The following is an 84,979-nucleotide window of genomic DNA, read 5'->3' as shown; positions in this document are numbered from 1 at the left end:
GAACTGTCTCGACAACAGCCAGTGTTCAGAGGCCACGAGCCCCTACCCCGCAGGCAGAGACCGCGTGTCGTGCCCGGTCAAGATCGAAGAGCCCCAATGCGCGGCGATGGCCGCGGCGAGGCCGCCACAGACAACGGTGCCGATCACAGCCGGTGAAGTCGAGCAACCCGATCGGCCTTGAACGGCGAGGCCCGCCCAGGCCGTACCGGTGACGAGTGCGATCGCCACAGAGCCCCACCCGCGCACCTGTCGCCGGATGCGGAATCTGTCCGCATACAAGCGATCCGCGAGCACCAAGGCGATGATCGCGACCGGCAGAACGAGTGCGGAACTCCGGCCGCTGACGGGCTGAGTGGTGGCCCGCCAGAGGTAACAGCCTGTACTGGAGGAGCCTGGTAGCAGGATGGAAAACCCTGCGCCCACTGCGAGACACGCGAGCGTCACACCCTGCCAGCGGGTTCGGCGTAAGGTCCTTCGGTGTCGCAGTTCCTCGGTTCGGAGCAGGGCCGCCGCTGCCTCCGACTCGGTGGGCAGATCGCGCAGCGGCATGAAAAGAAGTTACCCGTAGCCGGATCTCGCTCGTTGTAAGAGCATGACCGAGCACCTGCTGACGCCTGCAGGTCACAACACGTACACAACTGGACCCGGACTGTTGGAGAGGGGGCCGGAGATGGAATCATCTCGTCGCATGGACGCACCGCGTCTGCCCCTGACCCAGGAACCGGTCGCCGACGCCGGTTCCTTTGGCGTGCGGCAAGCGGGTGGCGTGCTGGAGCGCGCGCAGCGGATCGCGGACACTTTGCGCGAGCAGGCCGAGCTGGAGAACGACTCGGCGCTGGTGGAAGCGGAGCGGATCCGCGCCGAGGCCGCCCGGGTTCGGGCCGAGGCGGAAGCCGTCGCCCAGAAGGAGCGCGCCGACGCGACCTCGTCCGCCGAGCGGCTGCTGACCGACACCGAGCGCGCCGCCGAGCAGTTGCGGCGGGAGTCCCAGGCCGACGCGGATCGGATCCGGACCGAGGCGCTGGACGAAGCCGAGCGGGTTCAGTCGTCGGCGGCCGCCGAGGCGCGCCGGCTGACCGAGGAGACCGCGGCCGAGGTCAAGCGGTTGCGGGACGAGACGATCGCAGAGGCCGAGCGGGTCCGCAGCGAGGCGATCGCGACGGCCGAGCGGCTCAAGTCCGAATCCGAATCCGCCGCCCAGCGGTTGCGGACCGAAGTAGCTGACGAGGTCGCTCAGCGCCGGTCCGAGTCCGAGACCGCGGCCGACCGGTTGCGCACCGACACGCAGCGGGCGGCCGACGAGCTGCGGGCCGAGTCTCAGGTCGCCGCCGCCCGCCGGGTGGCCGAGGCCGAGGCCGAAGCCGCGCGGCTCAAGGAAGAGGCGGACGAGCTGTTCGACGAGGCCAAGCAGGCCCGCGAGCTCGCGCACCAGACGGTCGAGCGGGCCAGCCGCGAGGCCCAGCAGTTGGTCGCCGACGCCGGCAACCAGGCCGCCCTGGTCTCCCAGGCCGCGGTCCGCAACGAGGCCGACGTGATCTCCCGCGCCGAGGCCGAGGCGAAGGATCTGCGGGTCGCCGTGGAGCGCGAGGTCGAGGCCGCCCGCGAGCGGTCCCGGATCGAGATCTCCGCCGCGCACGCCGAGATCGAGCGGCTCCGGGGCGAGAACCGGGCCGAGCTGGAGCGGCGTACCGCCGAGCTGGAGGAGACCGAGCGGGCGAAGCTGGCCGCCATCTCACTGGAGATCGACAAGCTCCGGGCCGAGGCGGTCGAGGAGATCGCCCGGCAGAAGGCCGAGGCCGAGGCGTCGAACGAGCGGCTGATGGCCGACGCGCGAGCCCAGGCCAAACTCGTTGTGGACAGCATCGAGGCCGACCGCCGGACGGCGTCCGCCGAGGCGCAGCGAATCGTCGAGGACGCGAACAAGTCGGCCGAGCTGGCTTTGGCCGAGGCCGAGAAGCAGACCGCGTGGAGCAGGAAGACGGTCAACGGCCTCGTCGCGGCCGCCGAGTCGGAGGCGCAGGCGATCCGGGACAAGGCAGCCGCCGAAGCGACCGAGTTCCTCCGGCAGAAGCGGGCCCACCTGCGCCGGGTGGTCGGCCGCTCGACCAGCCGGCTCAAGGCGACCCAGGAAGAGATCGCCCGGATCAACGCCGAGCAGACCACCAAGGCCGAGGCCGCGCTCAGGTCCGCGACCGCCCAGGCGGAGGCCGCGCTGGATTCGGCCGGTCAGCAGGCCGAGCGGCTGACGGTCCAGGCCAAGGCCAAGGCCGAGCGGCTCAAGGCCCTGGCCGACGCGGAGGCCAAGGAGATCATCGATCGGGCCCACCGCCGGGAGGCCGAGGCGGAGGCCAGCACCCAGGTGCTGCGCGAGCGGGCCGCGAACGACCTGTCCCAGGCCCAGCGGCAGTCGCACGACCTGATCCGCAAGTCCCGCGCCGACGCGCAAGCGCTCGAGGCGCAGGCCCGCGAGCACGCCGACGAGTTGCGTGCCCAGGCCCGGAAACTTCTCGCCGACGCCGAGGCGAGGGTCGCGGCTTTGAACCAGCGCCGTGATGAGATCACCAAGGAGCTCACCCAGCTTTCGGGTGTGATCGAGGCACTCGCTGTACCTGGCTTCCGCCCGAGTGGTGGAATGTCCTCCAGCGAGGGTTCCACGGGGGAATCAGGATGAGGACGTGACAGTCAGATCCTTGTCAGTGACAATGTGTGATCCACCCACCCACCGAAGTGAGCATCTGAGACATGAGCAGTGAATCACCAACTCCGTTCCGCACCGTTCTGCGTGGCTACGAGCCTGCCCAGGTGGACCAGCACGTTCGGGAGCTGACCACTTCGCTGACCGCACTGCAGCAGCAGTCCGAGCAGCTGCAGCGGCACGTCCAGGAGCTGCAGTCGAGGACGGACGCCGCCGAGGCCGCGGTCATCTCGGCCCAGGACGACTCCAAGGACCGGACGCCGACGTTCACCGAGTTCGGTGAGCGCGTAGCGAAGATCCTGTCGCTCGCCGACGACGAGGCGCGTGACCTGGTCACCCGGGCCCGGTCCGACGCGGAGGCGATCGTCGCCGACGCCGAGGCGCACGCGAAGAAGGTCCGCAAGGAAGCAGAGCAGTACTCGCTGGACTGGAAGAGCGAGGTCGACGCCGAGGCCGCCCGCATCCTCGAGGAAGCCCGCACCCAGGCCGATGACATGCGTGACGAGGCCGAGCGGGACGCCAACGCGCGCCGCAGCGAGGCCCAGGCGCTGTACGAGCAGGAGCGGGCCAAGTCCGCCCAGGCAGCGGCCGCTTTCGAGACCACCCTGGCCGAGCGCCGTGGCAAGGTCGAGCAGGAGTTCGCCGCCCGGACGGCCCTGGCCGAGCAGCAGCTGGCCGCGGTCACCGACCGCGCCGCCCAGGTGCAGCGCGAGGCCGACCGGGCCCGGTCCGAGGCCGAGCGGCTGGCCCAGCAGCAGCTGGCCGACGCCAACCGGCAGGCCCAGGAGATCGTTGCCGCGGCCAAGGACAAGGCCGAGCGGATCCGGGCCGAGTCCGAGCGCGAGCTCGCCGCCGCGACCCAGCGCCGGGACAGCATCAACGCGCAGCTGACCAACGTCCGCCAGATGCTGGCGACGCTGTCCGGCAGCCCCGCGATGCCGCTCGACCTGCTCGCCGACGACGACGAGGAAGCTGCCACCAGCAGCAAGAAGAACTGAGTACCACCGGTACTACGCGCCTAGGCCGGCCTCGGGTTCCCCCGGGCGCCGGCCTTCGCCGTTCCAGTCAGCTGGGTAGGCGGTAGTGGTTGTGGGGGAGGGGGTCGACCAGGCCGTCGGTGATGAGGGTGTGGAGGGCCCGTTCGCGTTGCTGGTGGTGTGGCCAGCACGTGTCGAGGGTGGCCTTGGGGACGGGAGTCGTGGCGTCCCGGAGTACGGCGAGGAGGCGGCCGCGGACCTGGCGGTCGGTGCCCTCGTACGTCTGGCCCCGGCGCGGTGGACCGTCGTACGGGGGGCTGCCGGCGAGGTACCAGGCGCAGTGGCCGGTGATCGGGCAGTCGGAGCACCGCGGGACGCGCGCAGTACAGACCAGGGCGCCGAGTTCCATCGTGGCGACGGCCCAGCGGGCTGCTGTCGGCTCGTCGTCCGGTAGGGCCGCGACTGCGAGACGCTGGTCGGCTGCGGTCGGGGAGATGCTCGGCTGCGCGGTCCCGGTGAGGGCCCGGGCGAACACGCGGCGCACGTTGGTGTCCACGACCGCGTGCCGCTGGCCGAACGCGAACGAGGCGATCGCGGCAGCGGTGTACGTCCCGACACCCGGCAGGGCGAGCAGTGCGTCGTGACGGTCGGGCACCTCGCCGCCGTGCTGCTCCACAATCGCCCGAGCCGCCGCGTGCAGCCGCAGGGCGCGTCTGGGGTACCCGAGCCGGTCCCAGGCCCGCACAGCCTCACCTGGAGCCTCTGCGGCCAGGTCCGCCGGCTTCGGCCACCGCTTCATCCACGTCTCGTACGCCGGGAGCACCCGCGCGACCGGAGTCTGCTGCAGCATGAACTCGCTGACCATCACCGCCCAGGCCCCGGCACCGGGCTCTCGCCAGGGCAGCGTGCGGGCGTTCGCGGCGTACCAGCGCAGTACGGGCGCGTGCAGGGCTGTTGCGAGGGGGAGCGGCGAGTCTGACATGGCGGGGTCAATCCTGACATTAAGGTGCCAGCATGAGCAGCCTGCTCCGTCCGGTCGGGCATCTGCCCGCCAGCGTCTACTGGTTCCGTCGGGCGCTCTTGCTCGGCGTGCTGGTGGTTCTGGTGGTGCTGCTGGCCCGTCTGCCCGGTGGTGGCGGCGATGACCCACAGAACTCGGCTGCCACTGACCCGGGCCAGAACGGGACCTCCGGACCGACCCTGTTGCCGACCAGCACCCCGTCGGGCGGCCGGACCTCCGGGACGGCCGACAAGACCACGACGACAGGCAAGACCACCGGGGCGGGGAAGACCACGGAGACCCCGAAGGACCTGAAGTGCGGCGGCGGGGACATCCGGATCGCGGTCCTGCCGGCCGTCCGGACGATCACCTCGGGCGGTGCGATGAACTTCGCGGTTCAGCTCAGCGCGATCCGGGAGGAGTGCAAGGCGGCGATCGACCCGACCCTGCTGTCGCTCACCATCACATCCGGCCAGGACCAGATTTGGACCACCAGCCACTGCGAGCAGGCGATCCCGCGCGCGACCCTGATCGTGGCCAAGGGCAAGGAGTCGACCAGCACCGTGCTCTGGAACGGCCGCCGCTCCGGGCCGGGCTGCCTCCCGGGCCAGCCGCTGGCGAAGGCCGGCACCTATGTGGCCAAAGCCGTCTACGACGGACAGGCCTCGACTCCACAGGCGTTCTACGTCGTCTAGGCCTCGGCCTTCTTGACCGCGTCCACTGGGCGCTGCTGCAGGTGGTCAGGTCGCACGAACAGCAAGGCGGCGACCAATCCGATCAGCACGACGGCAGCGGGCAGCATCAGCGACTGCGCCATCGCGTCGCTGAAGCCCTGATGCAGGGCCTCTGGCAGCTTCCCGCCACCAGCGCCCTCGGCCCCGACCGATCCGCCCGCGGCGGCCGGCAGGTTGGCGGCCAATCGCGACTCCATCAGTGCCGCGATGCCAGCGCTGCCGAGGACCGCGCCGACCTGACGAGTGGTGTTGTAGACACCGGCACCCGCGCCCGCCTGGTGCATCGGAAGGTTGCGGGTCGCGGTGCTGCCGAGCGGTGCCCACATGAAGCCGTTCGCCACACCCAGCAATGCGATCGGCAGCAACAGTTCCCAGATCGGCACGGCCGGTTCGATCACCTGGCTCAGCCAGAACAGCGCCACCGAGCAGCACAGCAACCCGAAGCCCGCGATGTACCGCGGCGACGCCTTGTCGGTGAGCCGTCCCACGAACGGCGCCAGCGCACCCGAGATCACCGCCATCGGCACCAGCAGCAACGCCGCCCGCGTCGGGCTGAGACCGCGCACGGTCTGCGCGTACAGCATCAACGGGAACGCCATCGCGGTGATCGCGAACCCGACCGTGGTGATCGCCGTGTTCGCCAGCGAGAAGTTGCGGTCCTTGAACAGCGTCAGCGGCAACAGCGGCTCGCTCTTGGTGCGCGCCTGCCAGAGCAGGAACAACGCGATCACCACCAGGCCGGCGATGATCAGCGACCAGACCGAGAGCGGTCCGCTGATCTGGCCCCAGTCGTACTTCTGCCCTTCCTGGATGCCGAACACCAGGCAGAACAGGCCGATCGTGCTCAACGCGACCCCGAGCAGGTCGAACTTGTGCTCGTGCGTCGGCAGGTCCGGCACCAACCGCATCGCCAGCACGAACCCGACCACGCCGACCGGTGCGTTGACGAAGAAGATCCACTCCCAGCCGAGCCCGTCGACCAGTACGCCGCCGAGGATCGGCCCGACCAGTACCGCGGCCCCGGCGGTCGCGCCCCACAGGCTCATCGCGCGACCACGCTGGTCCGCCGGGAAGATCCGGGTGATCACCGCCATCGTCTGCGGCGTCATCATCGAGGCACCGAGCCCCTGGAACACCCGCGCGACGATGAGCATCTCGATCGTGCCGGTCAGTCCGCACCAGACCGACGCGAGGGTGAACACCGCGAGCCCGGTCAGGTACAGCTTCTTCGGGCCGAACCGGTCGCCGAGCCGGCCGGTGATGAGCAGCGGTACGGCGTACGCGAGCAGGTAGGCGCTGGTCACCCAGACGACCGTGCCGACGTCGGAGTGCAGGTCGGTCAGGATGGCCGGCGTCGCCACCGAGACGATGGTGGAGTCGACCAGAATCATGAAGAATCCCAGGACCAGGGCCCAGAGCGCGGGCCACGGACGGAGCTCCGGCTTCAGTTCTTGGTGCGGTAAGGCCATGGCAAGTCCAAGCTCCCGATCCTGTCGATGATGGTCCGCAGCCAGCTGAGCTCTGCCACGGCTTGGATGCGCAGGTAGTCCGCGACGTACCAGTACGCCTCCTCGAGGCCCTCTGACCTGACCTTCGCGATGGTCGCGTCGAGGTCGTCCACCTGCTCCTGCAGAAGCTCTACCCGCCGGGTCAGCAGCCGGACCGTCTCGTCGGCCGGCAGGTTGTGCGCCTCACTCAGTGCGACCGGGAACCTCGGGTACTCGTACTCCGGTGTCTCGATCGTGCGGCCGATCGCCCGGCGCAGTGCCGCATCACCTTCCGGGGTGATCGCGTACGTCGTCCGCTCCGGTCGGTTGCCGGCCCGGTCGGTGCCGGTCGCCTCGACCAATCGCTGCCCGGCCAGCCGCTCGACCGTGTGGTAAACGGTGCCCAGCCGAACCTTGACCAGGCGGTCCTCCTCCCGGCTGAGGAGCAGCTGGTACAGCTCGTACGCGTGCATCGGCTTCTCGTTGAGCACCGCCAGCACCGCGATCCCCAACGGCGTCAACTCCGCCAAAACTCCTCCGCATGGATTGATCCACACCAACTAGTCCACGTGGAGTATTACTCGCTGAAGCACCCACATGCAACCCCGGTTCAAGGGGTGACGGGTGTGCGAGGGCGCTAGGAAGCTACCGACCGTCGGTTGTCATCGCGGCGCTTTCCCCAGCGACCAGACCCGCACGGTGTCGTCGTCGACGTCGTACATGACCCGGTAGTCGCCCAGATGGAGTCGATACAACAGGCTGTCGCCTAGGTGAACACTGCCCGCAGGCTCGGGGTTGCGGGCCAGTGAATTCACCATCGCCATCAAGCGGCGGGCGGTGACACGGTCGTTCGCGATCAGATCCTTGAACCCCGCCAGGTACGCCTGCTCGTAGATGAGATTCCGCTGGGTCACCTGTTCTGTTCCGCAGCCTCAGCTTCTTCCATCCACTGATCCATCATCCGCTGCGCGTCATCGTTGCTGACCCACACCGGGCCGCGGGCCTTGATCTCCTCGATCACCGCCATGTCGGCCGCGTCTTCAAGCGCCTGGTAGCGCGCCATCAACTCGGGGGAGATCACCACCGCGGCGGGCTTGCCATGGTCGGTGATCATCACCGGCTGGTGCCCGTAGCGGGCCTCGTTGACCAGCTCAGCGGTGCGCCGGTTCGCCTCGGTCATCGTGTAGCTCGACATGGCGTCTAGGCTACTACAGAAATTCCGTAATTTCTGTAGTAGCAGGCTCGCTGGAAGGAACCGTCAGACAGGCCTAGACGTAGCGTTCGAGGATGCTGGATTCGGCTAGGCGGGAGAGGCCTTCGCGGACGGTGCGGGCGCGGTTCTCGCCGACGCCGTCGACGGTTTGCAGGTCGTCGATACTGGCCGCCAGCAGCTTCTGCAGGTGGCCGAAGTGGTCGATCAAGCGGTCGATGACGGCGCCGGGGAGGCGCGGGACCTTGGCGAGCAGGCGGTAGCCGCGCGGGGTGACGGCGGCGTCCAGCTGCTCCGCGCCGCCGAGCTGCAGGGCGCGGGCGACCTGGCCGATGTCGAGCAGGTCGGTCGGGCTCACCGCATCGAGCTCGAGCAGCACGTCGTCCGCCGTCTTGGGCCGGCGACCGCTGGCGGGCGGGAGGTAGTCGCGGACGACCAGCTCGCGTTCGCCGGCGACTCCGGCGACGAGCTCGTTCAGCTGCAGGGTGAGCAGCCGGCCGTCGGTGCCGAGCTCGACCACGTAGCCGTCGATCTCGGTCGCGATCCGGCGGACCATCTCGAGCCGCTGCGCGACCGCGGCCACGTCGCGAACGGTGACCAGGTCCTCGATCTCCAGCGCCGACAGGGTGCCGGACACCTCGTCGAGGCGGAGCTTGTACCGCTCGAGGGTGGCCAGGGCCTGGTTCGCCCGGGACAGGATCGCGCCGGAGTCCTCGAGCACGTAGCGCTGGTCGTCGACGTACAGCGCGATGATGTGCATCGACTGCGACACCGAGATCACCGGGAACCCGCACTGCCGCGCGACCCGGTCGGCGGTGCGGTGCCGGGTGCCGGTCTCCTCGGTCGGGATCGACGGGTCCGGCATCAGGTGCACGGCCGCGCGGAGCATCCGGCTGACATCCCGGTCGAGGATGATCGCGCCGTCCATCTTGCTCAGCTCGCGCAGACCGGTCGCGGAGAACTCGACGTCGATCTCGAAGCCGCCGGTCGAGATCGAGTCGACCGTCTTGTCGTGGCCCAGGACGAGCAGCGCGCCGGTCCGCCCACGCAGGATCCGCTCCAGGCCTTCACGCAGTTCGGTCCCGGGCGCCACGGCCATCAGGGTCGCGCGCATCCGGGCATCGGTGCTGTTCTTGTCGGAATTCGGGGCCACGGTCCCTGAGTCTATGCGGCTCACAGCGGCGGCGTGACCGATATACCCCAAAACCCGCCGGTCGTTGCGGACCGTTATGGAGACCGTTGCAGACGCCCGTGCATCCGATCGTGCAACCGCCCGTGCAGCCGGATCCCTTCGTGGCAAGACATCCGGGGCAGGTGCCGACGGACGACCGCGGTCAGGGGCAGCGGATGATCTGGCCGGCGTAGGAAAGGCCGCCGCCGAAGCCGAACAGCAGAACGTGCGCGCCGGCCGGGATCTCGCGGCGTTCGACCAGCTTGGACAGCGCGATCGGGATGCTGGCGGCCGACGTGTTGCCGGATTCGATCACGTCGCGGGCGATCACGGCGTTGACGGCGCCGAGGCGTTTGGCCAGCGGCTCGATGATTCGCAGGTTCGCCTGGTGCAGTACGACGCCGCCGAGTTCCTCGGGTGTCACACCGCTCTTCTCGCAGATCTGCAGGGCGATCTTCGGCAACTGCGTGGTGGTCCACCGGAAGACGCTCTGGCCTTCCTGAGCGAACTTCCCCTCGCGTCCCTCGATCCGGACCGCATCCGACATCTCCGGCACCGAACCCCAGGTCACCGGGCCGATCTCCGGCTCCTCGGAGGCGACCACCACGGCCGCGCCGGCTCCGTCGCCGACCAGCACACACGTGGTCCGGTCGGTCCAGTCGGCGAAGTCGGTCAGCTTCTCCACGCCGATCACCAGGGCCTTGGTCGCCGCACCCGCACGGATCGCGTGGTCCGCGGTCGCCATCGCGTGGCTGAATCCGGAGCAGGCCGTGTTGACGTCCAGCGCGGCCGGGTTGCCCAGACCGAGCCGGGCCGCGACCCGGGCGGCGATGTTGGGCGACCGGTCGATCGCCGTACAGGTGGCGACGACGACGAGGTCGATCTCGGCCTTGTCCTGACCGGCGTTCGCAACCGCTTTCTCCGCGGCCCGCCAGGCCATCTCGTCGACCTGCTCGTCGGGTGCGGCGATCCGGCGTTCGCGGATGCCGACCCGGCTCTGGATCCACTCGTCGCTGGTTTCCACCATGGTCGCGAGCTCGGCGTTGGTGAGCACTCGTTCTGGCTGGTAGTGGCCGAGCGCGACAACTCTGGATCCGGTCATGAGTGCTCCTCCGAGGGGCCGCGAGGGGGTTGTGGCCGCCACCAGAGTACGTTCCGCACACCCGTGCAGGGGATGCCCGTCTCATCGCTCAACCGCACCCTGTGAGGCGAGCCACAATCCGGCGAGCTACATCAGCCCGGCCGCGTGCATCGTTGCCCGGATGTCTCCGGCCGCGAAGACGCGCAGGCCGTACTTCGCCTGCATGTCCATCGGTTTCAGCTCTTTGCTGCGGTTCGGCACGTCGGCCGGCACGATCGCCTTGGTGAACCCGAGCCGCGCCGCCTCGGCCAGGCGTTTCTCCAGCCCGCCGACCCGCCGGACCTCACCCGCGAGCCCGACCTCACCGATCGCGATCAGGCCCGGGTGGATCGGCTTGTCCAGCACCGACGACGCGACCGCGATCGCGACCGCCAGGTCCGCCACCGGCTCCGCGATCTTCACGCCGCCCACCGTCGCGACGTACACCTCCTGGTCGGTCAGCTTCAGCCTGGCCCGGTTCCCCAGCACCGCGAGCACCATGGCGACCCGCGACGACTCCAGCCCGGACGTCGTACGCCGTGGTTGGGGTGCTGCCGACGGTCCGACCAACGCCTGTACTTCGGCCAGCAGGGGCCGGCGTCCTTCCATCATCACGGTCACACACGTCCCGGCGACGGGCTCCGAGTGCTCCGACACGAACAACCCGGTCGGGTCGGACACCTCGACGATCCCGGTGTCCACCATGTCGAAGCAGCCGACCTCGTCCGACGGGCCGAACCGGTTCTTCGACGCGCGCACCATCCGGAACCCCGAGTGCCGATCGCCGTCGAACGCGAGCACCACGTCGACCAGGTGCTCCAGCATCCGCGGCCCCGCGATCGCGCCGTCCTTGGTGACATGGCCGACCAGGACCACCGCGATGTTGCGCTCCTTCGCCAACCGCACCAGCGCACCGGTCACCTCGCGAACCTGCGTGACCCCGCCGGGCGCGCCGTCGACGTCGGGATGCGCCATCGTCTGCACCGAGTCGATCACCAGGAACGCGGGCTCGACCGCGTCCACCTGCCCGATCACGGCGGACATGTCCGTCTCGGCGGCCAGGTACAGCTCGTCCACCAACGCATCCGTCCGCCCCGCGCGCAACCGGACCTGGGCCGCCGACTCCTCACCGGACACGTAGAGCGTGCGATGACCGTTTCGCGCGGACTGGGCCGCGACCTCCAGCAACAGCGTCGACTTGCCGACCCCTGGTTCGCCCGCGAGCAGGATCACCGCGCCCGGCACGACACCGCCACCGAGCACCCGGTCCAGCTCGCCGATCCCGGTCGGCCGGGACTCGGCCTCGATCGCGGACACCTTGGCGATCGGCATCGCCGGCGACGTCACCGGTCCGGCCGCGATCCGGGCAGCCTTCGGCGCGCCGACCTCGGCGACCGTCCCCCATGCCTGGCACTCGCCGCAGCGCCCGATCCAGCGGGCCGTCGTCCAGCCGCACTCCGAGCACGCGAACGGCGATTTGCCCGCCTTCGATCTGGTCGACCCCGCTGCCTTCACCATGGCTGACAACCTAGGGCAGGCGTCCGACAAAACGCCGGCACCGGTCGGCCTGCCGACGGATCCACCCGACCGCGACCCGCCGAGGACCGTCATCCCGGACGTCCGACGGCTCCCCGCTGGCCCGCGCGGCCTCCAGGTACCGCGTCAGCGTCGCACTCTCGAACCCACGAAACGTCGCACTCTGCTCGAGCAACACGATCGCCCGCTCCGGCTGACCTCCGACGACCTCGGCGGATCCCAAATGCTGCAGACACCGAGCCCGGCCTTCCCGTTCGTCGGTCTCCGCATACAGATGTTCCGCGTGCTGCCACCACTTCTTGGCCTCGAGCGGACTCCGCATCATCCACGCAGCCACGCCGGTCAGTTCCGACGCGTGCGCCTGCCCACCGACGTCACCCGCAGCCGTAGCCTTGGCCGCGGCCGGCCGCAGTTGATCCAGCGCGCCTTCCGCATCCTGCTGATAGAGATGCACGATCGCCAGGTCGATGTGGATGGCGACCTCCGCCGCGAGGTCCGGCCCCGGCCGGCTGAGCCGGGCATCGTCCAACCGGTCCCGCGCGTTCAGTACGGCCTCGTTCCGATCGTTGCCTGCCGGTGCGGATTCCGCTCGCGCGAAATGCAGCAGCGCACGTTCCACTTGCCGCCGCGTCTCCAGTGCCGCCGCGGTCCGGCTGTGCCCGCGCCGCGCCGGCGCCACGTTGTCGGAGATCCCCAGCCGGGTACTCGCCGCTTCCAGATCGCCCATCATCCGGTACGCCGTCGCCGCCCGCGCCGCCGCGAGTTCGGCCAGGTCACGGCGACCGCATCCGTCGGCCAGGGCGGACTGGAAGTCGCACAGCGCCAACAGTTCGACCGGTTCGCGTCGGACGACGTACCAGGCCTCCAGTCCATCGCAGATCCGCGCGAGGTCGTCGACAGTCTCGGGGCCTGGTTTCTCCTTGTCCAGCAGGTCCCGCAGCCGCGCCACGTTCTGCTCGAACCACTCGGCCGCGGCGAACCCGGCCGAGTCCGAGCCGAGTGACACCAACCAGTGCTCGGCGTCCTCGGCCGCCGTACGGAGTTCGCCTGGCTCCGTGGGCGCCGTGGTCCCAGCACGCCAACGGCGATAGCGCCGCAACCCCGCCGGTACGTTGCTGATCACCCAGATCAAGGTGAACAGAGCGGTCAGACTGAACCCCACCACTCTGACCCAGCCACCACTGTCGAGGCTCTGCGACAGCTTGTCACCCAGGAGACCGATCAGCAGACCGGAGGCCAGCGCACTGGCCCCGAAGAAGTCCCCACGTCGCCGGTCCTCTTTGGCGGCAGCCTTCTTCTCAGCGGATGGCTTCTCTTCGCTCACCGCCGACCCCCAACGGTCAACCCGCGCACCACAGTCCGCCAGAACGTCAACAGCAACACCACCGGCACGACGGACGCCACCACAGCCGCCGCGGCCACTGTCCCGCTCGACGCCGAGAACTGCCGCGCCTCACCCCACAACACCAGCGACAGAGGCGTAGTACCGGATCCGCTGATCAGGAAGCCCACGATGAAGTCGTTCCACACCAGGGCGAACTCCAAGACTGCAACAGCAACCAGAGCAGGCCGATACGTCCGCTGCACAGTCGCCAGTACTGCGCTCTGTCGCGCGGGCCCCTGCAGCGCCTCGGCCACCAGCACGGGTGGAGCAGAGGCGAACGCGGACCGCAGCAGCAGTACGGCGAACGGGAGACCAGCAGCCGCGTGGATCAAGCCCAGCGCGATCCGCGACCCCGCGAGTCCTGCTGCACCAATCGCGTCCCGTAGCGGCGCCGCGTACATTTGCACAGGCGTCACCGCCAACACCACGAAGGCGGACGTGACCACTCGGCCCAACCAGGTCGGCAACCCGCCCCAAGCGACCAGATACGCAGTCGGCACAGCGATCACCAGTACTACGACCGTGGCGATCGACGCGATCACCAGCGTCGACAACAACGCACGGAACAGCCCCGCGTTCGCCGCGTCAGTGAACGACTCCAACCCCAACCCGGCAGTCGACCACCAACCGCGCAGCCCGGCCTCGCGCGGCGAGTGGAACGCGGTCGCCACCAGCACGATCGCCGGCAGCACCCAGACCAGACCGACCGCGAACCCCACGGTCCACCCGATCCGCCGCGACCGCCTACTGGGCCTCGGCCTGCGCACCGATCGATCCGCGCCCACCACACTCACCGGCATCGCCCAACGTCGCCGCCGCAATCCGCGCACCCCGATGACCGCAACGGCCGCCACGATCGCGAACAGCACCACCCCGAGTGCCGCAGCACGCCCCGGATCACCACCGGTGCTGGTTGCCCGCCACCAGTTCAGTCCGAGCACATCGGCATCGCGCTGCATCGGCCCGGGCACCACGATCAACACCAGGTCGAATACCCGCACAGCAGCGATCACCAGAGTCAGCGTCACCACACCGGTGATCGGACGGAGCAGCGGAAGCTCGAGCATCCGCAACCGACGCAGACCGGTGACGCCTTCAGCCGCCACCGTGCGACTCACGTCATCCGGGATCGCGTCCAGACCGGCGCGGAACAGCGAGACGACGTACCCGAGCCAGGTCCAGCCGAACGCGGACACCAGCACCAGCCAGAACAACCCCGGTCCCAACCACACCGGACTGGATCCGAAGAGCGCCGTCGACACCGCCGTCACCGTCCCGCGCTCCGGCGCCGGATCGAAGATCAACCGGAACGTCGCACCCGACACCAGGACGGACACGGCGAACGGAATCACCAACGCTGGTTGGAGAAACGACGAGACGCCGGGCAGCCGATAGCTCACCACCGCCAACAGGAACCCGACCACCACCAGGCCGAGTGCGACCCCTACCCAGGCCAGGCTGTTGCCCACGGCATGCAACGCTTCCGGATCGCCCATCACCGCGAAGTTCCCCAGCCCGAAGGACCCGTCCGGCAACCGGAACGCGGCCACGACGGTGATGCCGACAGGGATCAGCAGCAGACTGCTCAACAGCAAGGCCGGCAACCCCAGCAGGTACGGACCGGCCGGGCGGCGCGGCTTGCCGGGGACCGGACGACCGGAGATCTCCCGGCCGACGATCTCGAGCGACAGGCCGTTCGTCTGCAAGCCCATCAGCTCTCCACCTGTTTCAGTTCGGCCAGCGCCGACTCCACCGCCTCCGGTACTACGTCGCTACCGCGATTCCCGATCCGGATCAGGAAATCGGTGAGCACTCGCCACAACCCGTTGAGATCGCCGAGCTGCCCGAGCCGGTCCGACAGGTCGAACTGCGGCGACGAACCAGGTGCCACCAACTGCTCCGCCAACCGCGTGAGCTCAGGCGAGTAACCAGTCGTGCGACCGTCGGCGAGGAAACCGCCGGTCGCGATCCACGGGTCCGCGGCGGCCGGCGCGGCGAGCCGTCGTACCAGGTCGCGGGCGTCGTCGGTGGTCGGACGCGGCAGCACGATCACGTCGCCGCCGACCACCACGGGTGGCGCCGCGCCGCGACTGAGCGCCGGGAAGGTGAACAGGCCGACGTCCGCCGGGTCCACCGCGAACGACCTCACCACAGGTTCGGCGAAGTCCGTCGCGAGCACCATGGCCGCCCGGTGATGACCGAAGACCTCCACGATCGCGTCCGGGAACTGCTGCACCAGCGAACGCTCCACTCCACCAGCCAACGTGCCGGGCGCCGACCACATCGTCCCGAGTAGCCGCAGTGCCGCAGCGAAGGCCGATACCTGCGACGGCCTCGGATCGTCAGCAACAGCCAGTGCACGATAGGCAGCGGGCGCCGAACCGAGCAGCACGTTCTCCAAGAAGTCGGTGAGCACCCAGCCGTCTCCAGCACCCAACGCCAACGGCCGGATCCCCGCGAGCGACAGCGACCGGTTCAGTGCCAACCACTCCGACCAGGTCCTTGGCGGCTCAGCCCCGACCTGCTTCAACACCGACGGCCGGTACCAGATCGCCGACTTGTGCGCCGTCTTGAACGGCAGCCCGTATGTCGTCCCGTCATGCACCAGAAGTTCATCCCAGTACGGCTCTCGGTTGCGATCCACCAGTTCCGCAGGGATCGGATCCAGGTCGCGCAGATGACGCGGTACCAGACCGGGCTGCGGCAGCATCACGATGTCGGGTCGGCGAGCCGACCGTGGACCGAAGGCCGTCGAGATGTCGTCGCCGAGTGGGACCACCTCCACCGGGTACTCCAGGTCGCCGAGGCCGTCGAGCACGCTGTGGAACGCGCGGAGCTCAGTACCGCTCCAGCTCACGGCCACTCGCACACTACGACTCAGGCCCAGCACGTCCGGAGTACAGCCGGACACCGCGGCTGCTGCGACGGCTCCCAGGAACAGTCGACGGCTGATCATTGGCTGAACCCGGTGGTGCGTGCTTCGTCCGTGGTGATGAGCAGGAGGGCCGTCGACCACAGCTCGGGGTTGTGGTCCAACCGGAGCAGCGGTCCCCACGTCGGCAAGCCTGCTGCGTCTTCCAGCACGATCAACGCGGGGTGGGCCCGGAGTGCGCGGGCCACACCGGCCAGGCGGCGACGGCCGGGCGTGATCTCGTGCGGGTAGCGGTCGAGGACGTCTTCGAGGCTACAGCGGGCTGCAGTCATCCGGCTCACGTCCTCGGCAGCCTTCCGGGTCACGCGGTGGGTCACTGTATGGCCGTGCATGACGTTGCCCAGCACGGTGAGGTGCGGCAACAGACCACCTTCGGCAGGGACCAGGCGGACCACACCGGCGGTCTTGAGCACCGCTCCGGCTGGTGGTTCGTCCAGACCGACGATCAGGTCGGCGCAGTGACGGGCTTCTGCCGCAGTGGGGACCACCAGGGCTCGCTGCTCGCCTACGTCGATGCGGAGTCGCTCGGGCAAACCGGGCAGCAACCGTTCGAGCAGCAGTCCGTCCATCCCGGCGTGGCGCCTCCCCAGTTCAGTGGCGAGTGCCCACCCTAGGGGGACTACCGGCTCACCGCAGCTAGGCGCGTGTCAGGCGGGCTGCGCGGTCGAGCAGGTAGCGCTGCTCCGGGACGCTGGTGGTCTGCTTGGCCGCAAGCCGGTATTGCTCTGCCGCCGCATCAATCTCACCGGCCGTCTCCAGCAGGTGTGCCCGGACCGCTGCGAGCCGATGGTGTTCGGTGAAGCGCTTGTCGTCGGCCAGCTTGTCCAGCAACCGCAGCCCGGCCGTCGGCCCGTGCACCATCCCGGCGGCGACAGCGAGGTTCAGGGTGACCAGCGGGTTGTCGGTCGCCTGCCGCAGGAGTCCGTACAGGCCGAGGATCTGCTTCCAGTCGGTGTCCGCGGCGTCGGCCGCCTCGTCGTGCACGGCGGCGATCGCGGCCTGCAGTTGGTACGGTCCGGCCGGGCCGCGAGTCATCGCCGCGGTCAGCAGGTCGGTGCCCTCGGCAATCATCTCGGCGTTCCAGCGTCGGCGGTCCTGCTCATGCATCGGAACCAGCAGGCCGTTCGGATCGGTACGGGCCGGCCGTCGGGCGTCGGTCAGCAGCATCAGGGCCAGCAGTCCCGCGACCTCGCCGTCGGCGGGCAGCAAGCGGTGCAGCATCCGGGTCAGCCGGATCGCCTCGGCCGACAACTCGACCCGGTTCAGCTCGGGGCCGGAGGTGGCGGTGTAGCCCTCGTTGAAGATCAGGTACAAGACCTGCAGGACGGCATCCAGGCGCTCGGCGCGATCCTTGGGCGACGGGAGCCGGAAGGTTGATCCCGCGGCCTTGATCCGCTGCTTGGCCCGGGTGATCCGCTGGGCCATCGTCGGCAGCGGCAGCAGATAGGCATGCGCGATCTCTTCGGTGGTGAGGCCGCCGACCGCACGCAGGGTCAGCGCGACCTGCGACTCGCGGCTCAGTACCGGATGACAGCAGAGGAACAGCAGGACCAGCGAGTCGTCCTGATCCGCTTCCGGTGGCCCTTCGGCGGGCGGTAGCCGGCGGGTGGCGTCGACATCCTCGCGGTCGCGGCGGGCCTGGTCCTGGCGCAGTTGGTCGATCAGCTTCCGAGACGCAACCCGGATCAGCCACGGCCGCGGATCGGTCGGGACGCCGTCGACCGGCCACTGCGTCGCGGCCACCAGCAACGCCTCCTGGACTGCGTCCTCGGCGGCGTCGAAATGGCCGTAGCGCCGGACGAGCGCACCGAGGACCTGCGGCGCGAGGTCACGCAGCAGGTCCTCGATCCGATCGCTCACCTCAGCTCCCGGCCGGAGCGGCCCCATCGGCCGGGACTGACCCTTCGGCACCGTCCGGGATCGGCCGGATCTCGATCGTGTCGCCGACCGCCTCGGCGATCCGGGCGGCGATCTCCACCGCCCGGTCGTGGCTGGCCGTGTCCACGATCGCGTAGCTGGCGAGCACCTCCTTGGACTCGGCGTACGGGCCGTCCACCGCGACCGCGCCACCCTCGCCCTTGCGCACCGTGGTGGTCAGCGACGGGTGCGCGAGCCCTTCGGTCGCGACGAACTCACCGGACTCGGTCAGCTCCTTGCCGAGGTCCTCGTAGAACTGGCACATCGCGAGGAACTCCGGGCTTTCGATGTCCACCGAGTCCCAGTCGGCCTTGTTCGTGTAGGCGAGCAAGATGTACTTCACGGTCGTCTCCTCAGCGCTCGGTTCTCGTCATTGTGGACTCGTAGCCGCCACCACCGGGATACACCCAGGCGCCGTCCATCCGGGTGTCGCCGGCCGAGAACGTGCCCCGGAAGTACGCCGGCGAGCCCTTCTGCCCGCCCCAGATGGTCAGCGTGTCGCCCTCGAGTTCGTACACGTAGTCGAGGGTGTTCCCCTCGCTGTCGTAGAACCTGGACTTGACGTCCTCACCAGGTCCTTCACCGAACGGCCGCTCGTTGCCGATCACTTCGAACCCGTTGATGTCGTGCCCGCCTTGGTCCATCCGGACCCGCTGGATCAGGAAGTAGCCGCCGTCCATCCACTCGTACGTGACGGTGCCGGTGGTGCCGCCGGAGACGGTCCAGGTACCGACCAGCCGGTCGAGCGCGCGGAGGGCTTCGCTGGGCTTGGGAACGGGAGGGAATTCGTACTCGGTCATGTCGGGGTCCATCCTTTCGAGGTTGCTCTGACGCCGGTACCTCGAAGCCGCTGGACCCCATTCGACAGCTCGCCGGGAAATTCTTCAGAACGTGCGGCTCCACAGGTTGATGGCGTAGTCGACCTCGCTGCCCTGGTGCGAGCTGATGATCCGGTCCGCGTCCGCGGGCTTGAACTCGATCCGGACCACCGCCTCGAAATCCGCCCGCGACTCGAACCGCCAGCCCATGTCGAGCTGGGTGCGCTGCCAGCCGCGGGACGACCAGAACCTTTCCACCTCGGGCGCCTTGATCATCGGGTACGCCTCGGCGAACCACCGCCCGAATGTCGACCGGCCGGCGTCATTGTCGATCACGAACGCGGTCCCACCCCGGCACATCACCCGATCCAGCTCGGCCAGCCCCGGTTCGCAGCCCGGCCCGAAGAAGTAGGCCCAGCGCGCGTGCATGATGTCCACCGACGCGTCCGGCACCGGCAGCTGTTGCGCCGTACCCTGCCGGATCTCGACGTTCGGCAGGTTCTTCGTACGCCGCCCAGCCGCCTGGACGAGTACGCCGTGCGGTTCGACACCGATCACGCGTGCTGCGGTCGCGGCGAACATCGGCAGGTGGAATCCCGTCCCGCACCCGATGTCGAGCACGGTCGCGCCGGCCCAGTCCCGGATCGCTCGCATCGCCGGCTCGATCACGCCGTCCGGGTCGACCGCCCGGTTCTCGATCTCGTACGTCTGCGGGTGCTGCCAGATGTTCGGACTCGGGATCCCCCCGTCGGCGATGCTCACACCATCAGACCTTAGACAGCTCCTGAGGGGTGCGGGCCGCGACCAGCGCGACCGGGATGAGGAGGAGGCCGCAGAGGACCGCGAGCCAGTGGAAGCCGAGGTATGCGAGGACTGGTCCGGAGCCGGTGCCGGCGATCGAGGCGAGCGCGCCCATGGTGAGGTCGGACAGGCCCTGCGCGGACGTGCGGATCTCGTCGGGGACTGCCCGGGAGAGCAGCGTCGAGCCCGCGACCAGGCAGGCGGACCAGCCAAGGCCGAGCAGGACCAGGGCGAGACCAGTGAGCACGTGCGCCTCGTCCGGAGAGAGCGCGGCGACCGCCATCGCCGCCGCCAGGATCGCCAGGCCGATCCCGATCGTGGGCACCCGGCCGAGGCGGTCGGCGAGCCAGCCCATCACGGGGGACAGGGCGTACATCCCGGCGACATGTGCGCTGATCACGAACCCCACGATGGTCAGCGAGGCGCCGTGATGCCGCAGGTGGACCGATGTCATCGACATAACCCCGACCATCACCGAATGGGCCGAGGCGATGGCCAGCAACCCCAACCGGGCATGGGGAATCGCGAGGATCTGCCGGAAGGTCGAGCCGATCGGCTGCCGGGCGACCTTGGTCCGCGGCGTCACCTGCTGCAGCCGGCGCAGGCCGAACCAGACGACGAGCAGGCTGAGGACGAACGCGACCACCGAGAACACGTACGGCCCGGCGAGCGCGAGGATGCCGAGCGACGTACCGACCGATCCGCCGACGCCGGTGAGGTTGGGGCCGACGACTACGCCGATCGTGGTGGCCCAGACAACGACTGAGAGGGACCGGGCGACGTGCTTCGGATCGGCCGCGTCGGTCGCGGCGTACCGGGACTGCAGGTTGGCCGCTGAGCCGCTGCCGAACAGGCAGCCCGCGATCAGTAGGAGGACGAGCGAGTCGACCTGGGCGGCGACGATGCTGAGGAGGGCGCCGGTGACCGCGATCAGGTAGCCGGTCGCGAGCGAGGCGCGGCGGCCGTGGGTCCGGGCGAGACCGGCCAGCGGTACGGCGAGGATCGCGGCGCCGAGCGTGGTCGACGTGGCGACGAGACCGGACAGAGACGTCGAGCCGGAGATGTTCTCGGCGAGCAGACCGGCGACCGCGAACCCGGAGGCGACCGCGACACCACCGCCCACATTGGAGACCACGAGGACCCGCAGGGTGCTGCGTTGCAGGTTGCCGGCCGGATTGTTGGCGGGGGATCGGGTCGCGTCGGCTGTCACGAGGTCACCCTCTCATCGGATACCTGTCACGGCAGCTGGTTTGTGCTGCGCGTGAATGTTCCTGCAGAGGGATTGTGCGCAGTTCGAAGCGTGGACCCGACCTGTTTGAGCACTGGTCCGCGCTCGTAGGATCTCTCCTGGCTGCGCCAATCACGGGCTTCATCGACCTCTTGGAGTACGGATGCCAGACATCGCGATCGTCCCCGCCCCCCGCGAGCTCGTCATCGAGGAAGGCCGCTGGGTCAGCTCCGACCCGCTGGCCGAGGCCGTCCGGACGGTGGTGGAGAACCTCGGCGAGACGGAGTACCGGATCGACGTGACCGCCGACGGTGCCCGGCTGTCCGCCGGCTCCGAAGACGCGTTGCGCTGGGCCGAGCAGACGTACGAGCAGTTGCTGGACGCCGCCGAACCGGCCGAGGACGGCGCGGTCGCCGTACCGGCGGTGCGGATCGCCGACGCGCCCGCGTTCGGTTGGCGCGGGGTGATGCTCGACGTCGCCCGGCACTTCATGCCGAAGGAGTTCGTGCTCAAGATCCTCGACGTGCTCGCGCTGCACCGGATGAACGTGCTGCATCTGCACCTCACCGACGACCAGGGCTGGCGGGTCCAGATCGACGCGTTCCCGAAGCTAACCGAGCTCGGTTCGCAGCGGCCCGAGACGATGGTCGGCAAGATGTCCCACGGGCAGACCGAGTTCACGTACGACGGGACGCCGCACGGCGGGTTCTACACCAAGGACGAACTGCGCGAGATCGTCGCGCACGCGGCCGAGCGCGGTATCACCGTCGTCCCCGAGATCGACCTGCCGGGTCACATGCAGGCCGCCATCTCGGCGTACCCGGAGCTGGGCAACCACCCCGACCAGCAGATCGGCGTACGGCAGGTCTGGGGTATCAGCGACGACGTGCTGAACGTGAGCGACGCGACCGTCGACTTCGTCCGGACCGTGCTGCGCGAGGTGCTGGAGATCTTCCCCGCGCCGTACATCCACCTCGGCGGCGACGAGTGCCCGGCCGACCAGTGGCGCGAGTCCGAGGCCGCGCAGGCCCGGCAGGCCGAGCTCGGCCTGACCGACGCGGGCCAGCTGCAGGGCTGGTTCACCGAGCAGGTCGCGGCCGTGCTGACCGAGGACGGGCGCCGGCTGGTCGGCTGGGACGAGATGGTCGAGACCGACTGCCCGAAGGACGCGGTGATCATGGCGTGGCGGTCCGCCGGCCGGGGCGAGGTCGCGGCGAAGGCCGGGCACGATGTGGTGATGGCGCCCTGCGAGTCGGTGTACTTCGACTACTACCAGGCCGACCCCGCGACCGAGCCGCTCGCGATCGGCGGCTTCATCCCGCTCGAGGCCGTCTACGACTTCGAGGTGATCCCGAAGGGGCTGACGGAGGAGGAGGCGGCCCGGATCGTCGGTACCCAGTGCCAGATCTGGACCGAGTACATGGAGGGCCCCGACCAGGTCGGCTACATGCTCCTCCCGCGCCTGTCCGCCTTCGCCGAACGCGCCTGGGGTTCCCCGAAGACGTCGTACGACGAATTCCTCACCCGCCTCCGCCCGCACCTGACCCGGATCGAGCGGATCGGCGTGAACTACCGCCCGCTCGACTGAACCGGATCCTGCCGGACGAAGAAGGCCGTCACGAGAGCACGGGAGATCGTGTCGGTGTGGTCGCCGTCCAGAGGTGCGGTGGGATCGGCGGGGAGTCCGAAGCGCTTGGCCAGTGGGGCGAAGTCGGTGAAGGACAGGTGTCCTGTGCTTCGTACGACGAACCAGCGGCGCCAACCGGTCAGGAGATTCCAGCTGGTGTCCCAGGAGGTGTCGATGTCGTCGCCCGGGGTGTGGGTGCCCGGGGCACCGACCAGTAGGAAGGGCTTGGCCAGGCCGGTTGACGGGAGCGGCGTGAAGAAGGTGCCGTCGAGGTTGACGCCGACGTCGATGCGGGAGTCGGTGCGCATCGACGTCGGCGGTGGAGTTGCCGCCGATGGAGTGACCGGCCATGCCGACCCTGGTCGGGTCGATCAGCTTGCTGGTGGGTTGTTTGCCTTCGAGCAGTTGGTCGACGACGAAGGAGACGTCGGCGGCGCGGACCGGTGGGATTTGGGCCGGCTCCGCGATGTCGCAAGCGACGCAGGTGGTCAGGCGGCCGTCGGGGAACTCGGTGCCGCTGGATTCGTAGGCGTGGTCGATGCCGGCGACGACGTATCCCTTGCTGGCCAGGTCCTGCGCGAGGCTGGTCAAGGTGGCGATCGGGAGAGTGAAGCCGGGCGAGAGGATCACCAAGCGGATAGCGCCTGTTGGCCGGCCGGGGTGGTGCGTCGAGGCAGGCTACGCCGCGGATGCTGGAGACGGCTTCCCGGACGGCGCGGGAAGACTGACGGGCTGCTCTGCTGCTTGTACTGAACTTGCGGTGACTACGGCGGAAACAGTCAGTGCGGCGGCCAGCAACAGGCCCGCAGTACGGGGGATCAGGTTCATGCTTACGAACGTTAAGAAAGTTGCCCGAGGGGCCGACACTGCCGATCGTCAGGTGCAGAGTGGTCCTTCGTCAGGCCTTTGATCGCTGCCGGATCAGGAAAATCCATAACCCCGGAGGGTGGCCGGCGGTTGACGGGTGTAGACCGGCTGGGGCGGTGGCGACGAGGATTGAGGCGATCGACGGGCGGGACCGGGAGGACGGATGACCGCTGTGGGGCCGCTGGACGCGATGTTCCTGCTCGGTGAGACGCGCGAGCAGGCGATGCACGTCGGTGGGCTGATGCTGTTCGAGCTGCCGGAGGGTGCGGGCCGGGACCACGTGTTCCCAGAAGGCTCTGGGCGCGACTACCTGGCCGAGCTGTACCGCGAGATCGTCGAGGGGCAGACGGTGAACCCGATGTTCACCCGGCGGCTGCGGAACCGGCCACTCGACCTCGGCTACTGGTCCTGGGAGCAGGACGACGAGATCGAACTGGAGTACCACGTTCAGCTGTCCGGGCTGGCCCGGCCGGGGCGGTACCGGGAGTTGTTCGAGCTCACCTCGCGGCTGCACGGGACGCTGCTGGACCGGCAGCGGCCGCTGTGGGAGATGCATCTGATCGAGGGCGTGGAGGGGCGCCGGTTCGCGATCTACAGCAAGATCCATCACTCGATGATCGACGGCGTGACAGCCCTCCGCTGGATGCAGCACACCCTCACCACCGACCCCACCCACACCGGTATGCCCGCCACCTACGCCCTCCCCCAAGGAGCCCTACACGCGACCGCCCCGGCCGGTACTACGTCCGCTCCGGGCACCGCCGGCTCCGAGGGCCTGTTTGGTCGCGTGCCCTTCGCTGGAGAGTTGCTGGGCGAGGTGCTCCGCGCGGCCGGGCGGGTGACGGATGGGGTCGGCCGGGTTGCGGGCGGGTTCGGCGGGGCGGCTCGGGTGGTGGCGGATCTCGCCGGGCTCTCGCCGTTGGGGTTGCGCAGCGGGATCCGGGCGCTCCAGGCCGAGCATTCGCCACTGGCGTTCCAGGCGCCGCGGACGATCCTCAACCAGCCGATCACCGGAGCCCGCCGGTTCGCCGCGCAGTCCTGGCCGATGGAACGGCTGGAGAAGGTCCGCGCGATCACCGGCGCTACCCTGAACGACGTCATGCTCGGCATGTGCTCCGGCGCCCTGCGAACCTACCTAATGGAGCAGAACGCCCTACCGGACAAGAGTCTGACCGCCATGGTCCCCGTCTCCCTCCGCTCCAGCGATGACGCCCCCGGCGGCGGCAACTCCCTCGCCACCTTGATCGCGGACCTCGCCACCGACGAGCGCGACCCCGAACGCCGGATCCAGCGCATCACCGAGTCGACCGCCTACGGCAAGAACATGCTCTCCCAGCTGAGCCCCCTGCAGAACCTGATGATCGGCGCCATCGGCTTCGGTTCCGCCGGACCGGCCGCGCTCATCCCACCCCTCGCCGGCCGCACCCCGCCGCCCTTCAACGTTGTCATCTCCAACATCCCAGGCCCCACCGACAGCCCCCTGTACTGGAACAGCTCCCGCCTGCTCGGCATGTACCCGGCCTCCATCGTCCTCAACGGCCAGGCCCTCAACATCAGCATCACCAGCTACGACCACCAACTCCACTTCGGCCTCACCGGCTGCCGCCGCACCGTCCCCCACCTCCAACGCCTCCTCACCCACCTAGAACACTCTCTCCAAGACCTCGAGCGAATCTAGAGCACCCACACCCAACCGATCAGGTCGATCCCGCGAAACCCAACGGACGCCCACCCGGCAACCGCGCCACCCAGCGACTTTGGGCACCGGCCGGTCGTGTTCGGGCGCGGACTGTGACCGGTGGGTGCTCAAAGTGGCACCGCCAGGCCGACTACTGGGTGCGCCGCGTCGGGGCGTACGTGCAGCACTCACTAACCACCTGGGACTCCAAGCCACCACGCGTGAGCCCTGCCACTGAACGCGGATTCGCAGGGGTTACTGAGTGCTGCAGGTACGCGCCGGCCCCAGCAGGCGGGGGATGATTTCGGTTTCGCGGTGACCGTCGGGGGTTGGGGTGACTTGCCAGGCTCGGGCGTCGGGGAGGACGGAGACCGCCTCGAGGAGTTCGCCGTTGACGTAGTGCAGGCCGACGCCGTCCTCGGTCGCGTATCCGCCCGGCAGCGCGCCGGTGGCGACCAGCGACCGGTACGCCGACCGCCGGGGCTGGTCGCCGAGGTCGTCGTGCACGCCGTTGGACCACGGCAGCCAGCCGAGACCGTTGCTGAAGGCATCGAGTTGGTCGCCGAACGAGTCGGTCGGGCCGCCGATGTGCCAGCACAGGCTGCCTGCGCTCTGGCCGGCCATCACGACACCGTTCTGCCAGCACTCGTGCAGGATCTCGGGCAGGCCGTGGGCGCGCCAGACCGCCATCAGGTTGACGACACTGCCGCCGCCGACCCAGATGACGTCCTGGGTGAGCAGATGTTTGCGGACGTCGTCGACGTTCGGCTGGGTGAAGAGTTTCAGCACCGACGGCTCGACCGACTCCTCGTTGCCGAAGGCATCTTCGAACCACTGGACCGCGGCCGGGTGATCACCTTCCGCGGTGGGGATGAAGCAGAACCGGGCCGGACGATCGAGGCCGGCCAGCGATACGGCGTACGAGATCAGCTCGCGGGTCAGGGCGCGGTGCGGTCCGGTGAGGATGCCGGAGATCGCCAGGATCTGCGTCCGCGGCTCACCAGGCAGCGGCTCACCAGGCAGCGGCTCACCAGGCTGCTGGGTCACAGGCGGACGAGGCCGTTGGGGGTCTCGAAGACGGCGGCGACCAGGCCGGGCTGGCCGTTCGGTCCGGCCCAGATCACGTCGAGATCGTCGAGCAGGTGGTCGGCGGGGTGACCGATCCAGTCGCTCACCCGGGCCGGATCGCCGGCGATCTCCAGGGCGGTCAACTTGATGCCCTTGCCACCGATCGACGGGTGCTGGCTCAGGTCGTCCCAGTGCACGAAGAACGGCAGTTGCGGATCGGCGATCAGGCCCTTCACGCCGATCTGCCGCCAGGTGAGGTTCACCCCGTCCGGCCGGTGCCGGTTACCTGGCACCGCCTCCCGGCCGAGGCGCTTCTCCATCCGCTCCATGTCCCGGACCGCGATCACCCAGCCGAGCCAGCCGCCGCCGAGTTCCTTGCGGGCCCGGACCGCCTGGCCGAACGGCGCCTTGTCCGACGCCGGGTGGTCGAGCACGTCGACGACCTCGATGTACCGGTCGTTGTCCAACGGCAGGATGTGGTTCACGGTGCCGAAGCGGGGGTGCACGCCACCGTCGGCGAAGTCCGCCCCCAGCAGCGCGGACAACCGCTCCACCGTGGCCCGGTACCCGTCGGGTCCCGCCGCGTACGAAAGATGATCCAGACGCATGCAAGTCATTCTGGGCCCAGACCCAGGAGCGCGCTGCCCCGGGGTGTCGCAGCAAAGGGCACCCTTACCCGCGGAGCCCGGCCCCGGCGGCCGGCGTACAGAAATTTGCCTAGGGCAAGGAATGGGTTACTTGGACGCCGGGTGAGGCAGTAGCGGGCGGGCCGGCTCGAGATGCCGGCGGCAGTACTCCGCGAGCACGTCGTAGGCCTTGTGACCCATCAGGGTCTGCAGCTCGACCTTGCTCGACTCGAAGACCGCCTCGACGCCGATGTGCGCCTCGGTGTTGCCGGTGCAGTACCAGTCCAGGTCGTGCCCACCCGGACCCCAGCCGCGCCGGTCGTACTCCCCGATCCCGACCTCGGTGTACGTCGTGCCGTCGGGGCGCTCCACTTCGCGGAAGGTCCGCCGGATCGGCAGTTGCCAGCACACGTCCGGCTTGGTCTCGACGAAGTGCACGCCCTGCTTCAACGCCAGCCCGTGCAGCGCGCAACCCCCGCCGCCGGGGAAGTCCGGGCGGTTCAGGAAGATGCAGGCGCCCTCCCAGACCCGGGTCTTGCGGTCGCCGTCGTCGTCGGTCTCGACCCAGCCGCTCTTCCGGCCTTCCTTGCGGAACTGCCAGTCGTCCTTGCCGAGCTGCTTGACGTATCCCTTCACCCGGTCCTCGTCGTCGGCGTCGGAGAAGTGCGCGCCGAGCGTGCAGCAACCGTCGTTCGGCCGGCCCTTGTAGATCCCGCGGCAACCGCCGCCGAAGATGCAGGTCCAGTTCGACGTCAGCCAGGTCAGGTCGCAGCGGAACACCTGATCCGGATCGTCCGGATCGGTGAACTCGACGTAGGCGCGGGGAAAATCGAGCGAAACCTCAGGCACCTGAAAAGCGTACGCGCACCGGCCACGATTACTCGCATCCCAATTCGGATCCGCCGTCACCTGTGACCTGCACCCGTGACCTGCCGCGCGGTAGGTGACGCCTCAAATCACTTCAAAGACAGCACTGGCCTGGGCAAAGGCTCCACGGTGTCCAGTAGCGTGAGGGGTATGCGGCTCGGCGTACTCGATGTGGGATCCAACACCGTCCACCTCCTCGTGGTGGACGCTCATCGGGGTGCCGCACCGCTGCCGGCGTACTCGCACAAGGACGAGCTCCGGCTGGCCGAGCACCTGGACCAGGGCGGCAACATCGCCGAGGCCGGGGCCGACAGACTGGTGGCCTTCATCAAGGAGGCCGAAGATCTGGCCGAGGACAAGGGCTGCGAAGCGGTGCATGCCTTCGCCACCTCCGCGCTCCGCGAGGCCCCGAACGGCGAGAAGGTCCTGGACCGGGTCCGCAAGGAGACCTCGATCGACCTGCAGGTGCTCACCGGTACCGACGAGGCGCGGTTGACGTTCCTCGCGGTACGCCGGTGGTTCGGCTGGTCGTCGGGACGGCTCGCCGTGTTCGACATCGGCGGTGGTTCGCTGGAGATCGCAGCCGGTTCGGACGAGGAGCCGACCGTCGCGGTGTCCGCGCCGTTGGGCGCCGGCCGGTTGACCCGCGAGGGGCTGACCGTGGACCCGCCGGACAAGGACGAAGTACGTGCGTTGCGCCGGCGGATCCGGCAGGAGACGGCGGCGGTCGCGGGCGACGTACTGCGCGCGGGCAAGCCGCAACGGTCGGTCGCGACCAGCAAGACCTTCCGGTCGCTGGCCCGGATCTGTGGCGCGGCGCCGTCCGTCGAGGGGCAGTATGTTCCGCGCGCGCTGAACCGTGACGACCTGCGGGAGTGGCTGCCCAAGCTGATCAAGATGTCCGCTGCCGAGCGGGCCGAGTTGCCCGGTGTCTCGGCCAGCCGGGCCGGCCAGCTGGTCGCCGGTGCGCTCGTCGCGGACGCCGTGATGGACCTGTTCGACCTGGCCTCGCTCGAGGTCTGTCCGTGGGCTTTGCGGGAGGGTGTCATCCTGTCCCGTCTGGACCGGCTGCAACCCCGATGAACTGGCGCGAAGGCACAATTCCGATGAGCACCACCCGATGAGCACCAACAAGACCGCGAAGATCGGTCTGTCCACCGCGTCCGTCTACCCGGAGTCGACAGCCAGCGGATTCGAGCTGGCCTCCCGGCTCGGGTACGACGGGGTCGAGGTGATGATCGGGATCGACCCGCTGAGCACCCAGATCGACGCGATCAAGCGGCTGGTCGAGTACCACCAGTTGCCGGTGCTCGCGATCCACGCGCCCTGTCTGCTGATCACCCAGCGGGTCTGGGGGACCGACCCGTGGGGCAAGCTCGAACGTAGTGCCGAGGCCGCGAAGGACCTGGGCGCCGACGTGGTCGTCGTACACCCGCCGTTTCGTTGGCAGCGGGACTACGCGCGCGGGTTCGTCGAGGGGATCGCGCGGCTCGAGGCGGAGACCGGGGTCGTCTTCGCGGTCGAGAACATGTATCCGTGGCGGGCGCCGGGCAGGGGTTTGCAGGCGTATGCGCCGAGCTGGGACCCGACCGAACAGGACTACGCCCACACCACGCTCGACCTGTCCCATTCGTCCACTGCCGAACAGGACTGCGTCGAGCTCGCCGCGACGATGGGTGCGAGCCTCACCCACATCCACCTGACCGACGGAACCGGTTCGGCCAAGGACGAGCACCTGGTTCCGGGCCGCGGTACCCAGCGCGCCGCGGATCTGCTGCAGGGCCTGGCGAACAGCGACTTCCGCGGCCACATCATCATCGAGATCAACACCCGCCGGGCCACCAGCCGGTCCGAACGCGAGGTCGACCTGATCGAGTCCCTCGAGTTCACCCGCAAACACTTCGTCCGCACCGCCGACCCGGTGCCGTCCCGCCGCACGGCCTTCGCCGTCACCAGCGACGGCGAGGTGTCGGAGCTAACCCCGTGACCCCGGATTCCGTCCGCCCCAAGAACAGCCGGTCGCCGGGGCGGCGTCCGGGTGGTCCTGATACGCGCGGCGAGATCCTCAAGGCGGCGCGCGAATCCTTCGCCGGCCGGGGCTTCACCGCGACCTCGATCCGCGCGGTCGCCCGCGAGGCCGGTGTCGACGCGGCCCTGGTCCACCACTACTTCGACAGCAAGGACGAACTCTTCATCGAGTCGATGGCCCTCCCCATCGACCCCCGCCAGGTCGCCGCCGCCATCCTCGACGGCCCCCGCGACGAACTCGGCCGCCGCATCGTCACCGTATTCCTCGGCGTCTGGGAATCCCCCGACGGCCAGCAACGGATGAAGGCGATCCTCCGTAGCGTCGTCACCAGTGACGAGGTGGCCCGGCTGATGCGCGAGGGCATCACCAAGATGATCATCGACCCGGTTGCCAAGATGATCGACGCCCCCGACGCCAAGCTCCGCGTGACCCTCGTAGCCAGCCACCTCATCGGCATGGCCCTGTGCCGCTACCTGGTCGAACTGGAACCCCTCGCCTCCGCATCCCCCGCCGCCCTGATCACCCAGATGGCGCCGGCTCTCCAGACCTACCTGACCAACTAATCGCCCTCGAGCCTCTTGCGGGCCGACCTCGTCCGCGCTAAATTCATCACATGATGAAAAACGCGGTGGAGTGCCGTGACGTCGTGGTGATCCGCGGCGATCGGGAAGTGCTGCACGGGGTCGACTTCGACCTCCGAGCCGGATCCGTCACAGGCCTGCTCGGCCCGTCCGGATGCGGCAAGACCACGCTGATCCGCGCGATCGTCGGCCTCCAGGCGAAGGTGACCGGCGACGTCCAGGTCCTCGGCCTGCCCGCCGGCGCCGCCAAGCTCCGCGGCCGGATCGGCTACGTGACCCAAGAACCCAGCGTGTACTTCGACCTGACGGTCACGGAGAACCTGCGCTTCTTCGCCGCCGTCCTCGGCGTGGACTCCGCGGACGTGGATCGCGTGATCGACGCGGTCGACCTGCGCAGTCACGCGCACGAGCGCGTCGACCGGCTCTCCGGCGGCCAGCAGTCCCGCGCATCGCTGGCGGCCGCGCTGCTCGGCGACCCCGAGCTCCTGGTCCTCGACGAACCGACGGTCGGCCTGGACCCGGTCCTCCGGCGCGACCTCTGGGAGCTGTTCCACCGCCTGGCCGAGGCGGGCGCGACCCTGCTCGTCTCCAGTCACGTGATGGACGAGGCGAGCCGCTGCGACCGCCTCCTTCTGATGCGCGACGGCGTCCTGCTCGCCGACGACAGCCCTCAGGCGCTGCTCGACTCGGCCGGCACCGTCGACATGGAACAGGCCTTCCTCACCCTGATCGACCGGAAAGCAGGTGCGCGATGAGATTGCGAGTGACGTTCGCGGTGGCGGCCCGGGTGCTGGCCCAGTTGCGGCGGGACCACCGGACCGTGGCGATGCTGATCGTGCTGCCGGCCCTGCTGGTCAGCCTGATGTGGTGGATGTTCACCGATTCGCCGAACACGTTCGACCGGGTCGGCGGTCCGCTGCTGGCGGTGTTCCCGGCGATCATCATGTTCATCGTCACCTCGGTGGCGACCCTGCGCGAGCGCTCCACCGGCACGCTGTCCCGGCTGTTCACGATGCCGATGGGCAAGCTGGATTTCCTGCTGGGGTACGCGCTGGCCTTCGCCCTGATCGCGGTCGTCCAGGCCGCGGTCGTCGTGACGATTGCCCTCTACGCGCTCGACCTCGACATCCGCGGTGACGCCTGGCAGCTCGGGGTCGTCGCCGTCCTCGACGGAGTTCTCGGCACCGCGCTCGGGCTCTTCGCCAGCGCCTTCGCCGCCACCGAGTTCCAGGCCGTCCAGATGATGCCGGCCGTGATGATCCCGCAGCTCCTCCTGTGTGGACTCCTCGTCCCCCGCGACCAACTCCCCGGCGTACTCGAGGCGGTCAGCGACGTCCTGCCACTCTCGTACGCCGTTGACGCGGTCGGTGGAGTTGCCGCCGGCAACGGATTCGGTGAGGGTGCCGGCACCGATGCGCTGGTCGTCACCGTCTTCATCCTCGCCGCCCTGGCCCTCGGCGCCGCCACCCTCAAACGTCGCACCGCCTAGCCGAGGGGTGGTGGCGCGGGTACGCTGCGTGAGGGGACCAGTGGGGTGGGTGGTGTGGTTCTCGACACACCGTTGGTGGGGATTAGGGGTGGTTCGGTTCAGCCGCGTAGCCTGCTGACACCCCTGGCGGATGGGGCCGGGTGGCGAGGAGGAGGAACGCGTAGTGCTTCGGCGAATCCTGCTGGGCGTGTCCCGCAGTCCCAAGATCAAGAAGGCGGTCTCGTCGCTGCCGGTGTCGAGCGGCATCGTGGCCCGGTTCGTGGCCGGCGAGACGACCCCCGAGGCGGTGCTCGCGACCGAGAAGCTGGTCAGCAACGGCCTGCACGTCACCCTCGACCACCTGGGCGAGGACACCACCGACCTCGCCGCGGCGACCGCCACGGCCGACGCCTATCTCGAGCTGCTCAAGCAGTTGTCCGAGGTCGGGCTGACCCAGCACGCCGAGGTCTCGGTCAAGCTGTCCGCGGTCGGCCAGGCGCTGCCCGGTGACGGCGAGAAGATCGCGCTGGAGAACGCGCGGACGATCTGCCTCGCCGCCCGCAACGCCGGCACCACGGTGACGCTCGACATGGAGGACCACACCACCACCGACTCCACGCTGAGCATCCTGCGCGAGCTCCGGCAGGACTTCCCCGAGACGGGCGCCGTGCTCCAGGCGTACCTGCGCCGGACCGAAAGTGACTGCCAGGATCTCGCGTACGCCGGGTCGCGGGTGCGGTTGTGCAAGGGCGCGTACAAGGAGCCCGAGTCGGTCGCGTTCCAGAACAAGCAGGCCGTCGACAGGGCCTACGTCCGCGCGGCGAAGGTCCTGATGAACGGCGACGGCTACCCGATGATCGCGTCGCACGACCCGCGGCTGATCGCGATCGCCGGTTCGCTCGCCGACCGCGCCGGCCGGGCCCGGGACAGCTTCGAGTACCAGATGTTGTTCGGCATCCGCCCCGAGGAGCAGCTCCGGCTGGCCCGCCAGGGCAACACCGTGCGGGTCTACATTCCGTACGGCGTGGATTGGTACGGCTACCTGGTGCGACGACTCGCCGAGCGCCCCGCCAACCTGCAGTTCTTCGCCCGATCCCTGATCAGTAAGAAATAGTCCAGAACCTCCCGGGCACTGTCCCGATCGAGCGGGTTGTTGTCTAAGCTGCGCGTGGACAACTTCTGGGGAGGGAGTTGGCGTGAGGCAGTTCCATGCGCCACCGGGATGGCCAGAGCCACCCAATGTTCGCTGGCGTCCGCCTAAACACTGGTCGCCGGATCCGGACTGGCCGCCGGCGCCGATGGGCTGGGCGTTCTGGGTGGACGAAGGTGGCAACCCGGTCCGCGGACCGATCGGCCGATACGGCGGACCGAGGGTGTTCAAGGTCGGCGCGGCAGCCGCCGTACTGGTCGTGCTGATCAGTCTCGTACTGATCAACCCGTTCAGCTTCGGGGGCGGCGACTCCGATCCCGGGGCGCGGTCGACGCTCGACCCGGCACCGCCTGGCATCGGACAGAACACGGAGCCGGAGGAGACCCCAGGCGGGACACCGACCGGTACTCCGACGGCCGGCCCCCGCTCGCCGAACGAGACGCCGACCGAGACGCCATCTCCGACGCCTACGGACTCCGGTACGCCGACGCCCACACCGTCCGAAACGGCCACACCGACGCCGACCCAACCGAAGTCCCCGAAGTCGTCGGAGACGCCGGGGCAGGAGGCCACCGTCGTCTTCCAGAACTGCGCCGAGGCCCGGGCCGCCGGCAAGGCACCGCTGCACCGCGGCGATCCGGGCTACTCGGAGAAGCTCGACAAGAACGGCGACGGCGTCGCCTGCGAGAAGGGCAACTCCTGACGCATCGGTCCGGGCGCTGGGCACCGTGATCGTCGTTGGCGCGGCGCGGTCTAACCTGGCCCCATGACTAGTCAGGTGGCCATCCTCGGTGCCGGGGTGATGGGGGAGACGTTGCTGTCCGGGCTGATCCGGGCCGGGCGCCGACCGGAGGAACTGCTCATCACCGAACGCCGGGAGGAGCGCGCGACCGAGCTGCGCGAGCGGTACGGCGTGGACGTGGTGTCGAATGTGGACGCCGCGGCGAAGGCGGACACCCTCGTCCTGGTGGTCAAGCCGCAGGACATGCCGGACCTGCTCGCCGAGATCGCGCCCGCGGTCCGGCCCGACCAGACCGTGGTGTCGCTGGCCGCCGGTATCACCACCGGATTCATCGAGTCCCGGCTGCCGGAGGGCGTCGCCGTAGTACGGGTGATGCCGAACACTCCGGCTCTGGTCGACGAGGGTATGGCCGCGATCTCCCGGGGCGCGCACTGCGACGAGGGTCACCTGGTGCTGGCCGAGGGTCTGCTGGCCGCGACCGGTCGGGTGGTCCGCGTGCCGGAGAAGCAGCAGGACGCGGTCACGGCGCTGTCCGGATCAGGACCGGCGTACTTGTTCTTCGTGGTCGAGTCGATGATCGAGGCGGGCGTGCACATGGGCCTGCCGCGATCCACCGCGACCGAGCTGGTGGTGCAGACCGTGGTCGGTTCGGCGAAGCTGTTGCGCGAGACCGGAGAACACCCGACCGTGCTGCGCGAACGGGTCACGTCGCCGGGCGGGACCACCGCGGCCGCGATCCGCGAACTGGAGGACCACAAGGTCCGGGCCGCGTTCCTGTCGGCGATCGAGGCCGCCCGGAACAGGTCGCGCTCGCTCGCAGCCGAGTAACCGACTATGGTCCCGACCATGGGTATTCGCTCGGGCAGCCCGAATGCCGCCGCGCACCCAGCCGCGCCGGCGCCTGAAGAACAAGACCAGCCGAACGAACCGCTCCCGGTACTGCCGTGGCGCGTCCCGTTGGATCCCGCGCCGTGGTGGGCCTGGGCACTGTTCGTGGCGCCGTTCGTCGCCGTGCCGCTGCTCAACTCCTGGCTATGGATGGGCGCCCGCGACCTGCTGGCCGTCGGCCTCTTCGTCATCATCGGCGCCTCGGTCGTCCGGGTCGCCGGCGGCGTGGTGCTCTACCGGGTCGAGATCACCGCGACCGCGGTCAAGGCCCGGACCAGCCTGCTCGTCCGCAGCCTCGCCTGGCAGGACGTGGACCGGGTCGACGCCGAGGACGGTTCGGTCGTGCTGATCAACGGCAGCGACGAGAACGAGATCAACGGCATCGCCAAGGACCGCACCGAGCAGGTCGCGACCGTGATCGAGGCCGCCCGCCGAGCCGCCGCGGATCAGCCGGTACGCCGGTCCCGTCCGCGCCCCGGCCTCGGCGTGGCGATGGTCCTTCTTTATCTGTTCCTCGCGGTCGGCGCGTTTCTGTGGCGGTGGCACCTCCTGTAGGTCGTAACCTCTTCTGGGGATACCGATCTGGAAGGTGAGCAATGCTGGGACTGCCCGCAGGGATACGGGTCTGTCTGTTCGACTTGGACGGAGTGCTCACCGACACCGCGGCGGTGCACGCCGCGGCCTGGAAGGAGATGTTCGACCAGTTCCTCCAGGAATGGGCCGAGCAACACGGGCAGCCCTACGTCCCGTTCGACGCGGGCGCGGAGTACGAGCAGTATGTGGACGGTAAACCGCGCGCCAACGGGGTCCGGGACTTCCTGGTCTCGCGGGGGATTCACCTCCCCGAGGGCACCAAGGACGATGCACCGACAGAGGTGACCGTCAACGGTCTCGGCAACCGCAAGAACGAATCCGTCCAGCACCGCATCCGTACCGACGGAGTGCGCGTCTACGAGGGATCCCGGCGCTACCTCCAGGCCGCGGCGGAAGCGGGACTGCGGCGCGCGGTCGTCTCGTCGAGCGCCAACGCCCGCGAGGTACTGGAGGTCACCGGCCTCGCACAGTACATCGAGGAGCGGGTCGACGGGGTCACCATCCAGACCGACCATCTTCGGGGCAAACCGGCGCCGGACACGTTCCTCGCGGCGGCCATGGGCTTCGGGGTCGGGCCGGCCGAGGCCGCCGTGTTCGAGGACGCGCTGGCCGGAGTCGAGGCCGGGCGGGCCGGTGAGTTCGGGTACGTCGTCGGCGTCGACCGGGTCGGCCAGGCGGACGAACTCAAGGCCCGCGGCGCCGACGTCGTGGTGACCGATCTGGACCAGCTGCTCGAGGAGACCCGATGAAAGACCGGGCACATCACCCGATCGACCCTTGGCGGCTGCGGGAGACCGAGCTCGACCTCGACGACCTGGCTCAGTCAGAGTCCTTGTTCGCCTTGTCCAACGGCCATATCGGCCTGCGCGGCAACCTCGACGAGGGCGAGCCGTTCGCCTTTCCCGGCACCTACCTGAACTCCTTCTACGAACGCCGCCCGCTGCCGTACGCCGAAGCCGGATATGGCTACCCCGAGTCCGGCCAGACCCTGGTCGACGTCACCAACGGCAAACTGATCCGGCTGCTGGTCGACGACTCACCCCTCGACCTGCGGTACGGCGAACTCCACTCGCACGAACGATCGCTCGACTTCCGCGACGGCGTCCTGCACCGCGAACTGGACTGGACCTCCCCGGGCGGCAAGCGGGTCAAGGTGCAGTCCCGGCGGCTCGTGTCGCTGACCCAGCGCGCGGTCGCCGCCGTCGAGTACATCGTCGAACCGCTGGAGGAGTCGGCCCGGTTCGTCGTCCAGTCCGAACTGGTCGCGAACGAGACCCAGCCACGGCTGTCCGACGACCCGCGGGTGGCGGCCATACTCGACCAGCCGTTGCAGGCGGTGTCGAGCGACGGCGACCTCGAGGAGGTCGTGCTGATGCACCGCACCCGGTCGAGCGCCCAGCTGATGGCGGCCGGGATGGCCCACAAGGTCGAGTGCACCGAGCGGTACGAGCTCGACGTCGACGTCCGCGACGACTGGGCCCGCACCACCGTCATCTGCGAACTGAAACCCGGGCAGCGGCTGCGGGTGGTGAAGATCATCGCGTACGGCTGGTCGAGTCTGCGGTCCGAGACGGCGATCGGCGACCAGGTCGCGGCCGCCCTGGCGAGTGCGAAGTTCTCCGGCTGGGACGGGCTGGTCCAGCAGCAGAAGGAGTTCCTGGACGATTTCTGGGACGCTGCCGACATCGAAGTCCACGGTCATCCGGAGCTGCAACAGGCGGCGCGGTTCGCGTTGTTCCATGTGTTGCAGGCGGGGGCCCGGGCCGAGCGGCGGGCGATTCCGTCCAAGGGGCTGACCGGTGCGGGGTACGACGGTCACACCTTCTGGGACACCGAGGGTTACGTGCTGCCGGTGCTCACCTACACGATGCCGGACGCCGCGGGCGACGCGTTGCGCTGGCGGCACTCGACCCTCGAACTCGCCAAGGAACGCGCCCACGTCCTCGGCCTGAAGGGTTCCGCCTTTCCCTGGCGGACGATCCGCGGCCAGGAGTGCTCGGGGTACTGGCCGGCCGGGACAGCGGCCTTCCACATCAACGCCGACATCGCCGACGCGGTGAACCGGTACTACGTCGCCACCGGTGACGAGCAGTTCATCGAGGACGTCGGCCTCGAGTTGCTGGTGGAGACCGCGCGGTTGTGGATCTCGCTGGGGCACCACGATCGCCATGGCGCCTGGCACATCCCCGGCGTCACCGGTCCGGACGAGTACTCGGCCGTTGCCGACGACAACGTTTTCACCAACCTGATGGCCGCCCGGAACCTGCGGATCGCGGCCGAGACGGCGGCCCGGCATCCGGTCAAGGCGCGCGAGCTCGGGGTGGACGTGGAGGAGGAGGCGGCCTGGCGGGATGCGGCCGCGGACGTGTACATCCCGTACGACGAGGAGCTCGGCGTACACCCGCAGTCCGAGGGCTTCACCGGGTACGCCGAGTGGGATTTCGAGGCTTCCCGCGGGAAGTACCCGTTGATGATGCACGCGCCGTACTTCGAGCTGTACCGCCGGCAGGTGATCAAGCAGGCCGACCTGATGCTGGCGACCTACTGGTGTGGCGACCGGTTCACGCCCGAGGAGAAGGCGCGCAACTTCGACTACTACGAACGACTGACCGTGCGCGACTCGTCGTTGTCGGCGTGCGTTCAGGCGGTGATGGCGGCCGAGGTCGGTCATCTCGATCTCGCCTACGACTACGCGTACGAGGCCGCGCTGATCGATCTGCTCGACCTGCACCACAACACCGGCGACGGGTTGCACATGGCGTCCCTGGCCGGTGCGTGGACGGCCCTGGTCGCCGGGTTCGGCGGTCTGCGGGAACGCGACGGGCATCTGTGTTTCGATCCCCAGCTCCCGGACGGGATGACTGAGCTGGCGTTCTCCATCCGGTGGCGTGGCGTGCGGTTGCGGGTCGACATCCACCACAAGAAGGCCACGTACGCCATACACGACGGGCCTGACGCGAAGATCACCCTCTCCCACGAGGGTGAGGAGATCACCGTGGCGGTGGACAAACCGGTGACCAGACCGATCCACAAACGCAAACCGATCCTGCCCCGACCGACCCAGCCCCCCGGCCGCGAACCCATGTCAGCCCTTGGCCGGAACCTCCCAACCTGAGATAACCGCTGCCAGTCAGGTGAGGCGCAGGGTTGCGGCGACCGGCCAGTGGTCGCTGGGCAGCCGGCCGCGGGGGCGGTGGTGGGAGACGGCGGCCTCGACGACCTGCCAGCCCTTGCCTAGCAGGATGTGGTCGATCCGGTCCCGATCGGTCGCGCCGGTGAAGTCGTGCTCGGTCCCGCCCTCACCCGGCGGGACCGCGTCGATCCAGCCGGCCTCGGTCAGTGCGGTCAGCGGCGGCGACCCCGGTTCGGCGTTGAGGTCGCCGATCAGGATCCAGTGCCGATAGGGCTCGGCCGACAACCATCGGTCGAGAAGGTTCGACGACTCCACCCGCGCGATCTCGCCCGCGTGGTCGTAGTGCGTGTTGGCGATGCCGACCTGACGCCCATCGGCGTGGACCAACCGGACGAGCGTGGCGATCCGGGTCAGGTGGGCATCCCAGCCGACCGAGCCAGGGGTCGCCGGTTCCGGGGACAGCCAGCGGGTCTCGTGCGACTCGATCTGCCAGTCCCCGGGCCGGACCATCACCACCGAGTGTTCACCGGCGTTCACCCCGTCGTCCCGCCCGGCGCCGACGATCTCCCGGTCCGCGAACCGCTCGCGCAGGAACTCCAGTTGATCCGGCAACACCTCCTGCAACCCGACCACATCGGCCTCCAACGCAACGATCGCGTCGGCCGTCGCGTCCCGGCGTACCGGCCAGGCGTCATCGCCGTCCGGCGCCGAGGAGTTGCGGATGTTGAACGTCGCGACACGCAGCAGCAGGCTCACCCAACTGATCCTGCCAAACCCGTCCCACCCGCTTCACTGCCGGTCAGCCCCATGGCCCGGATCGCCGCGCGGAGCCGCGGTTCGCCGGCCGCGATCGCCCGGTCCCGGCCCTGCGCGAGCATCCCGTCGACGGCACCCGGCTCGGACGCGAGAACGGCGTACTCCTTCTGCAGGGGTTCGATCACGCTCAGCACCGCCTCGGCGACGTCCGCCTTGAGCTCGCCGTAGGACGAGTACGCCGCCGCGAGCGCGACTGGATCTCCGTCGGTACAAGTGGCGAGGATCTCCAGCAGATTCGTGATCCCGGGTTTGGCCTCCTCGTCGTGCCGGACCTCGGTACCGGAGTCCGTCACGGCTCGCAGGATCTGCCGGCGGATCACGTCCGGCGGATCGAGCAGCCGGATCGTGCCGACCGCGTCGTCCGCGGCCGACTTGCTCATCTTGGCCGTCGGGTTCGCCAGGTCCTTGATCCGCATCGCCAGCGCCGCCTTGGCGAGCTCCGGTACGACGAACGTCTCGCCGTACTCGCGGTTGAACCGGATCGCGATATCCCGGGCGAGTTCGACGTGCTGGTCCTGGTCACCGCCGACCGGGACCCGATCCGTCCCGTACAAGAGGATGTCGGCCGCCATCAGGCACGGATACGTGAACAGCGAGGCCCGGGTCATCGGTTTGCCCCGGCCCTTCTCCTTGTACTGGATCATCCGGGCCAGCTCACCGACGTACGAGGTGCACTCGAGCAGGTACGCCAGTTGCGCGTGCGCCGGGACATCCGCCTGCACGAACACCGTGCCGGCGGGCAACCCGGCGGCGAGCATCAACGTCGCCGTCTCCCGGGTCAGCGCCGCGAGCCGGCGTGGATCGTGTTTGGTCGTCATCGCGTGCAGGTTCGCGACGAAGTAGAAGCCGTCCGGGTCGGTGAACCGCCGGAGCGCGCCGAGATGGTTGCCGAGGGTCAGCCGGCCGGACGGGGTGATTCCTGACAGAGAGGTCATTTCCGTTGTCCTTAAGGGTTTCAGGCCCCACCGAGGACAAACGAAAAGGCCGCCTCGGCAAGGCGGCCTTGGGTGCGTGTGAACGCTGCGGGTCCGCCGTCAGGCGGCCCACCACTGCTGTGAGGTCAGTTTGTTCACGTCCCCAAGATACCCGTACTCCGGCCGCCGTGGCGACCCTGGTGGCTGGAAGGATTGCGGTCATGAGTGAGCGAGATGTCGAACGCACCTATTCAGTCACCGACTTCACCGCCAAGCTCCGCCGGCTGGCGGACGCCCTGGACGCGGGCAAGCCGTTCCGGATCCAGGTCGCCGGTGAGCGTTTCACCGTCCCGAAAGACGCCCAGATCAGCGTCGAGCACGAGCGCGGCGACGACGAGGTAGAGATCGAGTTCCAGCTGAAATGGAAGCTCGCCGACACCCCCGAGGCCCCCGAGGACGACGACGAGGTCTGAGCACGAGGCGAGGCGCGACGGGAGGTTGGAGGCTATCGTCGGGGCATGAGTGGTGAGGCGATGCTGGTGTTCGACGAGGGGCTGACCGCGTACGACTTCGGGCACGGGCATCCGATGAGTCCGATCCGGGTCGACCTGACGGTCCGGCTGGCTCGCGCGCTCGGCGTACTCGATCAGCTCAAGGTCGTCCCGGCTCCCGTCGCGGACGACGCGTTGATCGCGACCGTGCACACCGAGGAGTACATCGCCGCGGTGAAACGCGCGGGCGAGGACCCTGACAGACCCGATCCGGTGCATGGACTCGGCACCGAGGACACCTACTGCTTCCCACAGATGCACGAGGCGTCGGCGCATGTCGTAGGCGCGACCGTCGAGGCCGCGCGGGCCGTCTGGGAGGGCGACGTCCTGCACGCGGCCAACATCTCGGGCGGCCTGCATCACGCGATGCCCAACTCCGCCAGCGGATTCTGCGTCTACAACGACCCCGCGGTCGGGATCCAGTGGCTGCTCGATCACGGTGCCGAGCGGGTCGCGTACGTCGATGTGGACGTGCACCACGGCGACGGAGTACAGGCGGTCTTCTACGACGATCCGCGGGTGCTGACCGTGAGCCTGCACGAGTCGCCGACCACGTTGTTCCCCGGCACGGGTACGGCGGGGGAGACCGGTGGCCCTGGTGCCGAGGGGACCGCGGTCAACATCCCGCTGCCGCCGGGGACCGGGGATGCCGGCTGGTTGCGGGCGTTCCACGCGATCGTGCCGGATGTGGTGAAGGCGTTCGGACCGAGTGTGCTGGTGACGCAACACGGCTGCGACTCGCACGTTGAGGACCCGCTCGCGCATTTGACGAAGTCCGTCGACGGCCAGCGCGCGGCGTACCTGGCCCTGCACGACCTGGCCCACGAGACCTGCGGCGGCAAGTGGGTCGCGACCGGGGGCGGCGGTTACGCGATCATCGACGTCGTCCCACGCGCGTGGACGCACCTGCTCGCGATCGTGGCCGGCCAGCCGATCGATCCGGACATGCCGGTTCCCGAGGGCTGGCGCGAGGACATCCGGATCCGGTACGGCCGGGTCGCTCCGGCCCGGATGACCGACGGCCGTGACGCGTCGTACGCGGATTGGTCGACCGGGTACAACCCCGACACCTGGCTGGACCGCTCGATCAAGGCGACCCGGGACGTGAGCTTTCCGCTGCTCGGCCTCGATCCCACGTACTGACTGTTTTAGTCACACCAGACACCCTCTTTCCCATTCGCACCAACAGCCACTACGCTCAGTTCATGCACGGGCGGAGGTGCCGGAGGGGAAGCCGGCGCACGATCCGTGCTGGAAGTGCGGTGCGCAATGGCATCAAAGAAGTCCGGCGGTGAGCAGCCGCTCGCTGAGGTGAAGTTTCTGACCGTGGCGGAGGTTGCCACGGCCATGCGCGTGTCCAAGATGACGGTGTACCGGCTGGTGCACTCCGGCGAGCTGCCCGCGGTCCGCGTGGGTCGTTCCTTCCGGGTCTCCGAGGACGCCGTGCACGACTACCTCAAGGGCGCCTTCTTCCAGGCCGGATAACCACACAACACAAGCGGCCGGATCCCCAGCGACCGGCCGCTTCGCGCTGCCCGTTTACCGAGTCAGCAGCTCGCGTAAGAGCTTGCTGATCTCGGCCGGGGACTCTTCGGCCATGAAGTGGCCGGCGGACGTTGTCCGGTGGTCGAGATCCGGCGCCCACTGCGACCACAGGGCGGCGGCGTCGAAACCCAGGGCGGAACCCCAGTCCTGCTGGACGACCGTGACCGGCATACCGAGCCGGTTGCCGGCGTCGCGATCGGCCTGGTCGTGGGTGATGTCGATCCCGGCCGTGGCGCGGTAGTCGGCGACGATCGACGGTACGGCGGCCCGGCAGGCATCCAGGTACGCCGTACGGATGCCGGCCGGGATTGCGGCCGGGTCGTTCGCCCAGAGATCGAGGAAGTAGCCGAAGAACGCGTCGGGGCTGGCCGAGATGAGTTGTTCGGGTAGCCCGGCGGGCTGGGCCATCAGATAGAGGTGGAACCCGACCGCGGCGCTGCGGCCTTGCAGTACGGACCACATGTCCAGCGTCGGGAGCACGTCGAGGATCGCCAGCTGGGTGATCGTGTCGGCGTGGTCGAGGCCGGCCCGGAACGCGACGAGCGCGCCGCGATCGTGTCCGGCGAGGGCGAAGCGGTCGTGTCCCAGGGACTTCGCCAGCGCGACGATGTCGGCGGCCATCGTACGTTTCGAGTACGCCGATCCGTCGGTCTCGGCCGGTTTGTCGCTCGCGCCGTACCCGCGGAGGTCCGGGCAGATCACAGTGTGGTCCGCCGCGAGGTCGAAGGCGACGTGCCGCCACATCAGGTGTGTCTGCGGGAACCCGTGCAGCAACACGATCGGGCTGCCGCTCCCGCCGACGGCCGCGGCGAGTGACACTCCGTCGGCGACGGGGATCCGCTGGCAGTCGAATCCGGCGATGGTCATGGGTCTGTTCGATGAGCATTCGATGAGCGTTACCGTTGGCGCCATGGGCGAGCGGTCGAGTTTCGGGGTGCTCGGCCCGGTGGTTGCCTGGGACAACAACGGTGATCCGGTCGGGTTGAAGGGGCCGCGGCATCGTGCGGTGCTCGCCCGGTTGATCGTCGCCCGCGGGCGCGTCGTACCGGTGGAGTTGCTGGTCGACGAGCTGTGGATAGACCCGCCGGCGGGTGCACTGAGCGCAGTACGGACGTTTGTCGCGTCGCTGCGGCGGGCGATCGAGCCGGAGCGGGCGCCCCGGGCTCCAGCGCGCTTGCTGGTGACCGAGGGGCCGGGTTATGCGTTGCGGGCGGGGCCGGAGGATGTGGATGCCTGGCGGTTCGAGCGGGCGGTCAACGTTGCCGCCAAGGTTGCTCCGGCCGAGGCGCAGGACAGGCTCGACGAGGCGCTGACCTGGTGGCGTGGCCCGGCCTATGCGGAGTACGCCGACGAGGGCTGGGCGCATGCGGAACGCTCCCGGCTCGCGGAACTCCGCCTGCAAGCGATCGAGAGCCGAGCCGATGCGCGGTTGTCCCTCGGCCGCGCGGCTGAGGTGGTCGCCGAGCTGGATGCCCACGTGATCGAGCACCCGTGGCGCGAGGAGGCGTGGCGGTTGCTGGCGCTCGCGCTGTGCCGCGCCGGCCGCCAAGGTGATGCCCTGGCCGTACTACGCCGCGCCCGCGGCCTCTTGGTCGAGCAGCTCGGGGTCGATCCCGGTCCTGCCCTTCGCCGGTTGGAGCAGGACATCCTCAACCAGGCGAACCACTTGGACCCGGCCGGTCAGGTGTGGACAGAGGCCGTCGCGGCGTACGACCGGACCGTGGGGATGGGCGCCCGGGTGAGGTTGGAGTCGACGGTCGGGTTGCTGCGTGGGCTCGCGGTCACCGGTGGCGGCGGACTCGAAGCGGCCCGGCAGCACCGCCTCGCCGCGATCACCGCGGCCGAGGAACTCGGGGATGCCGACCTGACCGCACGAGTGATCGGCGCCTACGACGTCCCGGCGATCTGGACCCGCTCAGACGACGAGAACCAGGCAGCTCAGATCGTCGCCGCGGCCGAGCGCGCGCTGGCGGCCCTCCCGCCGCTTGGTCGGGAGGTGGCTCGGGTGCGGTTGTTGGCGACGATTGCGGTGGAGTCGCGGGGGACGCGGGCGGCGCGTGGACCGGCGGCGGCGCGGGAGGCGGAGGAGATCTCGCGAGGGCTGGACGATCCGGGGTTGCGGGCGTTCGTGCTGAACGGCGTGTTCATGCAGACCTTCCACCGCGCCGGTCTGGCACTGCAGCGGGACCAGATCGGCACCGATCTGATCGAGCTGTCCACGCGGCACGGGCTGACCACTTTCGAGGTGTTGGGGCACCTGATCCGCTTGCAGGCGCGCAGCGCGCTCGCCGACTTCGCCACCGCCGATCATCATGCCGTGGCCGCCGATCACCTGGCCGATCGGCACGAACTGCCGCTGGTCGGCGTATTCACCACCTGGTACCGCGCGCTGCGGTTGGCGGCGGGTGATGCGCCGGCCGCGGAGATTGAGGCGGCCTACCGCTCAGCGGCCTCGCTGTTGCGCGGGGCCGGGATGCCTGGGCTTGAACACGGCCTGCTCCCGTTGGCGTTACTGTCGGTGCGGTTGCGGCAAGGGGCGGCGGTGAATGACGACGACTTCGGGCCCTACGAACCGTGGGTGCGGCCGTTCGTGTTGTTGGCCGAGGAGCGCCGTGATGACGCGGCGAAGGCGTTGGAGCGGATCCCGGACCCGCCGCGCGATCTGTTGTTGGAAGCAAGGTGGTGCCTGGCCGCGCAGGCAGCCGTTGCTCTGGGCAACCAGTCGATACTTGAAATGGCACAGCGCGAACTCGCCCCCGCCAAGGACGAACTGGCCGGCGCCGGCAGCGGACTGCTCACCCTGGGACCCGTCGCGGCGTACCTCGCCCGCTGACGAAACCGCCTGCGCATGCGGGCCGTAGTACTGGAGACTGGGCAGCATGACGAACAGGTATGGCGGGCCGGGGGTGCGGCTGGTGGGGGACGGGCTGGTGCTGCGGGAGTGGGAGCGGGGTGATCTGGCGGCGATGGTCGAACTGTTCGACAACCCGGAGGTGGCGTACTGGACGCCGCTGCGGACGCCGTTCGATCTCGCGGCCGCCGAGGCGTACTACGACGTCGCGCGGTCCGACAACGGGCGGATCCAGCTCGCGATCACGACCGACGGGGAGCGGCCGCTCGGCGAGGTGCTGCTGGGTGAGAAGACCACCGCGCTCGGGTACTCCATCGGACCGGCGCACCGCGGTCAGGGCCTCGCCGTACGGGCGCTGGTCCTGCTGACCACCTATGCCCACGAGGTCGTCGGGCTGCCTCGGGTGATTCTGGAGATCGAGCCGGACAACGAGGCGAGTTCGTCGGTCGCGCGGCGGTCGGGTTATCTGCTCACCGATCAACCGCCCAAACCCGCGACGGACAAAGGCCGCGAGCTCACGCTGCTGACCTGGGAGCACTTGGCCTGATCATCTGGGCCCGGATGACCCACGTGCATACCAGGCGATAGGACCTCAAATAGGTGGGTAAGCATCCTTACGGGTAGGCTCTACCGACGCTCTCTTTAAGTTTGGATGGTCCACTGTGGGTTCGGTTATCAAGAAGCGCCGTAAGCGGATGGCGAAGAAGAAGCACCGCAAGCTGCTGAAGAAGACGCGGGTGCAGCGCCGCAAGCTCGGCAAGTAAGCAGGTCCCGCCGCTCGGCTGTCGAGGCTGGGGGTCACTCGTGGCGCACGTAGTGATGGTGACCGGCGTCTCCCGGGACGCCGGTGCTCGGTGTGCCCGGCGACTGGCCGCGGATCCGTCCATCGACACCGTGATCGGTATCGACGTGGTTCCGCCCCGGGCCGAGCTCGGCCGGGTCCGGTTCGTCCGGGCCGATATCCGCAATCCCGTGATCGCGAAGGTCATCGCCGGTGAGGGCGTCGACACAGTCGTCCACACGGGCGTTGTGGCGACCCCTGGAAGCGCCGGCGGCCGGTCGTCGATGAAGGAGATCAACGTCATCGGCACCATGCAGCTGCTCGCCGCGTGCCAGAAGGCGCCCGGCGTGAGCAAGCTGGTGGTGAAGTCGTCCACCACCGTGTACGGCGCGGGTCCGCGCGATCCGGCGATGTTCACCGAGGAGATGGCGCCCCGGGCGATCCATCAGACCGGGTTGAGCAAGGACGCGGTCGAGGTCGAGGGATACGTGCGCGGGTTCGCCCGGCGCCGCCCCGACGTCTGCGTGACCACTCTGCGGATGGCCAACTGGATCGGCCCGCAGACCGACTCCCCGATCACCCGGTACTTCGCGATGCCGGTGATCCCCACCGTCTTCGGGTTCGACGCGCGGCTGCAGTTCCTGCACGAGTCCGACGGGGTCGAGGCGATCCACCACGCGACAGTCCAGGACCGGCCCGGGACGTTCAACTTGGCCGGTGACGGGATTCTGATGCTGTCCCAGGCGATCCGGCGGCTCGGGCGTCCGGCTCTGCGGCTGCCCTCGTTCACGGCGGCGAGCACCGCGGTCGTCGTACGGCGGGCCCGGCTGGCCGACTTCTCGCCTGATCAGATCACGTTCCTGACCTATGGACGGGCCGTTGACACCGCTCGGATGCGGACGGAGTTCGGCTTCGAACCGGCGTACACGACCGCGCAGGCGTTCGACGACTTCCGCGCCAAGCTCGGGACGGGTGCGGTGACCGCGACAGCCCGGTTGCTCAAGGGAGCGTTGCGTGGCTGACGCGGACGTGATCCCGATCGGCTCCGGCGGCCGCCCGGGTCGCGGCACCGGCCGCCGGACAACGCCTTCCGCCGCGGCTCGTGCCCTAGCCGGCACCCCACGGAAGAAAAGCTCCCGTAAGGCCGCCGACAACCCGGGTCCGGTGAAAGAGGAGGCCGTGCCGACCGCTGGGGTCGACGAGGTGGGTGCGGACGCCGTACCGGGTGGGATGGACTTCGCCGGGTTCGAGCGGCTGGTGCGGGATACCTTCGGGGCCGAGGGGGAGCGCAAGGTCGCCGAGTGGCTCGCGTTCCTGCGCCGGCGGCTGACCGGGGAGTATGAAGTCGACGAGTTCGGCTACGACGCCGAGCTGACCGACCAGGTGCTGCTGTCGGTACTGCGTCCGCTGGCGGAGAAGTGGTTCCGGGTCGAGGTCCGTGGCGTCGAGAACATCCCCGACACCGGCGGCGCGCTGATCGTGGCGAACCACTCCGGCACGATGCCGCTGGACGGACTCGTCACCCAGCTGATCATCGCGGACCACGCGCACCGGCCGCTCCGGACCCTCGCCGCGGACCTGGTGTTCCAGACCCCGTTCGTGGGGGAGCTGGCGCGGAAGGGCGGCGCGACGATGGCGAGCAACGACGACGCGGAACGGCTGCTCAGCCGGGGCAACCTGGTCGGCGTCTGGCCCGAGGGGTTCAAGGGGATCGGCAAGCCGTTCAGCGAGCGGTACAAGCTGCAGCGGTTCGGCCGGGGCGGATTCGTCAGCGCCGCCATGCGGACCGGCGTACCGATCGTCCCCTGTTCGATCGTCGGCGCCGAGGAGATCTACCCGCTGGTCGGCAACATCGCGTCGCTGGCCCGCCTGCTCGGCGTCCCGTACATCCCGATCACGCCGTTCTTCCCGCTGCTGGGCCCGCTCGGCCTGATCCCGCTGCCGTCCAAGTGGCTGATCGAGTTCGGCGAGCCGATCCGCACCGACGACTTCCCCGAGGGCGCCGCCGACGATCCGATGCTGGTCTTCAACGTCACCGACCAGGTCCGTGAAACCATCCAGCAGACCCTCTACGCCCTCCTCATGCAACGCCGCAGCGTCTTCTTCTAGCCACCAACAGAGAGGACCCCGGTCGACGAGATGTCGGCCGGGGTCCTCTCTGTCTGTCAGTACTGCTACTTCCAGGGTGGGAGCAGGGTCTCGAGGACCCCAGGGATGTTGAGGGTTGGTAGGGAGATGATCGGGGTCGTCGGGAACGGCCACGGCCAGCTCGGCGTACCGGCGGTCGGCAGGGTCGGGAGCGGGCCCGACGGTGTCGACGTCGGTGTGCTCGACGGCTTGGTGCCCGGTGGGGTGGCTAGCGGCGTCGTCGGCTTGGCGGTGTTCTTCTCTTCCACCGCGGTCGTGTTCGGCGCCTGGCTGGGGATCACGGTCGGCCCACCACCGGTGGTCGGGTCCGCGGACGGAACCGGGTTCGACGGATCCTTCGGCTCGGTCACCTGGGTGCCGGGCCTGTCCACGCTCGGCTGCCCCGAATTCTTCGCCGGCTTCGGCTGGTCGCACTTGGGGCAGGCGACACTGGTGTGCTGGGCAAGCTGCTCGATCGTCGCCAGCGCCTCGACAGCGGACTTCAGCGACTCGGGCGGCAACTGCGGAGCCAGCTCACCTATGGCCTGGCGGGCGCTGGTGATGAACTCCGTGATCGCCGTGATCGAGGTGGTGTCACCGTCCTGCTGGTACGACGCGACGAGCCGGGACACGCCCTTGCGGGCCTGGACCGAGAAATCGTCGAGTGTGCTGTCGATGGTGGCCACGTCGCCACCGTTGCCGACCAGCGCGCGGACTTCGGACAGACGGTTCATGGCATGCTCGAGATCGCGCCGGCCGCGTGAGTCGTCGCCGACGCTCACGTTGGTCGAGACGTTCTCGATGCTTCGCTTCATCCCGTACAGCGTGTCGCCGGGCATCGCCTGCTGGGCGGCGGCAGCGGAACCGATGCCACCTCCGAGCAGGACCAAGGCGGCCGTGCTGGCCACCAGCCTGATGCGCCGGCCGTGACGGGGGCGGATCTGTGTCACGGACGCGTCGTCCTCGCGCGGAGGCGACTCCTCCTCGCTGCTCGGCGTGCTGCGCACCACGGTCGGAGTCGTCGCGGCACGGGCCGCTGCCTGCTCGAGGAGGCGGTGCCTCAGCTCGGCAGAGAACTCCGGTCGCGGTGCCACTGCTCCGGCGGTCCTCAGCCGCCCGACCAGTTCCACAGCTTCCAGCAACTCAGGATCGTCGCTCAGTCGCGAAGAGTGACGGGGCCCGTGATCGACGGCGTGCGCGAATGACTCCGCGCGCGCTCGAGCCCTGGTTAGGTCACTCATGGATACTCGTTCTCCTCAATGGCCAGTCGGGGTCACCGACAGGTCCTCACCAGGCAAACGAGGAATATCCCTGACGGGTTACGAAGTACATTCGTTGTCATCCTCCTCACCTCAAGTCCTTGGGGATAACCTTCGCCAAGTGCCGGACGGCCCTCAGCTGAAGCTGTTTGACGGCGCCTTCTGACTTCTCCAGCGCCTTGGCGGTTTCCGCGATCGACAGGCCGGCGAAGAACCGCATGGTCAGGCAGTCCCGCTGCTCCTCGGGCAGCGCCGCGACCGCCTCCCGCAGTACTTCGGCGGTGGCGGCGGCCAGCACGTCGATCTCCGGCCCTTCGGTCTGCCGGTCGTGGGTCTCGATCTCGTCGGTGACCACCTCGAGCCGGACCCGGCCGGACTTGTAGTGGTCGGTGATCAGGTTCCGCGCGATCGTCACCAGCCAGGCCCCGAAGTCCCGGCCCTGCCAGCGGAACGAGTCCAGCGCGCGGAGCGCCCGGACGAACGTCTCGCTGGTCAGGTCCTCCGCGAGCGCCGAGGACGACACCCTGGCGTAGATGTACCGATAGACGGTGAGCGAGTACTCGTCGTACAGCTCACCGAAAGCACCGACGTCTCCAGCCTGGGCGCGATCGACGAGTTCTGCACGTCTCATCCCGTCCGGGCTCGGCTCCGGCGTCGTCAAGATTTCTCCCCGTTTCGACTGACACGTCCACTGACACATCCCCGACGGACACATCCACGGATGGCCACGGCGGCTGAGACAGCACCGAGCGTTACGCCTGAAGCACCGGCTGTCAACAGCAGCAGGCGCGTCGGCTGCCGTCCAGTCCGAAAGTTGTTCCCCACCTGTTCCAGCCTCGGCAAGTCGTCCACGTCACGCACGAGTTCCCCTGTATAGACCTCGTCACGCTGCGCTGCAACAGTTCCAGCGCGTAGAACCCCCAGTCAGGGCGAGACCCTACCGGTTACGTGGCAGACTCGCCTGGTGAACTTCAACTTCGCGGACATTCTTCGTGGCACCGCGGAACGTCTCGGCGAAGGTCCGGCGGTGCTGGACGGCGACCGGCGGCTGACCTGGGCCGAGCTGGACGCGGCGGTCGAGCAGGCCGCGCAGGGGTATCTGGCGGCCGGCCTGGTGCCGGGGTACCGGGTGATCCTGCTGCTGGCGAACAGCCTGGAGTTCGTCACGTCGTACCTCGGTGCGCTCCGCGCCGGCCTCGTCGCCGTACCGCTGAACACGGGGCTGACGAAGTCCGAGATCGGGCACGTGGTCGCCCATTCCGGCGCCCGGATCGCGGTCGCGGACGGCGATCTCGCGGCCAAGGTCGAAGGCATCCGGGTGGTCCGGGCCGGCGAGCTGACCGGTACGGCGCCGCTGTCGCCGCTGACCGACCCCGAAACGCTCGCCGTCCTGCTCTACACGTCCGGCACCAGCGGCGACCCGCGCGCCGCGATGCTCACTCACCGCGCCCTCGCCGCCAACGTGCGGAACCTCTCCGAGCTCGGCGAGGACCGGATGGGCCCCGACGACGTCGTCCTCGGTGTGCTGCCGATGTTCCACGCCTTCGGCCTGAACGCGGTCCTCGGCTGGACCATCGCCACCGGCGCCACCCTCGTCATCGACCAGCGGTTCGACTCGGTCCACACCCTCGGCCTGATCAGCCAGTACGGAGTGACCCGGCTGCCGCTGGCTCCGCCGGCGCTGCACGCGTTGCTCGCCCGGCCCGACCTCAAGGAGACCCTCGGCACGGTCAAGGTGGTCCTGACCGGGGCGTCCACCCTCGACCGCTCGCTGGCCGACCGGTTCGAGCAGGCCACCGGGTTGTTCGTGCACCAGGGCTACGGGCTGACCGAGGCCTCGCCTGGTGTCACCACGACGCTCGGCGAGGAGAACCCGAAACCGGGCTCGGTCGGCCGTCCGCTGCCGAACGTCGAGCTGCGGATCGCCGACGAACAGGGCGAGGACGTCGAGGGCGACGATCCCGGCGAGATCCTGATCCGCGGCAATAACCTGTTCTCGGGGTACTGGCCGGAGGGCGTGGACGGGCCGGACGAGCAGGGCTGGTACCGCACCGGCGACGTCGGGTACCTGGATGCCGACGGCGACCTGTTCCTGGTCGACCGGTTGCGCGAGCTGATCATCGTCAGCGGGTTCAACGTCTTCCCGGTCGAGGTCGAGGAGGTCCTGGTCGGCGCGCCCGGAGTCCGCGAGGCGGCCGTGATCGGCGTACCGTCCGAGGAGACCGGCGAGGCGGTGAAGGCGTTCCTTGTACCGGCGACCGGGGCGTCCGTGGATGTGCACGAGGTCAGGGAGTACGCCGAGACCAGGCTGGCCCGGTTCAAGTGCCCGGTGGAGATCGAGGTGGTCGACCACCTGCCGCACTCGGTCACCGGGAAGGTCGCGAAGGGCCGGCTCCGGGAGGCGGACCGATGAGCGAGCCGCGCGTCACCCTGTACGGCAAGCCCGGCTGCCATCTCTGCGATGACGCCCGGGTGATCGTCGAGCAGGTCTGCGCGGAGCTGTCCGTCGGCTGGACCGAGATCGACATCACCCAGGACCCCAAGTTGTTCGCCGAGTACGGCGAGCAGATCCCGGTCACCCTCGTCGACGGCCGCCAGCACGACTTCTGGCGAGTGGACGCCACGAGGCTCAGGAAGGCCTTGACAACTTAGTGCCATGGGTCACGCCTGACCTTCTCGATTTTGTTCTCACGTTCACAAGCTCCTAGAGTGGGGTAGTCGCCGGCCGTGAGGCGGTGGCGAGGAACCACCGAATCCAGGAGAGTTGTGACGCCTGCCCGCAGCCGTCGCCCCAGCGCGCCGACGAGAACAGAACGCGGCATCCCCGAAGCGACTGTCGCGCGCTTGCCGGTGTACCTGCGGGCCCTGACCGCGCTGTCGGACGGCGGGATCGCGACCGCCTCCAGCGAGGACCTGGCCACCGCGGCCGGAGTCAATTCCGCCAAACTCCGCAAGGACCTGTCGTACCTCGGCTCCTACGGCACCCGTGGCGTCGGGTACGACGTCGAGTACCTGCGCTACCAGATCGCCCGCGAGATCGGTGTCACCCAGGACTGGGCCGTCGTCATCGTCGGGATCGGAAACCTCGGCCACGCGCTGGCGAACTACTCCGGCTTCGGCACCCGCGGCTTCCGGATCGTGGCGCTGCTGGACGCCGATCCGGACCTGGTCGGCGAGCAGATCGGCGACATGGAGGTCCGCGACATCGCCGAGCTGGAAGACATCGTCAAGACGGACCGGGTCTCGATCGGCGTCATCACCACGCCCGCCGGTCCGGCCCAGGAGGTCTGCGACCGTCTCGTCACGGCCGGCGTGACCAGCATCCTGAACTTCGCGCCGGTGGTGCTGTCGGTGCCCGCCGGTGTCGACATCCGCAAGGTCGACCTGTCGATCGAGTTGCAGATCCTGGCGTACCACGAGCAGCGCAAGTCCGGAGAGGCCGCGCTGCCCCCGGTGCCCGAGCTACCCACCATGAACGGCCTGCCCGATCTCCCGAGCGTCGGCGGAGGTGTCGGCGCATGAGCTATCTGGTCGTCGGCATCTCGCATCGGAGCGGGGACATCTCCGTCCTGGAGCGGGTCGCGCTGGACCCGGACGCCGCGACCAAGCTGGCTCTCGCGGTGCAGCACAGCCCGGCGGTCGCCGAGTCCGCCGTACTCGCGACCTGCAACCGCACCGAGGTCTACGCGGCCGTCGACCGGTTCCACGCCGGTATGGACGAGGTCACCGCGATCCTGTCCGACATCACCGGCGTCCCGCTGATCGACCTGGCCGAGCACCTCTACGTGCACTTCGAGGAAGGCGCGGTCGCGCACCTGTTCCAGGTCGCCGTCGGGCTGGACTCGATGGTCGTCGGCGAGAGCCAGATCCTCGGCCAGGTGAAGGAGTCGCTGCGGGTCGGCCAGGACCTGGAGACGATCGGCACCGACCTGAACGCCCTGTTCCAGCACGCGTTGCGGACCGGGAAGCGGGCTCGCACCGAGACGGGGATCGACTCGGCCGGCCGGTCGGTGGTCTCCGCCGGGCTGGAAGCCGTCGGTGGTTCGCAGGGCCGTCGCGCGCTGATCGTCGGGGCCGGTTCGATGGCCTCGCTCGCCGCGCAGACGATGCTCGCGGACGGCGCGGCCAGTGTCACCATCGCCAACCGGAACTACGACCGCGCCGTCGCCCTGGCCGAACGCGTCGGCGGTACCGCGATCCAGCTCGCCCAGGTCCCCGAGGCGCTGGCCGAAGCGGATCTCGTGGTCAGCTGCACGGGCGCACGCGGCGTCGTACTGACCGAAGCGATGATCCGTACTGCGACCGACGGCCGCCCGTTCGGCGTACTGGACGTCGCTCTGCCCCGCGATGTGGAGCCGGGCGCAGCGCGGATCCCCGGCGTCACCCTGGTCACCCTCGCGGACCTGGCCGGTACTGCGGGCGGCAGCGAAGACGACATCGAGGACGTACGCCGGATCGTCGGCGAGGAGTCGGGTTCCTTCGAGGCGACCCGGCGGGCCGCGTCCGTCGCGCCGACCGTGGTCGCGTTGCGCGCGATGGCGACCCAGTTGGTCGAATCCGAACTGGCCCGGCTGGACCGCAAGCTGCCCGGTCTCGACGACGCCCAGCGGCAGGAGGTCGCGCGGACCATCCGTCGCGTGGTCGACAAGGTGCTGCACACCCCGACCGTGCGGGTGAAGGAGTTGGCCGCCGACCCGGGCGGGCCGACGTACGCGGACGCCCTCCGGGAGCTGTTCGCGTTGGACTCCGCGACCGTTGACGCGGTCACCGCCCCCAAGACCACCCCTGGAGGTGAGTCCGCATGATCAGACTTGGTACTCGACGGTCCGCCCTGGCCACAGCTCAGGCCACGTGGGTCGCCGACGCGCTGCGCGGACTCGGGCACGAGGTCGAGCTGGTCCCGATCGTCACCACCGGCGACGTGAACCGCGCCCCGCTGGAGCAGATCGGCGGCACCGGCGTCTTCGTCAGTGCACTCCGGGATGCCTTGCTGGCCGACGAGATCGACATCGCCGTGCACTCGCTCAAGGATCTGCCGACCGCCCCGGTCGACGGGTTGACGATCGGCGCGATCCCGGTCCGCGAGGACCCGCGCGACGTACTGGTGGCCCGCGACGGGCTGACCCTCGGCGAGCTGCCGACCGGCGCGCTGGTGGGCACCGGTTCGCCCCGCCGGGTGGCCCAGCTGGACGCGCTCGGCCTCGGCCTGGAGCTGACCGGCATCCGCGGCAACGTGGACAGCCGGATCGCGATGGTCGCCGATGGCAAATTGGACGCGGTGGTGCTCGCCCGGGCAGGGTTGGCCAGGTTGGGCCGGCTCGGCGAGGTCACCGAGACGCTGGATCCGATCCAGGTGCTGCCGGCTCCCGGACAAGGGGCCCTGGGCATCGAGTGCCGGGCCGGCGACAGCACGGTGCTGGCGGCGCTGGCGCCGTTGGAGGATTCAGCCACCCGCGCGGCCGTGACGGCCGAGCGGCAGTTGCTGGCCACGCTCGAGGCGGGCTGTACTGCGCCGGTCGGCGCGCTCGCCGAGGTGGTCGAGGGTGAGGACGGCCTGGAGCTGTGGCTCCGGGGAGCGCTCGGCACGGACGACGGCGTACAGCGGCTGTCCGCCAACGGGCCGGCCGACGACCCGGTGGGAGTCGGGCGGGCGCTCGCGAGTGAGTTGCTGGAGCGGACATGACAGTGGCACGGGGTACGACGACGACGGCGAAGAAGACGAGCAAGAGGGCGAAGGCGACGGCAGACGTGAGCATCGCGAAGACAGCAGCGGCCACCAAGGCGCCCCAGAAGGTACCGGCGAAGATCGCGGCCTCCACCAGCACGGTCAAACAGACCAGGCCGCTCGGCCATGTCACATTCGTCGGCGTCGGCCCAGGTGATCCCGCCCTGCTGACGCTGGCCGGCCGGGACGTGCTCGCGAACGCGGACGCCGTCGTGGTCGAGGGGCCGGAGCACAACCCGTTCCTGGCCTACTGCAAGCCGGACGTCGAGGTGATCGACGGCTCCGGCGCCGAGGGCAGCCGGGCGCTGAGGATCGCCGCCCGCGCCCGCCTGGTGGTGAAGACCGCGAAGACCACGGCGAACGTGGTCCGGTTGCTCACCGGCGACCCGTTCACCTTCTCCAGTGGAGCCGAGGAGGCCGCCGCCTGCCGCAAGGCCGGCATCGGCTTCAACGTGATCCCCGGGGTCAGCGAGGTCAGCGCCGTCCCGACGTACGCGGGGATCCCGCTGACGATGAAGGGCGACCGCGAGGTCACGGTGCTCGACCTGGCCGAGGCCAAGCTCGACTTCACCCGCCTGCACCCGAAGCAGACCCTGGTCCTCCTGAACGCGGTCGAGGTGCTCAAGGACACCACCACCGCGCTGATCGAGGCCGGTTTCGACGCCGGTACGCCGGTGGCGGCGACCGTCGGCGGGACGACGACCGCGCAGACGAGCGTGATCGGCACCCTCGGCACGATCGTGGCCGACCTGCGTGCGGCCAAGGTCGTCGGCGAGGCGGTCATCGTGGTCGGCTCGGTGGTCGAGCAGCGCGAGTCGCTGTCCTGGTTCGAGACCAAGCCGTTGTTCGGCTGGCGGATCCTGGTGCCGCGGACCAAGGACCAGGCCGGCCCTCTGATGGACCGGCTCCGCCGGTACGGCGCGATGCCGGAAGAGGTGCCGACCATCTCGGTCGAGCCGCCGAGGAACCCGCAGCAGATGGACAAAGCGATCCGCGGCCTGGTCGAGGGCCGGTACGAGTGGGTTGCCTTCACCTCGGTGAACGCGGTTCGCGCGGTCCGGGAGAAGTTCGACGAGTACGGGCTGGACGCGCGGGCGTTCTCCGGGCTGAAGATCGCCGCGGTCGGCGACAAGACCGCCGAGGCGATCGCGGCCTGGGGCATCCGGCCGGACCTGATCCCGTCCGGTGAGCAGTCCGCCGCCGGCCTGGTCGAGGACTGGCCGCCGTTCGACGAGCTGCTGGACCCGATCAACCGGGTGTTCCTGCCGCGCGCCGACATCGCCACCGAGACGCTGGTGGCCGGCCTCACCGATCTGGGCTGGGAGGTCGACGACGTCACGGCGTACCGGACGGTGCGCGCGGCCCCGCCGCCGGCGCCGACCCGGGAGGCGATCAAGTCCGGCAAGTTCGACGCGGTGGTGTTCACCTCGTCGTCGACGGTCCGGAACCTGGTCGGCATCGCCGGCAAGCCGCACGCGTCGACGATCATCGCGGTGATCGGCCCGGCCACCTGGAAGACCGCCGAGGAGCACGGCCTGCGGGTCGACGCGATGGCCGAATCCCCGTCGGCCGAGGAACTCGCGGACGCACTCGCTCGATTCGGGGCGGACCGGCGTGACACCATGATCGAGGCCGGTGAACCGGTCACCCGCCCGTCCGAGCGCCGCTCGGGCTCCCGCAGGAAGAGCTGAGATGGCCGGTTTCCCGGAGGTCAGGCCACGGCGGCTTCGGTCGTCCGCGGCGATGCGCAGGCTGGTCGCCGAGACCACGCTCGAACCGCGGCAGCTGATCCTGCCGATGTTCATCCGGGAAGGCGCCCGCGAGCCGATCGCGATCAGCTCGATGCCGGGGGTCTACCAGCACACCCGCGACACCGCGCGCAAGGCCGTCGCCGAAGCCGTCCAGCTCGGCCTCGGCGGGGTGATGCTGTTCGGCGTCCCCTCGTCGAAGGACGAGATCGGCTCGGGTGCAGTCGACCCGGACGGCATCCTCAACGTCGCCATCCGGGACGCGGTCAGCGAAGCCGGTGACGACCTGCTGGTGATGTCGGACCTGTGCCTCGACGAGTTCACCTCCCACGGCCACTGCGGCGTACTCGACTCCTCCGGCCGGGTGGACAACGACGCGACGCTTTCGATTTACGCGGAGATGGGCGTTGCCCAGGCCTCCGCGGGTGCACACGTGGTCGGCCCGTCCGGGATGATGGACGGCCAGGTCGGCGCGATCCGGACAGCTCTGGACGCGGCCGGATTCCTGGACACGGTCATCCTGGCGTACGCGGTCAAGTACGCGTCGGCCTTCTACGGCCCCTTCCGCGAAGCCGTCGACTCGTCCTTGAAGGGCGACCGCAAGACATACCAACAGGACGGTGCGAACGCCCGCGAGGCGATCCGCGAGGTCGACCTCGATCTTGCCGAAGGCGCCGACATCGTCATGGTGAAGCCCGCCCTGGCGTACCTCGACATCATCCGTCAGGTCCGCGACCACGTGAACGTCCCCGTCGCGGCGTACAACATCTCCGGCGAATACGCGATGGTGGAAGCCGCGGCCGCCAACGGCTGGATCGACCGCGAACGAGCCATCTTGGAAACCCTCACCTCAATCCGCCGAGCCGGCGCCGACACCATCCTCACCTACTGGGCCCCCGACGCCGCCCACCTCCTCACCCACCGCTGACGCCGCGTTCAGCGCCCATTGGCCGTGGCCCAGCGTGTCTGCCGGGAATCAGAACTGGGGAGTGTTTCTTCGCCGCGACCGGGGTGTTTTTTGGCTCAGAGCGGCCAAACCCACCCCGGAGTTGCTGAGCACGCCGGAACGCCGGTACGCCGGGGCATGCGTGAACACCAACCGGGGACCTCGAACAGGAACTGTTGGTGTCTGCGGTCCCCAGTACATGTTCAAGGTCCCGACTGCGGGCTTAGCGGCGTCCCATTTCGTGGGTGAGTGGAGCATCCGAGAGAGGCCGACCTTGAACACCATATGGGGGCCTTGGACAAGGTATTTCCTGTCCGCGGTACCCGTTTCCTGTCCGAGGTTGCCGCTGTGGTCAGGGGGCCAAGTCGTGGGGGTCGGTGGGGTGGGCGTTGTAGTTGCGGAAGGGTTTGGAGGCGGCGGTTAGGGCGAGGGTGCCGGCGACGCAGAGGGTGCCGCCTAGGAGTAGGGCGGGGAGGGGACCTAGGAGGCCGGCGGTGGTGCCGGCTCGGAGGTTGCCCAGGTTGGGGCCGCCCAGGCCGATGATGAAGTCGAGGGAGTTGAGGCGGCCTCGGAGGTCGTCGGGGGTGTTGGCCTGCAGGATGGTGGCGCGGAAGACCGTGGTGATGATGTCGGCGGCGCCTGCGGTTGCCAGGAGGAGTACGGCGAGCCAGAGGTGGTCGGTGAGGGCGACCGAGCCGATGGTGGCGCCCCAGATCGCGACGGCGATGAGCATTGCGCGGCCTTGGTGGCGGAGGTGGCCGAGTGGGCCGGAGAGGGTCGCGGCGATGATGCCGCCGGCACCGATCGCGGCGTACAGGTAGCCGACGGTCTGTGGTCCGCCGCCGAAATGGGTGTCGGCCAGGGCGGGGAACAGTGCGGTCGGCATGGCGAGGACCGTGGCGTTCAGGTCGATCAGGAAGATCATGCCGATCAGCGGATGCCGTACGGCGTACCGGACGCCCTCGACGACGGACCGTACGCCGAACGCGGAGCCGCCTCCCTCGGGCTTCATCGGCGGCAGCCGGCGGACGCTCATCAACACTGCGATGAACGTGATCGCGTCGACGGCGTACGCGGCTTCGAGGCCGACCGAGGCGATCAGTACGCCGGCCAGCAGGGGCGCGGCGATGATCGTGACCTGGAAGGACAACTGGCTCAGAGCCGCTGCCGCGGGCAACAACTTGATCGGCAGGACGCGGGGAATGAAGGTCCGCCGGGCAGGGGTGTCGATCGCGCCCAGGGCGGCGGCCACGGCGGCCAGGACATAGAGCAGCCAGAGTTGGCGGAGATCGAGGAGGGCCTGGACCGCGAACAGGAACGCGACGAGCATCAGGCCGGTGCTGGTGAGGAGTACGAGCCGGCGGCGGTCGACGGCGTCCGCGATCGAGCCGCCGAACAGGCCGAGCAGCAGGGTGGGGATCAGGCTCGCCAGGCTGAGGAAACCGACCGCGACCGAGGAACCGGTCAGGTCGTAGGCCTGGATCGCGACCGCGACCCCGGTCATCATGCTGCCGATCGACGACAACGCCTGCCCGGCCCACAACCAGCGGAACTCCACCGACTCCCGCAGCGGAGTCACATCCGCGAACAACCTCCGGGGCCTGGGCACAAGGATCGATTCTCGCCCCGTCTGGCCGCCGATGGCCAATCAATTAGGGTGGGGGCGTGACAGATCAGCCGATCGAGCAGGTGCCGGAGGCCCAGGGACCGGATCAGGATTTGCGGGCCGCGCGCAACCATGTGCGCGAAGCAGGCGACATCCTCAGGCGGGCGCTGGCGGCCGACGACGAACAAACCGCTGGTGGTACCCAGGCGAACGAGTCCGAGCGATGAGCGTCACTCCGGAGCAGGCGCAGCGGGCCGAAAACCTGACCGAGGACGCCATCACCGCGCTGACCAAGGCACGCACGGCGATCATGAGCGCCGCGGAGGGCACTGTCGGCGTCGACAAGCAGCTCGAACGGCGCGAGGACGAGATCGCCTACCTGTCGACGAAAGCCGACGACATCCGTGAGTCGGCGAACGCGGAGGAGATGGGTCCGCACTTCCGGAACGCCATCATCGAGGCCGATACCCTCCGCGCGGATCTGCAGAAGGTCAGTGGCGCGATCGAGGAACTCGTCGACGAGCTGCACAAGGGCCGGACCGCGGTCAGGGTGGGCAGCACGGCACTGGACGAGCTCGGCAAGATGCCCGAGCTCTCCGCGGACCACCAGGCGGAGGCCGGTCGGTTGCGGAAGACTCTCACCGGTTTCGGCGAGGCGATGCAGCAGGCCGGCGAGAGTCTGACGATGGCCCAGGATCGAGTCGAAGCCGCCAGGGGCAAACTCAAGACCCTTCAGGACGCCTCGCTCGACACCGAGGACAAGGGCCAGGCGGCCGACACGGTGAAGGATGCGCACACCGGCGTGAACGCCGACGCGACAGCCGTTCGCGAAAACCTGCAGGAGCTCGGCCGGGGGTTCGACGAGTCCGAGCCGGAGGTGGACAAGGCGATCAAGGAAAGTATCGAGCTGGCCAACGCGGTCAGGGCGGGGCTGAATCCGGAGCGCCCGGGCGACCGGACCTTGCCGCCTGGCTCAACAGATCAAGGTGCCCAAACCCGCGGCAGCGGTCCGGGCCAGACAGTGCATCTCGACCTCTGAGCTCAGGTTCCTGGGCGGCGGATGGTGTAGTCGGACTGGACGCAGCCGGCGTTCAGGGTGCGGGTGGCGTTGTGGGTGAGCGGGATGTCCCGGGTGTCGCCGCCGAGGTCGCCGAACAGCCGGATGCCGCCGCCGAGCAGGACCGGGACGGTGGTGATGGTGAGCTCGTTCAGCAGCCCCTCGCGCAGGAAGGTCTGGATCACCTGGCCGCCGTCGGCGTAGACCCGTTTGGCGCCGCGGTCGGTGAGCGTCTCGACCAGGCCGTCGATGGTGCGGTGCACGATGATCCGCTCGTCCACGTCGGGCGCGAGCGTGCCGCTGAGCACCTCCACCTGTTTGCCCTCGTACGGCCAGAAGCCGAAGGTGAGGACCTGCTCGTACGTCGCGCGGCCGATCACCACGGTGTCGATCGTGCCCATGAACTCGTCGTAGCCGGTCTCGCCGGCCTGTTTGCCGCGCTCGGTCAGCCAGTCGATCGACCCGTCCGCGCGGGCGATGAATCCGTCCAGGCTGACCGCAATGAAAACCGCCGCGTGAAAGCTCACTCTGCTCCCCGTCTCTGCATGGGAGTCCATTTTTCCACGCGGCCCAACAGCTAGCCCTTCAGGCCGGCTTGGGCTAGGCCTTCGACGAACTGGCGTTGGGCCAGGACGAAGACGATCAGGACGGGTAGGGCCGACATGGTTGCCGCCGCGAGCTGGACGTTCCAGAGGGCGCCGCCGTAGGCGTCGACGTACTGGGTGAGGGCCTGGGGGATGGTGAATTTCTCCTTGCTGGACAGGAACACGATGGGCTCGAGGAACAGGTTCCAGCTGTGCAGGAAGGTGAAGATCGCGACGGCCCCGATCGCCGGTTTGGCCAGCGGTAGGGAGACCTGCCAGAACAGGCCGAACCGGCCGAGGCCGTCGACCCGGCCGGCCTCCTCGAGTTCGCGTGGCAGGGTGATGAAGAACTGCCGCATGATGAACGTGGCCAGCACGCTAGGAGCGCCGAGGATCGGGATCAGGATCAGCGGCCAGTGCGTGTTCACCAGGCCGAGGCCGTCGAACATCCGGTAGAGCGGGATGATCGTCACCTCGTTCGGCACCAGCAGTCCGGCCAGCACGATCACGAAGACCACGCCGGAGCCGCGGAACGGCACCCGGGCGAACGCGTATCCGGCGAGCGACGAGACGACCAGTGTCCCGGCTGTCACCACGATCGCGATGTAGAGGCTGTTCACGTACTGCTGCGCGAACGGCTGCAACTCGAACACCTGCCGGTACGCGTCCAGCGTCGCATCCCGCGGCCACAGGGCCGGCGGGAACGCGAAGATCTCGTTCACCGGCTTGAGCGAGGTCGTCGCCATCCACCAGGTCGGGAAGACGAAAGGCACGCAGCACACCAGCAGTACGGCGTACACGGTCAACTTAAGCTTCATGGAACACCCACCTCTTCCGCATCCGCCACTGCAGGACGGTCAGCGCGAGCACGATGACGAAGAGCAGCAGCGAGATCGTCGCGCCATACCCGAAGTGATGGAACTGGAACGCCTGCTGGTACAGGTAGTAGACGAGCACGGTCGTCGACGTACCCGGACCGCCCTGGGTCAGGACGGCGATCTGCGCGAAGACCTGCAGCGAGCCCACGATCGTGAGGATCGAGGTGAGCAGGATCGTCGGGCTGATCAACGGCACCGTCACCCGCCGGAAGCGAGCCCACGCCGACGCGCCGTCGATCCGGGCCGCCTCGTAGAGCTCGGCCGGCACGCCTTGCAGGGCAGCGAGGAAGAGCACCATGTTGAGGCCGACGTTCTTGAACAGCTGCACCACGATCACCGAGATCATCGCGGTGGTGTCGCCACGCAACCAGTTCGGCCCGTCGATCCCCACCAGGTCGAGGAATCCGTTGATCCCGCCGTTGTCCTGGAGCAGGAAGCCCCAGACGATCGTCCACGCGACCAGCGTGACCACGACCGGCGAGAAGAACAGTGTCCGGAAGACCACCGTGCCACGCAGCTTCTGGTTCAGCAGCACCGCGAGGAACAACGCCAGGCTGAGGTTCAGCACCACAAGGCCGGCGGAGAACAGCCCGGTCGCCCGTAGCGCGGGACCGAGCCGTGGATCGTCCAGCAGGGCCTGGTAGTTCTCGCCGCCGACGTAGTCGAAGGTGCCGGCCAGCACGTTCCACTCGTGCAGGCTGTACCAGACCACCAGCCCGAGCGGAACGATGACGAAGGCAACGATCCCGGCCAGCTGCGGCGCGACCATCAGCCAGCCGGCCAGCTGGTCGCGCCGCCGCATGGTCCAGTACGGCGCCCGCTCGGGCGGGCGCCGCAGGACCGATGCCGGCTTCTCGGCGAGCAAGGTCATTTGCTAAGCAGCGGGTTGATCTTGGCGCAGACACCGGACAGCACGGCCTTCACATCGGCATCCGGCTTCCAGAGCGGATCCAGCGCGGCGCGGACGGTCTGCTGCAGTTCGGCGTAGCCGGTGTGGCTGGTCTTGATGTCACCACGCTCGATCCCGTCGATCACCACACTCTGCAGCTGGGCGGGCTTCAGCAGCGGGTTCGCCTTGGCCAGGGTCTCCGTGGTCAGCTGCGACTTGCGCGGCGGCGGGAAGAACTGCGCCAGCTTCGCCGAGTTCTCCTGGTTGGTGAAGTAGGCCAGGAACTGCTTGGCCGCGTCGACGTGCTCACCCCTCTTCAGCACACCGATCCCGGCCTGCCCGACGACGGAGTACTCGCCGGCCTGCCCCTTCGGCAGCGGAACCAGGTCCCACTTGAACTTCGCCTTCTCCAGCAGGGCCGCGCGGCTGATCTGGGTCAGCACCATCGCGGCGTCACCGGCGTAGAAGTCCTTCGTCACACCCGGCCCGGGCATCGCCTTGTCGGTGAAGACCAGCTTGTGGACGAACGTCATCGCGTCGACCATCTCGGGACTGTCGAACCCACAGCTCTTGCCGTCCTCGCTCCACGGCCGCGCGCCCCAGCCGGCCCAGATCGAGTTCAGCGTGTCCCAGCCCTTGAAGTCGAAGTCGCCGACCACGATGCCGCCCTTGCCGGTCTTCGCCTGTACCGCGGCGCCGGTGGCGGCGGCCTGCTCCCAGTTCCAGGTGCCGGCGGCGATCTGCTGGGCCGGGGTCGGTCGTCCGGCCGCCGTCACCAGGTCGGTGTTGACGAAGACACCCAGCGGTGAGGTGGAGAACGGGTAGGCGTACAGCTGTCCGTCCTGTTCCCAGTTGGCCGTTGCGCTGGGCAACAGATCGGCGTCCTTGTCGATCGGCGCCAGCGCACCCGAGGTGACGAAGTCCGGTGCGGTGCTCTCCAGGATCCAGGCCAGGTCCGGGACGTTGCCGCCGCCGATCTGGGTGGTCAGCGTGGTGGTGTAGTTGTCGATCGGGATCGCCTCGAAGGTGATCTTTCCGATCTCCGGGTGATCCTTCTTGTAGGCGGCGGCGATCTGGTCGAACAGCGCGGCGTGCTTGGCGTTCGCGCTCCAGATCGTCATCCTCAGGTCGATCGGACCGTCAGCGCCGGAGTTCTCGGAGCCGCCGCCACAGCCGGCCAGCGCGAGTAGGGCTGCGGCCACGCCGGCCGCGGTCAGCGTGCGGAGTTTCATCTCTCAGTCCTCCATCAGTAGCCGGTACTCAGTAGCCTGCGATGGCCGGCCAGCTCAGTTCGACGCCCTGGGCGACCAGTCGTGCCTGGAAGTCGCTGAGCAGAGCAGGGGTGTTGCGGACCGCGCGCGGGCTGACGCCCTGGTCCAGGCAGAACGCGGCGAGCAGCCCAGCGGCCTCGCCGACGTTCCACTCGACCGGGTGCAGTCGGTAGCAGCCGTTGGTGATGTGCGTGGTGCCGAGGTTCTTGTTCGCGGGCAGCAGGTTCTCCACCCGCCGCGGGATCAGCGCCCCGAGCGGGATCCGGAACGGGCTGCTCGCCACGTCGATGTAGTTGTCGCCGCCGGTGGACGGATGCAGGTCGATCCGGTACATGCCGACGCCCACGCTGTCGTCGTACCGGACCGCGCCCTGGTCGCCGCGGACCGCGACCGCGAGGTCCTGCTCGACGATCGTGTACTCCGCCTCGATCCGGCGGGACTCCCGGATGTACGGCGCCTGCGCCAACCCGTCGGCCGAGCCGAGCAGATCGCCCCGCAGCCGCAGTCCCGGGTAGCCGGCCTCGGTCTGCAGCCAGAACAGGACGGCCTGGGACAACTCCTTCGCGCCGGCCAGGTGGGCGGCCGCGTCCGGGACGTCGAACACCGGGCCCTCGAAGTAGTCGATCATCGGCCAGTTCACCAGGCAGATGTCGCTCTCGTACGCGCCCGGAAGGAAGTGCCGCCGGGCCGCGATCCGCCGGAACGTCCACAGGTTCGTGTCCCCACCGGTACGCCGCTGGTCCGCGACCACCGCGAGCGGATCGTCGTCGGGATTGGGCGTGAACGTCCGCCGCGAGATCTCCAGCGTGCGCGGATCCGGTGCGTTCCAGGACAGCAGCCGGTCGCCCCAGAAGGACGGCTGGTAGTTCCGCCAGAACGCGTAGTTCGCCGGCTTGTCACCGACCTGGTCGCCGTCGACGTGGTCGACCGCGAAGCAGAACGACACCGCCTGCATGTTCAGCGGTTGCGCCTCCGCCGGCGCACTGGGCTCCCCGGTCATCGCCTGCGATTCGAAGCCGGTCACGTACTCCGTGCCCGTCAGCGGCAGGAGCTCACCGGTCTCGGTCGCGTCGAGGATGTATGGCGCCGTCAACGTCACCTGGTCGGCCGTATCGCGGTGCTGCACGGTCACAGCGGTCACGCGGTCGCCATCGGTCTCGGCCGCGACGGGCTTGTACGGCTGGAGTACCTGCAACCGACGGCTCGCGCGGTACGGAGCGAGCATCGACTCCAGCACGGCCAGAGCGACCCGCGGTTCGTGACAGAGCTTGGACACGTACCCCGCGCCCGGATTGAGGCCAGCCGCGGCACGAGACGCCTCGGTCAGCGGGTAATGCCGCCGGTAGTAGTCGCGGATGCCTTCCCGCAGCGCGCGGTAGGACGCGGTGATCCCGAACTGCTCCACCCAGCTGTGCTCGTCGGGCGGCACCGCCTGGCTGGTCAGCTGACCGCCGATCCAGTCGAACTCCTCGGTCATCACCACCGATCGACCGGCTCGGAGGGCGGCGAGGGCGGCGGCGATCCCGCCGAGCCCGCCGCCGACGATCAGCACATCGGTCTGCATCTAGGACCCCTTCGGTGTTGTCAGCGTCGTGCCGTCGACCAGTTCGCACGGGATCAGCCGCTGCGATCCGGCTTCGGCCTGACCGCTCAGGATGGCTTCCAGCAACTCGGTCGCCTGCCGGCCCATCTCCCGGCGCGGGACGTGGAAGCCGCTGAAGTCGATGTCGGTATCGGCCGGCCTGGTCGGATCACCGAGCGCGATCACGGACAGCTCAGCCGGTACGTCGATCCCACCGGCCGCGGCCGCGTCCACCAGAGCGACCGCGTCGGCGCGATCCTCGACGAACGCGGCCGTGATCCGCTGGTCGAGCAGGGTGTCGAGCACGTCGGCCGGGTTGCGATCACCGGTCGGTTCGTGTCGTGCCCGCGGACCGGCGGCCTGGCGGAACCCGCGCAGCCGATCGGCCGAAGACTCGGCGCCGACGCCCGGACCGACGAACGCGATCCGGCGATGCCCGAGCGCCTTCGCCCGCTCCACCACCGTGGCGGTCGCCGCGGCGTAGTCGGCCCCGACGTACGGGACCGGGGCGCCGGCCTCGTCGCGGCGGCCGACCGAGACGAACGGGTACTCCTCGGCGATCAGCCGGCTCAGCTCCTCGGCCGGTATCCGACGACCGAGCAGCAGGCAGCCGTCGGCGATCCGGAGCCGGTTGTTCTGGTGGAAGATCTGCCGCCGGCCCTCGGTCACCGGAGCACTGGTGAACAGCAGCAGGTCCCAGCCGAGTTGTTCCGCGCAGTCCTCGATACCGGCCAGGAACGGGTGGTAGAAGTCGCCGCTGGCGCTCGGGAACACCGACTCGTAGGTGAACACCCCGAGGATCTGGTTGCGCTGCTGCTGCATCCGCCGGGCCAGCGGATCGGCCACGTAGCCGGTCTCCCGGATCACCTTCAGCACCCGGTCGCGGGTCGCGGCCGGGATCCGGGCCGAGGCCTCGACGCGATTGTTCAGCACCAGCGAGACGGTCGTCTGGCTGACCTTCGCCAACCGGGCGATATCGCGCTGGGTGAGCCTGGTGGTGACCCTGTCCGGCATCGTCACCCCTTCTGGATCGGTTGCGGTAATACGCATTGCCTGCGTCGTGGCCGGAACCGTAGCTCGGCGGTTCGAGGCTCGTCAAGAGCTGGTCGTCAGTGGTAATGCGGATTAGCAGCGCCAGGATCTTGACCGTCCGGTTTCGCGCCCACGAAACTCACGGCACCAGGGTCGGATCGGTGAGGAGATCTCGATGACCAGTTCCCACGGAATCAGCCGGCGGTTCGAGGTGCACGGCGACGGGGTGGGGGACGACACGGTCGCACTACAGGCGGCTGTTGACGAGGCGTCGCGGCGTGGGATCGCGAACAGGCTGGGCGACATCCTCGGCGGGGTGCGCGGGTTCCCGTTGGGCGACGGTGGCGGGGTCGTGCTCGTGCCGCCCGGGACGTACCGGTTGTCGGCGCCGATCGACGTGTACGACTCGGTCCGGATCATCGGCTTCGGCAAGCAGCGGCCGCGGTTCGTGCTGGCGGAGGACAGCCCGGGGTACGCCGCTGGGGTGCGGCGCGACCTGTTCTCGTTCCGGCGTCGACCCGTTGGTGGGCCGATCGCCTACGCCAACAATGACACGTTCGGCTCCGGGTTGATGAATCTCGACCTCATGATCGGGCCGGGCAACCCGGACGCGATCGCGGTCCGGTTCGGCGGTGCGCAGCGGGACACTGCGATTGGGTCGGCGGTCGAACTTGATCGGCCTGCATCCGCGGCAGACGTGGTTGCGGATCCCGGATGGCGCCTTCAACGATCCGGAGCATCCGCGCGCGTTGATCGAGACACCGCTCGGCGGCCGCAACATCGTGCACGGACTGGGACTCGACACCGCCCGCAACACCCCCGGTTCGGTCAACGTGAGGTGGTACTGCGACGGGTCGCGAACTGGCAGTTCCTCGGCCTGCAGACGGAGGACCACATCTACGGCTGGCGCTCGCAGGCCGTCGAGCTGGACCAGTGCCACGATCTGCTGTTCGCGAACTCGGTCTTCTTCCGCGTCGCCACCGTCCTCGGCCCCTACCCGTACGGCGTGGGCCTGCGCGACTCCCGGCGGATCACCTTCCGCGGCAATCGGGGCTATCGCGACAAGACGCCCGAGTTCACCCAATGGGGAGCCGCCGTCGCCGACGTACGAACCGGCCGAACGGTGCCCGACCCCGAGTTCACCCTCCTGAAGATCCGCTGACCCCCTTGGAGCCCGCCCATGTCTTTGAATCGCCGTTCCCTCTTGCTTGGTACGGCCGGTGCCAGTCTGTTGCCGGCGATGACGTTGCCGGCCCGTGCGGCGGCCGCCGGATTGCCGATGGTGCCCAATCTTCCCGCCGGTGCACCGGATCGGCGGTTGTTCGCACCGCTCGAGCAGCGGTTCGCGGGGTACCTGGTGATCCTCGCGCCGATGGCGAACGACATCGTCGACACCGACCCCGCGACGTACGGGTTCATGGCCGGCGGGTGGTGGCGGACGCCCGCGCAGCCGTTCAACGCGCGCGTCCAGGAGCACGTGTTCACGTTGAGCTGGTTCTACGCCAATCGGCGCGCCTGGAACCCGTACTACCGGGAGCCTGCCCTGCTGGGCCGGCTGGATGCGGCGCTGCAGCACTATCTGAAACTGCAGAACCCGGACGGCTCGTGGCCGGAGTACGCGCCGGCTGAACGCGGGAAGGCATCCAGCGGATTCGGTCTCGGGTATCTCGCCAAGACGCTCGCCAATCTCCGCCAGGCCGGCGCGCTCCCGCAGCGCCGGCGCGAGCTGGAAGTTGCCCTGCGCAAGGGTGTCGAGTGGTACCTCGACCCCGCGAACACCGTGGTCTGGGACGACCCGTTCCAGTACACGAACCAGGCCGTGGCCGGTGTCGCCGGCTCCGCGCTCACCCTGCGACTCCTCCCGGACCGGGTGCTCTGGGAACGCCTGCAGGAACGGATCCGGTACGTCGAACGCTGGTCGCAGAGCCCGGCCGGATTCTTCTACGACCCACGCGGGATGGACATCAACTACAACTTCGAGGTGATGCTCCCCGAGATGGCGGAGCTCTACCTGCACACGAAGAACCCCGCACTCGTGACGATGACCCGCAGGTTCACCGACTGGTTCGGCCACAACCTGCTCCGCGAACCCGACGGCTCCGGCTGGCTCACGTACTACGCGGTCTCCGACCGGACCTCCACCGCGTACTACGACGACGTGGTGCCCGACCCGGACCGAACGAACCTGGGCAGCATGTTCATCCCTGCCGTACCGGACCTCGGGGCGTTCTTCACCTCGCGCGAGGGCCGGGCGGCGACCCGGGCGGCGTGGGCAGCGGATCCGGCTCCGGTCCCACCACTGGCCAAGCAGGACACCTCGCCCCGCATCATCGCGCACGCGCCCTTCGGCGAAGCTCTGCCGACCGAGGCGGCGAAGCAGCGCGCGATCGCACGCGTCCCCTACCTGCGAAAGGACACCTTCACCGAGCTCCGCCGCGACAAAGTGGAGAACCAGGACTACCTGTACATCCGCCGGCCGGGGTTCTATCTGGGCGCCTTCTTCGGCAAGCGACCGGGCAGCATCGTCAAGGCCGGCACCGGGTTCCTCTGGCATCCCCGCGCTGGCACGGTGATCCACTCCCAGCAGACGACCACCGGCTGCTGGGGAACGGTCCACGCGGGCCGACCCGACTCGAACGGCGACCTGGTCGCCGAGTACCCGTCGAACGACCTCGTCCGCTACCGCACCACCGACTCGTCCGTCGTGACCGAGTTGGTGATCGGCAACTCGTCCGTCACCCGCCGCGTCACCGCGACCTCCGCAGCGACCGAACAGATCCCGCTCGTCCTCCACCCCGGCGACGAGGTCACCTTCGACGACGGCACCCGCGTGCCCTACAACGAGTCCCGTACCGCGACCGCGACCGGCCTCACCATCAGGCGCGGCCCGACCACCATCACGATCACCTGGTCCGCCGCACTCGCGGTCTCCCTCTCCACGTCCACCCGCACCTACCTCCGCGACCAACGCCGCCGAGTCCACGTCCTCCGCATCCCCCACCCCGGAGTCCTCGCAACCACCGTCCGGACGGAGGGCTGAGTCAGGAAGTCCGCAGTTGGAGCGTGTAGCGGGTTGGGGTTCGGCCGGTGAGGTAGATGCGGTGGCCGTCGGGGGTCAGACTGCCGCCGAGATAGGTGTAGCGCTCGCCCGGGTCCATCGTGACCCGGGTGGCGCCGGTGCCGGGGCCGAACTCGATCCGGTCGGTGCCGACGGTGTACGAACCGGTGCCGTCGACGAGCTGATAGTTGTCGGCGGCATCGAGTGCCTGGACGCCGGCCAGGGTCCCACCGCGCCGGAAGCACAGCTCGATCGCGTACGCCGTCTCGTCGCCGTCGAGGTCGAAGGTTACGTCGAAGCCGTTGCCGAGTTCAACGACCGTCACCTCGGTCCGCAGCGTCCGGAACTGCTTCGGCCGATGCGGGAAGTCCATCGACGCGTAGAAACGACCGTCCAGGGTGAGGGCGTACATACCGTCGGCACGCCGGTACCGCTTGGGTAGCGGGAGGTGGTACGGGACTTTCACTTCCTGTTCGAGCTTGTAAGTGTTCGCGCTGGTACGACGCATGCCGTTGCTGCGGAAGTGGCCGGTGCTGAAGAAAACCGGCGACAGGCGGACCGAGTCCAGGATCGCCGCGCCGTTCCGGAGCTTGAAGAACGTGGGGTTGGTGGACAGCCCGGACGCGATCACCGGGATGTCGTGGAAGTCGGTCCCACCGAAAACCGACGCGGTGCGCGTCTCCCGCCGGATTCGGGCCGAGGCCTGGGACGGGAAGTGCTGGACGAAGTCGGTGGGTGCGGGCTTCGGAGTCGGTAGGACCGCCGCCAGTTCCGGTCGTTCGAGCACCTCGGCGAGGAAGTCGCCGAGCTCACCGGTCCCGCGCTTTTCGATGTCCTTGGCAACGGTCGAGAACCGGCCGTCGCCGGCGTGCAGGGCGAGTTCGCGGAACTGGGTCAGGTACCACCAGACCTCGCGGATCCGGTTCTGGTCCTGCCGCCGGGACGCGACCGTGTCGACCTCACCGTTCGGCTCGAGGAAGTACAGGGTCGCGTCGAGGTTGCGCTGGACGTAGTCGACGAGTTCGGGCTTGCCGCGCAACCAGGCGACGGTCAGCAGGCAGTGGTTCGTGACCTCCGAGGCGTACGTCGAACTGCGCTCGCTGTAGATCCCGTCCGGGGTCGCGTCGATGCCTTCGTCGAGCCAGTCGTCGATGCGTGCGGCGTACCGGCGGTCGGGGAAGAGGTGATGGGTCCGGGCCAGCGCGGCGGCGATCTCCCAACGGTGGTTGGGCGTGTGCACGCCACCGGACGCGAGGGCCGGCCCGGCCTTGCGGAGTACGCGTTCGAGCACTACGCGATGCGGTTGCGTCGCCGGCTGGTCGTCGGCGTCGAGCAGGCCCCAGATCATGCAGACGTCCTGGATCGCGAACGAACTGTCCGGCGGCGAGTGCAGGTTGCCCACGTCGTACAGGCCGTCGTCGTGTTGCAGCTCCGCCAACCGGTTCACCAGGTACTCGAGCGGCGCGAGCAGCGACGCGTCGTGGTGGTACTTCGACCGACCCCAGGTGTACGCCGCGACCAGGCGGCGACCCTTTCGCGCGACGGTGCGGACGCTGTCGGCGGCGTTCTGGTAAATGCCGAGCACCAGCGCGACCTGGGCCTCGTTCGCGGTGGTCAACAGCGCCAGGAACTCCTCGTCAACCGCTTCGTCAGCCCGGGCCATGGACGGATTCAACGCGGCGAGGGACAGGGTCGTCAACGACCCGGCGAGGAAGGTACGGCGCTGCATCGGGACCTCCAGAAGATCGGGCAAGCGGTTGCCAAATGCCCAGTACTGTCGCTTCCGGACTTTGTCCTGTCAAGACTTCGCAACATGTCCGCAACCGGTCGCCGGACATCCGGACAGGGTCTTGTCTGAACCGGTTCTGTGGGCTAGCTTGACCGGCCAGGGCAAGCGCTTTCCCCCAGTTTGTCCGGAACTTGTCCCCGACCCGGCCAGCTTTCCGGAGGTAAGAAAGTATGAGCGCGCTGGGCGAACTGAGCGCCCTCGGCCGGAAGAAGCCGGCCGGCCAGAAGAAAGACAACCTCGCCGCCTACCTGTTCCTGTCGCCCTGGCTGCTCGGGCTGTTCGCGATCACCATCGGCCCGATGATCGCGTCGCTGTACCTGGCCTTCACCGACTACAACCTGATCCAGGCGCCGGAGTGGATCGGGTTCGAGAACTTCACCCGGATGCTGTCCGACGAGCGGCTGCACAACTCGCTGCGGGTGACGTTCACCTACGTGTTCGTCTCGGTGCCGCTGCAACTGGCGGTCGCCCTGCTGCTCGCCGTCGTGCTGGACCGCGGAGTGCGCGGGATGGCGTTCTACCGTTCGATCTTCTACCTGCCGTCGCTGCTCGGCTCGAGTGTCGCGATCGCGATCCTGTGGCGCCAGGTGTTCGGCACCGAAGGCCTGCTGAACCAGGTGCTCGCCCTGGTCGGGATCGACGGCAAGGGCTGGATCTCCGATCCCAGTACGGCGCTGGGAACGCTGGTGGTGCTGAACGTGTGGACGTTCGGCTCGCCGATGGTGATCTTCCTGGCCGGCCTGCGGCAGATCCCGACGATGTACTACGAGGCCGCGTCCGTGGACGGTGCCGGCGTACTGGGCCGGTTCTTCCGCATCACGCTGCCGCTGCTCACGCCGATCATCTTCTTCAACCTGGTGCTGCAGATCATCCACGCGTTCCAGTCGTTCACCCAGGCGTTCGTCGTCTCCGGGGGCACCGGCGGGCCGTCGGACTCGACCATGTTCTTCACGCTCTACCTCTACGACCGGGGCTTCGGCAATTTCGACATGGGCTACGCCTCCGCGATGGCGTGGTTCCTGCTCGTGATCATCGGGGCCTTCACCGCGGCGAACTTCTTCGCCTCGAAGTACTGGGTGTTCTATGACGACTGAGACGATTCGAAGCACGGTGGCCGCGCGCCGGTCCGTCGGCGTCAGCTGGGCCCGGGTCCGGCCGCTGGTGATCCACGTCGCCCTGGCGGCCTCCGCCCTGGTGATGCTCTACCCGCTGATCTGGATGGTGGTCAGCTCACTGCGGCCGGGCAACGAGATCTTCCGCGAGCCCGGTCTGCTGGTGAAGGACCTGCGGATCGAGAACTACCGGCTCGGCTGGAACGCGCTGACCGAGCCGTTCACCCGCTACCTGCTGAACTCCGCGGCCGTGGTGCTGGGCGCCGTTCTGGGCAACCTGGTGTCGTGCTCGATGGCGGCGTACGCGTTCGCCCGGCTGGAGTTCGTCGGGAAGAAGTTCTGGTTCGCGATCATGCTGCTGAGCATCATGCTGCCGATCCACGTGGTGATCGTGCCGCAGTACATCCTGTTCTCGCAGGCCGGCTGGATCAACACGTTCCTGCCGCTGATCATTCCGAAGTTCCTGGCCACAGACGCGTTCTTCGTCTTCCTGATGGTGCAGTTCATCCGCGGCATCCCGCGCGAACTGGACGAGGCGGCCCGGATCGACGGCTGTGGCCGGGCCGGGATCTTCCTGCGGGTGATCCTGCCGCTGATGGTGCCGGCCCTGGCCACCACCACTATCTTCACGTTCATCTGGACCTGGAACGACTTCTTCAGCCAGCTGATCTACCTGACCGATCCGAAGATGTACACCGTCCCGGTGGCCTTGCGGTCGTTCGTCGACGCGACCGCGGAATCCTCCTGGGGCTCGATGTTCGCCATGTCGGTCGTCTCCCTCGTCCCGATCTTCCTCGCCTTCCTGCTCGGCCAGCGGTTCCTGATCAAGGGCATCGCCACCACCGGCATCAAGTAACTCCCTGAAAGGTGCACATCATGAGGCCGCTCATCCCACCCACCGCAGGCCGGCGCCTGCGGGCACTGGCCGCCGTCGCGATCGCCACCACCCTCCTGGCCGCCAGTGCCTGCGGCGGTGACTCCGGTGGCGACAGTGGCTCCGCGAACGGCGAGGTCACGCTCCGGTTCACCTGGTGGGGTGGCGACACCCGAACCAAGCTGACCCAGCAGGCGATCGACGCCTACCAGAAGGACCACCCGAACGTGAAGATCAAGGGTGAGTTCGGCGAGTGGTCCGGGTACTGGGACAAGCTCGCCACCACGGTCGCCGCGAACGACGCGCCGGACATCATCCAGATGGACGAGAAGTACCTGCGCGAGTACGCCGACCGCGGCGCGCTCCTGGACCTGAAGAAGGCCGAGGGGCTGGACACCGGCAAGTTCGAGAACGACACCCTCAGCGCTGGTGAGTTCGACGGTGGTCTGTACGGGCTCAACGCCGGGATCAACTCGTTCGCGATCGTGGCCAACCCGGCCGTCTTCAAGGCCGCCGGCGTGGCCCTTCCGGACGACACCACCTGGACCTGGGACGACTACAACCGGATCGCCGCCGAGCTCAGCACCAAGCTGAACGGCAAGGGCTGGGGGACCGGCGCGCCCGGCACCAACGAGGCCGCGCTGAACCTGTGGGCCCGCCAGCACGGCGAGTCGCTGTGGACCCCGGACGGCAAGCTCGGCGTCTCGCCCGGCCAGGTGACCGCGTTCTACCAGAACCTGCTGAAGCTGCGGGACGCCAAGGCCATCCCGTCGGCGGAGTTCGTCTCGCAGGACATGAACGCCGCCCTCGACCAAGGGGCGATGGCGACCGGCAAGCTGGCGATGAGCTGGATGTGGAGCAACCAGCTGAACGCCATGAGCAAGGCGGCCGGCCAGGAGCTCAAGCTGCTCCGGGTGCCCAGCGTCGAGGGCAAGGCCAGCGCGAACGGCTCCTACTACAAGGGATCCATGTTCTGGTCGATCTCGTCGCGGTCGAAGCACCAGAAGGAAGCGGCCGAGTTCGTGAACTACCTGGCCAACAGCACCGCGGCCGGCAGCATCCTGCTGGCCGAGCGGGGCGTGCCGCCGAACACCGAGATCCGCGCGGCGGTGACGCCGAAGCTGGCGCCGGCCGACGCCGCCTCGGCCAAGTTCATCCAGGACATCGGCAAGGAGCTCGGCAACCCGTCGCCGGCGCCGCCGGTGGGTGGCGGCCAGGTGGAGAAGATCATCCAGCGCTACACCACCGAGGTGCTGTTCGGCCGGCAGACGCCGGACAAGGCGGCGCAGGGGTTCATCGACGAGGTCAACGGGGAGCTTAAGTAGTGCAGCTCCCAAGGGTCGCCGTGGCCGGCGTGCACGGCCACGGCGCCTCGCACGTACGACGGGTCGCCGGGTTGGCGGCGGACGGCCAGGTAGAGCTGGTCGCCGTCGCCGATCCGGTTGGGACTGCGACCTTTCCGGACCTCGCCTCGTTGCTAGCAGCAACCGAGGTAGACGTCGTCGTCATCAGCACTCCGATCCAAACCCACGTTCCGCTGGCCGAGCTGGCGTTGCGGGCGGGCGCCGACGTCCTGCTGGAGAAGCCGCCGACGGCATCGCTGGCGGAATTCGAGCACCTGTTGGCGGTGGTGGACGAGACCGGGCGTGCCTGTCAGGTCGGCTTCCAGGTGCACGGCTCGGCGGCCGCCCGGGGGCTGGCCGATCTGGTTGCCGACGGCAAGTTAGGTGAGGTTCGGGGGATAGGTGCCGTCGGCACCTGGATCCGGACCCAGGAGTACTGGCAGCGGGCCCGCTGGGCCGGCCGCCGGATGCTCGACGGGGTCGCCGTGGTGGACGGCGCTGTCACCAACGCGTTCGCGCATGCTTCGGCGACCGCGTTGCTGATCGACGGCTCCGGCCCGGCCGACCAGATCGTGTCGGTGGAAACCGAGTTGTACCGGGCCAACCCGATCGAGGCCGACGACACCTCGACGGTCCGGATCCGGACGGCCCGCGGTACGACGATCCTGTCGGCGCTCACGTTGTGCGCGGAAGAACCCGGGATCGAGCCCACGATCATCGTGCACGGTTCGGACGGACGCGCCGTACTGCGGTATCCGTCGGACCGGCTGGAGGTCACGATCGACGGGCGGACCACGAGTACGCAGTACGGGCGGGAGGATCTGCTCGGCAACCTGCTCGCCCATCGCGCCGATCCGGGAGTGCCGTTGTTCGCGCCGCTGGCCGAGCTCGGGGGATTCACCCGGGTGCTGGAGGCGGTCCGGACGTCGCCGCCGCCGACCGAGATCGAAGCGGAGTTCATCAGCTGGCAAGCCGAAGGATCGCAGCGTCACCCGGTCGTGCTGGATGTCGGCAAGTGGGTCGGGCAGGCGGCGGAGACCTTGTCGCTCTTCAGCGAGCTGGGCGCCCCTTGGAGTAAGAATCTACGAGAGACGGAGTTCGAATAGATGACGACAATCCTCGGTTGCAACCACGCTGTCGGCCGGTCGATCCAGGTCACCGCCGGCGGGACCGAGCTGTTCACCTATGTCTACGCGGCGACCGACCCACAGCTGGAGTCGCCGCGGCCGTACATCCATCCGCTGCGCACCCTCGACGGCGACCTGGTCAGCGTGTTCCGGCCGCACGATCACGTCTGGCACAAGGGCATCACCTGGTCGCTGCCGCACTTCGGCCACGAGAACTTCTGGGGCGGGTCGACCTTCTCGCTGGAGCACGGGTACAAGCAGCTGGACAACAACGGGTCGATGGACCACGAGAAGATCACCGCCCTCGACGTCGCGGACGACCTGGTCGCCTTCCGGCACGAGCTGTCCTGGCACACCCAGGCCGGTGCGCACGTCGTCGACGAGGACAGGTCGCTGGAGGTGCGCCTGGTCGACGACGGCTGGGTGCTGCTCTACCGGACCGCGATGAAGAACGTCTCCGACGAGACCGTGCAGATCGGCAGCCCGACCACCGCGGGTCGTGAGAACGCGGGCTACGGCGGCCTCTTCTGGCGCGGCCCGCGTTCCTTCACCGGCGGCACGGTGCTCGCGCCGCAGGGCAGTGGCGGCGACGAGTTGCGTGGTCAGAAGGCTGCGTGGATGGGCTTCTCCGGCAAGCACGACACCACCGATCGCGCGTCCACCGTGCTCTTCGTCGACGCCGGTGAGAACCCGCGGCACCCACCGCAGTGGTTCGTCCGCTCGGAGGACTTCGCCGCCGTCTGCCCAGCGCCCTTCTTCTCCGAGGAGCTCCCGTTCGAGCCCGGATCCACCCTGACCTTCCGGTACGCCGTACTGATCGCTGACGGCGCCTCGGACGACGACCGGGCCGCCTCGCTCGCAGTACAGGCCCAGAAGGCGTTGGTCAGCGGGGAAGCGACAGGGTGAAGCAGGTGTCGCCGGGGTGGGAGGTCACCACGATCGCGCCGCCGTGAGCTTCGGTGATGGACTGGGCCAGCGAGAGGCCCAGTCCTGATCCGCCGGAGTCTCTCGTACGGGACGTGTCGGCGCGGCTGAATCGTTTGAAGACGTTCGGCTGCAGGTCCGACGGGATGCCGGGGCCGTTGTCGCGGACGGTGAGTACGGCCGAGTGGCGGGTGTCGTCGGTGCGCAGGCCGACCGTCACCGTCGTACCGGCGGGCGTGTGTCTGCGGGCGTTGCTGAGCAGGTTGGTGACCACCTGGTGCAGGCGCTGTTCGTCGCCGGTGACGACGACGGGTTCCTCCGGGAGGTCCAGTGCCCAGCGGTGGGCGGGACCGACGATCTGCGCGTCGGTCACCGACTCCATCGCCAGCCAGGTGAGGTCGACCGGGCGGCGTTCGAGTGGGCGGCCGGCGTCGAGTCGTGCCAGCAGGAGCAGGTCTTCGACCAAGGAGGCCATCCGGTGCGCTTCGGACTTCACCTTGCCCATGGCATGCGTGAGCTGCTCAGGATCCGGCCGGCGCAGGCTCAGCTCGGCGTACCCCTGGATGGTGGTCAGCGGAGTACGTAGTTCGTGCGAGGCGTCGGCGACGAACTGACGGACCTGGAGCTCGCTGCGATGACGGGCGTCCAGGGCGCGTTCCATGTGGCCGAGCAGGGTGTTGAGGGCGACGGCGACCTGGCCGACCTCGGTGCGTTCGTCCGTCAGCTTGTCCGGGACCCGGGCGGTCATGCCGATTTCGCCGGTGGCCAAGGGGATTCCGGACACTGCCCGGGCGGTTTGGGCGACCTTGCGGAGCGGGCGCAGCTGGCGGCGTACGACGAACACCGCGACGCCGCCGGCGGTGACCACGCCCAGCCCGCTGAAGAACGCCTCCCAACCGACGAGGCTGGCCAGCGTGTCGTCGATGTCCTTGGTGGGCAGGCCGGTGATGACCGTCGTGGTGTCGACGGTCGAGGCGTGGACGCGGTACTGGCCGAGCCCGGGCAGATCGATGGTGACGAACGTGGTGCCGGCCGGTGCTTGTTCGAGTGCGGCGATCACCTGGGCCGAGAGCTGGTCGAGTTCGCCGGCCGGGGTGATCACGTTGCCGTTGGCAACCGAGTTGGTGAGGTAGACGGTCACCGTACCGGCGTCCTGGCCGTGGGCGTTCTCGATGTCGGGCGGCGGTTTGGACGCTTCGTGTCCGCCCTTGTTCAGTGCGCCGACCGCGCGATCGTGGGAGGCCGAGACCTTGGTGTCCAGTTGGCGGGTGAGGTAGGAACTGATCGCGGCGGTGGTCAGCGCGCTGATCACGATGCTGACCACGGCCACCAGTACGACGACCGCGCCGGCGACCCGTGCAGTCAGCGACGTGGGCATCTTCATGTTTCCACTATGTGAGCCCAGTCCTGGTGATTCCTGGGTCGTTCCTGGGTGAACGCTGTGAATGTGGCGTTCCCAGCCGGCTCGTCGGATCCGCACAGGACGTTCACAGGTTCGGCCACCAGGGTTTGGTGCAACACGAAGCAGCGAACCGGAGGTAGACCGATGAACGTCCAGACCAAGACCCGCCGCCCGACCACCTGGACCGCCGGCCTGTGGGGCGGCGCCACTCGCCGCCGCGTCGCGGCCGTCACCGCCACGACCATGGCCCTGTCCGTCACGGCCGTCATCCCGGCCATCGCACTCCCCGCGTCCGCCGACCGAGCCGTGATGGCTCCGGCGGCCACCACCACCGATGCGGTCTCCACCCAGGGCCCCTGGGCAGTACAGGCCGAGCTCTACGGCACCGGCCGCGGCTGGTACACCCTCAGGCCCCGTTCACTCTGAGGATGGGTGTACTTAGCAACGTTGTTCCGTACTGCGGTGGCCAGGTCGTGGAGCAGGTTTTCCTCCGCGGAACCGAGCACCGGACCCATCTCAGCCAGTGGATCGTCAAGCCGATGCGCGAAGACCGACGGCCGTCGCGGAAAGGGTGACGAGAAGGTGTCCGTGGCGTTGTGGAAACGGGCCACGAGCCGGCCGAATTCGGCGTACAGCTCGTCGGTGAAAGGCAGCTCCGGTTTGCGCCCGCTTCGAGCAGTCCGACCTCGGGGCCCGGCCGAAAGCCCTGTCTCCCAACGGATTAGCGCATGTGCAGGACGTGAACGGGGTGCCGTAGACATCCGCGAGCCGGTCGCGCAACGCAGCCGGATCGGGCAAACACCGGAGGGTTGGTATCACGGCTCCGAGGTTACGTGTGACAGGGGTGTCAGAGCCCCTGAATTCGCATTCCGAAATGTGGGACGTAGGTGTGAAGTTGCTGTTTGCCGGGGAGGAACGGAATCGTTGCCCGAATCGCCTCCCCTCAGAGGCCTGGGAACCGGTAGCCTCGTGCAGCCACCACCGACGAACTGCCGGAGAGCCCGAACCGGTCAGGAGACCACGTCTTGCAGGAGAACACCACCAGTACCGGCGAGCCTGAGAACGTACCCCTGACAGGTGCGGACAAGGTCGCCTACGCTTTCTACGCCACCGCCGCCACGGCCGCCCTCGTCGGTCAGGTCTGGGCCGGTGTCACGCACATCCCATGGCCGGAGGAAGGGTTCTCGACCTTCCTCAAGATCGCGCTCGTCACCCCCGCGGTCGCCGTCATCGAGCTCGGTGGTGTCGCCACCGCGGCACTCGCCGACCTGCGCCGCCGCAAGGGTGAGCAGGCCTACGCGTACCGCGCGATGTCGCTGTTCGCCGCGATCGTCGCGCTCGTCTTCAACGTGGTCGGCCACTGGCGGCCGGAGGAGCGGTTCCTCGCCTTCGGTTTTGGCGGCCTGTCCGCGTTCGCCTACGTGCTCTGGCTGATCCACAGCTCCGCCCGCCGCCGCGACGCGCTGCGCCGGTCCGGGCAGATGGCCAAGACCGGACCCGTGTACGGCGTGGTGCAGTGGATGCGCGAGCCGAAGATCACCTGGCTGGCCCGGTCGCTGGCGATCGAGCACGGCCTCGGGATGTTCGAGAGCCTGCGCGCGGCCCGGGAGCAGGTCCGCAACGCGGCCCGGCGGAACGCGATCGCCGGCACCGTCGCGGAGTACATCCGGTCCGAGCACCAGGACGAGCGGCTGGCCAAGATCGCCGAGACCACGTACGACCCGGATCGACTGGCCGGGATGCTCGAGGAGCGGATCAACTACGAGGTGATCACCAGCAAGCTGACCCGGGCGATCTCCCCGCCGCCGGAGCCGGAGGACGAGCGCGAGGACCGCAGCGACCTGCGCGCGGCCGTCTGGGTGGTCGAGGGCCAGCCGCCGAAACCGCGCCAGCTCCGCCCGGCCGAGGAGAGCGGCGTCAACCTGCGCGACGAGGACGCCTGGGGCGAGGCGATGACCGGCGAGTTGATGGCCGTCGACTACCTCCCCTACGACCGCAACGCCGAAGCCGTCGCCGAAGCCGAGGTGGTCGAGGACGAGACCATCAAGGAAGCCCCGGCTGAGCCGCAGCAGAAGGCGTCGCCGGTGGTGAAGCCGCCGCAGGAGCCGTCGCCGTTCGCACCGGCGAACCCGGTCGAGCGTCCCGGCATCCCGGAGCCGGTCGTCACAGCCCGGCCGTCGGTTGTCGACCAGCCGATGAGGTACGCCGAGCCGATTGTCTCCGAGCCGGTGAAGATCGAGGAGCCGTCTGTGGTGGCGCGCGAAGTGACCGCGCGGACGACATCGAGCACTTCTCCTTCTTCTTCGACCAGCCGTCCGAAGAGTTCGTCGACGTCCCGCAGTACCGGTGGTGACCTGGACAAGAAGCGGATGCGGGCCTGGGCGTTGCTGTCCGACTGGCCGGAGAACCGCGAGCGCACGGCGGCGACGCTGGCGGCCGCGATCGCTTCGTCCGAGAAGGACGCGGCCGCTTTCATCGCCCGGTATGACGCCGAGCACGGGCTGGTGTCGAGCACCAAGTCCTGATCGTCAAGCGGTCTCGCCGAGGTTCACCGGAAGTTCGGCGAGACCGCTGACCAGGACGCGGCGCCATTCCAGCTCCTCGGCCGGCTTGGCCAGGCTCAGATTCGGGAACCGCCGGAGCAACGCGAGTAGTGACTCCTGCAGTTCGATCCGCGCGAGCTGGGCACCCAGGCAGAAATGCGGCCCGAAGCCGAACGACAGGTGCTTGTTGTCCTTGCGATCCAGCCGCAGCTCGTCCGGCGCCTCGTACGCGCGCGGATCCCGGTTGGCCGAGTTCAAGGCCGCCATCACGCCTTCGCCGGCCTTGATCTGGACCCCGTGCAACTCCATGTCCTCAACCGCGACGCGGAGCTGACCGACCTCCGAGAACCGGTTGAACCGGAGCAGTTCCTCGATCGCGGACGGCACCAGCGAGTGGTCCTCGACCAGCCGGGCCCAGTTCTCCGGCCACCTCAGCAACGTGGCCACGCAGCTGGAGATCTGGTTCGCCGACGTCTCGTGGCCGGCGACGAGCAGGTTGACCCCGAACGAGATCAGCTCGTCCTGGCTGAGCCGATCGCCTTCCTCCCGGGCCCGGACGAGTTCGTCCAGCAGGTCCTCGGCCGGCCAATCGGTGGTCGCCAGCTTCCGGGTGACCAGCGCCTCGATGTACGCCGTGAGCTCGGTCATCGCGTTCTCGACCAGGTCCTTCTCGGCCATCCGCATGCTGTACCCGAGTTCGGTCCACTCGCGGAACTGCTCGCGGTCCTCGTACGGAACCCCGAGCAGCTGGCAGATCACCTGGATCGGCAACGGCAGTGCGACCAGTTGACGGATGTCCGCGCCATCACCCGCGGCCGCGACGTCATCGGCCAGCTGCGCCGACAACGCCGCCACCCAAGGCCGGGTCCGCTCGATCCGCCGATGCGCGAACGTCGACGACACCAGCTTCCGCAGCCGGGTGTGCTCGGGCGGATCGGTCGTGGTGAGGCTGTTCGGCATCGGCTTGGCCAACGCGACCCGCGGTGCCCCTTGCTTCACCACGGCCGCCCGAGAGAACCGTGGATCCGCCAGCACCATCCGAACATCGTTGTACCGGGTCACCAGCCACACCTCGGCCCCGGCCAACGTCCGAACCCGCGCCACCGGCCGGTTCTCCCGCAACTGTTCGAACGTCGGCGACGGGTCGAACCGGAACGCGTCATCGAACGGGATGTTCAGCACAGGCTCCGTCATAGCCCGACCCTAAGCGAGTTAGGTAACCCTTCGCTCGACGTGTCAGCGGGTCGGCTCAGAGCTGGGCCGTCGGGCTGCCGGTACCACGGAGGAGGGTGTCGATGAGCTGGGTGGCGAGGGCGTCGGTGTCCGGGTCGCTGCCGGTGGTCTCGTTGCTGGTGGTGGAGAGGTCCTGGCAGACCTCGTGGATCAGGGCGTAGTAGACACGGCGGGCCCAGACCGGGTCGACCTCGGCGCGCAGTACGCCGGCGTCCTGGAGGCGGCGGAAGAGCTGGTCGCAGCGGTCGACCACAGCGTTCCAGATCCGCTCGCTTTCGTTGCCCTTGGCAAGAGAGGTGTTCATCGAGAAGCCCCAGGAGAGCTTCACCCGGAGCACGTTCGCGGTCGCCTGGTAGAGCGCGACCAGCGGGGGTGAGGTGTCCGGCCGGGCGTCGTCGACTGCTTGGGCGAGCTGCCGGGTGGCCCACTCCGACATCGCGGTGATCAGCGCCTCCCGGGTGGCGAACCGCCGGTGCACGGTGGTCCGGGCCACGCCGGCGGCGGCCGCGATCTCCTCCATGGTGGCGGCCGGGTTCCGGTTCAGGGTCCGCTCGGCCGCCTCGAGGATCGTCCGCACGGTCCGCTCGGCGTCCGCGCGGAGCGGTCGGATGGTGGTGCTGCTCATGCGTTCGAGCGTACTTCAAGGTAGCCGTTGATTCACTACTTGCAACATTGGTGATGCAAGTTGTACGTTTTCAGGGTCATCAAGGATGCGATTAGTGAGAGGTTGTCATGGATCTCCAGCTCAAGGACAAGACCGCGCTCGTCACCGGTGCCAGCCGGGGGATCGGGCTGGCCGTGGTCGAGCAGCTCGTCGAGGAAGGCGTCCGGGTCGTCGCGGCGGCGAGGACCAGTACGGCGGATCTGCGGCGCACCGGGGCGTCCGTAGTACAGGTGGACCTGACCGAGCAGGACGGACCGGACCGGTTGGTCGCGGCCGCGCTGCATGAGGTCGGGGAGCTCGATCTGCTGGTCAACAACGTCGGTGGTGGTGACGGTGATGCGACGGCCGGGTTCCTGGAGTTCGGGGATGACGGCTGGCGGCAGGTCTTCGAGCTCAACTACTTCGCGACCGTGCGGACCACACGAGCGGCGCTTCCGAGCCTGGTCAGGCAGCGCGGCGCGATCGTCAACGTCTCGTCGAACGGCGCGCGGCTGCCGTCCGGCGGGCCGATCGCCTACACCACGGCCAAGGCCGCCCTGACCGCCTTCGGCAAGGCGCTCGCCGAGGAGTTCGGCCCCCAAGGCGTCCGCGTCAACACCGTCTCACCCGGTCCGGTACGCACGGCACTGTGGGAGGACCCCGCGGCGTACGGCGGCCAACTCGCCGAGAAGCTGGGGATCCCCCACGAGCACCTACTGGCCGCGCTACCGCAACAGACCGGCATGCTGACCGGCCGCCTGATCGAGCCCGCCGAGGTCGCCGACCTCATCGTCCAACTTTGCTCCCCGCGCGCGGCCAGCATCATGGGCGCCGATTACCTCATCGACGCCGGCATCATCAAAACCGCCTAGAGAAGCGGTTTGGGAAAGGTCGCTCGAGGCAGCTACTCCAGATGAGGTGCGGGCCAGGTCCGATGGGTGCCTGTGTGGTCGACCCGGAAGGTGAACTGGTGTGGGCTGGTCCATTCCAGTGCGCCGTCGTCGAGTCGGCGGACCTGCCAGCGTCCGTGCGTTTTCAGGCGGTGGGTGAACCGGCGCAGCGGGGCGAGGTTGGTGGTGGAGGTCTGCTCTGTTGGTCCGAGCGGATCGTAGGGGCGGATGTGGTCCAGGTCGGTGGTGTTGGTGGTGTGCGCGGTGCCGTAGGGGAACTGCTCGACCGGGTAGGTGAGCTTGATCCGTTCCCGGATCCGGGCCGGGATCTCGTAGGCGTCGACGCTGATGTTGCGGTTGAGGTCGATCACCGGTTTCACCACGTACGGCCGGTGGCCGATGAGTTCGGCGAGCTGGTCGGCGAGGAGTGGGCCGAGGTTCTCCACTCGCAGGACGCCGGTGCCGGTGGCCAGGGTCTGGTCGGTCAGGTGGACATAGACCACGGTCCTGCCCGTGCCCGCGCCTGCACGCCCACTCCTACCGCGCCCGGTGGTGTTGGGGAGGGTGGTGCCGTGGGCGATGCCGTCGAGCCGGTTGAGGGTCGCGTTGAGGGCGCGGCGTGCGGCAGCGTCCATCGGCTCGGCGCTATCGTCGTCGTCGTCGATGGTGGTGGGGGTGGGGTTGCCGGGCCCGGGTGGTGGTCGCCGGGGTGGGGTGTCGAAGGGGTCGGGCAGGTCGCTGCTGGGGTGCGGTGCGTCGCGGTCGATCTCGTCGTCGGGTTCCAGCATCCACCATTCGCCCAGGTCGGTGTCGTCGACGGGGTCGGTCGAGTGCGCGGATTCAGCGGGACCGACCGGGTTGACCGGGGCCGCAGGATCGGCCGGATCGTTGGTGGCGGCGGGGCGGGTGGGGCGCGCGGCCGCTCCGGGGCGCGCCGCAGATGTGGCCGGGGAGTCCGGGCGCCTGTGGCTTGCCGGGTCGGTCGAGGCGGCGGCAGCCGCGGACGTTGCGGGGCCGGTCGCGGGGTTGGCGGGCGAGGCCGGATCAGCGGGCGCGGCTGGATTGGCGGGGGCGGTGGCTGCGGTGCGGGCTTCTTGGGCGGCGGTGAGGAGGGCGAGGGCGTAGTCGGGGTCGGCGAGGATGCCGATCGCCTTGGCCCGGCGCAGGCGCAGCGGGTCGGTGTCGCCGAGGGTCTTCAGGGCGTCGGCGATCGAGTTGATGGTGGCGTCGAAGCGGATCACGTCACCGGAGGCGGCCAGCACGTACATGGCCTTGGTGCCGTTGTCGTCGGATTGGCCGACGTAGACGCCGCGTTCGCGTTGCTTCTGGCGAGCGGCGGCTGCGGCGGCCTCGGGGTCGGCCTTCCAGAGGGCGGCCTTGACGATGGTGGTGAGCCGGGCCGGGGTGACCGAGTCGATGATGCCGGCGACTTCGTGGTCCACGAGCGCGGCGGCCTCCAGGGACAGGTCGAGGCAGGCGGTGGCGATCTTGCGGGCCTTCCACGGGGTCGCCTCGTAGGCCTGGACCATCGCCCAGCAGCGGGGGAGGCGG

At 68.9% G+C, this 84,979-nt stretch carries 81 protein-coding genes (1 of these 81 only partly in view); 43 read left to right on the top strand and 38 right to left on the bottom strand.

Features of this window, described 5'->3' with window-relative positions; genetic code table 11:
• The first annotated feature begins 688 nt into the window (after positions 1–688).
• Both EV643_RS32595 and EV643_RS32590 read left to right on the top strand, forming a co-directional pair.
• Positions 689–2,671 (top strand): kinetoplast-associated-like protein, encoded by a 1,983-nt coding sequence (locus tag EV643_RS32595; RefSeq protein WP_238165948.1) that lies wholly within the window; start codon positions 689–691, stop codon positions 2,669–2,671.
• A gap of 71 nt (positions 2,672–2,742) precedes the next feature.
• The gene (locus EV643_RS32590) at positions 2,743–3,693 is read left to right on the top strand and encodes a coiled-coil domain-containing protein (RefSeq protein ID WP_133804024.1); all 951 of its coding nucleotides are present in this window, start codon (positions 2,743–2,745) and stop codon (positions 3,691–3,693) included.
• 67 nt (positions 3,694–3,760) lie between these two features.
• Here the strand turns inward: EV643_RS32590 and EV643_RS32585 are convergent, their stop codons facing one another.
• Positions 3,761–4,654 carry an HhH-GPD family protein gene (locus tag EV643_RS32585; RefSeq protein ID WP_133804023.1) on the bottom strand — a complete coding sequence of 298 codons (894 nt, stop codon included), beginning with the start codon at positions 4,652–4,654 and terminating at the stop codon, positions 3,761–3,763.
• A 32-nt stretch (positions 4,655–4,686) separates the two neighbouring features.
• Between EV643_RS32585 and EV643_RS32580 the strand changes: the two genes are divergently transcribed.
• Complete coding sequence (locus EV643_RS32580; RefSeq protein ID WP_133804022.1) at positions 4,687–5,367, top strand: hypothetical protein; 681 nt, start codon at positions 4,687–4,689, stop codon at positions 5,365–5,367.
• Here the strand turns inward: EV643_RS32580 and EV643_RS32575 are convergent.
• From EV643_RS32575 to EV643_RS32500, 16 genes are all read right to left on the bottom strand, one after another.
• Positions 5,364–6,875: a DHA2 family efflux MFS transporter permease subunit gene (locus EV643_RS32575; RefSeq protein ID WP_202869860.1), complete on the bottom strand. Its 1,512-nt coding sequence runs from the start codon at positions 6,873–6,875 to the stop codon at positions 5,364–5,366. The genes EV643_RS32580 and EV643_RS32575 overlap by 4 nt on opposite strands.
• Complete coding sequence (locus EV643_RS32570) at positions 6,851–7,423, bottom strand: PadR family transcriptional regulator (protein ID WP_202869859.1); 573 nt, start codon at positions 7,421–7,423, stop codon at positions 6,851–6,853. Before EV643_RS32570 ends, EV643_RS32575 begins: the two co-directional genes overlap by 25 nt.
• Before the next feature lie 132 nt (positions 7,424–7,555).
• Complete coding sequence (locus EV643_RS32565) at positions 7,556–7,807, bottom strand: type II toxin-antitoxin system RelE family toxin (protein WP_133804021.1); 252 nt, start codon at positions 7,805–7,807, stop codon at positions 7,556–7,558.
• A complete protein-coding gene (locus EV643_RS32560) occupies positions 7,804–8,088 on the bottom strand; it encodes a type II toxin-antitoxin system Phd/YefM family antitoxin (RefSeq protein ID WP_133804020.1) in 285 nt (94 codons plus the stop codon). The genes EV643_RS32565 and EV643_RS32560 overlap by 4 nt, the downstream gene beginning before the upstream one ends.
• 73 nt (positions 8,089–8,161) lie before the next feature.
• A complete protein-coding gene (gene disA / locus EV643_RS32555) occupies positions 8,162–9,217 on the bottom strand; it encodes a DNA integrity scanning diadenylate cyclase DisA (RefSeq protein ID WP_133804037.1) in 1,056 nt (351 codons plus the stop codon).
• A 220-nt stretch (positions 9,218–9,437) separates the two neighbouring features.
• Positions 9,438–10,376, bottom strand: a complete 939-nt coding sequence (locus EV643_RS32550) for a beta-ketoacyl-ACP synthase III (protein ID WP_133804019.1) — start codon at positions 10,374–10,376, stop codon at positions 9,438–9,440.
• A 126-nt stretch (positions 10,377–10,502) separates the two neighbouring features.
• Positions 10,503–11,912, bottom strand: coding sequence for a DNA repair protein RadA (gene radA / locus EV643_RS32545; RefSeq protein WP_133804018.1), 1,410 nt, complete (start codon positions 11,910–11,912; stop codon positions 10,503–10,505).
• Positions 11,913–11,922: 10 nt separating this feature from the next.
• Positions 11,923–13,254 (bottom strand): hypothetical protein, encoded by a 1,332-nt coding sequence (locus EV643_RS32540; protein WP_133804017.1) that lies wholly within the window; start codon positions 13,252–13,254, stop codon positions 11,923–11,925.
• Positions 13,251–15,026 (bottom strand): ABC transporter permease subunit, encoded by a 1,776-nt coding sequence (locus EV643_RS32535; protein WP_133804016.1) that lies wholly within the window; start codon positions 15,024–15,026, stop codon positions 13,251–13,253. The genes EV643_RS32540 and EV643_RS32535 overlap by 4 nt, the downstream gene beginning before the upstream one ends.
• On the bottom strand, positions 15,026–16,270 hold the full coding sequence (locus tag EV643_RS32530; protein WP_133804015.1) for an ABC transporter substrate-binding protein: 1,245 nt from the start codon (positions 16,268–16,270) through the stop codon (positions 15,026–15,028). Before EV643_RS32530 ends, EV643_RS32535 begins: the two co-directional genes overlap by 1 nt.
• Positions 16,267–16,815: a P-loop NTPase family protein gene (locus tag EV643_RS32525; protein ID WP_133804014.1), complete on the bottom strand. Its 549-nt coding sequence runs from the start codon at positions 16,813–16,815 to the stop codon at positions 16,267–16,269. The genes EV643_RS32530 and EV643_RS32525 overlap by 4 nt, the downstream gene beginning before the upstream one ends.
• Before the next feature lie 67 nt (positions 16,816–16,882).
• A complete protein-coding gene (locus tag EV643_RS32520; RefSeq protein ID WP_238165946.1) occupies positions 16,883–18,106 on the bottom strand; it encodes an RNA polymerase sigma factor in 1,224 nt (407 codons plus the stop codon).
• A gap of 1 nt (position 18,107) precedes the next feature.
• Positions 18,108–18,506, bottom strand: a complete 399-nt coding sequence (locus EV643_RS32515) for a YciI family protein (RefSeq protein ID WP_133804012.1) — start codon at positions 18,504–18,506, stop codon at positions 18,108–18,110.
• A 10-nt stretch (positions 18,507–18,516) separates the two neighbouring features.
• Positions 18,517–18,963 carry a hypothetical protein gene (locus EV643_RS32510; RefSeq protein ID WP_166665656.1) on the bottom strand — a complete coding sequence of 149 codons (447 nt, stop codon included), beginning with the start codon at positions 18,961–18,963 and terminating at the stop codon, positions 18,517–18,519.
• A gap of 84 nt (positions 18,964–19,047) precedes the next feature.
• Positions 19,048–19,743 carry a class I SAM-dependent methyltransferase gene (locus EV643_RS32505; protein WP_133804010.1) on the bottom strand — a complete coding sequence of 232 codons (696 nt, stop codon included), beginning with the start codon at positions 19,741–19,743 and terminating at the stop codon, positions 19,048–19,050.
• A 4-nt stretch (positions 19,744–19,747) separates the two neighbouring features.
• Positions 19,748–20,992 (bottom strand): MFS transporter, encoded by a 1,245-nt coding sequence (locus EV643_RS32500; RefSeq protein WP_133804009.1) that lies wholly within the window; start codon positions 20,990–20,992, stop codon positions 19,748–19,750.
• A gap of 181 nt (positions 20,993–21,173) precedes the next feature.
• On the opposite strand from EV643_RS32500, the gene EV643_RS32495 reads away from it, so the two are divergent.
• Positions 21,174–22,598 carry a beta-N-acetylhexosaminidase gene (locus EV643_RS32495; RefSeq protein WP_133804008.1) on the top strand — a complete coding sequence of 475 codons (1,425 nt, stop codon included), beginning with the start codon at positions 21,174–21,176 and terminating at the stop codon, positions 22,596–22,598.
• Here EV643_RS32495 and EV643_RS32490 read toward each other — a convergent pair.
• Entirely contained in the window at positions 22,580–22,945 is a 366-nt protein-coding gene (locus tag EV643_RS32490; RefSeq protein WP_133804007.1) for a hypothetical protein, read from the bottom strand. The genes EV643_RS32495 and EV643_RS32490 overlap by 19 nt on opposite strands.
• A 722-nt stretch (positions 22,946–23,667) precedes the next feature.
• Between EV643_RS32490 and EV643_RS32485 the strand changes: the two genes are divergently transcribed.
• Positions 23,668–25,182, top strand: coding sequence for a WS/DGAT/MGAT family O-acyltransferase (locus EV643_RS32485; RefSeq protein WP_133804006.1), 1,515 nt, complete (start codon positions 23,668–23,670; stop codon positions 25,180–25,182).
• A 255-nt stretch (positions 25,183–25,437) separates the two neighbouring features.
• On the opposite strand, the gene EV643_RS32480 is transcribed toward EV643_RS32485, so the two are convergent.
• The 3 genes from EV643_RS32480 to EV643_RS32470 form a co-directional block, all read right to left on the bottom strand.
• On the bottom strand, positions 25,438–26,229 hold the full coding sequence (locus EV643_RS32480; RefSeq protein ID WP_133804005.1) for a Type 1 glutamine amidotransferase-like domain-containing protein: 792 nt from the start codon (positions 26,227–26,229) through the stop codon (positions 25,438–25,440).
• Entirely contained in the window at positions 26,226–26,858 is a 633-nt protein-coding gene (locus EV643_RS32475) for a VOC family protein (RefSeq protein WP_133804004.1), read from the bottom strand. Before EV643_RS32475 ends, EV643_RS32480 begins: the two co-directional genes overlap by 4 nt.
• Before the next feature lie 126 nt (positions 26,859–26,984).
• Entirely contained in the window at positions 26,985–27,725 is a 741-nt protein-coding gene (locus EV643_RS32470) for a DUF3109 family protein (protein WP_133804003.1), read from the bottom strand.
• 168 nt (positions 27,726–27,893) lie between these two features.
• Between EV643_RS32470 and EV643_RS32465 the strand changes: the two genes are divergently transcribed.
• From EV643_RS32465 to EV643_RS32415, 11 genes are all read left to right on the top strand, one after another.
• Complete coding sequence (locus EV643_RS32465) at positions 27,894–28,826, top strand: Ppx/GppA family phosphatase (protein WP_133804002.1); 933 nt, start codon at positions 27,894–27,896, stop codon at positions 28,824–28,826.
• 37 nt (positions 28,827–28,863) lie between these two features.
• Positions 28,864–29,730, top strand: coding sequence for a sugar phosphate isomerase/epimerase family protein (locus EV643_RS32460; protein WP_133804001.1), 867 nt, complete (start codon positions 28,864–28,866; stop codon positions 29,728–29,730).
• Positions 29,727–30,335 (top strand): TetR/AcrR family transcriptional regulator, encoded by a 609-nt coding sequence (locus EV643_RS32455; protein ID WP_133804000.1) that lies wholly within the window; start codon positions 29,727–29,729, stop codon positions 30,333–30,335. The genes EV643_RS32460 and EV643_RS32455 overlap by 4 nt, the downstream gene beginning before the upstream one ends.
• Before the next feature lie 50 nt (positions 30,336–30,385).
• Positions 30,386–31,108 (top strand): ABC transporter ATP-binding protein, encoded by a 723-nt coding sequence (locus tag EV643_RS32450; protein ID WP_133803999.1) that lies wholly within the window; start codon positions 30,386–30,388, stop codon positions 31,106–31,108.
• Positions 31,105–31,842, top strand: a complete 738-nt coding sequence (locus tag EV643_RS32445) for an ABC transporter permease (RefSeq protein WP_133803998.1) — start codon at positions 31,105–31,107, stop codon at positions 31,840–31,842. Before EV643_RS32450 ends, EV643_RS32445 begins: the two co-directional genes overlap by 4 nt.
• 163 nt (positions 31,843–32,005) lie before the next feature.
• Positions 32,006–32,935 (top strand): proline dehydrogenase family protein, encoded by a 930-nt coding sequence (locus EV643_RS32440; protein WP_133803997.1) that lies wholly within the window; start codon positions 32,006–32,008, stop codon positions 32,933–32,935.
• An 82-nt stretch (positions 32,936–33,017) separates the two neighbouring features.
• Positions 33,018–33,674 (top strand): excalibur calcium-binding domain-containing protein, encoded by a 657-nt coding sequence (locus EV643_RS46765; protein ID WP_305000420.1) that lies wholly within the window; start codon positions 33,018–33,020, stop codon positions 33,672–33,674.
• Between the two features lie 63 nt (positions 33,675–33,737).
• Positions 33,738–34,541: a pyrroline-5-carboxylate reductase gene (gene proC / locus EV643_RS32430; protein WP_133803996.1), complete on the top strand. Its 804-nt coding sequence runs from the start codon at positions 33,738–33,740 to the stop codon at positions 34,539–34,541.
• An 18-nt stretch (positions 34,542–34,559) separates the two neighbouring features.
• Positions 34,560–35,156: a hypothetical protein gene (locus EV643_RS32425; protein WP_238165945.1), complete on the top strand. Its 597-nt coding sequence runs from the start codon at positions 34,560–34,562 to the stop codon at positions 35,154–35,156.
• 41 nt (positions 35,157–35,197) lie between these two features.
• Positions 35,198–35,944, top strand: coding sequence for a beta-phosphoglucomutase family hydrolase (locus EV643_RS32420; protein ID WP_133803994.1), 747 nt, complete (start codon positions 35,198–35,200; stop codon positions 35,942–35,944).
• A complete protein-coding gene (locus EV643_RS32415; RefSeq protein WP_133803993.1) occupies positions 35,941–38,310 on the top strand; it encodes a glycoside hydrolase family 65 protein in 2,370 nt (789 codons plus the stop codon). Before EV643_RS32420 ends, EV643_RS32415 begins: the two co-directional genes overlap by 4 nt.
• Before the next feature lie 15 nt (positions 38,311–38,325).
• Here the strand turns inward: EV643_RS32415 and EV643_RS32410 are convergent, their stop codons facing one another.
• Entirely contained in the window at positions 38,326–39,084 is a 759-nt protein-coding gene (locus tag EV643_RS32410) for an endonuclease/exonuclease/phosphatase family protein (protein WP_133803992.1), read from the bottom strand.
• Entirely contained in the window at positions 39,081–40,079 is a 999-nt protein-coding gene (gene trpS, locus EV643_RS32405) for a tryptophan--tRNA ligase (RefSeq protein ID WP_133803991.1), read from the bottom strand. The genes EV643_RS32410 and trpS overlap by 4 nt, the downstream gene beginning before the upstream one ends.
• Before the next feature lie 200 nt (positions 40,080–40,279).
• Here trpS and EV643_RS32400 point away from each other — a divergent pair, with 200 nt between their 5' ends.
• From EV643_RS32400 to EV643_RS32390, 3 genes are all read left to right on the top strand, one after another.
• Positions 40,280–40,531, top strand: coding sequence for an amphi-Trp domain-containing protein (locus tag EV643_RS32400; protein ID WP_133803990.1), 252 nt, complete (start codon positions 40,280–40,282; stop codon positions 40,529–40,531).
• Between the two features lie 45 nt (positions 40,532–40,576).
• On the top strand, positions 40,577–41,752 hold the full coding sequence (locus EV643_RS32395; protein WP_133803989.1) for an acetoin utilization protein AcuC: 1,176 nt from the start codon (positions 40,577–40,579) through the stop codon (positions 41,750–41,752).
• 126 nt (positions 41,753–41,878) lie between these two features.
• Positions 41,879–42,094, top strand: coding sequence for a helix-turn-helix domain-containing protein (locus EV643_RS32390; protein WP_012923942.1), 216 nt, complete (start codon positions 41,879–41,881; stop codon positions 42,092–42,094).
• 54 nt (positions 42,095–42,148) lie between these two features.
• Here EV643_RS32390 and EV643_RS32385 read toward each other — a convergent pair whose 3' ends face one another.
• The gene (locus EV643_RS32385; RefSeq protein ID WP_133803988.1) at positions 42,149–43,021 is read right to left on the bottom strand and encodes an alpha/beta fold hydrolase; all 873 of its coding nucleotides are present in this window, start codon (positions 43,019–43,021) and stop codon (positions 42,149–42,151) included.
• Between the two features lie 22 nt (positions 43,022–43,043).
• Between EV643_RS32385 and EV643_RS46560 the strand changes: the two genes are divergently transcribed.
• The 5 genes from EV643_RS46560 (at position 43,044) to EV643_RS32360 (ending at position 47,895) form a co-directional block, all read left to right on the top strand.
• On the top strand, positions 43,044–44,987 hold the full coding sequence (locus EV643_RS46560) for an ATP-binding protein (RefSeq protein ID WP_255513063.1): 1,944 nt from the start codon (positions 43,044–43,046) through the stop codon (positions 44,985–44,987).
• Positions 44,988–45,033: 46 nt separating this feature from the next.
• On the top strand, positions 45,034–45,552 hold the full coding sequence (locus EV643_RS32375) for a GNAT family N-acetyltransferase (protein ID WP_133803987.1): 519 nt from the start codon (positions 45,034–45,036) through the stop codon (positions 45,550–45,552).
• A 115-nt stretch (positions 45,553–45,667) separates the two neighbouring features.
• On the top strand, positions 45,668–45,769 hold the full coding sequence (locus EV643_RS32370; RefSeq protein WP_008356322.1) for a 30S ribosomal protein bS22: 102 nt from the start codon (positions 45,668–45,670) through the stop codon (positions 45,767–45,769).
• Between the two features lie 40 nt (positions 45,770–45,809).
• Positions 45,810–46,808, top strand: a complete 999-nt coding sequence (locus tag EV643_RS32365) for an NAD-dependent epimerase/dehydratase family protein (protein ID WP_238165944.1) — start codon at positions 45,810–45,812, stop codon at positions 46,806–46,808.
• Positions 46,801–47,895 carry a lysophospholipid acyltransferase family protein gene (locus EV643_RS32360; protein ID WP_133803986.1) on the top strand — a complete coding sequence of 365 codons (1,095 nt, stop codon included), beginning with the start codon at positions 46,801–46,803 and terminating at the stop codon, positions 47,893–47,895. Before EV643_RS32365 ends, EV643_RS32360 begins: the two co-directional genes overlap by 8 nt.
• A gap of 65 nt (positions 47,896–47,960) precedes the next feature.
• Here EV643_RS32360 and EV643_RS32355 read toward each other — a convergent pair whose 3' ends face one another.
• Positions 47,961–49,055 (bottom strand): DUF5667 domain-containing protein, encoded by a 1,095-nt coding sequence (locus EV643_RS32355; RefSeq protein WP_238165943.1) that lies wholly within the window; start codon positions 49,053–49,055, stop codon positions 47,961–47,963.
• A gap of 205 nt (positions 49,056–49,260) precedes the next feature.
• Entirely contained in the window at positions 49,261–49,803 is a 543-nt protein-coding gene (locus EV643_RS32350; protein WP_133803984.1) for a sigma-70 family RNA polymerase sigma factor, read from the bottom strand.
• A 333-nt stretch (positions 49,804–50,136) separates the two neighbouring features.
• On the opposite strand from EV643_RS32350, the gene EV643_RS32345 reads away from it, so the two are divergent.
• The 7 genes from EV643_RS32345 (at position 50,137) to hemB (ending at position 57,573) form a co-directional block, all read left to right on the top strand.
• Positions 50,137–51,585, top strand: coding sequence for a class I adenylate-forming enzyme family protein (locus EV643_RS32345; protein WP_133803983.1), 1,449 nt, complete (start codon positions 50,137–50,139; stop codon positions 51,583–51,585).
• On the top strand, positions 51,582–51,824 hold the full coding sequence (locus EV643_RS32340) for a glutaredoxin family protein (RefSeq protein ID WP_133803982.1): 243 nt from the start codon (positions 51,582–51,584) through the stop codon (positions 51,822–51,824). The genes EV643_RS32345 and EV643_RS32340 overlap by 4 nt, the downstream gene beginning before the upstream one ends.
• A gap of 114 nt (positions 51,825–51,938) precedes the next feature.
• The gene (locus EV643_RS32335; protein WP_133803981.1) at positions 51,939–52,694 is read left to right on the top strand and encodes a redox-sensing transcriptional repressor Rex; all 756 of its coding nucleotides are present in this window, start codon (positions 51,939–51,941) and stop codon (positions 52,692–52,694) included.
• Positions 52,691–53,977: a glutamyl-tRNA reductase gene (locus EV643_RS32330; RefSeq protein ID WP_133803980.1), complete on the top strand. Its 1,287-nt coding sequence runs from the start codon at positions 52,691–52,693 to the stop codon at positions 53,975–53,977. Before EV643_RS32335 ends, EV643_RS32330 begins: the two co-directional genes overlap by 4 nt.
• Entirely contained in the window at positions 53,974–54,855 is an 882-nt protein-coding gene (gene hemC / locus EV643_RS32325; protein ID WP_133803979.1) for a hydroxymethylbilane synthase, read from the top strand. Before EV643_RS32330 ends, hemC begins: the two co-directional genes overlap by 4 nt.
• Positions 54,852–56,588 carry a bifunctional uroporphyrinogen-III C-methyltransferase/uroporphyrinogen-III synthase gene (locus EV643_RS32320; protein WP_133803978.1) on the top strand — a complete coding sequence of 579 codons (1,737 nt, stop codon included), beginning with the start codon at positions 54,852–54,854 and terminating at the stop codon, positions 56,586–56,588. Before hemC ends, EV643_RS32320 begins: the two co-directional genes overlap by 4 nt.
• A 1-nt stretch (position 56,589) precedes the next feature.
• The gene (gene hemB / locus EV643_RS32315) at positions 56,590–57,573 is read left to right on the top strand and encodes a porphobilinogen synthase (protein ID WP_133803977.1); all 984 of its coding nucleotides are present in this window, start codon (positions 56,590–56,592) and stop codon (positions 57,571–57,573) included.
• A gap of 370 nt (positions 57,574–57,943) precedes the next feature.
• On the opposite strand, the gene EV643_RS32310 is transcribed toward hemB, so the two are convergent.
• A complete protein-coding gene (locus tag EV643_RS32310; protein WP_238165942.1) occupies positions 57,944–59,170 on the bottom strand; it encodes an MFS transporter in 1,227 nt (408 codons plus the stop codon).
• Positions 59,171–59,256: 86 nt separating this feature from the next.
• Here EV643_RS32310 and EV643_RS44380 point away from each other — a divergent pair, with 86 nt between their 5' ends.
• Positions 59,257–59,424 carry a hypothetical protein gene (locus EV643_RS44380; RefSeq protein WP_166665655.1) on the top strand — a complete coding sequence of 56 codons (168 nt, stop codon included), beginning with the start codon at positions 59,257–59,259 and terminating at the stop codon, positions 59,422–59,424.
• Positions 59,421–60,236 (top strand): hypothetical protein, encoded by an 816-nt coding sequence (locus EV643_RS32305; RefSeq protein ID WP_133803975.1) that lies wholly within the window; start codon positions 59,421–59,423, stop codon positions 60,234–60,236. The genes EV643_RS44380 and EV643_RS32305 overlap by 4 nt, the downstream gene beginning before the upstream one ends.
• Positions 60,237–60,238: 2 nt before the next feature.
• Here the strand turns inward: EV643_RS32305 and EV643_RS32300 are convergent, their stop codons facing one another.
• From EV643_RS32300 to EV643_RS32275, 6 genes are read right to left on the bottom strand one after another with little or no spacing between them, the layout of a single operon-like run.
• A complete protein-coding gene (locus EV643_RS32300) occupies positions 60,239–60,781 on the bottom strand; it encodes a dihydrofolate reductase family protein (protein WP_133803974.1) in 543 nt (180 codons plus the stop codon).
• A 50-nt stretch (positions 60,782–60,831) separates the two neighbouring features.
• Positions 60,832–61,656: a carbohydrate ABC transporter permease gene (locus tag EV643_RS32295; protein ID WP_133803973.1), complete on the bottom strand. Its 825-nt coding sequence runs from the start codon at positions 61,654–61,656 to the stop codon at positions 60,832–60,834.
• Positions 61,646–62,587: a carbohydrate ABC transporter permease gene (locus EV643_RS32290; protein WP_133803972.1), complete on the bottom strand. Its 942-nt coding sequence runs from the start codon at positions 62,585–62,587 to the stop codon at positions 61,646–61,648. Before EV643_RS32290 ends, EV643_RS32295 begins: the two co-directional genes overlap by 11 nt.
• A complete protein-coding gene (locus EV643_RS32285; RefSeq protein ID WP_133803971.1) occupies positions 62,584–63,837 on the bottom strand; it encodes an ABC transporter substrate-binding protein in 1,254 nt (417 codons plus the stop codon). The genes EV643_RS32290 and EV643_RS32285 overlap by 4 nt, the downstream gene beginning before the upstream one ends.
• A gap of 28 nt (positions 63,838–63,865) precedes the next feature.
• Positions 63,866–65,440, bottom strand: a complete 1,575-nt coding sequence (locus EV643_RS32280; protein WP_133803970.1) for an FAD-dependent oxidoreductase — start codon at positions 65,438–65,440, stop codon at positions 63,866–63,868.
• Positions 65,441–66,472: a LacI family DNA-binding transcriptional regulator gene (locus tag EV643_RS32275; RefSeq protein WP_133803969.1), complete on the bottom strand. Its 1,032-nt coding sequence runs from the start codon at positions 66,470–66,472 to the stop codon at positions 65,441–65,443.
• A 193-nt stretch (positions 66,473–66,665) separates the two neighbouring features.
• On the opposite strand from EV643_RS32275, the gene EV643_RS32270 reads away from it, so the two are divergent.
• On the top strand, positions 66,666–67,652 hold the full coding sequence (locus EV643_RS32270; protein WP_202869858.1) for a glycosyl hydrolase family 28-related protein: 987 nt from the start codon (positions 66,666–66,668) through the stop codon (positions 67,650–67,652).
• A gap of 18 nt (positions 67,653–67,670) precedes the next feature.
• Positions 67,671–69,530 carry a hypothetical protein gene (locus tag EV643_RS32265; protein ID WP_133803968.1) on the top strand — a complete coding sequence of 620 codons (1,860 nt, stop codon included), beginning with the start codon at positions 67,671–67,673 and terminating at the stop codon, positions 69,528–69,530.
• 1 nt (position 69,531) lies between these two features.
• On the opposite strand, the gene EV643_RS32260 is transcribed toward EV643_RS32265, so the two are convergent.
• A complete protein-coding gene (locus tag EV643_RS32260) occupies positions 69,532–71,277 on the bottom strand; it encodes a hypothetical protein (protein WP_202869857.1) in 1,746 nt (581 codons plus the stop codon).
• 230 nt (positions 71,278–71,507) lie between these two features.
• Here EV643_RS32260 and EV643_RS32255 point away from each other — a divergent pair, with 230 nt between their 5' ends.
• The 5 genes from EV643_RS32255 to EV643_RS32235 are packed head-to-tail and all read left to right on the top strand — an operon-like array spanning position 71,508 to position 76,699.
• Positions 71,508–72,431, top strand: a complete 924-nt coding sequence (locus EV643_RS32255; RefSeq protein ID WP_133803967.1) for a carbohydrate ABC transporter permease — start codon at positions 71,508–71,510, stop codon at positions 72,429–72,431.
• Positions 72,421–73,305 (top strand): carbohydrate ABC transporter permease, encoded by an 885-nt coding sequence (locus EV643_RS32250; protein ID WP_133803966.1) that lies wholly within the window; start codon positions 72,421–72,423, stop codon positions 73,303–73,305. Before EV643_RS32255 ends, EV643_RS32250 begins: the two co-directional genes overlap by 11 nt.
• Positions 73,306–73,325: 20 nt before the next feature.
• Complete coding sequence (locus EV643_RS32245) at positions 73,326–74,648, top strand: ABC transporter substrate-binding protein (protein ID WP_133803965.1); 1,323 nt, start codon at positions 73,326–73,328, stop codon at positions 74,646–74,648.
• Positions 74,648–75,772, top strand: coding sequence for a Gfo/Idh/MocA family protein (locus EV643_RS32240; protein ID WP_133803964.1), 1,125 nt, complete (start codon positions 74,648–74,650; stop codon positions 75,770–75,772). Before EV643_RS32245 ends, EV643_RS32240 begins: the two co-directional genes overlap by 1 nt.
• The gene (locus tag EV643_RS32235) at positions 75,773–76,699 is read left to right on the top strand and encodes a DUF6807 domain-containing protein (protein ID WP_133803963.1); all 927 of its coding nucleotides are present in this window, start codon (positions 75,773–75,775) and stop codon (positions 76,697–76,699) included.
• Here the strand turns inward: EV643_RS32235 and EV643_RS32230 are convergent.
• Positions 76,677–78,101, bottom strand: a complete 1,425-nt coding sequence (locus EV643_RS32230; RefSeq protein WP_133803962.1) for a sensor histidine kinase — start codon at positions 78,099–78,101, stop codon at positions 76,677–76,679. The genes EV643_RS32235 and EV643_RS32230 overlap by 23 nt on opposite strands.
• A gap of 162 nt (positions 78,102–78,263) precedes the next feature.
• Between EV643_RS32230 and EV643_RS32225 the strand changes: the two genes are divergently transcribed.
• Positions 78,264–78,545, top strand: a complete 282-nt coding sequence (locus EV643_RS32225) for a hypothetical protein (protein WP_133803961.1) — start codon at positions 78,264–78,266, stop codon at positions 78,543–78,545.
• A gap of 599 nt (positions 78,546–79,144) precedes the next feature.
• Complete coding sequence (locus EV643_RS32220) at positions 79,145–80,644, top strand: hypothetical protein (protein ID WP_133803960.1); 1,500 nt, start codon at positions 79,145–79,147, stop codon at positions 80,642–80,644.
• Positions 80,645–80,647: 3 nt separating this feature from the next.
• Here the strand turns inward: EV643_RS32220 and EV643_RS32215 are convergent, their stop codons facing one another.
• Both EV643_RS32215 and EV643_RS32210 read right to left on the bottom strand, forming a co-directional pair.
• Complete coding sequence (locus EV643_RS32215; protein WP_133803959.1) at positions 80,648–81,856, bottom strand: cytochrome P450; 1,209 nt, start codon at positions 81,854–81,856, stop codon at positions 80,648–80,650.
• Positions 81,857–81,911: 55 nt separating this feature from the next.
• Positions 81,912–82,520, bottom strand: a complete 609-nt coding sequence (locus EV643_RS32210) for a TetR/AcrR family transcriptional regulator (protein ID WP_133803958.1) — start codon at positions 82,518–82,520, stop codon at positions 81,912–81,914.
• A 107-nt stretch (positions 82,521–82,627) separates the two neighbouring features.
• Here EV643_RS32210 and EV643_RS32205 point away from each other — a divergent pair, with 107 nt between their 5' ends.
• The gene (locus tag EV643_RS32205; protein ID WP_133803957.1) at positions 82,628–83,410 is read left to right on the top strand and encodes an SDR family NAD(P)-dependent oxidoreductase; all 783 of its coding nucleotides are present in this window, start codon (positions 82,628–82,630) and stop codon (positions 83,408–83,410) included.
• A 32-nt stretch (positions 83,411–83,442) separates the two neighbouring features.
• Here EV643_RS32205 and EV643_RS32200 read toward each other — a convergent pair whose 3' ends face one another.
• Positions 83,443–84,979, bottom strand: the 3' portion of a protein-coding gene (locus tag EV643_RS32200) for a hypothetical protein (protein ID WP_133803956.1). The gene runs 326 nt beyond the window's last position; only the last 1,537 of its 1,863 coding nucleotides appear in the window; the start codon falls outside the window, past its right edge — the gene reads right to left on this strand; the stop codon is at positions 83,443–83,445.

This window comes from Kribbella caucasensis, from assembly GCF_004361855.1.
Lineage (GTDB): Bacteria > Actinomycetota > Actinomycetes > Propionibacteriales > Kribbellaceae > Kribbella > Kribbella caucasensis.
The sequence above is the reverse complement of the archived record's forward strand: the minus strand, read 5'-3'. Positions and strand labels throughout refer to the sequence as shown.

Coding starts and splice junctions, on each gene's coding strand:
- EV643_RS32320 (WP_133803978.1), top strand. CDS start 54,852: ATGACAGTGGCACGGGGTACGACGACGACGGCGAAGAAGACGAGCAAG.
- EV643_RS32415 (WP_133803993.1), top strand. CDS start 35,941: ATGAAAGACCGGGCACATCACCCGATCGACCCTTGGCGGCTGCGGGAG.
- EV643_RS46560 (WP_255513063.1), top strand. CDS start 43,044: ATGAGCGTTACCGTTGGCGCCATGGGCGAGCGGTCGAGTTTCGGGGTG.
- EV643_RS32530 (WP_133804015.1), bottom strand. CDS start 16,270: ATGATCAGCCGTCGACTGTTCCTGGGAGCCGTCGCAGCAGCCGCGGTG.
- EV643_RS32260 (WP_202869857.1), bottom strand. CDS start 71,277: ATGCAGCGCCGTACCTTCCTCGCCGGGTCGTTGACGACCCTGTCCCTC.
- EV643_RS32265 (WP_133803968.1), top strand. CDS start 67,671: ATGTCTTTGAATCGCCGTTCCCTCTTGCTTGGTACGGCCGGTGCCAGT.
- EV643_RS32475 (WP_133804004.1), bottom strand. CDS start 26,858: ATGCGTCTGGATCATCTTTCGTACGCGGCGGGACCCGACGGGTACCGG.
- EV643_RS32230 (WP_133803962.1), bottom strand. CDS start 78,101: ATGAAGATGCCCACGTCGCTGACTGCACGGGTCGCCGGCGCGGTCGTC.
- EV643_RS32510 (WP_166665656.1), bottom strand. CDS start 18,963: ATGACCGAGTACGAATTCCCTCCCGTTCCCAAGCCCAGCGAAGCCCTC.
- EV643_RS32385 (WP_133803988.1), bottom strand. CDS start 43,021: ATGACCATCGCCGGATTCGACTGCCAGCGGATCCCCGTCGCCGACGGA.
- EV643_RS32585 (WP_133804023.1), bottom strand. CDS start 4,654: ATGTCAGACTCGCCGCTCCCCCTCGCAACAGCCCTGCACGCGCCCGTA.
- EV643_RS32285 (WP_133803971.1), bottom strand. CDS start 63,837: ATGAAACTCCGCACGCTGACCGCGGCCGGCGTGGCCGCAGCCCTACTC.
- EV643_RS32550 (WP_133804019.1), bottom strand. CDS start 10,376: ATGACCGGATCCAGAGTTGTCGCGCTCGGCCACTACCAGCCAGAACGA.
- EV643_RS32535 (WP_133804016.1), bottom strand. CDS start 15,026: ATGGGCTTGCAGACGAACGGCCTGTCGCTCGAGATCGTCGGCCGGGAG.
- EV643_RS32400 (WP_133803990.1), top strand. CDS start 40,280: ATGAGTGAGCGAGATGTCGAACGCACCTATTCAGTCACCGACTTCACC.
- EV643_RS32580 (WP_133804022.1), top strand. CDS start 4,687: ATGAGCAGCCTGCTCCGTCCGGTCGGGCATCTGCCCGCCAGCGTCTAC.
- EV643_RS32270 (WP_202869858.1), top strand. CDS start 66,666: ATGACCAGTTCCCACGGAATCAGCCGGCGGTTCGAGGTGCACGGCGAC.
- EV643_RS32450 (WP_133803999.1), top strand. CDS start 30,386: ATGATGAAAAACGCGGTGGAGTGCCGTGACGTCGTGGTGATCCGCGGC.
- EV643_RS32330 (WP_133803980.1), top strand. CDS start 52,691: ATGAGCTATCTGGTCGTCGGCATCTCGCATCGGAGCGGGGACATCTCC.
- EV643_RS32560 (WP_133804020.1), bottom strand. CDS start 8,088: ATGTCGAGCTACACGATGACCGAGGCGAACCGGCGCACCGCTGAGCTG.
- EV643_RS32210 (WP_133803958.1), bottom strand. CDS start 82,520: ATGAGCAGCACCACCATCCGACCGCTCCGCGCGGACGCCGAGCGGACC.
- EV643_RS32395 (WP_133803989.1), top strand. CDS start 40,577: ATGAGTGGTGAGGCGATGCTGGTGTTCGACGAGGGGCTGACCGCGTAC.
- trpS (WP_133803991.1), bottom strand. CDS start 40,079: ATGACCTCTCTGTCAGGAATCACCCCGTCCGGCCGGCTGACCCTCGGC.
- EV643_RS32340 (WP_133803982.1), top strand. CDS start 51,582: ATGAGCGAGCCGCGCGTCACCCTGTACGGCAAGCCCGGCTGCCATCTC.
- hemC (WP_133803979.1), top strand. CDS start 53,974: ATGATCAGACTTGGTACTCGACGGTCCGCCCTGGCCACAGCTCAGGCC.
- EV643_RS32205 (WP_133803957.1), top strand. CDS start 82,628: ATGGATCTCCAGCTCAAGGACAAGACCGCGCTCGTCACCGGTGCCAGC.
- EV643_RS32305 (WP_133803975.1), top strand. CDS start 59,421: ATGAGCGTCACTCCGGAGCAGGCGCAGCGGGCCGAAAACCTGACCGAG.
- EV643_RS32495 (WP_133804008.1), top strand. CDS start 21,174: ATGCCAGACATCGCGATCGTCCCCGCCCCCCGCGAGCTCGTCATCGAG.
- disA (WP_133804037.1), bottom strand. CDS start 9,217: ATGCGCGCGACCCTGATGGCCGTGGCGCCCGGGACCGAACTGCGTGAA.
- proC (WP_133803996.1), top strand. CDS start 33,738: ATGACTAGTCAGGTGGCCATCCTCGGTGCCGGGGTGATGGGGGAGACG.
- EV643_RS32460 (WP_133804001.1), top strand. CDS start 28,864: ATGAGCACCAACAAGACCGCGAAGATCGGTCTGTCCACCGCGTCCGTC.
- EV643_RS32425 (WP_238165945.1), top strand. CDS start 34,560: ATGGGTATTCGCTCGGGCAGCCCGAATGCCGCCGCGCACCCAGCCGCG.
- EV643_RS32280 (WP_133803970.1), bottom strand. CDS start 65,440: ATGCAGACCGATGTGCTGATCGTCGGCGGCGGGCTCGGCGGGATCGCC.
- hemB (WP_133803977.1), top strand. CDS start 56,590: ATGGCCGGTTTCCCGGAGGTCAGGCCACGGCGGCTTCGGTCGTCCGCG.
- EV643_RS32375 (WP_133803987.1), top strand. CDS start 45,034: ATGACGAACAGGTATGGCGGGCCGGGGGTGCGGCTGGTGGGGGACGGG.
- EV643_RS32255 (WP_133803967.1), top strand. CDS start 71,508: ATGAGCGCGCTGGGCGAACTGAGCGCCCTCGGCCGGAAGAAGCCGGCC.
- EV643_RS32250 (WP_133803966.1), top strand. CDS start 72,421: ATGACGACTGAGACGATTCGAAGCACGGTGGCCGCGCGCCGGTCCGTC.
- EV643_RS32245 (WP_133803965.1), top strand. CDS start 73,326: ATGAGGCCGCTCATCCCACCCACCGCAGGCCGGCGCCTGCGGGCACTG.
- EV643_RS32225 (WP_133803961.1), top strand. CDS start 78,264: ATGAACGTCCAGACCAAGACCCGCCGCCCGACCACCTGGACCGCCGGC.
- EV643_RS32575 (WP_202869860.1), bottom strand. CDS start 6,875: ATGGCCTTACCGCACCAAGAACTGAAGCCGGAGCTCCGTCCGTGGCCC.
- EV643_RS32275 (WP_133803969.1), bottom strand. CDS start 66,472: ATGCCGGACAGGGTCACCACCAGGCTCACCCAGCGCGATATCGCCCGG.
- EV643_RS32445 (WP_133803998.1), top strand. CDS start 31,105: ATGAGATTGCGAGTGACGTTCGCGGTGGCGGCCCGGGTGCTGGCCCAG.
- EV643_RS32295 (WP_133803973.1), bottom strand. CDS start 61,656: ATGAAGCTTAAGTTGACCGTGTACGCCGTACTGCTGGTGTGCTGCGTG.
- EV643_RS32215 (WP_133803959.1), bottom strand. CDS start 81,856: ATGACGGAGCCTGTGCTGAACATCCCGTTCGATGACGCGTTCCGGTTC.
- EV643_RS32595 (WP_238165948.1), top strand. CDS start 689: ATGGACGCACCGCGTCTGCCCCTGACCCAGGAACCGGTCGCCGACGCC.
- EV643_RS32590 (WP_133804024.1), top strand. CDS start 2,743: ATGAGCAGTGAATCACCAACTCCGTTCCGCACCGTTCTGCGTGGCTAC.
- radA (WP_133804018.1), bottom strand. CDS start 11,912: ATGGTGAAGGCAGCGGGGTCGACCAGATCGAAGGCGGGCAAATCGCCG.
- EV643_RS32235 (WP_133803963.1), top strand. CDS start 75,773: ATGACGACAATCCTCGGTTGCAACCACGCTGTCGGCCGGTCGATCCAG.
- EV643_RS32420 (WP_133803994.1), top strand. CDS start 35,198: ATGCTGGGACTGCCCGCAGGGATACGGGTCTGTCTGTTCGACTTGGAC.
- EV643_RS32350 (WP_133803984.1), bottom strand. CDS start 49,803: ATGAGACGTGCAGAACTCGTCGATCGCGCCCAGGCTGGAGACGTCGGT.
- EV643_RS32465 (WP_133804002.1), top strand. CDS start 27,894: ATGCGGCTCGGCGTACTCGATGTGGGATCCAACACCGTCCACCTCCTC.
- EV643_RS32390 (WP_012923942.1), top strand. CDS start 41,879: ATGGCATCAAAGAAGTCCGGCGGTGAGCAGCCGCTCGCTGAGGTGAAG.
- EV643_RS32490 (WP_133804007.1), bottom strand. CDS start 22,945: ATGCGCACCGACTCCCGCATCGACGTCGGCGTCAACCTCGACGGCACC.
- EV643_RS32290 (WP_133803972.1), bottom strand. CDS start 62,587: ATGACCTTGCTCGCCGAGAAGCCGGCATCGGTCCTGCGGCGCCCGCCC.
- EV643_RS32525 (WP_133804014.1), bottom strand. CDS start 16,815: ATGGACGGACTGCTGCTCGAACGGTTGCTGCCCGGTTTGCCCGAGCGA.
- EV643_RS32485 (WP_133804006.1), top strand. CDS start 23,668: ATGACCGCTGTGGGGCCGCTGGACGCGATGTTCCTGCTCGGTGAGACG.